This window comes from Chromohalobacter beijerinckii (genome assembly GCF_023061185.1).
GTDB lineage: Bacteria > Pseudomonadota > Gammaproteobacteria > Pseudomonadales > Halomonadaceae > Chromohalobacter > Chromohalobacter beijerinckii.
Genome location: NZ_JAKGAK010000006.1, coordinates 1 through 115343 on the forward strand (window position 1 = coordinate 1; position 115343 = coordinate 115343).

101 protein-coding genes, 1 tRNA gene and 1 pseudogene (1 of these 103 running past the window's edge) are annotated in these 115343 nt (G+C 62.3%); 49 read left to right on the forward strand and 54 right to left on the reverse strand.

The annotated features are described in order from the left end of the window. On the forward strand, nt 1-597 hold a 597-nt coding region (locus tag L1075_RS06855; RefSeq protein ID WP_246941008.1), incomplete at its 5' end, for a site-specific integrase. Nucleotides 598-932: 335 nt separating this feature from the next. On the opposite strand, the pseudogene L1075_RS06860 reads toward L1075_RS06855, so the two are convergent. From L1075_RS06860 to L1075_RS06870, 3 genes and pseudogenes are all read right to left on the reverse strand, one after another. Next, nucleotides 933-1121, reverse strand: a pseudogene (locus L1075_RS06860) (tyrosine-type recombinase/integrase); the annotation flags it as partial. Between the two features lie 197 nt (nt 1122-1318). Beyond that, the gene (locus tag L1075_RS06865) at nt 1319-1882 is read right to left on the reverse strand and encodes a hypothetical protein (protein ID WP_246941011.1); all 564 of its coding nucleotides are present in this window, start codon (nt 1880-1882) and stop codon (nt 1319-1321) included. 208 nt (nt 1883-2090) lie between these two features. Then, on the reverse strand, nt 2091-2342 hold the full coding sequence (locus L1075_RS06870; RefSeq protein WP_246941014.1) for a hypothetical protein: 252 nt from the start codon (nt 2340-2342) through the stop codon (nt 2091-2093). Between the two features lie 95 nt (nt 2343-2437). On the opposite strand from L1075_RS06870, the gene L1075_RS06875 reads away from it, so the two are divergent. Continuing rightward, the gene (locus L1075_RS06875) at nt 2438-2722 is read left to right on the forward strand and encodes a helix-turn-helix transcriptional regulator (RefSeq protein WP_246941016.1); all 285 of its coding nucleotides are present in this window, start codon (nt 2438-2440) and stop codon (nt 2720-2722) included. Between the two features lie 369 nt (nt 2723-3091). Beyond that, a complete protein-coding gene (locus L1075_RS06880; RefSeq protein WP_246941019.1) occupies nt 3092-4465 on the forward strand; it encodes a hypothetical protein in 1374 nt (457 codons plus the stop codon). Nucleotides 4466-5494: 1029 nt separating this feature from the next. Here the strand turns inward: L1075_RS06880 and L1075_RS06885 are convergent. Further along, nucleotides 5495-7729, reverse strand: a complete 2235-nt coding sequence (locus L1075_RS06885; RefSeq protein WP_246941227.1) for an NADP-dependent isocitrate dehydrogenase — start codon at nt 7727-7729, stop codon at nt 5495-5497. Nucleotides 7730-8082: 353 nt separating this feature from the next. On the opposite strand from L1075_RS06885, the gene L1075_RS06890 reads away from it, so the two are divergent. The 5 genes from L1075_RS06890 (at nt 8083) to L1075_RS06910 (ending at nt 12986) form a co-directional block, all read left to right on the forward strand. Beyond that, the gene (locus L1075_RS06890; RefSeq protein ID WP_246941022.1) at nt 8083-8283 is read left to right on the forward strand and encodes a hypothetical protein; all 201 of its coding nucleotides are present in this window, start codon (nt 8083-8085) and stop codon (nt 8281-8283) included. Nucleotides 8284-8697: 414 nt separating this feature from the next. After that, nucleotides 8698-8773: transfer RNA gene (locus tag L1075_RS06895), tRNA-Thr, on the forward strand. A 301-nt stretch (nt 8774-9074) separates the two neighbouring features. Continuing rightward, nucleotides 9075-9758, forward strand: a complete 684-nt coding sequence (locus L1075_RS06900) for a (2Fe-2S)-binding protein (protein WP_246941025.1) — start codon at nt 9075-9077, stop codon at nt 9756-9758. Further along, nucleotides 9755-10741, forward strand: a complete 987-nt coding sequence (locus L1075_RS06905; RefSeq protein ID WP_246941027.1) for an FAD binding domain-containing protein — start codon at nt 9755-9757, stop codon at nt 10739-10741. The genes L1075_RS06900 and L1075_RS06905 overlap by 4 nt, the downstream gene beginning before the upstream one ends. 22 nt (nt 10742-10763) lie before the next feature. Then, on the forward strand, nt 10764-12986 hold the full coding sequence (locus L1075_RS06910) for a xanthine dehydrogenase family protein molybdopterin-binding subunit (RefSeq protein WP_246941031.1): 2223 nt from the start codon (nt 10764-10766) through the stop codon (nt 12984-12986). 83 nt (nt 12987-13069) lie between these two features. Here L1075_RS06910 and L1075_RS06915 read toward each other — a convergent pair whose 3' ends face one another. After that, nucleotides 13070-14239 carry an MFS transporter gene (locus L1075_RS06915; RefSeq protein WP_246941034.1) on the reverse strand — a complete coding sequence of 390 codons (1170 nt, stop codon included), beginning with the start codon at nt 14237-14239 and terminating at the stop codon, nt 13070-13072. Nucleotides 14240-14340: 101 nt separating this feature from the next. On the opposite strand from L1075_RS06915, the gene L1075_RS06920 reads away from it, so the two are divergent. After that, nucleotides 14341-15099, forward strand: a complete 759-nt coding sequence (locus L1075_RS06920; RefSeq protein WP_246941037.1) for a DeoR/GlpR family DNA-binding transcription regulator — start codon at nt 14341-14343, stop codon at nt 15097-15099. A gap of 145 nt (nt 15100-15244) precedes the next feature. Here the strand turns inward: L1075_RS06920 and L1075_RS06925 are convergent, their stop codons facing one another. From L1075_RS06925 to L1075_RS06965, 9 genes are all read right to left on the reverse strand, one after another. Continuing rightward, entirely contained in the window at nt 15245-16105 is an 861-nt protein-coding gene (locus tag L1075_RS06925) for a nucleotidyl transferase AbiEii/AbiGii toxin family protein (protein WP_246941040.1), read from the reverse strand. After that, a complete protein-coding gene (locus tag L1075_RS06930; protein WP_082021206.1) occupies nt 16068-17093 on the reverse strand; it encodes a type IV toxin-antitoxin system AbiEi family antitoxin in 1026 nt (341 codons plus the stop codon). The genes L1075_RS06925 and L1075_RS06930 overlap by 38 nt, the downstream gene beginning before the upstream one ends. A 74-nt stretch (nt 17094-17167) precedes the next feature. Beyond that, nucleotides 17168-17788, reverse strand: coding sequence for a nucleotidyltransferase family protein (locus L1075_RS06935; protein ID WP_246941043.1), 621 nt, complete (start codon nt 17786-17788; stop codon nt 17168-17170). 13 nt (nt 17789-17801) lie between these two features. Continuing rightward, nucleotides 17802-18773 (reverse strand): XdhC family protein, encoded by a 972-nt coding sequence (locus tag L1075_RS06940; protein WP_246941046.1) that lies wholly within the window; start codon nt 18771-18773, stop codon nt 17802-17804. A 211-nt stretch (nt 18774-18984) separates the two neighbouring features. After that, nucleotides 18985-20136 (reverse strand): ABC transporter ATP-binding protein, encoded by a 1152-nt coding sequence (locus L1075_RS06945; RefSeq protein ID WP_246941049.1) that lies wholly within the window; start codon nt 20134-20136, stop codon nt 18985-18987. Beyond that, a complete protein-coding gene (locus L1075_RS06950; protein WP_083632635.1) occupies nt 20133-20996 on the reverse strand; it encodes an ABC transporter permease in 864 nt (287 codons plus the stop codon). The genes L1075_RS06945 and L1075_RS06950 overlap by 4 nt, the downstream gene beginning before the upstream one ends. Then, nucleotides 20980-21822: an ABC transporter permease gene (locus L1075_RS06955; RefSeq protein ID WP_075367987.1), complete on the reverse strand. Its 843-nt coding sequence runs from the start codon at nt 21820-21822 to the stop codon at nt 20980-20982. Before L1075_RS06955 ends, L1075_RS06950 begins: the two co-directional genes overlap by 17 nt. Continuing rightward, nucleotides 21819-22697: an alkaline phosphatase family protein gene (locus L1075_RS06960; protein WP_246941052.1), complete on the reverse strand. Its 879-nt coding sequence runs from the start codon at nt 22695-22697 to the stop codon at nt 21819-21821. The genes L1075_RS06955 and L1075_RS06960 overlap by 4 nt, the downstream gene beginning before the upstream one ends. A gap of 92 nt (nt 22698-22789) precedes the next feature. Beyond that, complete coding sequence (locus tag L1075_RS06965) at nt 22790-23872, reverse strand: ABC transporter substrate-binding protein (RefSeq protein WP_246941055.1); 1083 nt, start codon at nt 23870-23872, stop codon at nt 22790-22792. A 233-nt stretch (nt 23873-24105) separates the two neighbouring features. On the opposite strand from L1075_RS06965, the gene L1075_RS06970 reads away from it, so the two are divergent. After that, entirely contained in the window at nt 24106-24891 is a 786-nt protein-coding gene (locus L1075_RS06970; RefSeq protein WP_246941058.1) for a UTRA domain-containing protein, read from the forward strand. Here the strand turns inward: L1075_RS06970 and L1075_RS06975 are convergent. The 9 genes from L1075_RS06975 to tmpA form a co-directional block, all read right to left on the reverse strand. Further along, nucleotides 24888-25619, reverse strand: coding sequence for an ABC transporter permease (locus L1075_RS06975; RefSeq protein ID WP_246941061.1), 732 nt, complete (start codon nt 25617-25619; stop codon nt 24888-24890). The genes L1075_RS06970 and L1075_RS06975 overlap by 4 nt on opposite strands. A 12-nt stretch (nt 25620-25631) precedes the next feature. Beyond that, on the reverse strand, nt 25632-26336 hold the full coding sequence (locus L1075_RS06980; protein WP_040239516.1) for an ABC transporter permease: 705 nt from the start codon (nt 26334-26336) through the stop codon (nt 25632-25634). Nucleotides 26337-26402: 66 nt separating this feature from the next. Then, nucleotides 26403-27191 (reverse strand): transporter substrate-binding domain-containing protein, encoded by a 789-nt coding sequence (locus tag L1075_RS06985; RefSeq protein WP_246941063.1) that lies wholly within the window; start codon nt 27189-27191, stop codon nt 26403-26405. A gap of 76 nt (nt 27192-27267) precedes the next feature. Beyond that, complete coding sequence (locus L1075_RS06990) at nt 27268-28035, reverse strand: ABC transporter ATP-binding protein (RefSeq protein WP_246941065.1); 768 nt, start codon at nt 28033-28035, stop codon at nt 27268-27270. A gap of 62 nt (nt 28036-28097) precedes the next feature. Continuing rightward, nucleotides 28098-29288, reverse strand: a complete 1191-nt coding sequence (locus tag L1075_RS06995) for a pyridoxal phosphate-dependent aminotransferase (protein ID WP_246941068.1) — start codon at nt 29286-29288, stop codon at nt 28098-28100. A gap of 29 nt (nt 29289-29317) precedes the next feature. Beyond that, nucleotides 29318-30256 carry an ABC transporter substrate-binding protein gene (locus L1075_RS07000; protein ID WP_246941071.1) on the reverse strand — a complete coding sequence of 313 codons (939 nt, stop codon included), beginning with the start codon at nt 30254-30256 and terminating at the stop codon, nt 29318-29320. Between the two features lie 26 nt (nt 30257-30282). Beyond that, entirely contained in the window at nt 30283-31875 is a 1593-nt protein-coding gene (locus L1075_RS07005; protein ID WP_246941074.1) for a 5-guanidino-2-oxopentanoate decarboxylase, read from the reverse strand. Next, entirely contained in the window at nt 31872-32450 is a 579-nt protein-coding gene (locus L1075_RS07010) for an HD domain-containing protein (RefSeq protein WP_178998468.1), read from the reverse strand. The genes L1075_RS07005 and L1075_RS07010 overlap by 4 nt, the downstream gene beginning before the upstream one ends. Beyond that, a complete protein-coding gene (gene tmpA / locus L1075_RS07015; RefSeq protein ID WP_246941077.1) occupies nt 32447-33598 on the reverse strand; it encodes a 2-trimethylaminoethylphosphonate dioxygenase in 1152 nt (383 codons plus the stop codon). The genes L1075_RS07010 and tmpA overlap by 4 nt, the downstream gene beginning before the upstream one ends. A 128-nt stretch (nt 33599-33726) precedes the next feature. Here tmpA and L1075_RS07020 point away from each other — a divergent pair, with 128 nt between their 5' ends. Then, nucleotides 33727-34740: a GlxA family transcriptional regulator gene (locus tag L1075_RS07020; RefSeq protein ID WP_246941080.1), complete on the forward strand. Its 1014-nt coding sequence runs from the start codon at nt 33727-33729 to the stop codon at nt 34738-34740. Nucleotides 34741-34808: 68 nt separating this feature from the next. Continuing rightward, nucleotides 34809-35480 carry a fumarylacetoacetate hydrolase family protein gene (locus L1075_RS07025; protein ID WP_246941083.1) on the forward strand — a complete coding sequence of 224 codons (672 nt, stop codon included), beginning with the start codon at nt 34809-34811 and terminating at the stop codon, nt 35478-35480. A gap of 32 nt (nt 35481-35512) precedes the next feature. On the opposite strand, the gene speA is transcribed toward L1075_RS07025, so the two are convergent. The 4 genes from speA to L1075_RS07045 all read right to left on the reverse strand — a co-directional run bounded on the left by speA (nt 35513) and on the right by L1075_RS07045 (nt 39244). Further along, complete coding sequence (gene speA / locus L1075_RS07030; protein WP_246941086.1) at nt 35513-37414, reverse strand: biosynthetic arginine decarboxylase; 1902 nt, start codon at nt 37412-37414, stop codon at nt 35513-35515. A 93-nt stretch (nt 37415-37507) separates the two neighbouring features. Further along, nucleotides 37508-37810, reverse strand: a complete 303-nt coding sequence (locus L1075_RS07035) for a hypothetical protein (protein ID WP_246893993.1) — start codon at nt 37808-37810, stop codon at nt 37508-37510. Between the two features lie 81 nt (nt 37811-37891). Continuing rightward, the gene (locus L1075_RS07040; protein ID WP_246941088.1) at nt 37892-38869 is read right to left on the reverse strand and encodes a homoserine kinase; all 978 of its coding nucleotides are present in this window, start codon (nt 38867-38869) and stop codon (nt 37892-37894) included. 96 nt (nt 38870-38965) lie between these two features. Further along, nucleotides 38966-39244, reverse strand: coding sequence for a DUF2782 domain-containing protein (locus L1075_RS07045; RefSeq protein WP_246941091.1), 279 nt, complete (start codon nt 39242-39244; stop codon nt 38966-38968). Nucleotides 39245-39424: 180 nt separating this feature from the next. Between L1075_RS07045 and polA the strand changes: the two genes are divergently transcribed. Beyond that, a complete protein-coding gene (gene polA, locus L1075_RS07050) occupies nt 39425-42196 on the forward strand; it encodes a DNA polymerase I (RefSeq protein ID WP_246941102.1) in 2772 nt (923 codons plus the stop codon). Between the two features lie 54 nt (nt 42197-42250). Here the strand turns inward: polA and L1075_RS07055 are convergent, their stop codons facing one another. Next, a complete protein-coding gene (locus L1075_RS07055; RefSeq protein ID WP_246941105.1) occupies nt 42251-43276 on the reverse strand; it encodes a Fe(3+) ABC transporter substrate-binding protein in 1026 nt (341 codons plus the stop codon). Nucleotides 43277-43462: 186 nt separating this feature from the next. On the opposite strand from L1075_RS07055, the gene L1075_RS07060 reads away from it, so the two are divergent. Beyond that, nucleotides 43463-44584 carry an ABC transporter ATP-binding protein gene (locus L1075_RS07060; RefSeq protein WP_246893988.1) on the forward strand — a complete coding sequence of 374 codons (1122 nt, stop codon included), beginning with the start codon at nt 43463-43465 and terminating at the stop codon, nt 44582-44584. Here the strand turns inward: L1075_RS07060 and L1075_RS07065 are convergent. Beyond that, nucleotides 44558-46261 carry an ABC transporter permease gene (locus tag L1075_RS07065; protein WP_246893987.1) on the reverse strand — a complete coding sequence of 568 codons (1704 nt, stop codon included), beginning with the start codon at nt 46259-46261 and terminating at the stop codon, nt 44558-44560. The genes L1075_RS07060 and L1075_RS07065 overlap by 27 nt on opposite strands. 194 nt (nt 46262-46455) lie before the next feature. On the opposite strand from L1075_RS07065, the gene L1075_RS07070 reads away from it, so the two are divergent. Together L1075_RS07070 and L1075_RS07075 are read left to right on the forward strand one after the other, a co-directional pair. Then, nucleotides 46456-47508: an HlyD family secretion protein gene (locus tag L1075_RS07070; protein ID WP_246893986.1), complete on the forward strand. Its 1053-nt coding sequence runs from the start codon at nt 46456-46458 to the stop codon at nt 47506-47508. Next, the gene (locus L1075_RS07075) at nt 47509-49059 is read left to right on the forward strand and encodes a DHA2 family efflux MFS transporter permease subunit (RefSeq protein ID WP_075367969.1); all 1551 of its coding nucleotides are present in this window, start codon (nt 47509-47511) and stop codon (nt 49057-49059) included. A 47-nt stretch (nt 49060-49106) separates the two neighbouring features. Here L1075_RS07075 and L1075_RS07080 read toward each other — a convergent pair whose 3' ends face one another. Beyond that, nucleotides 49107-49343, reverse strand: a complete 237-nt coding sequence (locus L1075_RS07080; protein WP_246893985.1) for a SlyX family protein — start codon at nt 49341-49343, stop codon at nt 49107-49109. Nucleotides 49344-49525: 182 nt separating this feature from the next. On the opposite strand from L1075_RS07080, the gene L1075_RS15725 reads away from it, so the two are divergent. Next, nucleotides 49526-49993 (forward strand): cold-shock protein, encoded by a 468-nt coding sequence (locus L1075_RS15725; RefSeq protein WP_040239538.1) that lies wholly within the window; start codon nt 49526-49528, stop codon nt 49991-49993. Between the two features lie 141 nt (nt 49994-50134). Here L1075_RS15725 and L1075_RS07090 read toward each other — a convergent pair whose 3' ends face one another. The 7 genes from L1075_RS07090 to map all read right to left on the reverse strand — a co-directional run bounded on the left by L1075_RS07090 (nt 50135) and on the right by map (nt 57988). Then, nucleotides 50135-50524, reverse strand: coding sequence for a hypothetical protein (locus tag L1075_RS07090; RefSeq protein WP_246893984.1), 390 nt, complete (start codon nt 50522-50524; stop codon nt 50135-50137). An 8-nt stretch (nt 50525-50532) separates the two neighbouring features. Further along, on the reverse strand, nt 50533-51690 hold the full coding sequence (dapE, locus tag L1075_RS07095; protein WP_246941108.1) for a succinyl-diaminopimelate desuccinylase: 1158 nt from the start codon (nt 51688-51690) through the stop codon (nt 50533-50535). After that, on the reverse strand, nt 51677-52702 hold the full coding sequence (gene dapD / locus L1075_RS07100) for a 2,3,4,5-tetrahydropyridine-2,6-dicarboxylate N-succinyltransferase (protein WP_246941111.1): 1026 nt from the start codon (nt 52700-52702) through the stop codon (nt 51677-51679). Before dapD ends, dapE begins: the two co-directional genes overlap by 14 nt. A 59-nt stretch (nt 52703-52761) precedes the next feature. After that, nucleotides 52762-53109 carry an ArsC family reductase gene (locus L1075_RS07105; RefSeq protein ID WP_246941114.1) on the reverse strand — a complete coding sequence of 116 codons (348 nt, stop codon included), beginning with the start codon at nt 53107-53109 and terminating at the stop codon, nt 52762-52764. Nucleotides 53110-53149: 40 nt separating this feature from the next. Then, complete coding sequence (gene dapC / locus L1075_RS07110; protein ID WP_246941117.1) at nt 53150-54349, reverse strand: succinyldiaminopimelate transaminase; 1200 nt, start codon at nt 54347-54349, stop codon at nt 53150-53152. 116 nt (nt 54350-54465) lie between these two features. Beyond that, complete coding sequence (locus L1075_RS07115; protein ID WP_246941120.1) at nt 54466-57141, reverse strand: [protein-PII] uridylyltransferase; 2676 nt, start codon at nt 57139-57141, stop codon at nt 54466-54468. Between the two features lie 55 nt (nt 57142-57196). Continuing rightward, nucleotides 57197-57988: a type I methionyl aminopeptidase gene (map, locus tag L1075_RS07120; protein ID WP_246941123.1), complete on the reverse strand. Its 792-nt coding sequence runs from the start codon at nt 57986-57988 to the stop codon at nt 57197-57199. A 360-nt stretch (nt 57989-58348) separates the two neighbouring features. Between map and rpsB the strand changes: the two genes are divergently transcribed. The 18 genes from rpsB (at nt 58349) to tilS (ending at nt 79221) form a co-directional block, all read left to right on the forward strand. Continuing rightward, a complete protein-coding gene (gene rpsB / locus L1075_RS07125; RefSeq protein WP_040239550.1) occupies nt 58349-59095 on the forward strand; it encodes a 30S ribosomal protein S2 in 747 nt (248 codons plus the stop codon). 272 nt (nt 59096-59367) lie between these two features. Beyond that, nucleotides 59368-60237, forward strand: coding sequence for a translation elongation factor Ts (gene tsf / locus L1075_RS07130; protein WP_040239552.1), 870 nt, complete (start codon nt 59368-59370; stop codon nt 60235-60237). 124 nt (nt 60238-60361) lie between these two features. Then, the gene (gene pyrH / locus L1075_RS07135) at nt 60362-61123 is read left to right on the forward strand and encodes a UMP kinase (RefSeq protein WP_040239553.1); all 762 of its coding nucleotides are present in this window, start codon (nt 60362-60364) and stop codon (nt 61121-61123) included. A 4-nt stretch (nt 61124-61127) separates the two neighbouring features. Next, on the forward strand, nt 61128-61685 hold the full coding sequence (gene frr / locus L1075_RS07140; RefSeq protein ID WP_040239554.1) for a ribosome recycling factor: 558 nt from the start codon (nt 61128-61130) through the stop codon (nt 61683-61685). Nucleotides 61686-61736: 51 nt separating this feature from the next. Continuing rightward, on the forward strand, nt 61737-62495 hold the full coding sequence (gene uppS / locus L1075_RS07145; RefSeq protein WP_075367957.1) for a polyprenyl diphosphate synthase: 759 nt from the start codon (nt 61737-61739) through the stop codon (nt 62493-62495). Beyond that, complete coding sequence (locus tag L1075_RS07150) at nt 62488-63288, forward strand: phosphatidate cytidylyltransferase (protein ID WP_246941230.1); 801 nt, start codon at nt 62488-62490, stop codon at nt 63286-63288. The genes uppS and L1075_RS07150 overlap by 8 nt, the downstream gene beginning before the upstream one ends. A gap of 8 nt (nt 63289-63296) precedes the next feature. Continuing rightward, the gene (ispC, locus tag L1075_RS07155) at nt 63297-64502 is read left to right on the forward strand and encodes a 1-deoxy-D-xylulose-5-phosphate reductoisomerase (protein WP_246941126.1); all 1206 of its coding nucleotides are present in this window, start codon (nt 63297-63299) and stop codon (nt 64500-64502) included. 40 nt (nt 64503-64542) lie between these two features. Beyond that, on the forward strand, nt 64543-65898 hold the full coding sequence (rseP, locus tag L1075_RS07160; RefSeq protein ID WP_246941129.1) for a sigma E protease regulator RseP: 1356 nt from the start codon (nt 64543-64545) through the stop codon (nt 65896-65898). Between the two features lie 196 nt (nt 65899-66094). Continuing rightward, nucleotides 66095-68431 (forward strand): outer membrane protein assembly factor BamA, encoded by a 2337-nt coding sequence (gene bamA / locus L1075_RS07165; protein WP_246941132.1) that lies wholly within the window; start codon nt 66095-66097, stop codon nt 68429-68431. Nucleotides 68432-68515: 84 nt separating this feature from the next. Beyond that, entirely contained in the window at nt 68516-69019 is a 504-nt protein-coding gene (locus L1075_RS07170; protein WP_246941135.1) for an OmpH/Skp family outer membrane protein, read from the forward strand. Between the two features lie 47 nt (nt 69020-69066). After that, nucleotides 69067-70116: a UDP-3-O-(3-hydroxymyristoyl)glucosamine N-acyltransferase gene (lpxD, locus tag L1075_RS07175; protein ID WP_246941138.1), complete on the forward strand. Its 1050-nt coding sequence runs from the start codon at nt 69067-69069 to the stop codon at nt 70114-70116. Nucleotides 70117-70231: 115 nt separating this feature from the next. Next, entirely contained in the window at nt 70232-70675 is a 444-nt protein-coding gene (fabZ, locus tag L1075_RS07180) for a 3-hydroxyacyl-ACP dehydratase FabZ (protein WP_075367952.1), read from the forward strand. Next, a complete protein-coding gene (lpxA, locus tag L1075_RS07185) occupies nt 70672-71439 on the forward strand; it encodes an acyl-ACP--UDP-N-acetylglucosamine O-acyltransferase (RefSeq protein WP_246893973.1) in 768 nt (255 codons plus the stop codon). The genes fabZ and lpxA overlap by 4 nt, the downstream gene beginning before the upstream one ends. Nucleotides 71440-71451: 12 nt before the next feature. Beyond that, nucleotides 71452-72615, forward strand: coding sequence for a lipid-A-disaccharide synthase (gene lpxB, locus L1075_RS07190; RefSeq protein ID WP_246941141.1), 1164 nt, complete (start codon nt 71452-71454; stop codon nt 72613-72615). Next, entirely contained in the window at nt 72612-73214 is a 603-nt protein-coding gene (rnhB, locus tag L1075_RS07195) for a ribonuclease HII (RefSeq protein WP_246893972.1), read from the forward strand. The genes lpxB and rnhB overlap by 4 nt, the downstream gene beginning before the upstream one ends. An 80-nt stretch (nt 73215-73294) precedes the next feature. Next, nucleotides 73295-76801, forward strand: coding sequence for a DNA polymerase III subunit alpha (gene dnaE, locus L1075_RS07200; protein WP_246941144.1), 3507 nt, complete (start codon nt 73295-73297; stop codon nt 76799-76801). 172 nt (nt 76802-76973) lie between these two features. Beyond that, nucleotides 76974-77927, forward strand: a complete 954-nt coding sequence (accA, locus tag L1075_RS07205) for an acetyl-CoA carboxylase carboxyl transferase subunit alpha (protein WP_040239570.1) — start codon at nt 76974-76976, stop codon at nt 77925-77927. Continuing rightward, nucleotides 77911-79221 (forward strand): tRNA lysidine(34) synthetase TilS, encoded by a 1311-nt coding sequence (gene tilS, locus L1075_RS07210; RefSeq protein ID WP_246941147.1) that lies wholly within the window; start codon nt 77911-77913, stop codon nt 79219-79221. The genes accA and tilS overlap by 17 nt, the downstream gene beginning before the upstream one ends. On the opposite strand, the gene ppx is transcribed toward tilS, so the two are convergent. After that, nucleotides 79208-80707 carry an exopolyphosphatase gene (ppx, locus tag L1075_RS07215; RefSeq protein WP_246941150.1) on the reverse strand — a complete coding sequence of 500 codons (1500 nt, stop codon included), beginning with the start codon at nt 80705-80707 and terminating at the stop codon, nt 79208-79210. The two genes, tilS and ppx, sit on opposite strands and share 14 nt — an antisense overlap. 119 nt (nt 80708-80826) lie before the next feature. Between ppx and L1075_RS07220 the strand changes: the two genes are divergently transcribed. From L1075_RS07220 to L1075_RS07250, 7 genes are all read left to right on the forward strand, one after another. Beyond that, nucleotides 80827-81159: a thioredoxin family protein gene (locus L1075_RS07220; protein ID WP_075367944.1), complete on the forward strand. Its 333-nt coding sequence runs from the start codon at nt 80827-80829 to the stop codon at nt 81157-81159. Between the two features lie 435 nt (nt 81160-81594). Continuing rightward, the gene (rho, locus tag L1075_RS07225) at nt 81595-82854 is read left to right on the forward strand and encodes a transcription termination factor Rho (protein WP_040239575.1); all 1260 of its coding nucleotides are present in this window, start codon (nt 81595-81597) and stop codon (nt 82852-82854) included. Between the two features lie 214 nt (nt 82855-83068). Then, nucleotides 83069-84595: a 4-hydroxy-3-polyprenylbenzoate decarboxylase gene (gene ubiD / locus L1075_RS07230; protein WP_246893968.1), complete on the forward strand. Its 1527-nt coding sequence runs from the start codon at nt 83069-83071 to the stop codon at nt 84593-84595. After that, complete coding sequence (locus tag L1075_RS07235; protein ID WP_246941153.1) at nt 84585-85397, forward strand: NAD(P)H-flavin reductase; 813 nt, start codon at nt 84585-84587, stop codon at nt 85395-85397. The genes ubiD and L1075_RS07235 overlap by 11 nt, the downstream gene beginning before the upstream one ends. Beyond that, on the forward strand, nt 85394-86107 hold the full coding sequence (gene folM, locus L1075_RS07240; RefSeq protein ID WP_246893966.1) for a dihydromonapterin reductase: 714 nt from the start codon (nt 85394-85396) through the stop codon (nt 86105-86107). The genes L1075_RS07235 and folM overlap by 4 nt, the downstream gene beginning before the upstream one ends. Nucleotides 86108-86616: 509 nt before the next feature. Next, entirely contained in the window at nt 86617-87687 is a 1071-nt protein-coding gene (locus L1075_RS07245; RefSeq protein WP_075367941.1) for a 3-deoxy-7-phosphoheptulonate synthase, read from the forward strand. 99 nt (nt 87688-87786) lie between these two features. Then, nucleotides 87787-89937, forward strand: coding sequence for a PhoX family protein (locus L1075_RS07250; protein WP_246941156.1), 2151 nt, complete (start codon nt 87787-87789; stop codon nt 89935-89937). A gap of 156 nt (nt 89938-90093) precedes the next feature. Here the strand turns inward: L1075_RS07250 and ppk1 are convergent, their stop codons facing one another. From ppk1 to L1075_RS07320, 14 genes are all read right to left on the reverse strand, one after another. After that, nucleotides 90094-92295 carry a polyphosphate kinase 1 gene (gene ppk1 / locus L1075_RS07255; RefSeq protein WP_246941159.1) on the reverse strand — a complete coding sequence of 734 codons (2202 nt, stop codon included), beginning with the start codon at nt 92293-92295 and terminating at the stop codon, nt 90094-90096. A gap of 172 nt (nt 92296-92467) precedes the next feature. Continuing rightward, on the reverse strand, nt 92468-93247 hold the full coding sequence (gene tatC / locus L1075_RS07260; RefSeq protein ID WP_075367939.1) for a twin-arginine translocase subunit TatC: 780 nt from the start codon (nt 93245-93247) through the stop codon (nt 92468-92470). Next, nucleotides 93244-93639 (reverse strand): Sec-independent protein translocase protein TatB, encoded by a 396-nt coding sequence (gene tatB / locus L1075_RS07265; protein WP_246941162.1) that lies wholly within the window; start codon nt 93637-93639, stop codon nt 93244-93246. Before tatB ends, tatC begins: the two co-directional genes overlap by 4 nt. Nucleotides 93640-93644: 5 nt before the next feature. Then, entirely contained in the window at nt 93645-93920 is a 276-nt protein-coding gene (tatA, locus tag L1075_RS07270; protein ID WP_040239586.1) for a Sec-independent protein translocase subunit TatA, read from the reverse strand. A 37-nt stretch (nt 93921-93957) separates the two neighbouring features. Next, nucleotides 93958-94296 carry a phosphoribosyl-ATP diphosphatase gene (locus L1075_RS07275; RefSeq protein ID WP_011505902.1) on the reverse strand — a complete coding sequence of 113 codons (339 nt, stop codon included), beginning with the start codon at nt 94294-94296 and terminating at the stop codon, nt 93958-93960. A gap of 71 nt (nt 94297-94367) precedes the next feature. Continuing rightward, nucleotides 94368-95990, reverse strand: coding sequence for a ubiquinone biosynthesis regulatory protein kinase UbiB (gene ubiB, locus L1075_RS07280; protein WP_040239589.1), 1623 nt, complete (start codon nt 95988-95990; stop codon nt 94368-94370). Then, complete coding sequence (locus tag L1075_RS07285; protein WP_246941165.1) at nt 95987-96637, reverse strand: ubiquinone biosynthesis accessory factor UbiJ; 651 nt, start codon at nt 96635-96637, stop codon at nt 95987-95989. Before L1075_RS07285 ends, ubiB begins: the two co-directional genes overlap by 4 nt. Nucleotides 96638-96644: 7 nt before the next feature. Further along, nucleotides 96645-97391, reverse strand: a complete 747-nt coding sequence (ubiE, locus tag L1075_RS07290; RefSeq protein WP_040239592.1) for a bifunctional demethylmenaquinone methyltransferase/2-methoxy-6-polyprenyl-1,4-benzoquinol methylase UbiE — start codon at nt 97389-97391, stop codon at nt 96645-96647. A 98-nt stretch (nt 97392-97489) separates the two neighbouring features. Continuing rightward, nucleotides 97490-97873, reverse strand: a complete 384-nt coding sequence (locus L1075_RS07295; protein WP_040239594.1) for a gamma-butyrobetaine hydroxylase family protein — start codon at nt 97871-97873, stop codon at nt 97490-97492. 171 nt (nt 97874-98044) lie between these two features. Then, on the reverse strand, nt 98045-99370 hold the full coding sequence (gene hslU / locus L1075_RS07300; protein WP_040239595.1) for an ATP-dependent protease ATPase subunit HslU: 1326 nt from the start codon (nt 99368-99370) through the stop codon (nt 98045-98047). Between the two features lie 38 nt (nt 99371-99408). Then, on the reverse strand, nt 99409-99927 hold the full coding sequence (hslV, locus tag L1075_RS07305; protein WP_040239597.1) for an ATP-dependent protease subunit HslV: 519 nt from the start codon (nt 99925-99927) through the stop codon (nt 99409-99411). 150 nt (nt 99928-100077) lie between these two features. Further along, nucleotides 100078-100776, reverse strand: a complete 699-nt coding sequence (locus L1075_RS07310) for an SPOR domain-containing protein (RefSeq protein ID WP_246941169.1) — start codon at nt 100774-100776, stop codon at nt 100078-100080. A 2-nt stretch (nt 100777-100778) separates the two neighbouring features. Next, nucleotides 100779-102464 carry an arginine--tRNA ligase gene (gene argS / locus L1075_RS07315; RefSeq protein WP_246941172.1) on the reverse strand — a complete coding sequence of 562 codons (1686 nt, stop codon included), beginning with the start codon at nt 102462-102464 and terminating at the stop codon, nt 100779-100781. Between the two features lie 166 nt (nt 102465-102630). Next, a complete protein-coding gene (locus tag L1075_RS07320; RefSeq protein ID WP_378111923.1) occupies nt 102631-104880 on the reverse strand; it encodes a primosomal protein N' in 2250 nt (749 codons plus the stop codon). 188 nt (nt 104881-105068) lie between these two features. On the opposite strand from L1075_RS07320, the gene rpmE reads away from it, so the two are divergent. Together rpmE and L1075_RS07330 are read left to right on the forward strand one after the other, a co-directional pair. Further along, nucleotides 105069-105284, forward strand: a complete 216-nt coding sequence (rpmE, locus tag L1075_RS07325) for a 50S ribosomal protein L31 (protein WP_040239602.1) — start codon at nt 105069-105071, stop codon at nt 105282-105284. A gap of 278 nt (nt 105285-105562) precedes the next feature. Next, nucleotides 105563-106837, forward strand: a complete 1275-nt coding sequence (locus tag L1075_RS07330; protein ID WP_246941178.1) for a malic enzyme-like NAD(P)-binding protein — start codon at nt 105563-105565, stop codon at nt 106835-106837. A gap of 78 nt (nt 106838-106915) precedes the next feature. Here L1075_RS07330 and L1075_RS07335 read toward each other — a convergent pair whose 3' ends face one another. Beyond that, complete coding sequence (locus L1075_RS07335; protein WP_246941181.1) at nt 106916-107668, reverse strand: DUF481 domain-containing protein; 753 nt, start codon at nt 107666-107668, stop codon at nt 106916-106918. A gap of 92 nt (nt 107669-107760) precedes the next feature. Continuing rightward, the gene (locus tag L1075_RS07340) at nt 107761-110280 is read right to left on the reverse strand and encodes a penicillin-binding protein 1A (protein ID WP_246941184.1); all 2520 of its coding nucleotides are present in this window, start codon (nt 110278-110280) and stop codon (nt 107761-107763) included. A 280-nt stretch (nt 110281-110560) separates the two neighbouring features. Here L1075_RS07340 and pilM point away from each other — a divergent pair, with 280 nt between their 5' ends. The 5 genes in view from pilM to L1075_RS07365 are tightly spaced (at most 28 nt apart) and all read left to right on the forward strand, a layout consistent with a single transcriptional unit that may run on beyond the window. Beyond that, entirely contained in the window at nt 110561-111631 is a 1071-nt protein-coding gene (pilM, locus tag L1075_RS07345) for a type IV pilus assembly protein PilM (RefSeq protein ID WP_246941187.1), read from the forward strand. Then, complete coding sequence (locus L1075_RS07350; RefSeq protein ID WP_246941190.1) at nt 111628-112194, forward strand: PilN domain-containing protein; 567 nt, start codon at nt 111628-111630, stop codon at nt 112192-112194. Before pilM ends, L1075_RS07350 begins: the two co-directional genes overlap by 4 nt. Then, nucleotides 112191-112829 (forward strand): type IV pilus inner membrane component PilO, encoded by a 639-nt coding sequence (locus tag L1075_RS07355; protein WP_246941193.1) that lies wholly within the window; start codon nt 112191-112193, stop codon nt 112827-112829. Before L1075_RS07350 ends, L1075_RS07355 begins: the two co-directional genes overlap by 4 nt. Beyond that, entirely contained in the window at nt 112822-113379 is a 558-nt protein-coding gene (locus L1075_RS07360; protein ID WP_246941196.1) for a pilus assembly protein PilP, read from the forward strand. The genes L1075_RS07355 and L1075_RS07360 overlap by 8 nt, the downstream gene beginning before the upstream one ends. 28 nt (nt 113380-113407) lie before the next feature. Further along, nucleotides 113408-115343 carry the 5' portion of a type IV pilus secretin PilQ gene (locus tag L1075_RS07365; protein ID WP_246941198.1) on the forward strand. The gene runs 77 nt beyond the window's last position, so 1936 of the gene's 2013 nt are visible here — the first part of the coding sequence; the start codon lies at nt 113408-113410; its stop codon lies off the right edge, out of view.

Consider the following 115343-nt stretch of genomic DNA (forward strand, 5'->3'; position numbering starts at 1 on the left):
CAGATACGCTACGCGCGCGAAGTCCTCGAGGTGTGCCGGCGCTTCGAGACCGCCTACGACGAGTGCTCGAGGATCCACCCGGCCTGGTTCTGGCAGGTGCTGATGGAGACCTTCTTCTATACCGGGATCCGCCTTAACCAGCTGCTACATATCCAGGCCGGTGACGTCAATCTGAAGAAGCGTATCTTTCGCGCCTCGGCCGTGGGCTCCAAGACGCACTCGGAAAGCGTGCTGCCGATTCCGGATGGCCTGTACCCACACCTCTATACCCTGATCGTCGCCGCCCACAACTCGGGCTTCAAGCGTCAGGACCAGCTCTTCAACGTGAACCGGTTCAGTCACCGGCATCGGCGCACGGACATGGATACCTGGCAGGTCGAGCACTTCTTCCAGGTGTTGTCGGAAATGACCGGCTACAAGCTGTCGCCGCACCGGTTCCGCCACTTCCTGGGAACCAGCCTGATGGAGAGTCCCGAACGCAATATCCACATTACCCAGAACATCCTCAATCACACCGACATCCGCACCACGATGGAGTACATCCATCCCGACATCGAAGCCATGCGGCGGGCGCTCAACGCCCGGCCACCGGTGTGAGGACAGGGCTCGGCGGGGGAGATGACCTCCCTCGTCATACCAATACATTAGTGGGTTGACAACTACCGGGAGGTTGGCCATGATTCAAAGCGCCAATGCAGAGCAGGGGGCAGTCAGGCACCGTCAAGCGGTCCCTCCCGCCATCACTGTCTTTTCCATGGTCCACACCGATCCGGTACAAGTCGGCTTTACATTTTGTTACAAACTGCAATTGACTTGTAATCAGTAGGTCCCGGGTTCGACTCCTGGTGTCGGCACCATAGCTTAGCGACTGATTCTAAAGGCTTTTTTAGCCTTGAAAGAAACCGCCTCTCAGGGCGGTTTTTTTGTGTGTGTCAACCAAGTGTCAACGACGCGAGCGGATTGAACCTCACGGCATCTTCCAAATGATTCGGCGCGAAGTACGCGTAACGCATGGTCATGGTCAGTGACTGATGCCCCAAGATGCGTTGCAAGACAAGAATATTTCCCCCGTTCATCATGAAGTGACTGGCAAAGGTGTGTCGCAGCACATGGTGTAGCCGCGCGCGAAATTTGGCACTTTGTTGCGCGAGATTTGGCACCGCCTTGATTCGCCTAGCTCTAAACCGCTCGCAGCGGATTTGGCACTCTGAAAACGTCATTGCCGTGCAGCATGCCCCCTCGTCCCTGAAGGGGTAAACGCACACTCTGATGCCCCCACCGCGTCTCGTTGAGATGTTTATCATTCCTTCAGCGTGGGTTAGAGAATACTTCCTCTAACCGTGCGCCTTAAGCCGCCAAACCGGCGGCGAAGATCATTAGGATCTACGCGCCGCCCATGACAGCACCAGAAAGCGCTCGTGATTTCCCAAAGGTCACAGTGCTGGCCATACTCTGCGAGCGTACAGCTGGCTACGGTATGGGCTGGCTCGCTCAATTGGCCTCGGTTAGTAACGCCATATCGCAAAAGAGTTCTTTTGCCGGTCTCAAGCTCCCTAGAGGCAAATATTGGTGCGCTAACGTCTTCACCATCTGGATTCGGATATCCCACTGCCGCATCGAAGATAAGACCATTCACCTCAACCCATGAGTGATCGAATAATTTGCCACTCGGTGCCTCAACTATCCCAATTATCAATTCGGGGGCTAATTCGACACCATGCATAGCCATGAACATCCCCGCTGAGGTGTCATGGCAAGCTCCTGTCCAACCATTGTCCTGGATCAATCTCAGCCATGTCTCGTAGACCTCCAAGATAAGGTAGCCCTTGTTGATCCCGATCGAAATTTCTCTTGCCTTTTCCAACCAGTGCTCCACAGCCATCTACTCCTCGTATTACCGCCTGTTCAAAACAGCCCCGCCGGCTCGGCTTCGACATCCCAACTGAAGATCAGCACCTCACGGGCTTCTTGGCCCTTGCCGCCGCCTACGGTGTAGCGGATGTCGGTGGTTTCGATGTGGTAGCCGACGAAAGTTTGGCGGATGTTGGGGGCGTTGAGGCTAATGATGGCCTCTCTGTCAGTTCCTCGTGCTACTCAATGTCCAATCTGGCGCTATAGCCTTGAGTTTGCCAGCAAGATTGGTCCATGTAGAACAACGTGTGCGCCCGCTCGTAGCGGCTGAATGCATTCCTGCCGGCCAGCTCCAGCTTAATGGTGGGGAGGTGGCCACGGCGGATGTGGCTTTGAATGACGCCTTCCTCGAGGCCGGACATTTGGGCGAATCGCTCGATGGTCATGACAGGCACGAAGGGCGGAATCTGGGGCGCTTTCGTTTCTTCCATGCTGTCACCTGCCTTTGTTTGTCTGTGTTAGGCTCTGAATGTCAGTAGTGAGGTATCCATATACCACGATCTTAATATAGTAGGATCTTGATACAGTGTCAAAGAGTGATGGCGAAAAAATTCGCGAGATCCGTGAGGCGGAGGGCATGGGCCGCCAGGAGTTTGCCGATCTGACAGGCATCAAGAAGCAAACCCTCATCAGCACGGAACAGGGGCGCATGGCTTGCTCGCTCAAGACGGTGAAGCAAGTGCTAGCGGTGTTTCCCCATTACACGATGTGGCTGATGCACGATCAGGTAATTGAAGACGCAGGCCAGATAAGCCCCGCCATAGAGGAAAAGCGCAAAGAACTTAAGCAAACGGGAACGGATACCGAATAGCCAAGCGGGTTGTGGATAATTGGTAGGCGTAGAGGGAGAGGGGCAGTGCACGATATAGTATTAGTAAGTTTTAAAAAATTAACTCATCATATTTATTGGCTCGTTGGGCTTTTCTTTGTTTTAAGCATTGGGTGGATTTGGTTGAAAAAAATAATAAAAAGTATAAATAAAAAAAGAGCAGAGGTAAGCTATGAGCAAAGTAGGAAATTTGGGTGAGAGTTATTTCAGGCTTTTATGTGAGCAAGCTGGGCTGACAGTAAATGGCTCAAATATTGACGAGAATGGCTGGGATTTTTTAGTAGAGTTTCCGTATAGTAAAAAAGCAAGCTAGGCGAAGCGCATTTTTCTGCTGTTGAGTGTAAGATTCAGGTGAAGTCAACAAATAATAAAGATAGAGAGCTGTCAGTTAAGCTGTCAAACTTAAGGCGCCTAGCCACAGCGCCATATCCGTCATTCTTTGTTTTTATGGAGTTTGATGGAAAAGCTGATGTGCAGGAAATCTTCATTTTACATGTGGGTGACGAGCTTGTTAGTAGAGTCGTAAAGAGAGTCTATGAGGAAGAAAATAAAGGTAATTCAGATAAGCTGCATAAAAAGAAAATTAAGCTAAAGTATAGAGAGGAAGAAAAGCTCGATGAGGTTACAGGAGTCGCCTTAAGAGATAGGTTGTTGTTTTTTATTGGCGATAATTTTCATACATATGTGCAAAATAAAAAAGATCATCTAGAGTCAACGGGTTATGAAAGCGGACGGTATGAGCTCAACGTTGAGTTTTCTAAGGACGATCTGAAAAAACTTGTAGAAATGTCAGTGGGACTAGGCGGCAAACTTCGTGCTGAAAAGCTTAAAGCAGTTGAGAAACGGTTTGGTATTCTTGGTTCTGAGCCTATTATACCTGAAGGAGGGGGCGATTTTTCACTTGAAAACATAAAGCCCACCGGTGTTGGTAAGGTGACATATAAGAAGAGTGAATTTTCTCCGGGAATAAGCTTCGATGCAGAGCTGTACACTTCTCCCTTTAATGGATTTGTGCCAGAAAAATTTCAGTTAGTGAGAATAAGTTCAACTTTTTTCGATTTGCTTATATATCCCTTTGCGCAAAAGTTTCAGCAACATTTTTATATTAGAGGCGATGAGGCTTGCTATGCTAGTGAGGCTAGAAATATTTATTCGCTTTTGTCGATGGCTTCAAAACAAGATTTTCTATACTGTGAATATGAGTTCAATGGAAAGAAAAGTCAGGCTTTAAAGGTCAGATGTGATGGTGTTGGTTATGGTTATGAGAAAGAGCTTGAGGTCGCTGAGTGCTTGTGTGAAGTTGAGCACCGCTATGGAATAGCCGATAGTGAAAAGACTTCTTGCAAAGAGATTTCTAGTCAGGCTGATAGCATAAGCTTGTTAAGCAAATTGGTGAAAGGGGAGGATGCTAGTTTTGATGTGAAATTCGAGGCAAAGAAAGATGAGGTGGACGGTAAATCCGAGTGCGCTTTTGTGTTTTTTGTTTGGATTAAAATAGCTAGAAGGATGATAGGAGTTATAGCTTATTTTAAAAATGAGCTTGTTGGTGAAAATGGAAATTATGAGGTGAATGGAGCAAAAATTGTTGTGGAGGATAATTTCTCTATAGATATTAATGATAGTGAGCAGAGAAAGAAATTGGATTTTGCTAGGAAAGATATAGAGCTACGGTACGAAAAAGATAATAAGGTATTTATCCTTGAAGGTAGTGGTGAGTCTTTTTGATTTTTTGCTACTTACTTGAGGGTAACGTTGCTAATTTGAAATATCAGTGACAACAAAGTGTCCACGCGGAAGACCGGCAAAGGCGCTCACAGTCCCAAGCGCCTTTCATAACTATCTGTTTTGTAAGGCAAAGGCAGTCAGAGTAAAATATTAGCTAAATCTTTTGACAAGAAGGCCCCGGGTTCGACTCCTGGTGTCGGCGCCATAGCTTAGCGACTGATTATAAAGGCTTTTTTTGTGTGTCCACATTTTGTCCATAGCGCTCGAAATGTTCCGGCGTGAAGCCGGGTATCATGTGCCAGACCATTACCACCAGATTGCGCTCTGATTGGCATTGCTAGCCCACCAGTACGATGAATCCGGTTTCCAGGTGACAGCGGTATTGATCGAGGGGGAAGTCGGTCTTGCGTGGTGTCATACCTTCTCCTTGCACGATGGCACTCCGACTAAAATAGACCATTGCGACAGAGAAAGGCGTTGGCGGGGACCAGACATAAATAAGCCCGGCCGAGGCCGGGCTGAGGACGTTGCGTCACTGCATGTCCTGTCGAGCTCCTTGCGACCTTTCCACACTTCCTTGTGCGCAGTGCTGAGCACCGAGGTCGTCTCCCTGCTCGACGGCGCCCACGGTGTCATAGTGAGCAGGTGGCTGGATTGATCTGAGTTAAATACCTGACAATTTTACTCAGATATTATCTGCCTCATTCTTTCGGGATAGTGCCAATGCTGACCCATTGTGTCGGCATTGGCTTACTAAAAAGACATCGGATATAGGTAAACGAGGCGTCTCTAATGTGTTATGTTTTGTAAACGTGAGCCATGGACGGCGAGGAACCTTCAAGGACGTCGCGATTCCATCGCGTAGTGGCTCACACTGCGTACGACGTTTTAGCCCTCCCATTGCGGAGGGCTTTTTTCTGCCTGGAAGGTGGTGAGCAGAGTCTTCCCACGCTTTTCTGCCTCTAAACGAAACAGGCCCATGCACGGGGCATGGGCCTGTTTTGACGCCTTTACTGCGCGGGAAAGCATTTAACGCTTCATGAGGGCATCCAGAGCGGCGTTCAGCGTAGCGCTGGGACGCATGACCTGGCTGGTCAGGTCATAATCGGGATGGTAGTAGCCGTTGATCTCTACCGGCTTGCCTTGCACCTCGGTGAGCTCTTTGACGACCTTGTCTTCGTCGGCTTCGAGCGACTTGGCCAACTCGCTGAACTGCTCCTTCAGCTCGGCGTCTTCGTCCTGAGAGGCGAGTGCCTGGGCCCAGTAGAGCGAGAGGTAGAAGTGGCTACCGCGGTTGTCGATTTCGCCGATCTTGCGTGACGGCGACTTGTTGCTGTTGAGGAATTCACCGGTGGCTTGGTCCAGCGTCTTGGCGAGTACCTTGGCCTTGGCGTTGTCGTACGCCTTGGCGAGATGCTCGAGCGATGCGGCCAGGGCGAGGAATTCACCCAGCGAGTCCCAACGCAGGTGATTCTGCTCCAGGAGCTGTTCGACGTGCTTGGGCGCGCTGCCACCAGCGCCGGTCTCGAACAGGCCGCCACCCTGCATCAGCGGAACGATGGAGAGCATCTTGGCGCTGGTGCCGAGCTCCATGATCGGAAACAGGTCGGTCAGGTAGTCGCGCAGCACGTTGCCGGTGACGGAGATGGTGTCTTCGCCCTTGCGGGTACGTTCCAGCGAGAAGCGCATGGCATCTTCCGGCGACATGATACGGATATCCAGGCCGCTGGTGTCGTGATCCTTGAGATAGGTCTCGACCTTCTCGATCAGCTTCGCATCATGCGCGCGGTTGGCGTCCAACCAGAAGATGGCGGGAGTGGCGCTGTCGCGGGCACGCGTGACGGCAAGCTTGACCCAGTCCTGAATCGGCGCGTCCTTGGTCTGGCACATGCGCCAGATGTCGCCGGCTTCCACGTCATGGCTGAACAGTTGATGGCCGTTCTCGTCGGTGACGACGATAGTGCCGTCTGCAGCGGCCTGAAAGGTCTTGTCGTGAGAGCCGTACTCTTCGGCCTTCTGTGCCATCAGGCCGACGTTGGGCACACTGCCCATGGTCGTCGGATCGAAGGCGCCATTCTTTTTGCAGTCGTCGATGGTGACCTGATAGATGCCGGCGTAGCAGCGATCCGGGATCACGGCCTTGGCATCGTGCAGCGCATCGTCGGCGCCCCACATCTTGCCGGAGTCGCGAATCATCGCCGGCATGGAAGCGTCGATGATCACATCAGAGGGCACGTGCAGGTTGGTGATGCCCTTGTGCGAGTTGACCATCGCCATCGGCGGACGCTCTTTATAGAGGGCGTCGATGTCGCTCGTGATCGCTTCCTGCTGCTCGCTGGGTAGCGACTGGATGGCGCTGTAGAGGTCGCCGATGCCGCTGTTGGGGCTGAAGCCGGCCAGCTTGAGGGCGTCGGCATGCTTCTCGAGCACATCCTTGTAAAATTCCTCGACCACGATGCCGAACATGATCGGGTCGGAGACCTTCATCATGGTGGCCTTCAGGTGCAACGAGAACAGCACGCCGCGCTTCTTGGCATCCTTGATCTCGCTGTCGATGAAGTTGCGCAGACGGCGGCTGCTCATGCGTGAGGCGTCGACGACTTCGCCTTCCTGAACCGCCAGGCCTTCCTTGAGGACGCTGGTGGTGCCGTCTTTCTGCTTGAGTTCGATCTTGAGCTTGCCGGCCTTTTCGATGGTGGCGGACTGCTCGCTGCCATAGAAATCGCCTTCGCTCATGTGCGCGACATGCGATTGAGAGTCGGCGCTCCATTCGCCCATACGGTGCGGGTACTTGCGAACGTAGTTCTTGACCGACTGCGGTGCGCGGCGATCGGAGTTACCTTCGCGCAGAACTGGATTGACCGCGCTGCCTTTGGCCTTGTCGAAAGCGGCCTTGATTGCCTTCTCTCCGTCGTTTTTCGGCTCGTCCGGATAATCCGGCAGCGGGTAGCCCTGGCTCTGCAATTCCTTGATCGCGGCCTTGAGCTGCGGGCCGGAAGCGCTGATATTGGGCAGCTTGATGATGTTGGCTTCCGGCGTCTTGGCCAGTTCGCCGAGCTCGGCCAGGTCGTCGCTGATGCGCTGCTCGTCGCTGAGCAGATCCGGGAACTGCGCGAGGATGCGGCCGGCCAGCGAGATGTCGCGGGTCTCGACGCTGACGCCGGCCGTGCTCGTGTAAGCGGCGATGATCGGAAGCAGGGAGTGGGTCGCCAGCGCGGGGGCTTCATCCGTGAGCGTATAGATGATCTTCGGCGTGTTGGACATTTGGATATTGACCTCTCTTGTCACAGCGGTTGCACGAATCTTCAGCAGTGCGGGTTGGCTGGGGCGATGCAAGTGCTTGCCGGCGATCTTGGGCAAGCCCCTCTCGTGCGGCGATGATGCCGTCCCCGCGAAAGCGCTTGGATCATCATGCAGATAGTGAATTCGGTTGGCCCATTATGGTGCCGGCGACCCAGCGGTCGTGCCAGATTGTACCAGTGCAGTGTTTGTTGCGCATATAGACTGTCGACAATCTTGTCATCCGAAGGCAGGCGCTTGTCGAGCCTGGCGACCGCTGCGAGACTCGCGGGCGTTGCGTCATGATAGTCGGGCATGGCTGGAAAGAGGGAGGCGATATGACATTTCTGATCGGCGTGGGCATACCATTGCTGGTGCTGGTAGGCGTTTGGTGGGGCGCACGGATAGCGCTCAAGCACCTTGTCGCTCGCGATCAAGCGACGCGAGAGCGCATGGCTTGGGCCATCGCTGCGGTCATCGCGGCACTGATTGCGGTGTATTTGTGGTTGCTGCTGACCATGCCGGTATTGCCTGAATAGGGCGGTTAGGGCAGTCGGAAAAAAAGACCCTATTGGTTCAAAACATGCCGGCGATTTGACAGAACGTTAAGTCTTGTCTAACTTTTAGATGTCGACGAGGACAACGGCCACCGGGATGTGGCGTCAGGGACTAAAGTTGTTCTCAACCGGCAGGAAGCCGGATGACGGTATTCATTGCGCCAGGAAAGGCAACGTGAATATCTGCGCTTTAGCGCTAATCCATAGGCATGGATGCTAACAAAAACGCTCATAAAGAATTTGAGCGTGCTATACAGATCAAATTCTGTACAAGTTATAAGGGCGAGGCTTCAGGGTCGCGCCCTTATTGCGTTTGAGGGCTGAACGGTACGGTAAGTACTTGCTGCCCATGAGGCTTGTTTGGCCACGCTATCCTGACTATCATCACGCGCCGTTGCCGGTGTAGCTCAGTTGGAAGAGCAACGCACTCGTAATGCGTAGGTCGGTGGTTCGAGTCCACTCACCGGCACCAGCCAGATATCTGCAGACCGCCGCCACGGTGTTTCCGGGCGGCGGTTTTGCGTCCTCGCCCCACGTGCTCGGCATTTCATGCCTGATCCTCTGGCATCCTGCCGGATTCCTCTGAAGTTTTTACCGCACGCTTTGCGGCACCTTCCGTCCTCTCCTAACGTTAAGGTTGGTCGAGCTGCCTGACACGGCTCGGCCCCACACGATGTTTCCTGATGGCGAGCGCCTGCCAGCGCCAAATGGCGTGCCTCGAGCGTCGCCCAAGAACGATGCCAGCCTTGACTAGTGAATGGTGAGGACAAGACATGGATGACCGTGAGCGCCTCAAGACTGAGGTTTCGTATTATGACCCCCAGCGACACCCCGAATCGCCGTCGCGGCGCCGCTTCCTGAAGACAGCGGGCGCCTCCGGGTTGGCGGTGGCCGCGGCGCCGGCATTGTCGTCGGTGAGCTACGCCGGCTCGCCGGACGACCCCGATACGCAGACCGATGCACCGCCCGCCGAGGGGAAACGGCGCATCACCCTGACCGTCAATGGACGTCGCCATCAGCTCGATGTCACACCCAATGTGATTCTGCTCGATGCGTTGCGTCACGGCCTGCAATTGACCGGCACCAAGAAAGGCTGCGATCACGGTCAGTGCGGCGCCTGCACGATCCTGGTCAACGGCACGTCCATCAATTCCTGCTTGAGCCTCGCCGTGACCCATGACGGCGATGAGATCACGACCGTCGAAGGGTTGGAGAAGAACGGCCAGCAGCATCCGTTGCAGCAGGCGTTTCTTGAGCATGACGCCTATCAGTGCGGTTACTGCACGGCGGGTCAGATGATGAGCGCGCTGGCAGTCCTGCAGGATGACGACATCGGTACCCGCGATGCCGACGTGCGCGAGGCGATGAGCGGCAATATCTGCCGTTGCGGCGCCTACAAGAACATCGTCGCGGCGATTCAGTCAGCTCGAGGCGCCGTGAAGGGAGGCCAGGCATGAGACATTTCGATTACGCCCGCGCCGAAAGCCCGCAACAAGCAGTCGCGGCGCATGGCAGCGATCGCGATGCCGCCTTTCTGGCAGGCGGCACCACGCTGTTGGACTTGGTCAAGCTCGATGTGATGCAGCCGCAGACGGTGGTCGACATCAACGGCGTCGATCTCGATACCATCGAGCGCCTCGACGACGGTCGGTTGCGCATCGGCGCGATGGTGACCAATACCGCGCTGGCGCGGGACGAGCGCGTGGTCGAGGATTATGCCGTGCTGTCCCAGGCCCTGCTGGCGGGCGCCTCGACACAACTGCGCAACAAGGCCACCACCGGCGGCAATATCATGCAGCGGGTACGCTGCCCCTATTTCCGCGATGGCGTCTCCGCCTGCAACAAGCGCGAACCCGGCAGCGGTTGTGCCGCTATCGAGGGCGTCAACCGCACCGTCCACGCCGTGCTCGGCACCAGCGACAATTGCATCGCTACGCATCCCTCGGACATGTGCGTGGCGATGGCGGCGATCGGCGCCACGGTCGAGGTTCAGGGGCCGGAAGGCACGCGCGAGATCGACTTCGGCGATTTCCACTTGCTGCCCGGTGACACGCCGGCCCGCGAGCATGCGCTCGAGCCGGGCGAGTTGATCACCCATGTGGTTCTCGACGCGCCGCTCGACGGCAACCGATCTGCCTATCTCAAGCTACGCGATCGTCAGTCCTATCAGTTTGCGCTCGCCTCCAGCGCGGTGATCGTGCGCATGGACGGCAACACCATTCGCGAGGCCCGGGTGGCCATGGGCGGTGTCGGCACCAAGCCGTGGCGGGCGCCGGAAGTGGAAGCGGCGCTCAAGGGCAAGACCGCCAGCGAAGCGCTCTTTACGGATGCCGCCAAGCTGGCCTTCGAGAAGGCCACGGCCTATTCACAGAACGGCTACAAGATTCCGCTCGGCCAGCAGGCCATCGTGCGCAACCTTTCCGATCTGACCGCCGCCTGATCGCCCGCGAGGAGAACCGACCATGAGCGACAAACAGCAAAGCATCATCGGCGCGGGCGTGCCGCGCATCGACGGGCCGGACAAGCTCGCCGGCCGCGCCAACTATGCCGCCGACAACCTGCCGCCCAACATGGCATACGGCTATGGCGTGTTCAGTACCATCGCCAAGGGCAAGGTGACACGAATCAAGGTCGATGAGGCGAAGCGGATGCCGGGCGTCATCGATATTTTCCATCATGGGCATTTCCCGTCGCTGTACCGGACGCCGTCGAGCTTCGTGCAGGGCAACAAGGTGGAAGAAACCCGGCTGCCGTTCGAGGACGAGCGTGTGTACTACGAGGGCCAGTTCGTGGCGCTCGTGGTCGCCGACAGCTTCGAGAACGCGCGTGCCGCCGCGCGCCACGTCGAGGTCGAATACGCCTCCGAATCGGCCGTCGCCAACCTCGCCCAGGGCCTCGAGGACAACGGCACGCAGGCGGGTGGCGGTCACTCGCGTGGCGATGCCGCCTCGGCCTTCGACAGCGCCGACACGACCATCGACGTCACTTACCACACGCCGGTGGAAACCCATAATCCGATGGAGATGCATGCCTCGGTGGCGTACTGGGACGCGCAGGGCAATCTGACCATCTATGATGCCTCGCAAGGGGTCGTGGTCGAGCGCAATGCACTGTCCAAGATCTTCGCCATTGCGCCCGAGCGCATCACGGTACATGCGCCGTATATCGGCTCAGGCTTCGGCAGCAAGTTGTGGACCTGGCCGCATGCGATTGCCACGGCGGCGGTTTCGCGTGAACTGGGCCGCCCGGTGCAACTCGTGGTGCCGCGTCAACAGATGTTCACCACCACCGGGCACCGTCCCGAAACCCGCCAGCGCATGCGCCTGGCGATCGACGGCAACGGCAAGTTGGTGTCGCTGCGTCACGAGGCGATCAACACGACCTCGTTCACCGATCAGTACGTGGAAACCTGCGGCAGCGTGACCAAGAGCCTCTACAGCTGTCCCGATCTGACGGTGAGCCATGCCACGACGCAGGTGAATCGCGGCACGCCGACCTCGATGCGTGCGCCGGGTGCGGCGCCGGGGCTGTTCGCGCTGGAATCCGCCATCGACGAGATGGCGTTGGCGGCGGGCGTCGATCCGGTGCAGTTCCGGCTCGACAATTATGCCGAGCGCGACGAAAGCCAGGATCTGGATTTCTCCAGCAACCACATCGTCGAGGCCACGAAACAAGCCGCCGAGCGCTTCGGGTGGCACGATCGCAATCCGCAGATCGGCAGCATGCGCGAGGGTCGTGAGATCGTCGGCTACGGCATGGCGGCCTGCAATTGGGAAGCGCTGAAGCGACCCTGCGATGCACGCGTGTCGCTGCGTGCCGATGGCACCGCCTTTGCCTCCTGCGCGACACAGGACATCGGCACCGGCACCTACACCATCGTGGCGCAGGCGGTGAGCGACGTGACCGGCATCCCGGTCGATCGCATCACCGTCAAGCTGGGGGATTCCTCCTACCCGGACGGCCCCATCTCCGGTGGCTCCTGGGCCACGGCGACGACCCTGCCGGCCATCGCCGGCGCGGCGCGCAATGCCCTCGACGAGTTGAAGCGCTACGCCACCGGCAGCAACGGTATTTTCGCCGAGGCCAGCGCGGACGATCTGAGTGTGGCCGATGGTGCTCTGCGTTATGACGGCAAGCAGGCGAGTTTTGCCGAGGTCCTCGATGCCGCGCGTTACGGCAGCGCCGATGGTGAAGCGCATACCGAGGCCGCCGACTCGAAATACTCCTATCGCTCCTTCGGTGCCCATTTCGTCGAGGTACGTTGGGACCCGGGCATCTCGCACCTGCGCGTGTCGCGCGTGGTCAGTGCCATCGATGTAGGCAAGGTGATCAACGAAACCACGGCGCGCAATCAGGTCGAGGGCGCCGTCGTCATGGGCGTGGGCATGGGGCTTTTCGAAGCCACCGAATACGACGAGCGCAACGGCCGTCCCGTGAACAACGACTACGCCGAGTACGTGGTGCCGGTACACGCCGACCAACCGGAGATCGACGTCATCCTGCTCGATTATCCGGACCTGGCGTTCAACGAGTACGGCGCGCGGGGTATCGGCGAGATCGGCATCACCGGGCTTGCCGCCGCCATCGGCAATGCGGTGCACCATGCCACCGGCAAGCGCATTCGCGAACTGCCGATCACCCTCGACAAGCTGATGGACGACGTGCCCCAGGCGCAAAGCGCCTGAGGCGCGTCGGCTGACCTCAGCGCCTCTGGGCTGCGTACCGTAATTTAATGATCTAAATGGAATATGGCTGGCTAGTATTGTGGTTACTTGCGGGCAGATTGATAGTCCGCTTCCTTTGGAGGAAAAACGAACTGGCTGGTAAGAGCGATGACTCCAATCGTTATTACCAGCACCATCAGAGCGAGGGGCAGCGTCAGGAAGTGGGTCAGGCCGCCGATGAAGGCTGGCCCCAGTAGGAATCCCGTATAGCCGAATGTAGCCGCCATGGCGATGCCCTGAGAAGTCTTCGCTGTAACCTGCCCTGCCATGCTAAAAGTCATCGGTACCACGTTGCTCATGCCCAGTCCGGTCAGTAGGAAACAGATGCAAGCCGTGCCAAGCGATGGTGCCCACAATACATAGGCCATGGCCAGACCGGCGATGAGAGCACCAAGCGATCCCACCCTCAGCCGACCATAACGCGTCACCGCCCGGTCGCCGCCAAGCCGGCCGACCGACATGCCGGCGGAGAAGGCGAAGAAGCCGATGGCGAAGCCGCTTTCCAGTACGCCTTGTAGGTAAATGCTGCTCCAGTCGGCGATGGCGCCTTCGGTGAACAGGGCGCAGAACGCCAGCAGGCACAGCCCGGCGAGTCGGGGATCTAGCTGCCGCCGTTTGCCGCAAGATGACGAGCACTCGTTGGCCAGCGGCGCCGGTGGCTGGTAGGCGCCTGACGAGGCGGCCAGCGATACGGCGACGAAGAGGGCGGCGATCGATAGCACTATGACTGGACCGAAACCGAAACCAGTGAGCACACCGGCCAACGCAGCGCCGGCGGCCCCACCGATACTCCAGGCGGCATGGAAGGACGACATTATCGGGCGATCATAGCGGTTTTCGATCAAGCTACCGCGGGTGTTCATAGCGACATCAAGGGCGCCGTTGGTGGCCCCCAGCAGGATCAGCGTGATCACCAACGTACCGATGTCCCGGGCTAGGCAGGGCAGGAACAAGGCCACAGCGAAGGCCAGCCCCAGAACTCCGCAGACCCGGTTAATCGGCCAGCGGTCACTCATGCGGGCTCCTACCCGCATCCCCAGCAGGGCGGCTGCCGCGAAACCAAACAGAGCCATTCCCAAGACGGCTTCTGAGATCCCGACGATCAGCCTTACCGGGGCGATTTCTATCGACCAGACGCCAATGCCAAAGCCGTTGCTGAGAAACGTTAGCGTGTTACGAAAGCGCATCTGATGCAGGTGGGCTTCGGTGGCCATGGTATCTCTCCGGAGCGTTGCCAGTTGATATTGTTTTTCGTATTTTGCACGAACGTGCAAAATAGCGCATTATCAGGCAAAATATATTCGACGAGGGTCTTATGCTAAAGGCTGAACGACATGCCTATCTCCTCCAACAGCTGAGTAAACACGGTCGGCTGAGTGCTATCGATGAGGCTGAGCAGCTGGGTATTTCCGAGGATACCTTGCGTCGGGACCTGCGCGAATTGGACGCTGCAGGAAGTTTGCAGCGTGTGCATGGTGGTGCAATTCCCAAGCCACCTGTTCCTGCAAGCTACGCTGAACGTCGAGGATGCGATCAGGCTCGAAAGTCGTCTCTTGCGCGTGTTGCGGCATCGCTCGTGAGTGATGGGGAAGTATTTTTCCTCGACGGGGGGACGACTGCCCTATGTATTGCTGAATCACTGCCTGTGAATCTTAGAGCTACCATCGTCACTAATGCGCCGGCCATCGCTGCGGCGCTCACAGACCATCCCAGGGTGGACGTATACATGGCTGGTGGCGCGGTGGCCAAGCGATCTGCCGTCACTATCGGGGCCGAAGCTACGGACTTTCTGCGTCGTTTTCGGGCTAGCCTGAGCTTCATTGGTGTTTGTGCTTTGTCGGCGGATACTGGTCTGACTATCCCTTTTCCGGAGGAATCGAGTACCAAGCGAGTGATGATCGAACAAGCGACGCGGGTCGTCGCGTTGGCCAGCAACGATAAGCTGGATATTGCCTATCCGTACATTGTGGCGCCGACGACAGCCATCACTGACTTGGTGACAGACTGTGCGGCCACGGAAGACCGACTTGCTCCCTATAAGCTGCGTGGAATCGTGATCCATCGCGGTGCTTGAGAGAAATTAGTATGTTGGATTCCGGCTCGGCGGGAGCCTGATGTCGATTCCGTCGCGTGACTGAGTTGGTCGCTTCGGGTACGGCAGAGCCTGTTGTGGGGTGTGGTTCTGAGCCAGGCGAGGCGATATGGGGGGGGGGTAGGGATTATTGGCCGCTCTCGAGGCCACGTTTGAACATAGTTAGCCAGTATAGGCACTCGTCGACGCTTTCTGGGATGCTGCGGCTCATGTCGGTCGCCAGGTCTTCGAGAGTGAGACGGGGAAGGCTGTCGTTTAGCAACGCCGAGACGTGTGCGAGCGTATCGGGCGCGGCAATCAGGCGAGCCCGCTCACCGAGTAGCTGCATGGCGGTAAGGATGATGTCGTAGCCATTTTCTTCGAGTATCGCTGTCCACTTGCCTTCATAGAGCGTCTCCATGTCCCAGTCCACACGACTGTAATGCTGGAAGAGATAGGCAATGTCCGCGGCATCCTTGCGACGGGTAGCGGGTATGCGTTCCGTCCAGGCGACGAGCTTCAATAGCGCTTGGCTCTCCAGGTTGGCCACTTTGACCTCAAGTGACGCTTGGCCGGTCAGGTGAACGCGATAGGCTGTGTGGCAGGCTTCTTCGAACCCCATTACCGACATTTCGATCACACCTTCGGGTGGCCAGCCGATGTTGACGTCCTCGTCAGTGACGCCACCAAAAGGGATGATATCGACGACGCAGCCGTTGAGAGATCGCAATTCATGTGGGGCGCGTCCTTGCTGATAACCTCTGTCGAGCAGAGCCGCGTGGATCCGTCGAAACTCTTCCCAACCCTGCACGTAGATGGCGAAGTCGATATCGGCGGTGGCACGACGTACTGGTGCCCCGTAATGGTGATGAAGGATGAGATCCCGAGCTTTGGCGCCGATCAAGACGTAATCGATGCCGAACTGCTTGGCCAGAGCACTGACATCGTTCAGCGCGGTATGAGCCACCTCATCAATAGGCGCTGAAATGGTCAGCGAGATAGCGTTCATCCAGAATCCTTGCGATTTCGGCATTGCGGGGATCGCCACTGCGGATCAAGTCCGCATAGGCGAGCAAAGGGTGGGCCATGGCGAGCTCTTCGTCGTCTGCCCTCCAAAAGCGTTCCATGATTCGAACATTGGCTTCGACACCTGCTGGGGGCTTCCTCAACCGATATTGTTGCATCAGCTGGGGTAGATTTTCTCTGGGCAGGAAGAGTGTGGCCACTTGCGGCGTCAAGTGACCACTGAAAAAGGCTCCGGCAATTTCCCCGCCCCACGCCGCGGCGAAACGATCTATGTCGCGCTCTCCCCACCAATCAGTGGTCTCGCCGTGGAATTCGCCGATCAGTATCTTGGGGGCGAGTTTTTCGCAGTAGCCGACGACCCAGCGCTCCATGAGCTTTCTTGGTTCGATGATCTTGCGTCTGCTACGACCCATCGTCGCCACTAAGCCCCCGGCTTCGAGTGCCTGGAGGACGTTGGCGACGGTGCCATGAGAAACGCCCGTTCGCTCGGCGATTGCGCGCACCGAGGCGTTCATCAGATCGGGAACGATCAGCAGATGATAGACAACGATGAGACCTTGGCGTTGAAAGGCTCGCTGGGCTGCATGCGATTCTTCCTCCCTTGCGAATATCGCTGGGCGATTGTTACCTCGAATCAAAATCTTAAAGTCAGGCCGGTCAATGAAGGCATTGCCAGCCGTATCGATGAATTGGATGCCTTGGGCTTGCAGCTTCTTGGCAGCGCTGGCGTTGAGGTAGTCGGCGATAAGGAGGCGACCGGGGTTGCCAGCTAAGTGGTATGAAAGCGCCGGTATCAGGTGAGCCGCCCAGCGTTTTACCTCGCCGGGGAAGTGCTGGCCACCCAGTTCGACATTGAGGCCCTCTTCTTGTGGGCCGTTTGGGACGGAGCTGAGTGAGGCGCTCAGCCCTGTTTCGCGTTGGAAGGCGGCAGTGGCCGCTTCTGCGATCTCCCACTCCAATGAAGTTGTCATTTTGTCCAATAATTTGCGATGTCTATTAATAATGTACGCTTGTAAAAATTGGACAGCAAGACGCTTCTTATTGGTTAATACGGCACTTGGGCGTCAGTGTTGCGAATCTCGAACTGCAGGTCTGCGGGCGTATCGATGTCCAGCAGGATGCCGGGGTCATCGACATCGATTTCTTGGTAGCGTTCGGGGTGCTGGTGGATGAGTTGCCGCGCCCCGCTATCCCCGTCCAGGCGCGTGAGCGCCGGCCAGAAATCGCGTCCGAACAGTACCGGGTGGCCGGGGCGGCCGGCATGCCGGGGGCGAATTATGTGTTCGGTATCGGCCATGTGCTGCACGCGGCGCAGCGTGTCGGCGCGAATGGCGGGCATGTCGCCGAGCAGTATTGCGGCTGCCTGAACGTCGGCGAGTGACGGGTCCCCTGCGAGCGTCGCGAAGGCCTCGGCCAGGCTGGTGCCCAGCCCGCGCTCGGCGTGTGCGACACCGATCACGGGCGCGTGCTCGTCCAGGCCGAGATGCGCTGGCGTCTCGGTGTCGCGCAGCACCACGCGACAGTGAGTGAAGGCCTCGGCCGCATGCGCGAAGGAAGCGTTCAGCAGCGTCTCGCCCTCTGCGAGCAGGGCGCGGCGCTTGTCCTGCTCTCCGAAACGCCGCGAGCTTCCGGCGGCCATGATCACGGCGACTACGCGCTCACTCACGGTAACCACGCGCTTACAGGGCATCGCGTGCCTTGCCGCGTCGCACGCGCACGATATCGGCCATCACCGCCAGCGCGATCTCGGCGGGTGTCTTGCTCCCGAGAGCCAGGCCGATGGGCATGTGCAGACGTGCGATCTCTTCCTCGCTGAGGCCACCGGTGCGTGCCAGGCGCTCGGCACGGGCCGTCGAGGTGCGTTGCGAGCCCATGACCCCGATGTAGAACGCCGGCGTGCGCACGGCCTCGATCATGGTCAGGTCATCCAGGCGCGGGTCGTGGGTCAGAGCGACGATGGCCGTCGCCGCGTGGCTCGCGCCCGAGGCAATGAAGGCGCTGGGCAGCTCGCGTCGCGTGCGTACCCCGGGAAGCGCCACGTCTTCCCATGCCTCTTCGCGCGGGTCGCAGACGATGACCTCGAAGCCCAGCGAGCGCGCGAACTCGGCGCAAGCGATCGAGACCGGCGAGAGACCGGCCACGATCAAGCGCGCCACCGGCCCCAGGCGCATTTGGGCTTGGCGCTCATCACGCGTTACCCGCGGACCTTCGTTGTCGTCATTGGCAAGCGTTGCGAACCCAGTGACGAGATCGACCTCGCGAATGGCCGGGCGCTGTCCACGCAGAACGTCGTACAAGGCCTCGAGATGCGAGACATTTTCACGCGTCGGCGGCAGTCGCTCGATCAGGACGTCGAGAATGCCATCGCAGGGCAGCGTCACCGACGGTCCGTCGGCATGCCCGTCGCCGTAGCGCAGCGTGGTGATCGGCGCCCCGAAGGCGCCCTGGGTCAGGCGCTCGAGGAAATCCTCCTCGATGCAGCCGCCCGACAAGGAACCTGCATGGCGGCCGTCCCCGCGCGCGACGAATAGCGAGCCCGGCTCACGGGGCGACGAGCCGAACGTCGCCAACACCGTGCACAGCCAGACCGTTTCACCGTCGCGGGCCCAATCAAGCGCTCGCTCGATGACCTGCAAATCCAAGTGTTGCATGCTCAGTACGCTCACCCGTTATCGTGTTGCCTCGCGCCGGAGTGTCGACGACGACTGACCGGTGCTTCGAGGCATTCGTGTCATGGGGCCACTATATCGTGCATGAAGTGTCATGTGGGGATGGACCTGCCGGCTAGCCAGGTAGCAGGCGTCATGCCATTGCATGAAAATGCCGCATGCGATGCGTGGTTCACCTGACGCCATGGCACTCTTACAGGATTCGGGCTTCCTCGAGATCGGCATGCACCATGACATTGGCGCCTTCCGGTAACAGATAACGTGCGCCGCGATTGAGCGCATCGACATGCAATGCGAACCCTTGGCATTCCACACGGTAGCGAATCACGTTGCCAAGCAATCGACGCTGGACGATGACACCGCCACAGCCGGGGCCGAGATTAGAAGTCATCGTCGGGTCGTTGATCTCGTCCGTCGTACTTTTCAAGTAGAGCGCCTCCGGTCGAAAGACGACCTGGGCGGCGTCCGCTTCATAGCCTAGTAGTGACGACGCTTGCTGTGCATCGAGGCAGTTGTAGGCGCCCATGAAACCGGCCACTTCTTGGCTCTCAGGGCGTGTGTAGAGTGCTTCTCCGTCGCCTTTTTGCAGGATGTTTCCCTTGCCCATCAGGAAGATGCGGTCCGACATCATCAGCGCCTCTTCCTGATCGTGGGTCACGAACAGCGTGGTGAGTCCCAGCTGTTGCTGAATATTGCGAAGCTGCTCGCGCAGGTGCTGGCGGATGCGCGCATCCAGTGCTGACAGTGGCTCATCCATCAGCAGAATGCGGGGCTCGAGGACCAGCGAACGTGCCAGCGCCACGCGCTGCCGCTGTCCACCCGACAGTTGATGCGGATGCTTGTGTGCGTGCGTCTCGAGTTCCACCAGCGACAGCGTTTCATCGACCCGCTGTTGGCGCTCGGCGCTCGGCACCTTGTGCATGCGCAGGCCGAAGGCGACGTTGTCGAAGACCGTCATGTTGGGGAACAAGGCATAGTGCTGAAATACCATGCCGATGCCGCGTTTCTGCGGCGGTAGATGGGTGATGGTTTCGCCATCTACTTCGACGTGACCGGCATCGACCGCCGTCAGTCCGGCGATCGCGCGCAGCAATGTGGACTTACCGCAGCCCGAGGGGCCGAGCAGCGTGACGAACTCGCCACGCGCGATGTCAGCCTCGATCCCTTCGAAGACCGATGTCGTACCGAAGCGCTTGGAGAGTCCCTGCAGGCGCAGGTAGCGCGAATCGGCGGAAGGGGGCTCGGCCACGAGGCTATCGGAAACGGTGGAACGCTCGGCCACGGCCGTTTCAGGTGAAGCGGGCGTTGCATCGGGCGTGGAAAGGGGAGCAGGAGCGGAACTCATGTGTCGCCAGCCTCCGGAGCGGTGATTTCTCCCCGGCCGTTGCCCAGCCAGGTGAGAATCAGGATGAACACGAACAAGGTGATGACCAGCGCGCTGGTGAAGTGCCCGCTTTCGCGACGCACGTTGAATAGATAGATCTGCAGCGTTTCGAAGCGCGTACCTACCAGCATGTTGGCGAAGACGAACTCGCCGATCAGAAACGAGAACGACAGGAAGATCGCGATGCGAATGCCCAGGCGCATATTGGGCAGGATGACGTTGAAAAACGCTGTCAGCGGGCTGGCCCCCAGTAACTGTGCGGCTTCCATCAGCTCGTTGGCCTCGAAGCTTCTCAGACTGTTGATCAACGAGCGGTACATGAACGGCAGCGCAATCGAGACATAGGTCAGCATCAAAATCCACGGCGTGCCCACCAGCGGCAGCGGTCCGCCGGCATAGAGCTGTAGCAGACCCACCGAGGAGACCACCGGTGGTACGGCGAATGGCGCCAGTATCAGCACGTTCATCCAGCGGTCCAGCCGCGGGTAACGGGTATGCGCCAGAAACGCCACGGGCAAGATCAACACCAGCGACAGCATTAGCGCGCCGGCCACCACGAACAGCGAGCGCCCGAATGCGGCGATAAAGCGCGGCGTCGACCACAGTCGGGCCAGCCATTCCAGCGTCAGCCCATCCGGTAGCAGCGTGGCGCCCCAGCGAGTGGAAACGGCGTAGAGCAGCGTAGCCAGCAGTGGCAGGGCCAGCGCCGTGAAGACGGGAATGGCGATCCAGACATGCAGGCGCAAACGACGCGCTGGCGATGTCGTGGGTCCGTCCCTGGCTGGCATGGCCGTGGACCGAGGCTCAGTGATCAGTGACATGATGGCTCCGGCGCAGCAGACGCTGTTGAACCAGTGTGATCGTTGCCAGCAATCCGACCAGCAGCAGTGACAGGGCACTTGCAAGCTCCGGCTGCAGGAAGAGGTCGCCCGCGACCAGGTTGGCGATGCGAATGGTCATCAGGTTGTAGTTGTTGCCGACCAGCGCAAAAACCGTAGCGTAGGTGCCCACGGCGTTGGCCAGCAGAATGGTCAGCGTGCCCGCGATGCTTGGCCAGAGCACCGGGAGGCCAATGTAGCGCCAGTAGTCGTGGCGCCCGGCACCGAGAAGGCTGGCCGACTCGCGCCACTCCGCACGCAACGCGCCGAAGGCGGGCAATAACAGCAACACCCCTAGCGGTACTTGGAACCAGGTGTAGATGATCATCAGGCCGGAGCGCGAGTAGAGGGAGAAGTCCTCGAACAGTCCTATACGCTGCAAGGCCAGCGTCAGCGCGCCATTGGCGCCCAGCAGGATGATGAAGGCGAAGGCCAATGGCACGCCGGCGAAATTGCTGGTCATGTTGGTAAACGCGATCAGCAAACGGCGCCAGCGTCCCCCGAGGCGGGTCAGGCTGTAGCAGGTGAGTACGGCGATCACGATGCCGACGAGGCTTGAAACGATGGCGATTTCCAGCGTGCGCCACATTGCCTGGCGGTAGAACGCCGAGGCGATGATTTCCTGAAAATGCGCCAGGCCCCAGCCGTCGCCGACGCGAAAGGCGTTGATCGCCACGAACACCAGCGGCGCCAGCTGAAACGCGGCGAACACGACGAAAAACGGCACCACGCACAGGATGGCCGGCGAGATGAACCGTCGCGCGGTCATTGCTCGATGCCCTCATGATCGTACGGTGCGATATGCGCTGTCTGTACGTCAGGGCGTTCGAGTATCTCAGGAGCAAGCAATGCCTCATGGTACGCCTTGGTATGCTTGAGCCCCATCAGCGTGGCGAGCGTGCCGCAGAGTTCGGTCTGGCGCAGGCCGTCGAGGCGCTGATTGGTAAATCCCTCACCCAGCGTCCACAGCGGAACATGGCGCTCTTCGGGCAGTGTGCCCGAGTGCGAGCGGTCGGCATTCATGCCGTGGTCGGCGGTGACCACGATCTGGTAGCCGGCCTCCCGCCAGCGTGGCAGGTAATCGGCAAGTGCCACGTCGGCGTGACGGGCCGCGTTGCGATATTGCGATGAATCCGCACCGTGGCGATGGCCGGCATCGTCGATGTTCATGCTGTGTACCAGCAGGAAGTCCGGGTCCTGCAGTTGACGCAGCATCTCGGCATCGCTGAACAGGTGATCATCGGGATAATGATCGCGCCAGTAGAAAAGCCCGGCCTGAATGGCACTCTTCTCGTTTTGGTGAAAGCGGTGACGTGTGCGATCGAACGGCGCCTCGAGATACAGCTCACTGACCCAATGATAGGCTGCCGCTGCGGTTCTTCGGCCCTGTCCGACGGCAAGGTCGAACAGGCTGACTTCGTGAGAGCGGCGCACGATCTCATTGTGGACCACGCCGGAATCCACTGGACGACGCCCGGTCAGCAAACATTCGTAGAGTGGCCGCGACATGGCGGGCAGCTCGCAGTCTAGCGAGTGATAGGTGGCGCGGCCGGCTTCGCACAGCGCAGTGAGATACCCCATGGCGTGGTGGCCGACGGCATGGTTAAGGCCGTCGAGAACGACCAGGATGATGCGTTGGGACATGTGACGACTCCAGGCCGCCTCCGGGATGGAGGCAGCACGGGTTTCGGCCTAATCAGCGCTGAAAGAGCATCGCCCGAGGCGAGGGCTTGAGCTCAGTGCTGACGCGTGAGGACTTCGGACTGCCAGAGCTGCGGCAGTTGGCGCGACGTCTGCTCCCAGGCCTCGAAATCTTCGATGGGGCGCGCGTTGGCGTACTCACTGTCGGGCAGCAGCTTGGCGGCGGTGGCGTCATCGAAGTCGAGGTGTTCGGCCCGGATCGGTCGCGCATAGCCCTTGGCCAGATTGGCCTGACCGGCATCGGAGAAGATGTATTCGCGGGCCAGCTTGGCGGCGTTAGGGTGCGGTGCGTACTTGTTGATGATCGTGGTATAGCCGGAGACGACCGAGGCATCCGACGGGATCGATACCTCGAACCGGTCGCGGTCGATCTGGTCGCGATAGTTCAGGGCGTTGAAGTCCCATAGCAGGCCGACTTCGATCTCGCCTTTCTCCAGTGCGGCGATGGTCAGATCGGTCAGCGACAGTCGGCCCTGTTCGGCTAGGTCGCCGAAGAGCTCCAGACCGGGTTGCAAATCGCTCTCGTCGCCACCGCGTGCGTAGGCGGCGGCCAGTACGGCGGCGTTGTTCTGCGCACCGGAGCCCACCGGGCCGACAGCAACGCTGTAGTCACCCTCGAGCAGGTCGGCGAACGCGTGGGGGCGCTCGTCTTCGGGCACTAGATCCTTGTTGATGATCATGGCGATGGTACCGGTGTAGGCGAGCGCCCAGTGGCCGTCTTCGTCTTTCGCCCAGTCGGGAATCTGGTCCCAGTGGGACGGCTTGTACGGCTGGGTCACACCCTGCTCGACGGCAATCGGCCCGAAGGCAATGCCCACATCGCCGATGTCGGCGCTGGCGTTCTCGCCTTCAGCACGGAACTTGGCGATTTCCTCGGCGGAACTCATGTCGGTGTCGGAATGTTCCAGGCCATACTCTGCTTTCAGGTCGGCCCAGGTATCTTTCCAATTGGCCCAGCTATCGGGCATGCCGAGGCTGTCGACGCGACCTTCCTGCTGGGCGGCCGCGATCAAGTCATCCATGTTGGGCTGTGCTGCGTTGGCGGCACCGGTAAAAAGCGCAAGACTGGCAAGCACGGCCAGCGGCAGGCTGGCGAGTGGGAGACGGGGCGATTTCAAGGCAGCACTCCTCATATTGACAACGGATCGGGGCACGGAAGCAGGCCGGGGCAACGTGTTGGTCTAGTCCAACAGCGCTGGAAAGTCAGATTAAGAGCGGCATGTGACTAAGGCGTGTCAGTGTCATAACAGTACGGTGACGATGCCGGCGGGGGCGTGTCATACGATGGACACGCGAAGCGCTTAGATTGCAGGCAGTTTTCTGATCTAGACCAACTGGCCATGGATAGTCGATGTCTGCACCCCGTACCCAGCCAATCGCCCTCGAATGTCACCACAGCACTCCCGGCAGCGTCTCGACGCCGACCTGGCATCGTCTGCGCGACGCCCTGCTCGCCCTGATCGACTCACTGGGTAATAACCGCAAACGGCCGTGCAGGTTACCCGCCGAACGAGAAATGATCGCGCGGTTCTCGACGACCCGAATCACGCTGCGCGACGCGTTGACTCAATTGGAAGGCGAAGGGCGAATCTATCGCGAAAATCGGCGCGGCTGGTTTATCGCGCCATCGCGGCTTCACTACGATCTGCTGGCGGGGTTGGCCTTTCACGACATGGTCGAATCGCAGCAGCGTCAGGCCAGTACGCTGCTGCTCTCGGCGAGTACGGTGCCTGCCCCACTGCACATCGCGCGTCGGTTGTGGCTGAGTGAAGGCAGTGCGGTGCAGCGCATCGTGCGGGTGAGGGCCATCGATGGTCGCCGGGTGCTTTACGTCGAGCATCATCTGCGCCCTGACTGCTTTCCCGGCATTCTGGATTTCGATCTGGCGCAGCACTCACTGACCGCACTCTATCGTCACGAATACTCGATTCGCATTGCGCGAGTCGATTACGAACTGGGCTCCACGATCTTCGGAGGTCCGGCGGGAGAGGCGCTGCATGCGACGCCGGGCACGGCGGCCCAGCGGATCACGCGAATCAACCGCGACCAGAACGGGCGCGTGGTCGACTGCGACGACGAATACTGGCGCCATGATGCGATCGAGCTCGCACTGAGCGCTGTTCCGCGCGGCGGCTAGCCGGGCAACAGGCGTCGGCGTTTGGGAGCGGCGGGGCGAGCGCCGGGGAAGCGATGCTCTATGAGGCGCATCACGCTGGTGAGTACCAGGGTCAGGGCCAGGTAGATGCCGGCGATGAGCAAAAGCGGTTCGTAGACCAGGAAGGTTTCGTCGCGCACCATGTTGGCGGCCTTGAGCAGGTCCATCAGCGCGATGGTCGAGACCAGCGGCACCGACTTGAGCAGCAGGATCAGCTCGCCGGTCAGCGTGGGCAGACACATCTGGATGGCGCGCGGCAGCCATAGCCGGTAGAGAATCTGCCAGCGACTCAGGCCGAAGGCGCGTCCTGCGGCCAGTTCACCCTCGGGCACGCTCAAAAGTGCGCCGCGCAGAACTTCGCCCGTGTAGGCGCCGACGCTCAGCGTGAAAGTCAGCGCGCCATAGAAGAACGGGTCCCGCAGCAACGGCCAGATCAGGCTCTCCCGCAGGCCTGGAATTTCCGGCAGCAGGCGCCCGACCCCGTCGTAGAAAAAGAGCAATTGCACGAGCAAGGGCGTGCCGCGTACCACCGTGGTCAGGCCGGTGACCAGCATCGCCAGCGGGCGTGGGCCGCGCAGACGGATCATGGCGAAGGTCACTGCAAGCGCGAAACCGCAGACGGCCGACACGGCGACCAGCCACAGGGTATTGACGAAGCCTGTCCACAAGGCCTTTTGATAGAACGGATCGCTCAACCAGGAAAAGTCCATGTCTGGGTGCTCCTAGGTGCTGGGTTGGCCGCGGCGAACGTGACGCTCCGCGCGGGCGAACAAGGCGTTGGAGCCCAGCGTCATGACCAGGTAAAGCGCCCCGGCGAGAGCGTAGAACAGGGCATAGTCGCGCGTGCTGGCGGCCGCTTGTTGGGCGGTGAAGAACAATTCTTCGAAGCCGATCACGCTGATCAACGCGGTGTCCTTGACCAGGATCAGCCACAGGTTGGACATCCCGGGCAGGGCGTTGGGCAGCATGCCAGGGAGCACGATGCGGTAAAAACGTGCCGGGCGCGAAAAGCCATAGGCATCGGCGGCTTCCAGCTGCCCTTTGGGGATTGCCTGGATGGCCCCACGGAATACTTCGGTCATGTAGGCGCCCTGCACGAAGGCGAGCACACCCACGGCGGTGACGAAGCCGCTAATCTCGATGTGCGTATCGCCGCCGAATTCGGCGAGCAAGGCGTTGAGCGCCTGGCTGCCGGCGTAATACAGCAGGATGATCAACAGTAATTCGGGAATGGCGCGGACCAGCGTGGAATACGCCGTGCCCAGGGCGCGCAGAGGGCGCCAGGGGCTGAGTCGCGCGGTGGCGCCAATGAGCCCCAGGCCGAGCCCGATGGCATAAGCCAGCAAGGCGATTTCCAGTGTCACCAGGGCGCCTTGCAGGATCGGGCCGAGCCATTCCAGCAGGCCATCGCTATGATCGCTTGGCATGGTCGAATCTCGCAGTGTCGGAACGGGACCGGCCGGGCAGGTCCGGCCGGAGGATCGCGAGGCGGATCAACCGCCGCAGATGTCGGTGCCGAAGTACTGCTGGGAGAGCTCGGCGCAGCGGCCGTTGTCGAGCACGCTGGCGATCGCGGCGTTGAGCTTGTCGCGCAGGGCGTCGTCTCTCTGGCGCAGACCGATGCCCACGCCGTCGCCGAAGGCGTCATCACGCGGTGCGGTGGCGCGGATCTCGAAGTCCTGTGCGGCGTCGCGCTCGACGAATTCCGTCATCGCGATCTTGTCGGCAAGGATGGCATCGACGCGTCCGGCGAGCAGGTCGCGGTTGGCCTGTTCCTGCTGATCGTAGACCTTGAGCTCGACGCCGGTATCGGCCAGCGAGCGACGTGCGAAGGTGGCGTTGGTGGTCGAGCCCTGAACCCCCAGGATCTTGCCGTCCAGGTCGTCGGGAATTTGCATGTCGTTGGCCTTGGCGGTGACGTACGCCGAGGGCGTGAAGTAGTACGGGTCGCTGAAGGCGATGACCCGTTTGCGCTTCTCGGTGATCGACAGCGAATTCATGATCATGTCGATCTTACCGCTGTTGAGCGCCGGGAAAATCCCGCCCCACCCGGTGGGTGTAATTTCGCACGCGGCGTCCATTTCCTTGCAGAGCGCCTGGCCCAGTTCGACCTCGAAACCGGTCCAGCTACCATCGGCATCCTTGTAGGTGAACGGCGGGTAGGGCTCTGCCGAGATGCCGATCTTGAGCGGTTCGTCCGCCATCGCCGAGGTCGCGCTCAGCGCCAGCAGGACAACGCCCGCTGTCTGCATAAGGGTCGCTTTCAGTTGCTTGATCATCATGGTTCCCCATCGTTGTTGTGTCGGGCCGTGAGGGCCCGGGATGATATGGCGCCTTGGGTGGCGTCACGTGAAAGGCTCAGGCCACGCTCGAGACGAACTGACGGCAGCGCTCACTGGTCGCGGTCTCGAAAACATGCGCGGGGGTGCCAATTTCCTCGACGCAGCCTTGGTGCAGGAAGGCCACCTGGTGAGAGACGTCACGCGCAAAGCCCATCTCGTGGGTGACCAGCAGCATGGTGCGGCCCTCATCGGCGAGACCGTGGATGACGCCGAGGACCTCGTTGACGAGTTCCGGGTCGAGGGCTGAGGTGGGCTCGTCGAACAGCAGCACGCGTGGCTCCATGGCCAGGGCCCGGGCGATAGCGACGCGCTGTTGCTGACCGCCGGAAAGATAGGCGGGGTACTGGTCGCGCTTATCGGCCATGCCGACCCGTTCCAGATAATGCTCCCCCAGTGTGATGGCCTCGCGTTTGGATAGACCACGCACGCGCATGGGGGCCTCGATGACATTGCCGAGCACGCTCAGATGCGGCCATAGATTGAATTGCTGGAAGACCATGCTGACCTGAGTGCGCAGGCGTTGTAGTTGGCGCCGGTCGGGCCGGTGGCGGCGAGCGTGCGAGAAGGCCAGCGACTCGCTGGCAATGGTCAGATCGCCGCTGTCGGGGGTTTCGAGAAGGTTCATGCAGCGCAGCAAGGTACTCTTGCCGGAGCCACTGGAGCCGATGATGGAGACCACATGGCCTTCATGTACGTCGAGCGAGACGTCCTTGAGGACCTCTAGCTCGGCGTAGCGCTTGACCAGGTGGCGGGCCTCGATGGCCAGGTTATTGTGATTAGCCATACCCCTCCTGCAATGAGTGGAAAGATAGCGGCCCGGGTACCGTCACCGGGCCGCGTGTGCGGTCATGCCTCGGCCGTCGTGCGGCATTTGGCGGCGCAGCGTGCCAGGCGTCGGCAGGCCTCGCGCAGGCGATCGGCATCCACCGTCAAGCTCAAGCGCACGAAGCCGGACGCCGACGGGCCGAAGGCATCCCCCGCGAGTACCGAGACGCCCTGGGTATCGAGCAAGCGGTCGGCAAAGGCCTGTGCCGACAGCCCGGTGCGGCGAATGTCGACCATCATGAACATGCCGGCCGCGGGGCGCAGCGCCTCGACGGTATCGTCGTCGGCGAGGGCCTCAAGCACGCTGTCACGGCGCGTCCGGTAGGTGCGTCGCATCTCGTCGAGCGCTGCAGGCGGGTGGGCCAGGGCCTCGCAGGCGGCATCCTGGATGAAATCGGGGCTGCCATAGAGCATGCACAGCGCCAGGTGGGTCAGGTGCTGGATCAAGGGCGCAGGGCCGATCACCCAGCCCAGACGCCAGCCGGTCATGGCGTGCGACTTGGAGAGGCTGTTGACGATGGCGGTGCGCTCACGCATGCCCGCGAGACTATCCGGCGAGAGATGCTCGCCATCGTGGATCAACTCGGCATAGACCTCGTCGGAGAGCAGCCATAGATCATGCTCGCGGCACAACGCGGCCAGTGCCTCCCAGTGGTCGCGGCTCAGCACCTGACCGGTGGGGTTGTGCGGGCTGTTGAGCAGCAGCGCACGGGTGCGCGGCGTGACCGCGGCGGCGAACTCTGCGGGGTCGGGCTGGAACGCATTCGCCGCACGCAACGGCACGCGCACCAGGGTCGCCCCCGCGGCCTGCAGGGCCGCTTCGTAGGTCACGTACATCGGCTCGGGCACGATCACCTCGTCGCCGGGGTCGAGCACGCACTGCGCCACTGCATACAGGCCGCACTGCGCGCCGGCCATGACCGCGACATTATCGGCCTGGGTATCCGGTGCGCCGCCGGTTTGGCGGTGCCGGCGCGCGATCAATTCGCGCAGCCGGGCCTTGCCCTGTACATCGGCATAGTGCGTGGCGCCGGCGCGCAGACTGTCGACCGCGCTGTCGACGATCGGCGTCGGCGTGGCGAAATCCGGATCGCCCACCGAGAGGATGATGACGTCGTCGCCCTTGGCCTGACGCGCCAGGGCCCGGTAGTGGATGTCCCAGGCGGCGGCACCTTCGCCGGCGATGCGCTGGGTCAGTCGGGAATACTGCATGCAAACTCCTTGCTGGCGGTCGCCGTGCGTTACAGGCTGGCCTTGACGGCGGCCAGACCGGGCTTGCCGTCACGGGTGGTGACGCCGTCCAGGAATTCGGCCAGTTCATCGGGATGATTTTGCAGCCAGACGTGAGCCACCGTCTCGAGCTCGCGCTCTTCCAGGCCGTATTCGCGAATGAAATCGCTTTGTTGATCGGCGGTCAGCACGAACTGATCCAGCAGGCGCATGAGGTTGGGGTTGGCCTCACTGAAAGGCTTGGCGACGATGGTGCGCACGTCGCTGCGGCCTTGGTTCTCGCCGTAGATGCCCTCTGGGTCGTCGAGGATATGCATGTCGAATTCCGGCACCATCCAATGCGGCGTCCAGCCGTAAAAGGCGACCCAGCGCTTCTCGTCGTAGGCGCTGCGCACGGCGCTGAGCATGCCGGGTGTCGAAGACTCCAGCAGTTCCCAGTCGCCCAGGCCGTAGGTGTCGTTGCGTTTGGCGTCGTTGATGAAGTCGCTGACCGTCGAGCCGGACTCGATGGAATAGTAGCGGCCCTCGAAACGTTCGCGGTTCTCGGGATCGTCGAGCTGCTCGGCGCTGGTCACGCCGGCATCGTACACGTAGCCGGGGACCGCGAAGCCCATGCGTGCACCGGTGACGTTGTTGCCCAGGTCGACGATGCTGCCGTCATCCATCGCGGCGTCGTAGCTAGTCTGCTGAGCGGGGAGCCAGCCGGCGAGGAAGACGTCGCTGTCGCCGGTTTGCAATGTCTTGTAGCCCACCGTGCTGCTGAGCTCCTGGCGCTCGTTGGTATAGCCCAGCGGGGCCAGGATCTGCGCCATGATTTCGGTCTTGACCGTGACGCCAGGCCACGGCGGAGCGACGAAGGAGACCTGGGTGGCCTCGTCGGTGGCATGGGCGTGAGCTGCCAGGGGCAGCAAGGCAAGCGCGGCCATCAGCCGCGTGGTGGTGCGTCGCATGATGTCTCCTGGTGAATACGATGAATTCAAGCGGACCATCTATCGGCCTCGACGTCGATCAGGGTCGGCCCCTGGGCTTGGCCCGAGGCCTGCAGCGCCTGGTGCAGCGCGGCACGCGTCGAGACGCGCACGCCGTGGCAGTCCATCGACCGGGCCAGTGTCACGAAATCTGGCGCGGCAAGATCGACGCCGAGACGCGGCACGTCCTGGGCGTCCATGTAGCGGCGGATCTCGCCATACCCCGCGTTGTTCCAGATCACGATTGCCAGGGGCACGCCGGCCTCGCGCGCGGTGGCGATTTCACTGAGGGTGAACATGAGCCCGCCGTCTCCGACCAGCGCGATCACCGGCCGCTCGGGCACGCCCAGGGCCGCACCCAGGGCGGCGGGCAGCCCGTAGCCGAGCGTGCCGTAGCCGGTGGCGGCGTTGAACCAGCGGCGTGGCGCCGGCATCTCGGCGATGAAGTTGCCGGCATATACCGGCCCGGTGGAGTCGCCGACGATGGTGGCGTCGGGCAATGCCTCGCGCAGAGTGTCGAGGAAGTCGGCGTAGGGGGCGACATCGTCGGCGTCACGCAGCGCCAGCGCCGCCCGGGTGTCGGCGACGCGTGCGGCGCCCTCGCGCGAGGCCTGATGGGGCAGGCGTTCGAGCAATCCCAGGGCCACTTCTCCGACGTCGGCCAGCAGGGCGAGGTCGGTGGCGTGATTGCGCGCCAGCTGCTGGGCATCGATGTCCACGCGGATCAGCCGGCCATCGAGCCGAAAGCCGCCATCGAAGGTCAGGTCATAGTCAGTCTCACCGAGTTCGGTGCCCAGCGCCAGTACCACATCGGCGTGGCGGGCGAGTTCACGGCCGGCGGGCAGGCTTGCGCAGGCGCCGAGGTCGAGCGGGTGATCGCATCCCAGCACGCCCTTGGCGTTGATGGTGGTCATGGCGGGAGCGTCGAGGCGTTCGACCAGGGTGCGTACCGCGTCGCCGGCAGCGACGCAGCCGCCCCCCAGCAGCACCAGCGGGCGTGCGGCGTCGGCTAGCCAGTCGGCGGCCCAGGCCAACGCAGCATCGGGGGCCGTCGGCGGAAAGACCTCGGCGATACGCGGCCGGGTCTCGGGCGCGGGCAAGGCCATCACGTCGAGCGGGATTTCGATGTGCACGGGGCCGGGGCGGGCGCTCTTGAAGACGGCAAAGGCGCGTCCCAGTACCTCGGGCAGAGCCTCGGGCGTCTGTAGGGTATGGCTGAACACGCTGACCCCGGACAGGGTGTGTTGCTGATCGGGGAGTTCGTGCAGACGGCCCTGGCCACGACCCAGGGTGTCGCGTCGATTGACGCTGGAAATTACCAGCATGGGCACCGAGTCGGCGAGCGCCTGGCCCATGGCGGTGGCGATGTTGGTCATGCCCGGGCCGCTGATGATGAAGCAGGCGGCCGGCTTGCCGGTCGCGCGGGCGTAACCGTCGGCCATGAAGCCGGCTCCTTGCTCGTGGCGCGGCGTTACGTGGCGCAGACCGCTGTCGGGCAGACCGCGGTAAAGCTCGACGGTATGCACGCCGGGGATGCCGAAGACGGTCTCGATGCCGTGAGCGACGAGCAACTCGAGCAGGCGATGGGCGCACTGGGTCATGCCGAGTCCTCGACGCTGGGAGTTTCGCCGAATGGCGAGCGTGACATGACACGCTCGACCATGGGGATGAAGTCCTCGAGAGGCCGCGTGGGGTAGTCGGGGTCGAAGGCGCACTGGTCCCACTCGTCGCAGAAGCGCACGGTGCGCGCATAGGCGGGATGATCGCGATAGGCCTCGCGCGCGTGGGGATCCATGCCGTAGAAGGCGCGGTAATGATAGCCCTGGAACAGCTCGTGATGGCGAATCATCCACACATTGAGCGGATCGATGAAGGGTTCGAGGATCGCCGCGGCAATTTCCGCATGATTGGCGGGCGCCAGGTCGTCGCCGATGTCGTGGAGCAGGGCGCAGACCACGGTCTCTTCGTCGGCGCCCGCCTCCAACGCGCGGGTGGCGGTTTGCAGGCAATGTTCGTAACGATCGACGGGGTAGCCGTGGGTATCGCCCTTGAGCCGCAACAGGTGCTCGAGCACGCGGCGGCTGGCATCGTTCTGGTAGTGCTGGAAATGCGCGTCGATCAATGCCCAGTCGGCGCGGGTGCTTTCATCGAAACGGGTGAAGGTCGCCTGGTTCATGGGGTGACTCCTTGAGCGGTATGCGTTGCGCCATGCCGCGCGCTTCCACCGAGCACGCGGCGCCGGCTGGCGGTACTGTCGCGATCGACATAGCCCTGGCGCATGTGACGCACGCCTCCCTCGAGCTGGTACGCGGTGCGGCCGTGCAGCAGCCGATAGTTGTCCATGATCAGCATGTCTCCGGGGCCGAGCTTGAGATGCACGGTCAACGCTTCATCGGTGATCAAGCGATAGAACCGCTGCCGCGCGGCGTAGTAACGCTCGAGCAGCGCCGCGTCGTGGGCCGCGATGCGTTCCGTGCGGTTGGAGTAGCGCACGCGCGCCAGTTGCCCTCGACTGTCGAGTTCGATCAGCGGCCCTTCGCTGGCTAGGTCGGTGGTGGCATCGGTATAGCGAAACTGTGTCGAGAGGTGCGTCAGGCAGTCGAAATCCTCGGGCGCTTCGGCTTTGAGGCGCTGCGCCGCCATGAAGCCATCGGTGAGCGTGCTGTCGCCCCCGGCGGCGGCATTGCTCAGGCAGTGCAGCCAGATATAGCCGGGAATCGGATCGCGATAGGGATTGTCGGTGTGCGGCTCGAGCCCGCGTTGCGTCATGGTGAGATCGTACGCGTTGGCCACCGATTTGACGTCGGCGATACCGCCCCAATTGGTGCGGCGCAGCGGACCGATACGGTCGATCAACGGCTGCATGCCCTCTTCCTCGCAGGGCACGCCGCTGACCTTGACGAAACCGTAACGATGCAGGTCCTCGAGCATCGCCAGCAGGGCGTCGTCGTCCTCGAGCGCCGAAGCGAAGCTGGCCTGGGGAAGCGTCTCGAGGTTGGCGTCCCATAAGCTGAGTCCGGGCGCGACGTCGGCATTGTCGGGCGCAGCGTCGGTGAGCAGTGCATCCAGCGCATAGGTAGTGGTGTGATCGTCGCTGAAGCGTACGTGGAGGGCCTGCGCGTCGCAGCTTGCCGACTCGATCTGCAGTGTCAGGGGCAACTGGGCGGCCTCGATCAAGCGCTGCCCGGTGCGGGTGTCGAGCGTGGCTGCATCCGGTGCGCGCTCACGCAGCCAGAGGGCGGCGAATTCACGCCGCTGGCCGGCGGCGTTCAGAATCAGACGGCGCCCTGCGTCCTGGAGTTCGACGTCGGCGGAAATGGACATGAACGATGCTCTCCACTGCTGGCATGGGATCGACTGCCCCGGCGTGCAAGCCAAGGCGTTTCCCTACCCTAGGCGGATTGAGCGAACGCGATTTGCACTAATTCGCCATTTAATAGACGATTCTAGCCATGAGCGAGAATGCTAGAACCGATTGGCCCTATCCCCGCCCTGAGCAACCGCCGGTGCCCAAGCCCGGCGACGCGGCGCATACCGTGAATGTCTGGCTGGTGCCCAATTTCTCGATGCTGACGCTCTTTTGCTTGCTCGAGCCGTTGCGCGTGGCCAACCGCTTCGGTCGCGAGTTGTTCGCTTGGCGGCTGCTCTCGGCGGATGGCGACCCTGTGGTGGCCAGCAACGGCGTGCGTATCGAGGTCGAGGGTGTTCTGGCGGAACACGCCCTCGGCGATTTGTTGATGGTGATTTCTTCGTATGAGGCGGAGGTCAGCGTGACCAGCGCCGAGCGCGCAGTGCTTCGGCACGTCGCGGCCCATGGCGGGCGTGTCGGTGGGCTCGATACCGCGCCCTTCATCCTCGCCCGGGCGGGCTTGCTCGATCAGCATCGCGTGGCGCTGCACTGGGAAAGCGTGCCGGCTTTCCGGGCGGAGTTTCCGCATATCAGCGTCAGCGAGGCGCGCTTCGAATTCGCCGGACAGCGTTTGACTGGCTCCGGCGGCGCGGCAGGCATCGACATGATGCTGCAATGGATCGAACACGATTACGGGCCGGCGTTGGCCAATGCCGTGGGGCGGCAGCTCGTGCACCAGCGCGTTTCCGAGGAAGAAGCCTGGAAGGCCGGCGCGGCGCGTACCCTGGAGGATTTGCCGCGCAGCGTGGTGCGCGCGCTGGCGGTGATGGAAACCCACCTCGATCAGGTCTTGTCGATCCCCGAGATCTGTCGCCTGATCGGCCAGTCCCAGCGCCAGTTGACGCGTCTTTTCATGGCACATTTCGGCGAGACGCCCAAGCAGTGCTATGTGGGAATGCGCCTCGATTATGCCCGGCGACTGCTCGCCGATAGTCGCTGCCGGGTGACCGAGGCTGCCTTGACCAGCGGCTTCGCGCATTTGGCACACTTCTCGCGCGTCTATCAGGCACGTTTCGGTGAGCGGCCAAGCGCGACGGCCGAGAGAGGCACCGTGTGAAGCGCCGGCGGGCACGTTAGACTCGGGGCTTCGCCGTCGCGGTGCTTTATCATTTGTGAGGAGTCTGCATGTCCACCCAACCTTTCGTGACTCGCCTGGCCGATGGCGGTGTCTTTCCCCATATGCTGGGCAAGATCGTCTGCGTGGGGCGCAACTACGCCGCGCACGCCCGTGAACTCGACAACCCGGTGCCTGGTGCACCGCTATTGTTCATCAAGCCTGCCACCAGCGCGGTCCCCATGGCACGCGACATCGCCGAGCAATTCACGCGTGGCGAGGTGCATTTCGAAACCGAATTGGCGCTGCTCATCGGCAAGCGGTTGAGCGGGGCCAGCGTCGAGCAAGCCCAGCGCGCCGTCGCCGGGCTTGGCTTGGCGCTGGATTTGACGCTGCGCGACGTGCAGTCGCAATTGAAGGAAAAGGGCCACCCCTGGGAAGTTGCCAAGGCCTTCGACGGCGCCTGCCCGTTGTCGCCGTTCGTGGCGTTGGATGAAGTGCCCGACTGGGCGGATTTGCGCTTCACGCTGGAGATCGACGGCGAACGCCGCCAGACCGGCGAGACGCGTGACATGTTGTTCGCCATTCCTGAGCTATTGGCCGAGATGTCGCGGCATTTCACGTTGCAGCCCGGCGACGTGGTGCTCACCGGTACGCCAGCCGGGGTCGGGCCGTTACCCCGTAATGCACAGCTATCGCTGTGGGGCTCGTTCGGGCTGGAGGCGTCCACGCAGACGCGGTGACCTAAATTCGGCGTCACTCCAGAGATTCGGCGTCACTCAAGATAGGTGTAGCCTTCCAGGCCGGCGGCGAGATCGCGCATGAAGTCGTCGCGCTGGGCATCGCTCAGTGCGCTGTCCTGGAGCTGGCGCGATAGGCGCTGGCTGAGTTCGTCGGCATCGAAGTTCACGTAACGCAGCACGTCGGCGACGGTATCGCCCTGCTGGTGATTGCTGAGTCGCCATTGGCCGTCGGCGTCCAGCGTGGCGTCCACGGCGTCGGTGTCGCCGAACAGGTTGTGCAGGTCGCCGAGGATTTCCTGGTAGGCGCCGACCAGAAATAGCCCCAGCAGCTTGTCCTCGCCGTCCTGCCATTCGGGCAGCGGCAACGTTGCTTCCAGGCCCTGGCCGTCGACGTAGCAGTCGATGCGCCCGTCGCTGTCGCAGGTGATGTCCTGGATCACGCCACGCCGCGTGGGCGGGCGGTCGAGGCCGGTGAGCGGCAGCACCGGGAATACCTGGTCGATGCCCCACACATCGGGCACCGACTGGAACAGCGAGAAGTTGACGAACAACTTGTCGGCGAGCTTTTCGGCGAGTTCATCGGCGATTTCGCGATGGGCCCGGTTGCGCGGATCGAGCTGTGCGCTCAGGCGCCGGCAGGCGGCGAAGTAGACCGTCTCACCCTCGGCGCGTGCGTCGAGGGTAGCGAGCCCCAGTACGAAGCGATCCTGCAGTTCGCCGATGGCCTGCACTACGTCGTGGTAGGCCTCGGCGAGGCCGCGCGGGTCCTGCGTGGTCTTCAGCTTGGCGTGCACGCGCCACAGTTCATCGAGTTCGGCATCGCCGCCCAGGCGTTGCGTGGGCACCTCCTCGCTCAAGCGCTCCTCGCCGATGACGTTGGTAATCAGCACCGCGTGATGCGCGGTCAAGGCGCGCCCCGATTCAGAAATCAGGTGCGGATGCGGCAAGCCTTCGGCGTCGCAGGCCTGACGGAAGGCCCACACCACGTTGCTGGCGTATTCGTGCATCGAGTAGTTGATCGAGCAAAAGCTGCGCGAGCGTGTGCCCTCGTAGTCGACACCAAGGCCGCCGCCGACGTCGACGGTATCCACCGGGGCGCCCAGGGCGCGCAGGCTTTGGTAGAAGCGGGCGCATTCGCGCAGGCCGCGCTGGATATCGCGGATGTTGGCGATCTGTGAGCCGAGGTGGAAATGCACCAGTTGCAGGCTGGCCAGGGCATCGGCGTCGCGCAGGCGCTCGACGACGTCGAGGATCTGGCTGGCGGTGAGCCCGAACTTGGACTTCTCGCCGCCCGAATTCTGCCACTTGCCCTTGCCCACCGAGGCCAGTCGTGCACGCAGACCGATGCGCGGCGTGACCTGCAGGCGCTCGGCTTCCTCGAGGATCAGGGTGAGCTCGGAGTGTTTTTCGACCACCAGATAGACGCGGTGGCCGAGCTTCTCGCCCATCAGCGCCAGGCGCACGTACTCGCGATCCTTGTAGCCGTTGCAGACGATCAGCGAGGGACCGTCTCCCGAGAGCGCCAGCACCGCCAGCAGCTCCGGCTTGCTGCCGGCTTCGAGTCCGACCCGCCCATGGCCGCGTGCCTGGGTGGCGAGGATCTCCTCGACCACGCGGCGCTGCTGGTTGACCTTGATGGGATACACGGCGGTATAGCCGCCGGTATAGGTTTCATCCTGCATGGCGTTATCGAAAGCGGCGCACAGCTGCTCGACGCGGTCATGCAGGATGTCGGTGAAACGCACCAGCACCGGCAGACGCAATCCCGCGCGGCGCAACTCGTCGACCAGGGCGTTGAGTGGCAGGGCGGGGCCGTCGGTGTTGCCGCCCAGCGGGCACACGACGGCATGACCGGCGTCGTCGACGTCGAAGTAGCCGCTGCCCCACTGATCGATGTTGTAGGTGCGGCGGGCCTGTTCGGCGGGCGAGGTCATGGCGCACTCCTGGACGGGCCGGCGCGGCCCAGTGAACGAACGGGCTGGCATTATGCCGCTCGCATGCAGGGCTGCAAAGAGTCGTCGGCGCGTTCATCGTAGAATAAACAGCACACCGAGAGTGGCGGCACTGGCCATGCCGAGATGCGTGAGTGCCTCACCGAATGCGGCATCCCGGCGCTCGGAAGCGCCTGTGCGCTGCATGGCGTCACCCAGTAGCGCGCTGCAAAGGCCGAAGGTGAGTAACAGGGCAGGTACCGTGCCTTGGGATTGCCAAGCCAGAGCCGTGAGTGCCAGGGCCAGCGACGCGCAGCCGAAGCGCAGGTAGCGATGCTGGGTGGCAGAGATGATGCGAAGGGGCCGTACGGTCGTGACGACGTGCGTGAAGGTGGGCATAGGAAGCTCCCGTCCAGGGCGAAGCGTCGTGCTCCGCCGTCGATGACGTTTCCAGCCTATGCCGCGTTTCTTAAAGAAGTCTTACAGCGTGTGTGACGGAGCCGGATTGGCGGATGGCAAGGGCGGGGCGCCATGTTCGAGGCGCATCGCGAGCAGGTTGCGGTACTGGCTGGGGTCCTTGGGCGTGAGGTCGTGCGCGGGCGGGTCGACGTAGACGACCAGCAGCCGCGAGAGCCAGTAGCGTAATGCCGTCATGCGCAGCATCACCGGCCACAGCGTCTGCTCGGTTTCGGTCAGCGGACGGCGCGCCTGGTAGGCGCCGAGGAGCGCCGTGTAGCGGGCTTCGTCGAAACGGCCGTCGGCAGCGCTGGCCCAGTCGTTGACGACGATGGCCAGGTCGAAGAGCAAATCGCCGGTGCAGCCATTGTAGAAGTCGATGATGCCACCCAGCCGGTCGCCGTCGAAGAGGGTGTTGTCGCGAAACAGGTCGCCGTGGATCGCACCCTGGGGAAGCGACGGGGCATCGCCGAAAATGCCTTGATAAGCGTCGATCTCGTCGCCCATCAGGCGCTGATCGGCCTCGGACAGGTAGCTCATGACCTTGTGTTGCGCGCTGGATAGCCAGTGCAGGTCGCGGGGGTTGGGGCGCTGGCCTTCGAAGCGCTGCGAGACCTTGTGCATGCGCCCCAGAGCATCGCCGAGTTCGCGGCACTGGGCGAGCGTCGGTGATTCGGGATGACGCCCCGGAAGGCGCGGGAACAGCAGCGCCGGACGCTCGGCGAGCTCTTGCAGGGCGACGCCATCACGATCGTGAACGGGCCCTGCTACAGGCAACCGGTGTTCGTCGAGATAGTCGAGCAACGCCACGAAGAAGGGCAGCTCGTCGCTTTCACCCTGCTCGAACAGGGTGAGCACGAAACGCCCTTGGTCGGTGGTGACGAAGAAGGTGGAGTTCTCCGTACCGCTGGGCACGCCTTCCAGCGTGGTCAACGTGCCGATAGCGAAACGCTCGAGAAAGCGTTCGACCTGGGTCTCGGTCAAAGGAGTGAATACGGCCATGTGTCTCTCGCCCGGGGTGCCAAGCGCGCATTGTAGCGGCTTGTCGCGGGGAGTCCTACCGCCATGCGCGAGGTCGTTGATGTGCGGCAGGCAACATCATTCGCCGCTGGAGACCCAGTCGGGCACCTCGACACGTGTGGCGTCGCGGCGTTCGAAGTTGCCGTCGCCGTCGCCATCGTAGAGGAAGTAGCTGGCGCCTTGCCGGGGCACGATCTCGATGGCATAGAGCTCGCCGTTGACGCGGTATTCCTTGAGTGTGCGGTTGTCGTCCTGGCGCACGGTGATATCCGGGGACGGCTGCGCGACGGCAAGCGAGGCGCTGGCGCCGATAATGAGGCCGAGCCCCAGGCAGAGAATAATAGGTAGGCGCTGCATGGCGGTCTCCTCGGCTGGCGGGGCAAACACGGGGGTATTGCGCCTTGAGCCCATGAGGTAATGAAAGGCCATTATCCCACATCATGCGGGTTCGGCGCATGTTAAGAGGGTTTCGCCTGACGCTGCGCAATGCCTTGCGTATCATGGCAGCATCGCGAATTTCCAATGGATGCTGATGCCATGGCCACTACGCCCCCCATCGTTCTCGTCGACGGTTCGTCGTACTTGTATCGGGCTTTCCACGCCTTGCCGCCGCTGACTACGTCCAAAGGCAATCCCACCGGCGCGGTTAAGGGCGTGCTCAACATGCTCAAGAGCCTGCTCAAGCAGTACCCCGACAGCCCCATGGCGGTGGTCTTCGACGCCAAGGGCAAGACCTTCCGTGACGAAATCTATGCCGAGTACAAGGCGCACCGCCCGCCGATGCCCGACGATCTGAGGCCTCAGGTCGAACCGTTGCACGAGTGCATTCGTGCGCTGGGCCTGCCGCTTTTGTGCATCGAGGGCGTCGAAGCCGATGACGTGATCGGCACCTTGGCGCGGCATGCCACCGAGGCGGGGCGTGATGCGGTGATTTCCACCGGTGACAAGGATATGGCGCAGCTCGTCAACGCGCACATCACCCTGGTCAACACCATGAAGGGCGAGACGCTCGACGTGGCCGGCGTCGAGGCCAAGTTCGGAATTCCGCCGTCGCTGATCATCGACTACCTGGCGTTGATGGGCGACAAGGTCGATAACATTCCTGGCGTACCGGGTGTCGGCGAGAAGACCGCACTCGGCCTGCTGCAAGGCATGCAGGGGGGGCTGGACACCCTCTACGCCGATCTCGAACGTATCAAGACGCTGGACTTTCGCGGCGCCAAGACGCTGGGCAAGAAGCTCGACGCCAATCGAGATCAGGCCTTCCTGTCCTATCAACTGGCGACGATCAAGACCGATTGCGAGCTACCGGTGGGTCTCGACGATCTGGATATCGCGCACCCTGACCGCGAGGCGCTCAAGGCGCTTTATACCGAGCTGGAATTCAAGAACTGGCTGAACGAGCTGCTCGAAGGGCGTGATGAGGGCGTCGACGATGTGCGCTCGGGCGATGCGGTGGACGCAACGCAGGGCCCTGTGGCGAGCACTGCCGAGGCGACTGCGCGCACGGATCACGTCATCGTCACCCGCGAGGACTTCGATGCCTGGCTCGCGCGCCTGGGCGAGGCGGACATCTTCTGCTTCGATCTGGAAACCACCAGCCTCAATTACATGGAAGCCCAGATCGTCGGCATCGGCCTGGCGCTGGAAGCCGGCGAGGCCGCTTATATCCCGGTGGCGCACAGCTATCTCGATGCGCCCGACCAACTCGATCGCGATACGGTGCTGGCCGCGCTCAAGCCGTTGTGGGAAGACGCCGCCAAGGCCAAGATCGGCCAGAACCTCAAGTACGATATTTCCGTGCTGGCACGTTACGACATCGAGGTCGCAGGGCGGCTCGAGGACACCATGCTGGCGTCCTATGTGCTCAACGCCACGGCGACGCGTCACGACATGGACTCGCTGGCACTCAAGTACCTTGGCGAGAAGACCATCACTTTCGAGGAGATCGCCGGCAAGGGGGCCAAGCAACTGACCTTCGATCAGGTCGCACTCGAAGAAGCCGCGCCCTACGCCTGCGAAGACGTCGACATCACCCTTCGCCTGCACCGGGAGTTGCGCCCACGCGTGGACGGCGAGGGCCGCCTGGCGGCGGTGCTGGATGAGATCGAGCTGCCGTTGGTGCCGGTGCTCTCGCACATGGAACGCAACGGCGTGGCGCTGGACGCCGAGCGCCTGCACACCCAGAGTCACGCGCTCGACAAGCGTCTGCGGGAATTGGAAGCGCGTGCGTATGAGCTGGCCGGCCGCGAGTTCAATCTCGGCTCGCCCAAGCAGCTCGGCGAGATCCTCTTCGATGAACTCAAGATCCCGGTGATCAAGAAGACGCCCAAGGGCGCGCCCAGCACCGCCGAGGCGGTGCTCGAGGAACTGGCGCTGGATTACCCCTTGCCCAAGGTGATCATCGAACATCGCGGCTTCGCCAAGTTGAAATCGACCTACACCGACAAGCTGCCGCAGTTGGTCAATGCCACTACACGGCGGCTGCATACCAGCTACCACCAGGCCGTGACGGCCACCGGGCGTCTGTCGTCGTCCGACCCGAACCTGCAGAACATTCCCATCCGTACCGAAGAAGGCCGCAAGATCCGCCAGGCCTTCGTCGCGCGCCCCGGCTACCGCATCGTCGCCGCCGACTATTCGCAGATCGAGCTGCGCATCATGGCGCACCTTTCCGGCGACAAGGGGCTGCTCGAGGCCTTCGCCGAGGGGCGCGACATCCACACCGCTACCGCGGCGGAAGTGTTCGGCGTGGCGCTCGACGCCGTCAGCGGTGAGCAACGGCGCAGCGCCAAGGCCATCAACTTCGGCTTGATCTATGGCATGAGCGCCTGGGGGCTGGGGCGGCAGTTGCATATCGAGCGCAATCAGGCGCAGACGTACATCGACCGCTACTTCGATCGTTACCCCGGCGTGGCGCGTTTCATGGAGCGCATTCGCGCCCAGGCCGCCGACGACGGTTACGTCGAGACGGTCTTCGGCCGTCGCCTCTATTTGCCCGAGATCAACGCCCAGAACCGGACCCGGCGCCAAGCCGCCGAGCGCACCGCCATCAACGCTCCGATGCAGGGCACCGCCGCCGATGTCATCAAACTGGCGATGATCGACGTCGACCGCTGGTTACGCGAAGGCGACTTCGACGCCTGGATGGTGATGCAGGTGCACGACGAACTGGTCTTCGAAGTTGCGGAGAGCCAGGTCGACGCCTTCACCGACGCCGTTCGCCAACGCATGGAAGGCGCCGCCAAGCTCGACGTGCCGCTGACCGTCGAAGCCAACGCCGGCGACAACTGGGACGAAGCGCATTGAGGACGGGCCCACGGCGATGCCGGGGCCCGGTGACGGCAGGTCGCGGCGCGGGTCTCAACGCCAGCCGACGCGATCGAAGATGCGGATTGCCTCGGGGTTGTGTTCGCCCAGGGCGTTGATATTGAGTGCGTCTCGCTTGAAGTCGCCCCATGTCGCGAGCGTGCCGTCGACCCCGATGCCGTCGACGACGGGGAACTCGTGATTGCCGGCGGCGAACAGGCGCTGGGCCTCGCCGGAAGCGAGGAACTCCAGGAAGCGGATGGCGTTGTCCCGATTGGGCGCGTCCGCCACCACGCCGGCGCCGCCGACGTTGACGTGGGCGCCGCGTCCGTCCTGGTTGGGTAGCAGGATCTCGACGCTTTCGGCGGCCTCACGGTCACTGGCGTCATCGGACTCGAGCAAGCGCACGTAATAGTAGTGGTTGGCGACGGCGATATCGCACTCGCCGCTGGCCACGCCGCGAATCTGATCGGTATCGCCGCCCTCGGGATCGCGCGCCATATTGTCGACGACGCCCTGGGCCCAGGCCTCGGCGTCGTCCATGTCGTGGTGGGCGATCATCGAGGCGAGCAGGGACTGGTTGTAGATGTTGTTCGACGAGCGAATGCAGATATCGCCCTCGAAACGCGGGTCGGCGAGATCTTCGTAGCGCTTCAGGTTCGCCGGATCGACATCGTCGGGATCGTAGAAGATCGCTCGCACGCGCTGGCTGAAGCCGAACCACTTGCCTTCCGGATGACGCATGGCGTCGGGCAGACGCTCGTTCAGCACATCGGACTCGATGCCCTGGAAAACGCCTGCCTGCTCGGCGCGCCACAGGCGGCCGGCGTCGACGGTCAGCATGATGTCCGCGGGGCTGGCGGCGCCCTCGCGGCGAATCCGTTCGATGAGCTGGTCTGAATCCCCTTCGAGTATGTTGACGTCGATGCCGGTTTTCTCGGTAAAGGCATCGTAGAGCGTCTGGTCGGAATCGTAATGGCGTGCGGAGTAGATGTTGACCTCTTCGGCCAAGGCGTCCCCGGCGAAGATGGCGCCGGCGATCAGGGCAGTGGCCGGTAAGGCGAGTGGACGTTGCGGCATGCGATATCCCCTTGTGGTATGATTAGTAATGATAATAAGTCGTATTAACGAGTGTATTGAAGCCCAGTCGGCTGGTGGCGTCAATTCACTGTGTTTAATCACCGTTTAACGGCATGCGGTGGCCGGTGGCGTCAGCCCCATGGGTTGCCGATCGCCTCATCGCTTGCCGTGCCTGGGCCCTTGACCATGAATCAACCGTTCAATGCCTTCCGCACATGCACGGCCGCGTCGGTTTCTCCTCATCTGGACGTGCGCCGGTTGCGCCATCGTTATGCCGAGCATGTCGCCGTGGAAGAGGTCAGTCTCGAGGTGATGCCGGGCGAAGTGGTGTGCCTGCTGGGACCGTCGGGCTGCGGCAAGACAACGGTGTTACGCCTCGTGGCCGGTCTCGAACGTTTGCAGCATGGCGAACTCTACCTGGGAGGCGAGGCGCTCAGTACGTCCGGTGGCCGTCATGTGCCTCCCGAGAAGCGCAGCGTCGGCCTGGCGTTTCAGGAAGCGGCGCTGTTCCCTCACCTCAGTGTGCTGGACAACGTCGCCTTCGGCCTGGATGGCTTGCCGGCGTCGCAGCGGCGCGTCCGCGCCCGCCATTGGCTCGATCAGCTGGGCATGGCAGCCCGCGCCGAAAGCTATCCGCACCAGTTGTCGGGTGGCCAGCAGCAGCGCGTGGCCCTGGCCCGCGCCCTGGCGCCGTCGCCGCAGCTGATGCTGCTGGACGAGCCGTTCTCCAGTCTCGATGCGCGCCTGCGCGAACAGATTCGCGACGATACCCTGCATGCGCTCAAGCAGGGAGAAGCCGGGACGCTGCTGGTGACGCACGACCCCGAGGAGGCGATGTTCATGGCGGATCGCATCGCCCTGATGCGCGAGGGGCGCGTGGTGCAGTGGGGGACGCCCTATCAGTTGTACTGCCAGCCGCAGGACCCTTTCGTGGTGACGTTTTTCGGTGCCGTCAACGAGTGGTCAGGCGACGTCCGCAACGGTGCCGTGGCGACACCGGCGGGTGCGGTGGCGGCGCCGACGCTTGCCGAGGGCGCGCGGGCGCGCGTGATGATTCGCCCGGAGGCGATCCGTGTGACGCCGCTCGCTCACGCCGCCAGCGCGGTGGAGACGTCTGCGCCCCGGCAGGCCCTCGTGGTCATGGCCAAGCTCCTGGGACGCAGCAGCCTGCTGCATCTGGCTGCGGCCGATGGCAGGGGTGGCGAGGTGCATCTGCACGCTCAGGTGCCCGGCGTTTTCCTGCCGGATGTCGGCACGTCGTTGGCCTTGGAACTGGATGCTTCACAGTGCTTCGCGTTTCCCGCCTGAGGCCCCGGGGCGCGCGTGGCGAATCGCTCGACTGAGCAGGATGACGGGAATGACGCCGACCAGGACGATGGCCAACGATGACGAGGCGGCCTCTGCCAGGCGCTCGTCGGCGGCCAGGTTGTGCGCGCGTACCGCCAGGGTGTCGAAATCGAAGGGGCGCAGGATCACCGTCGCGGGCAATTCCTTCATGACATCGACGAAGACCAGCAGCAGGGCCGCCCACAGGCTGCCTCTCATGAGCGGGGTATGAACGCGCCGGAGGGTGCCGCCGGCGGTCTGGCCCAGCGTGCGGGACGCCGCATCCATGCCGGGGGTGACCTTGGCCAGGCTCGCTTCCACGGTATTGAACGATACCGCCAGAAAGCGCACGACATAGGCATATATCAAGACGAAGGCCGTCCCGCTCAGTATCAGACCGGTCTCAATGCCGAGCTGACCGTTCAACCAGGCATAGAGGTGGCGGTCGACCCAGGTGAGAGGGATCAGAATCCCCACCGCGACGACCGAGCCGGGCACGGCATAGCCCATGGCGGCGATGCGCGTGGCCGTCCGGGTGGTGCGGCCGGGATGCAGGCGCACGCCATAGCTGAGCACGAGCGCGAGGCCCACGGCGACCAGTGCCGCGAGGGCCGCGAGCATGAGGCTGTTGCCGGCGTAGTCCAGGAACCGGGCGCCGAGAACGTCATCGCCCGTCTCCAGGGCGAGGTCGGCGAGAATGACGCCGGGCAGCACGAAGCCGATGCCGATGGGCAAGGCACAGGCGAGGCAGGCGCCCCAGGCATGCCAGCCGCGGAGGGTGAACTCCGGCAATTGGCGATAGCGGCCGGTAGTGTGGAAGTATCGACGGCGGCCGCGCGAGAGGCGTTCCAGGGCGACCACGATGATCACGAAGGCCAGCAGGCAGGCAGCCAGTTGCGCGGCGGCGACGGGTTCGCCCATGCCGAACCAGGTGCGATAGATCCCCGTGGTGAAGGTGTCCACGCCGAAGTACTGCACCGCGCCGAACTCGTTGAGCGTTTCCATCAATACCAGAGAGACGCCGCCGATGATCGCCGGTCGCGCCAGTGGTACGGCGACCGTCGTGAACAGTCGCCAGGGACCACGCCCCAGCGTGCGCCCCACATCCAGCACGCAGGCCGACTGTTCGAGGAATGCCGCGCGGGTGAGCAGGTAGACGTAGGGGTAGAGCACCAGGGTGATCAGCAGCGTGGCGCCGCCCAGCGAGCGGATATTGGGAAAGACGTAGTCCCCGTGGTCCCAGCCGAAGAGCGCGCGCAGTTCGCTTTGCAGGGGGCCGGCGTACTGCAGGAAGTCGGTATAGGCGTAGGCGATGACGTAAGTGGGCACGGCCAGGGGCAACAGCAGCGCCCACTCGAAGACGCGGCGGCCCGGAAAGCGGCACATGGCGATCAGCCAGGCGGTGCCGGTTCCGATGACGGTCGTGCCGATGCCGACGCCCAGCGCCAGCCAGAGGGTGTTGGTGAGGTACCCGGTGAGCACGGTGTCCGCGAGATGCGCCCAGATCGCCCGCGAAGGGATCAGCACGTGCACGAGGACCGTGATGACCGGCAGGGCCACGCTCAGTGCAACGCCAAGCGTCACCAGGCTCCAGGGGTCGACATGCCGACGGTGTCGGGAACGGAAGAAGAAGGCCGGTCGGCTACCGAAGAGTGGCATGTCACGTTCCTTTGGCGGGCGGCGATGAGATGCGGGTGAGACGCGCTGGCAACTGCGAATGCTATCATCTTCGCCGTATAGCGACATCGCCCATCGGGCGCGGAGGCGTCGTTTCGTCGGTGTGTCCTCAAGCGTCGTGGGGGCAAATTAGTGTATCCTACTCGCCCCTGTAGACCGTCCGGTGAACGCGAGTTATGAAAATCAAGAAGCGACTTTATACGGCGCTGGCATTGGTCGTGTTGGTGCTGGCGGCCCTCGCTTGGGGGATACATTGGTGGCAGACCGGCCGCTTCTTCGAAGAGACCGATAACGCTTACGTGCATGCCGACAGTGTGGCGGTGCGCGCCGAGGTCAGCGGGCGTGTCGACGAGGTCGCAGTGTCCGACAACCAGCGCGTCGAGGCCGGCGATATTCTGGTGAAGCTCGACCCCAGCGATGCCAAGTCTCAACTTGCCCAAGCCCAGGCGGCGTTGGCCGTGGCCCAAGCCAACGCTGTCAGTGCCGATCGCCAAGTCGAGCAGCAACGTGCGTCGATCGACGAAGCCAAGGCCCAGGTGACGTCGGCGCAGGCGGATCTCGAGCAGGCACGCTTGCATCTCGAACGCTCGAAGCGCCTGGCCGAGAAGAACTATGCTTCTCAGCAAGAGTATCAGGACGACCAAGCGGCGGTTCAGGTTGCGGAAGCGACGCTCGCGGCGCGGCGTGCCACGTTGTCGTCGTCACGCAAGCAGCTCGACGTGCTCGAGGCCGAAAGCGACAGTGCCAAGGCCAACATCGAGTCCGCCCGGGCCGATGTCGATAACGCTCGCCACCAACTCGACAAGACGCGTCTGACGGCGCCGGTGGATGGCGTGATCGGCAACAAGACGGTCGAGGTCGGCACGCTGGCCCAGCCGTCGTTGACCTTGATGCAATTGGTGCCGATTCGCTCGGCCTACGTCATTGCCAATTACAAGGAAACCCAGACCGCACGCATGCGGCCGGGGCAGTCGGTGTCGTTGCACGTCGATGCCTATCCCGATACCGAGTTCGAGGGCGTCGTCGATAGCTTGGCGCCTGCCACGGGCTCGCGCTTCAGTCTGTTGCCACAAGATAACGCCACCGGCAACTTCAACAAGATCGTCCAGCGAGTGCCGGTGCGTATTCGCGTGACGGGGCCGGATGATGCCCTGGAGCGCTTGCGCGATGGCCTCTCGGTGGTGCCGTCGGTGGATACGCGCGACCTCGACCCCGAGGGCGACGACTAAATGGCCGAGGCGACCGCAACCGACTCGTCGGGCCCGCAGGAAGCCCCGTCACGACGCACCCAACTGGCCTTCGTGGCGGCGGTGTTCGGTATGTTCATGGCGATTCTGGATATCCAGATCGTCGCCAGTTCCCTCAACGAGATCCAGGCCGGCGTTTCGGCCAGCGCCGATGAAATCTCTTGGGTTCAGACCTCTTATCTGATCGCCGAGATCATCATGATTCCGCTGTCGGGCATGCTGACGCGGATTCTGTCCACCCGAGTCGCGCTCGTGACCTCGTGCCTGGGCTTCACGCTGGCGAGCCTCGGCTGCGCCATGGCGAATTCCATCGAATCGCTGATCGTGCTGCGCGCCATTCAAGGCTTCATGGGCGGGGCGATGATCCCTATCGCCTATGCCATTAGCTTCAGTGTCTTTCCGCGGCGCATGATGGGAACGGTGCAGGGTGTGATGGGCCTGGTGGCGACTCTGGCCCCGTCGATCGGGCCCACCGTGGGCGGTTACATCACCGAGTTCGCGAGCTGGCATTGGCTGTTTCTCGCCAATCTCGTGCCTGGCGTGCTGGTCTCGCTGGCGGTGTGGCGGTTGCTGGATATCGACCGTCCCGACCATCGGGCGCTGCGCCATCTCGATCTCATCGGCCTGGCGCTTTTGGCCCTGTTTCTAGGCACGCTGGAGTTTTCGCTGGAAGAAGGCCCTGGCGATGACTGGTTCGCCAGCCGTACGATCCTCATCGCCGCCATCGTCTGCGCGCTCACCTCGGTGGGGTTCTTCTGGCGCGCTCTACGCCACCGTCATCCCATCGTCGACTTGCGTGCCTTCGTCAATCTCAACTTCGCCGTGGGGGCGTGGCTAGGGTTCGTGGTGGGGATCGGCTTGTATGGCCTTGTGTATCTGCTGCCGCTGTTTCTGGGTAACGTGCGTGGCTATTCGGCCTTACAGATCGGCGAGGTCATGATCGTGACCGGGGTGGCGATGTTTTTGACCGCGCCGCTAGTGGGGCGTGCCTCGGACAAGGTCGACCTGCGTGCCTTGCTGTTGCTGGGTATGCTGTTGACCGGTATCGGCACGGTAATGAATGCCAACCTGACCGCCGAATCGGGCTTCGACACGTTCTTCTGGCCGCAGGTGGTGCGCGGCGTGGGATTGGTGATGTGCTTGATCCCGACCTCGCGCATTGCTTTCGGCACCTTGCCGCCGAGCGAGGTCGGCAATGCCAGCGGTCTGTTCAACGTGATGCGCAATCTTGGCGGGGCGGTGGGCCTGGCGCTGCTGGATACGATTCGCGACTGGCGGGAAGACTACCACTGGAATCAGCTGATTCCTGCCATCGATCAAGGCCGCGAGGTGGTCAACGCGACCCAGGCGCAGTATCAGCAGCTGCTGGCGTCGACCGGCGACCCACAGACGGCCTCGGTCGAGATGATGGCGCGGACCCTGCTCGAGCAGAGCATGGTCATGGCCTACAACGATATCTTCTTGTGGCTGGGCGCGTTGTACCTGTTGGTGGCGCCGTTGATTCTGCTACTGAAAAAGCCCCAGCACGCTTGATTCATGTACCAGCGGCCGAGGCAACAGTCGTCCAGCAAAGCAGTCGCTCAGTAATGTGGAGGAATCTCGTCGCTAGGCGTCGGGGCGTCGTCATCGCTCATATGATCGACGCTTTGACGCAGGTTCCGCAGGCGTTCACGCAGCATGTCATTGGTGCGTTCGAGCTGGGCCACGCGGCGGTCCTGCGCAGCCAGCGCTTGGTCGAGCGTGTCCAGCCAGTCTTCCTGGTAGGCGAGTCGGGACTCCAGTGCGTCGAGGCGGTCGCGCGTGGCGTCCTCGGTCATGCTAGAATCTTTCGACGGTGTGTCACCGTTCATTTCTGGCACCTTATACAATGCGTTCAAGAGCATTGTGTTCAAAAGTTGTGTTCATCACGTCGCGTAGTTACTGCGCAACTCATGTCGGCTCTGGACGCGCTCAGGCGCCAAGGAGCATTTCCATCGGACAACAAGAGATATCGAGGTCCATGAATCGTAAGATATTCCTACGTTGTAGTCTCATCAGTGTTCTGTTGGCCATTCCTTCTCCACTGTTGATCGCACTGTTCGTGACGCTGACCGGCAGCGTACTGGAGTTTTCCTTGCTGCTGGAGGCCGATGGCATCGCCATCGCCTATAGCGCCACGGCCTTGGCCGTGTTCGTGCTGCTGTTGCTGGGAACGCTGAGTACGCAAGCCTTGGCTCCGCAGTCGCGGCAGCTGGCGCATCTCGCTGAGTTGGAAAACGACGACCGCGAGATTGGCGAAGTGAAGTGGTTCAACGTCAACAAAGGGTACGGTTTCATCACCCGCGATAGCGGCGAGGACGTGTTCGTGCATTTTCGCGCCATCCGCGGCAAGGGACATCGCACGCTCGCGGAAGGTCAGAAGGTCCGCTATCACGTCATCGAAAACGAGCGTGGCCTGCAGGCCGATGATGTGACCGTTATTTCCTGACCGCAGACCTGCTACGCAGGCATGACAACGCCCCGTCCGGCTGGTATCGGACGGGGCGTTTCACGTTGGCGGCTACGTATCGTCATGGGGCGGTGGGTCATCCACATCGGCACGCGCCTATGCCTCGCCAATCGGTATTGTTTATTGTCCCGAGTCTGGCCAGTCGATGGCGCCTTCCTCGCCGTCCGCGCGGACGCGCCAGAAACGGTCCGGCTCGTCGCCGGGCTGCCACCCGCCCAATGAGCAACGCACCTCGCAGCCGAGTGCCCGCGCCGCATCACGTGCGCAGTCCACATCACGCGGCCAGGGGGTATGCGAACTGTCGAACCACAGACTGGCGAAGCCATCGGCGGCATGGGTGACCAGCAGAATGGGGACCTCACTATCGGCATGGCGCGCCTGGGTTCGCCACTGGCGCTTGCCGCGCTTGACCAGCGTGGGTAGTTCGTCGAAGTGTACGGCGAGCCAGCGTTGCACGGTCTCGATGTCGGCCTCGGCCAGATAGATCTCGATGTCGGGGTAGCGCTCCACGGCGGACCTCAGGTAAGCAAGCGTTGCATGATGGTCGTATAGAGACGGCTTAGCGTCTCCAGATCGGCGGCGCGTATGCGTTCGTCGACCTTGTGTATCGTGGCGTTGGTCGGGCCCAGCTCGATGACTTGCGCGCCCAGCGTGGCGACGAATCGGCCATCCGAGGTGCCGCCGCCGGTCGACAGCTGCGGCCGATAGCCGAGCATGTCTTCCACGCTGGCCACGGTGGCATCGACCAGGGCGCCCCCGGTGGTGAGGAAGGGGTCACCGTTGAGCGTCCAGTCGAGCGTGTAGTCGAGCGCAAAATCATCCAGGATCTCGGCGGTGCGCGTCTTCAACGCCTCGGCGGTGACCTCCGTGGAGAAGCGGAAATTGAAGACCACTTCCAGTTGACCGGGAATCACATTGGTCGCCCCTGTACCGGCCTGGAGGTTGGATATCTGGAAGCTGGTCGCGGGGAAGAAGTCGTTGCCGGTATCCCAATGCTCGGCAGCTAGCGCGGCTAATGCCGGGGTCGCCTCGTGCACGGGATTGCGTGCCAGATGCGGGTAGGCGACATGGCCCTGGACGCCCTTGACGCGCAGCACGCCACCCAGCGAACCGCGGCGCCCATTCTTTAAGGTATCGCCCACGCGTTCGCTGGACGAGGGTTCGCCGACGATGCAGTAATCCGGGGCGATGCCGCGTTCGCGCAAGTGCTCGACCACCGCTCGGGTCCCGTGAACGGCGGGGCCTTCCTCGTCGGCGGTGATCAGAAAGCCGATGCGACCGGGATGCGCCGGGTGCGCGGCGAGGAAGTCTTCCACGGCGGTGATCATTGCCGCCAGGCTGCCTTTCATGTCCGCCGCGCCACGTCCGCAAAGCATGCCTGTGGCGTCGATGCACGGCTCGAAGGGCGGATATTCCCAATCGCTTTCGGGGCCGGTGGGTACTACATCGGTATGCCCGGCGAACACCAGCATGGGGCCGCTATCGCCGCGGGTGGCCCAGAAGTTGTCGACCTCGCCGATACGCAAGCGTTCGACATGAAATCCCAGCTGCTCCAGACGCGCGATCATCAGCGCCTGGCAGCCGGCGTCGTCCGGGGTCACCGAACGACGACGCAGCAACTCGAAGGCCAGCGCCAGGGTCGGCGACGCTGGCGTAGTGCGATCAGTTGTGGGCATGCAGTGCCTCGTTGAGCGCCACGGCACTCTTGTTGGTCAGGCACTCGATGCGGCCGTTTTGCGAGTTGCGACGCAGCAGCAGATCGCTCTGGTTGGCCAGATCGCGACCGCTGACGGTCTGCACCAGCTCGCCCTGATCGTCGAGCACGGCGATCTTGGCACCGGCAGTGACGTAAAGACCGGCCTCCACCGTGCAGCGGTCGCCCAGCGGGATGCCGATGCCGGCGTTGGCGCCGATCAGGCAACCCTCACCGATGGAGATGATGATGTTGCCGCCGCCCGAGAGGGTGCCCATGGTCGAGCAGCCGCCGCCGAGATCCGAACCCTTGCCGATCACCACACCGGCGGAAATACGTCCCTCGACCATGCCCGGGCCTTCGGTGCCGGCATTGAAGTTGCAGAAGCCTTCATGCATGACCGTGGTGCCCTCGCCGAGGTAAGCGCCCAGGCGCACGCGGGCGGTATCGCCGATGCGCACGCCCTTGGGCACTACGTAATCGGCCATCTTGGGGAACTTGTCGACGCAGTCGACCGTGAGCGGGCGGCCTTCGAGGCGCGCCTTGAGGCGCCGTGCACCAATTTCGTCGACATCGATGGGACCCTCGTTGGTCCAGGCGATGTTCTTGAGCAGGCCGAACATGCCGTCGAGCTTGATGCCGTGAGGCTTGACCAGACGATGCGAGAGTAGGTGCAGCTTGAGGTAGACCTCGGGCACGCTGGCCGGCGCATTATCTTCGTCGAGGAAGACGGCGACGAGCGGCCGCTGGCCAGCGGCGAAGGCGTCGGCCAATTCGGCTTGTTCGGTACCGCCGGCCTGACGCAGTGCCTCGGCGAGCGCCTGGCAGTGCTCGGGCAAGAAGCTGACCACGGCGTTGCCTGCCGGCGCGTTCAGCGCCTTGCGCGCCGCTGCGACCATGGCGTCATCGGGGTTGAGCAGCGGCGTCGGGTAGTAGACGTCCAGCCATTCACCTTGGGTGTTCTGATGGCCGATTCCGAGAGCGAAGCTCAGCATGGGAAATCCTCGAAGGTTTGATGAAAAAGGTCAGTGATACGTGTAATGCCGGTGGGCACCTAGGTCGACTGAAGAGCGCGATAAGCGTCGGCCTTGAAGCCCACCAGGAAATGATCCGGCGTTTCCAGCACGGGGCGCTTGAGCAGCGTCGGGTGCGCCAGCAGCAATGCACGGGCCCGATCGGCGTCGAGATCGCGCTTGTCGGCATCGTCCAGTCCGCGCCAGGTAGTGCTGCGCGTGTTGAGGAGCGTGTTCCAGTCGCTGCGGGCCAGAAAGGCATCGAGGCGCGCGGCGTCGAGGCCGCCCTCGCGCAGGTCATGATAACGATACGCGATGCCCAGGTCGTCGAGTGTGCGGCGTGCCTTGCGGCAGGTGTCGCAGGTCTTGATGCCGTAGAGCGTAACCATGACGGCCTCCTCATGAGTGGTTGTAGTGTGGCGCGATGGATCAGGCGCGGCGCTCGATGGAGCGTCGGATGCGCTGTGCCGCTTCGATGGTGGCGTCGAGCTCGGCGACCAGCGCCAGGCGCACGCGCCCCGCACCGGGGTTGCTGTGGGCACCGTCACGCGACATGTAGCGCCCAGGCAGCACGGTGACGTGTTCCTCGGCAAACAGGTCGCGGGCGAAGGCTTCATCGTTGCCGCTGGGCACCGCCGGCCACAGATAGAAGCTAGCGCGCGGCGTGGGGAAATCCATCACCGGTGCCAGAATCTTTCCCACCGCGCTGAATTTTTCGCGATAGGCATCGCGGTTGGCCTGCACGTGCGCTTCGTCCTCCCAGGCGACGATCGAGGCATGCTGGGTGGTCAGCGGCATCGCGCAGCCGTGATAGGTGCGATAGCGCTTGAAGGGGGCGATCAACTCGGCATCGCCAGCCACGAAGCCCGAACGCAACCCAGGCAGGTTGGAGCGCTTGGACAGCGAATGAAACACCAGACAGCGGCGGTAGTCGTCGCGCCCCAGCGAGCGGCAGGCCTCGAGTAGCCCCGGCGGCGGTGCACTTTCGTCGAGATAGAGCTCGGAATAGCATTCGTCGGAGGCGATGAGGAAGTCGTGTTCGTCGGCCAGGGCGATCAGTTTTTGATACTCGGCCAGCGGCGTTACGGCACCGGTGGGGTTGCCCGGTGAACAGACGAAGACCAATTGCACGTCGCGCCAGGTAGCGGCGGGTACGGCGTCGAGATCGGGCAGGCAGCCGTTTTCTGGGGCGCAATCGAGATACAGCGGCGCGCCGCCGGCCAATAAGGTCGCCCCTTCGTAGATCTGATAAAACGGGTTGGGCATCGCCACCTTGGCGGGGCGCGTGCGATCCAGTGTGGCTTGGACGAAGGCGAAGATCGCCTCGCGGGTGCCGGTGACCGGCAGCACGTGGCGCTCGGGGTCGAGCGAGCCGGGTGTCAGCGCGTAACGTTGCGTCGCCCACCGGGCGATGGCGTCGCGCAATTCGGGCAGCCCCGCCGTGGCCGGATAGCGCGCGACCTCGCCCTCAAAGCGACGCAGTGCCTCGAGCACGGCCGCCGGCGGCGCATGACGTGGCTCGCCGATGGACAGCGCGATAGGCGATAGCGCGGGCGGCGTTACCTCGGCCTTGAGGGCGGCAAGCTTCTCGAAGGGATACGGCTTGAGGGCGTCGAGATCGGGATTCATCAGTAATCCAGCAGCGAGTCCGGCGTCGCGGACATGGCGTTATTATGAAGGCGCGCGGCGCCATCGGCAGGGCCCGATTATAGGCAAGCCGGCCAAGGGCCTCAAATGAGGCTGGTTCAGACGTCGAGCGTCTCGCACAGGCTTTCGCGTAGCTGCGACTGGCGCTCGGGGTCGGTGAGTGGCTCGCCAGTTTTATCGGTGATGAAGAATACGTCCTCGACGCGTTCGCCCAGGGTGGCGATCTTGGCCGCCGAGAGGGCGATGTTCTGCTCCATGAAGATACGTCCCACGCGGGCCAGCAGGCCAGGGCGGTCGGGGGCAATGAGCTCGACGATGGTACGGGCGTTGGCTTCGTCTTGTTCGATCGTTACCCGGGTGGGTACCTTGAAGTGCTTGAGCTGGCGCGAGGTGTGGCGTGTGACGATACGCGGATAGTCGGCCGGGTCGTCGAGCTCTTCCACCAGATGGTGGCGGATTTCCTCGAGGCGCTGCGGGTCGCGAATCGGTTCGCCTTCGTCGTCGAGCACGATGAAGGTGTTGAGCGTCCAGTCGTTGCTTGACGTGGCGATGCGCGCGTCATGGATCGACAGTCCTAGCTGCTCCATGGCGGCGGCGGTGGCAGCGAACAGGTCGTTGACCGAGCGGGTATGGATGAACACCTTGGTGCCGCCCTCGGCCATGTCCTCGGTGGGCGCGTTGGCGAGGATCAGCGGCAGCTCCGAGGGCTGGTGCTCGAGGATTCCTTGAGTCTGCCAGATGATCTCGCTGGGCGCGTACTGCAGGAAATAATCGTCGCCGAAAGACGCCCACAAGGCGTCTGCGCTGGCGGTATCGATGCCCACCGTGCCGAGCAGGCCACGGGCTTCTTCGCGTGACTCACGGGCCCATTCGTCGCGGTCGATGGCATGGTCGAGGCCACGCCGTAGGGCGCGCTTGGTTTCGGTATGCAACTGACGCAGCAAGGCGGCGCGCCAGCCGTTCCACAACGAAGGATTGGTGGCGGTGATGTCGGCCACGGTGAGCACGTATAGGTAATCGAGGTGGACCTCGTCACGCATCGCCAACGCGAATTCATGAATGACGTCGGGGTCGGAAATATCGCGTTTCTGGGCGGTCTTGGACATCAGCAGGTGATGTTCGACCAGCCAAGCTACGAGGCGCGTATCGCGCGCCGAGAGGCCATGACGCTCACAGAAGGCGGTGGCATCGATGGCCCCGAGTTGGGAATGATCGCCACCGCGCCCCTTGCCGATATCGTGATAGAGCCCGGCGATCCATAGCAGTTCGAGCTTGGGTAATTGATGCACCAGGGTCGCGGCGACGGGGAAGTCCTCGTGACCTTCGGGTTCGCGGAAGCGTTGCACGAACTTCAGCAGGCGCAATGTGTGGGCGTCGACGGTATAGAGGTGGAACAGGTCGTGCTGCATCAGTCCCACGGCCTGACCGAACTCGGGCAGGTACTTGCCGAGGATGCCGTAACGGTTCATGCGCCGCAGTTGGCGCGGAATGTTGCCTCCGCTACGCAGCAGTTCCATGAATAGGCTCTGGTGGCGCAGGTCGTCGCGAAAGCTCTCGTCAATCAAGTGGCGATGATCGCGGATCAGACGAATGGTCTCGGCACGTACACCCTCGATCTCGGGATGCTGAGCCATCAACAAGAAGAGCTCGAGCAAGGCGCCGGGGCGGTGGCGAAATACGTTGGCGTGTCGCACCTGGATATAGCCGCCGCGAATCTCGAAGCGCGCGTTGAGGGGGGTGATATCCGGCGTCTCGTGGGCGCGCAGGATGACCTCGTCGAAATGCTGAAGCAGCATGTCATTGAGTCCCGCCAGTGCGGTGACATGGCGGTAGTAGCGCTTCATGAATTGTTCGACGGCGAGACGCTCTGGCGTGTTTCGATAGCCGAACAGCTCGGCGATGGCGCGCTGATGGTCGAACAACAGGCGGTCTTCGGCCCGGCCGTTGAGCATGTGCAGCGCATAGCGCACCTGCCACAAGAAGGACTGGCCCTGGCTGAGAATGCGCAACTCGGCGTCGTTCATGAAGCCCTGGGCGACGACGTCCTCGTAGCGCAACTCACCGAAGTGGCGCTTGGCCACCCAGCCGATCATCTGGATGTCGCGTAGCCCACCTGGCGAGCTCTTGATGTTGGGCTCGAGGTGGTACTCGGAGTTGTTGTAGCGGTAGTGTCGGGCGATCTGCTCCTGCCACTTGGCCTCGAAGAAAGCATCGCTTGGCCACATCGCTTCGTTGGAGAGGCGCCCGCGCATCGTTTCGCGTAGGTGCTCGGGGCCGGCGAGCGTGCGTGATTCCAGTAGGTTGGTGATGACCGTGAGGTCCGCACGCGCCTCGCGCTCGCAATCGGCCAGTGAGCGCACGCTATGGCCGATTTCCAGGCCGATGTCCCACAAGAAGGTGATGAAACCGGTCAACCCCTCGCGGTAGGGGGTATCGTCATCGTGTTCGAGCAGCAGCAACAAGTCGATGTCGGAATGCGGGTGCAGCTCGCCGCGACCATAACCGCCGACGGCAAGCAGGGCGATGCCATCGTCGGGCCAGTCATAGCGCTCCCAGGCGATGCCCAGCAGCTGGTCCAGGCACCAGGCACGGCCATGGACCAGGTCGCGAATGTCGCTGCCGGCATGAAAGCGTGCGTCCAGGCGCGCTTGCAACTCGCGTAGCGCGTCCTTGAACACGACGATCGGCGTGCGACTGGCGGCTAGCGCTTCGCGGAAGGCGGACGCATCGAACAGCGTCTCGTCGGGCACGAAGCGATAGTGATGAAGCAGCATTCGCGTGGCACTCCTGTTCGCGCGTTACGTCGGGTGACCGGTTGAACGGTGGCACTTACGCCTCGAGGAAGCTGAGGTCCTCGTCACTGCGCGCGGTGAGTACCTCGACGCCGGTCGCGGTGACCAGCAGCGTGTGTTCCCACTGGGCCGATAGGCTTTTGTCCTTGGTCACTGCCGTCCAGCCGTCGCGCAGTACCTTGGTGCGATAGTCGCCGACGTTGATCATGGGCTCGATGGTAAAGCACATGCCTTCGGCCAGCGCGATATCGGCATTGGGTTCGTAACCGTCGTAATGCAAGAACTGCGGGTCTTCGTGGAAGCCGGCGCCGATGCCGTGGCCGCAGAAATCGCGCACCACCGAATAGCCGTTGCTTTCGGCATGCTGCTGGATCGTGCGCGCCAGTTCGGAGAGATGTACGCCAGGGCGCACCTGGGCGATGCTCTTGTACAGGCATTCTTGGGTAATGCGGGCCAGGCGGCCGCCCTGGATGCTGTCGCCGACCACGAACATCATGCTGGAATCGCCGTGATAGCCATCGGCGGTCTTGACCGTGATGTCCAGATTCATGATATCGCCCTTTTTGAGCTTCTTGGCGAAATCCGGCATGCCATGGCAGACGACATGATTGATCGAGGTGCAGGTGGCGTAAGGAAAGCCATGATAGTTGAGCGGCGCGGGCGTGGAGCCCAGCTCGTCCACGATGTATTCGTGGCACAGCCGGTCGATCTCGCCGGTGGTCACGCCGGCCACCACGTGGGGCGTGATCATTTCCAGTACCGAAGCGGCCTGGCGGCCGGCTTCGCGCATTTTTTCGATTTCGTCGGCGGTTTTGATAGGAATGTTCATGCGATCTCGAATTCGGAGGGTTCGGGTCTGGCGTCGGGGTGGCTCCTGGCCTATAGTCTCGGCGCCCGACGAGGGCGTGCGAGATGCCCCATACGGGCGTCTCGTCAAGCGTGGCGACCAGGGACGACTTCATCTTGGAATCGATCTATGGTATAAAGCCGCGCGCCTTACTGCAATCGCCGCCTAGCGCGTTCAGTTCGATCGACGCATTGGCGTGGCGCGGCAAGCAGGCGAGAAATGATAACGCCTTGAAAACACACATGCACCGTCACATGGTCCCGGGTGCCGGGGCGACGTTCGTTGTCGTCGTGGTCGGATCCATGGGGTGCATGGAGGCCTAACCCGATTCAGGAGTCATCCATGGCACAAGTCAATATGCGTGACCTGCTCAAGGCAGGCGCTCACTTCGGTCACCAGACCCGCTACTGGAACCCGAAGATGAGCAAGTACATCTTCGGTGCACGCAACAAGATCCACATCATCAACCTCGAGCACACGCTGCCGGCGCTGAACGACGCGCTCGCCGTAGTCGAGAAGATGGTGGCTTCCAACAACAAGGTCTTGTTCGTCGGCACCAAGCGTGCGGCCAGCAAGATCGTCAAGGAAGAGGCCCGTCGTGCTGGTCAGCCGTTCGTCAACCATCGCTGGTTGGGCGGCATGCTGACGAACTTCAAGACCATTCGCGTGTCGATCAAGCGTCTGCGCGAGCTTGAAGCCATGCACGAAGATGGCACGTTCGAGAAGCTGACCAAGAAAGAAGTCCTGATGGCGACCCGCGAGCAAGACAAGCTCGAGCGTAGCGTCGGTGGTATCAAGGACATGGGCGGTCTTCCGGACGCGCTGTTCGTGATCGACGTCGATCACGAGCGCATCGCGATCAACGAAGCCAACAAGTTGGGCATCCCGGTCATCGGTGTGGTCGATACCAACTCCAATCCGGACGGTGTCGACTACGTGATCCCGGGGAACGACGACTCCATTCGCGCCCTTCAGATCTACACTCAGGCCGTCGCCGACGCCTGTGTGCAGGCCAAGGGCAACAGCGCTAGCGAGTTCGTCGAAGTGACGGATGAGGCAAGCGAAGCGAACGAAGCCGCCGCCGAGTAATGGTGGTGGGTCCGTGCTGACGCTCGCACGCGAGCGATGAGACACTAGGCAGCCCGTGAAGGCGGCGCGGCACGGACTAAAAGGGGGCTATAAGCCCCCTTTTCACCGTCCGGATGCAAGGGCGGTGAACCCTGAAGGAATTCTTCATTCAAAGGAGATGCTGGTCGCGCGTCGCGCGTGCGCGTGCATGTCACGCCAAGTCACGCTCAAACCGTGCCGGCGACGAGGCAGTGTTTCCACCAGACGTCGAACCACATTCAGAGGTATTTACCATGGCAGCTATCAGCGCATCTCTGGTCAAGGAACTGCGCGAGCGCACGGGTCTCGGCATGATGGAGTGCAAGAAAGCGCTTACCGAAGCCGACGGTGACATCGAAACCGCCATCGAAAATCTGCGCAAGAACTCCGGCCTCAAAGCGGCCAAGAAAGCTGATCGTACGGCAGCCGAAGGGGCCGTGGTGACGCGTGTCGCCGACGACGGTTCTTACGGTGTGATGCTCGAGGTCAACTCCGAGACCGATTTCGTGGCGCGCGATGATAACTTCACCGCTTTCGCCGACCAGGTCATCGCCAAGGTGTTCGAAACCAAGAGCGAAGACGTGGCGAGCCTGATGGAAGGCGGGCTGGAAGACGCGCGTCAACAGCTGGTGCAGAAGATCGGCGAAAACATCAGCGTGCGTCGCGCGGTGGTCGTCGATGCGCCGGAAGGTGGTGTCGTGGGGGCTTATGTGCACGGTAGCCGCATCGGCGTGCTGACCGTTCTCAGTGCTGGCAGTGCCGACGTGGCCAAGGATATTGCCATGCACGTGGCGGCAATCAACCCGAGTGCTGCCCACCCCGAAGACATGCCCCAGGCGGAACTGGACAGCGAAAAGGCGATCATCCTGGCGCAGCCGGACATGGCCGGCAAGCCGGCGGAAATCGCTGAGAAGATGGTTCAGGGGCGCTTGAAGAAGTACCTGGCCGAAAATAGTCTGACTCAGCAGCCTTTCGTCAAGGACCCCAATCAGACCGTGGCCGAATACGTGAAGGCTGCGGGTGGCGAAGTGGTCAGCTTCACTCGCTTCGAAGTGGGTGAGGGCATCGAGAAGGAAGAAGTCGACTTCGCTCAGGAAGTCATGGATCAGGCGCGTCGCAGCTAAGCTGCCATGTGTCTGTGCTGTCGTTGGCGTGCGCAGTTGCGCACGCCTTCGCGTATCCGGCCGTTGCCTGGCCGAGCCGTTCCTACCCACGCCGATACAGTCCGCTGAGACGAGGAGAGTCCGAATGTCTGTTCCCACCGATCGTAACGCCGCTTCCCCAGAGCGTAACGAGAAGTCGAAGTACAAGCGCATTCTGTTGAAACTGTCCGGCGAAGCCCTGACGGGCGAGCACGAGTTCGGAATCGATCCCAAGGTGCTCGACCGCATGGCGCTGGAAATCGGTCAACTGGTCGGGATCGGGGTCCAGGTGGGGATCGTGGTCGGCGGCGGCAACTTGTTTCGTGGGGCGGCGCTCCACGCGGCGGGCATGGAACGTGTCACCGGCGATCACATGGGCATGCTGGCGACTGTGATGAACGCTTTGGCGATGCGTGACGCGCTGGAGCGTTCCAATATTCGTTCGCGGGTGATGTCGGCGATTCCCATGAGCGGCGTCGTCGAGCATTACGACCGGCGTACCGCCATCCGTTACCTGACGTCGGGCGACGTGGTGATTTTCTCCGCGGGGACCGGTAACCCATTCTTCACTACCGACTCGGCGGCCTGCCTGCGCGGCATCGAAATCGATGCCAATGTGGTGCTCAAGGCCACCAAGGTGGATGGCGTTTATAACAAGGATCCGGTCAAGCACAGCGATGCTGCCAAGTACGAACGTCTCTCCTACGACGACGTGCTCGATCAGAAGCTCGGCGTGATGGATTTGACCGCTATCTGCTTGGTGCGGGACCATGACATGCCGGTGCGCGTGTTCGATATGACCAAGCCGGGGGCCTTGCTCAACCTCGTGGTTGGGGGCAAGGAAGGAACGCTTGTAGATAGAGGCTGAAACAGTGATCAAAGATATCAAGAAAGACGCCGACGCGCGCATGAAGAAAAGCGTCGAGGCGCTAAACGCCAATTTCCACAAGATCCGTACCGGGCGCGCGCATCCTAGCCTGTTGGATGCGGTGCACGTGGATTACTATGGCGCTGACATGCCGCTCAACCAGGTGGCGAGCGTCAATGTGGAAGACGCACGAACGCTGGCGGTCGTGCCGTGGGAAAAGAGCATGGTGCCTAAGGTCGAGAAGGCCATCATGACTTCCGATCTGGGCCTCAATCCCGCCGCTGCGGGTAACGTGATTCGCGTGCCTTTGCCGCCACTGACCGAGGAAACGCGCCGCAATTATATCAAGCAGGCGCGTGGCGAGGCGGAAAACGCGCGCGTCGCGATCCGCAACGTACGGCGTGATGCCAACGGTGACCTCAAGGCACTCCTCAAGGAGAAAGAGATCACCGAAGACGATGAACATCACGCCATCGATGAGATCCAGAAGATGACCGACAAGTATGTCGCCGAAATCGACAAGCTTCTGGAAACCAAGGAACACGACCTCCTGCAGGTCTGAGAGGTGACCGTCGGGACGCCGCTCCCGTCGATCTCCATGATACGGGATCCCATGACCTCACAGCCGTTTTCTCCCTCCCGTGCGGGCGAGCTGCCGCGCCACGTGGCGGTCATCATGGATGGTAACAATCGCTGGGCGCGCGCGCGCGGACTGTCTGGCATCCGTGGGCACCGCGCGGGTGTCGAGTCGGTGCGCGCGGTGATTCGTCGCGCTGCCGAGCGAGGCATCGACACGCTAACCTTGTTCGCCTTTTCCAGCGAGAACTGGAAGCGCCCTGCCTCCGAGGTTGACGCGCTGATGGAACTTTTCCTGATCGCGCTCAAACGCGAGGTGAAGAAGCTCCATGGTCACGGTATCCGCCTGTCGGTGATAGGCCAGCGCGAGGAGTTTTCCACGTCCATCCAGCAATACATCGAACGTGCCGAGACCATGACCCGCGACAATCAGGGGCTTCATCTGGTGGTCGCCGCCAATTACGGCGGCCGTTGGGATATTACCAGCGCCGCTCGACGGTTAGCGCAGCGGGTCTCGGCGGGTGAGTTGTCGCCCGAGTCTATTGACGAGGAAACGCTGGGAGCCGAAATCAGCCTGGCCGACGAAGCCCCGGTCGACCTGTGTATCCGCACCAGTGGCGAGCAGCGGATTTCCAACTTCTTGTTGTGGCAGCTGGCCTACGCGGAATTCTATTTCACGCCTGAGCTGTGGCCGGATTTCGGAGCCGAGGCGTTCGATGCCGCGTTGGATGCTTACAAAGAACGTCAGCGCCGTTTCGGCATGTCCCAAGAACAAGTCGAGGCGCATGGTGCTTAGGCAACGTATCCTCACGGCGCTGGTCCTGGCGCCCTTGGCACTGCTCGGCTTGTTTGGGCTCACCGGCCTGCCTTTTGCCTTGTTCACGGGCGCGATCGTGCTGATCGGTGCCTGGGAGTGGGCCAACCTGGCTGGTTTCGAGCGCCAGATGCCGCGTTTTGTCTTCGCAGCCTCATGCGCCGTGGCGATGCTTCTTCTATGGCTGAGCGGTGCTGTGCATCAGCCCTGGCCGTTGTGGCTGGGAATGCTGGGTTGGCTGGCCAACCTCTATTGGGTCGTTAGTTATCCCCAGCAACACGCGCAATGGCAAGGTCGCGCGGTGCGCCTGGGCATGGGCTTGTGGGTGCTGCTACCGTGCTGGATCGGTTTCGTGCAATTGCGCGGCGATGGCGCGGAGTGGCTGCTGTTCGTGCTTTTACTGGTCTGGGTGGCGGATATCGGTGCTTACTTCGCGGGTCGTGCGTTCGGGCGCCGCAAGCTGGCTATACACGTTAGCCCCGGGAAGTCCTGGGAAGGTGTTTATGGCGGTATGGTGGCGGTGGCAGTCCTGGCCCTGATCTTCGCGCAGTGGCAGGAAGAGGCTGGCAGTAACGCATTGTGGCTGATGATTCTGGCGCTGCCAGTGGTGTTGATATCGGTGCTGGGCGATTTGTTCGAAAGCATGCTCAAGCGCCAACGCGGCTTGAAAGATTCAAGCCACCTGCTGCCTGGACATGGCGGTGTGCTCGATCGCATCGACAGCTTGACCGCCGCGATTCCGCTTTTCGTATTGTTGCGCCCATGGTTGGGCTGAGGTGACACATGGAATATGCCGATTGTGCTCGGATACAACGTGTGACCGTGCTTGGAGCCACCGGCTCCATCGGCAAGAGCACCCTCGATGTCATTGCCCGCCACCCCCAGCGTTATCGGCTGCATGCCTTGACCGCCTACCGTTCGCGCGAAACGCTGCGCGATCAATGCTTGGTTCATCGCCCTGAGGTCGCGGTGCTCGGCGAGGAGCGCGACGCCGCCTGGTTACGCGATGCTCTCACTGAGGCCGGTATCAACACCCAAGTGCGCGCTGGCGAGGCGGCGCTATCGGAGGTTGCCGGGAGCGCCGACAGCGATGTGGTAATGGCCGCCATCATGGGGGCGGCCGGCTTGATGCCAACGTTGGCTGCGGTGCGTGCCGGCAAGCGCGTGCTGCTCGCCAACAAGGAAGCCCTGGTGATGTCCGGCGCGCTGTTCATGGACGCCGTCGAACAGCATGGCGCGATATTGTTGCCCATCGATTCTGAACATAATGCCATTTATCAGTGTCTACCCACCGAGCACCGTGGTGGGTTGGTGCGGCATGGCGTGACTCAGTTATTGTTGACCGCTTCCGGAGGGCCCTTTCGTGATTGGTCACAGGCGCAACTGAAGGCGGTGACGCCGGAGCAGGCGTGTGCGCATCCCAACTGGTCAATGGGTCGCAAGATCTCGGTAGATAGCGCCACCCTGATGAACAAAGGGCTCGAGCTGATCGAGGCATGCTGGTTGTTCGATGCGCGGCCGGAACAGGTTCAGGTCGTGGTGCATCCGCAAAGCGTCGTTCACTCCATGGCCGCTTATAGTGACGGTTCGGTGATTGCGCAGTTGGGCAATCCCGATATGCGTACGCCGATCGCCTATGGACTGGCTTGGCCCGAGCGGATCGATGCCGGCGTGGCGCCGCTGGATCTGTTTCAGGTGGCGCGGCTCGATTTCGAGGCGCCCGATGAAGCACGTTTTCCTTGCCTGCGTCTCGCCCGTGAGGCGATGGCGGCGGGCGGTACTGCCCCGGCGACGCTCAATGCTGCCAATGAAGTGGCGGTGGAGGCGTTTCTCGACGCGCGACTAGGGTTCGCGGATATTCCACATCTCGTGGCCGCGGTCTGCGAGGCTTGCGAGGTACATTCGGCGCATGAGTTAAGCGCGGTGCTAGCCGCAGACGAGGTGGCACGGCGCGAGGCCGAACGGCAATTGACGCGGTTCACGTCATGATGCGCGGCGTTGGCAAGCCGCAGGAAGGAGGGCGACCCCCATGGGCGTGATTGAGAATCTGCTGGCGGTCATCGTGGTGCTGGGGTTGTTGATCACCTTCCACGAGTATGGACATTTCTGGGTTGCGCGGCGTTGTGGCGTCAAGGTGCTGCGTTTCTCGGTGGGGTTCGGCAAGCCGCTCTGGTCGCGCGTCGACCGCCATGGAACGGAGTTCGCTGTGGCGGCGATACCGCTGGGTGGCTATGTCAAGATGCTTGACGAGCGAGAGGGGCCGGTGGCGCCGGAGGAGCAAGCGCAGGCCTTCAATCGCAAGAGTGTTTGGGCGCGCATCGCTATCGTCTCCGCTGGTCCGATCGCCAACTTTCTGCTGGCCTTCGTCGCCTATTGGGTGCTTTTCGTCTATGGCACGACCACGGTGGCGCCGGTGATCGGCGACATTGCCGCAGATTCGCCAGCCGCCCGAGGCGGCTTGCAGTCCGGGCAGGAGATCGTGGCCGTCGAGGGCGAGCGCACGCCTTCTTGGGGTGAGGTAAACCTCAAGCTGGTAGCGGCCATCGGCGCTAATGGCGAGCTCGAGGTCACGACGCGCGATTCCGAAACGGCCTCGCCGGAACGCCATCAAGTACCTGTCAGCGATTGGCTGGTACGCCAGGATCCGCCACGCCCCTTGGCCACGTTGGGAGTGACGCCGTGGCGCCCCGAACTGCCCGCCGTGCTGGGGGAGGTGCTGGATGACGGGCGTGCTCAGCAGGCCGGGTTGCAGAGCGGCGACCGCATCGTCAGCGTCGACGGTACCGCCGTCAAGGATTGGATGGCATTCGTCGATCGTGTGCGTGACAACCCCGGCAAGACGCTAGCGCTGCAAGTCGAGCGTGACGGTGAGCGCCGCGACGTGATGTTGACGCCGGCCGCGCGTGAGCAGGAAGACGGCACGGCGATGGGGTACATCGGCGTAGGGGTGCAAACTACTGAGTGGCCTGAGCGTTATCGTCGCGAGATTCGTTATGGGCCGCTGGACGCCGTCGGTGAGGCGGTGAGCAAGACCGGTGAGATGAGCTTGCTCACGCTGGACTCGATCCGCAAGATGCTGATAGGGCTGATCTCGCCCTCCAATCTATCGGGTCCGGTGACGATTGCACGCATCGCGGGTGATTCCGCGCGTAATGGCGTGGAAAGCTTCATCAGCTTCCTGGCTTATTTATCGATCAGCCTGGGGGTTCTCAATCTCTTGCCGATTCCCGTGCTCGACGGCGGTCACTTGGTTTATTACCTGATCGAGGCGGTGCGGGGGCGTCCGGTGCCCGAGGCGGTACAAGCCTTTGGGTTGCGTATCGGTGTCGCCTTGGTGGGCTCGTTGATGTTGATGGCGCTGTATTTCGATTTGATGCGTCTGTAGAGGCGTCGTTGCGGAGCGACTCGCCAGCGGGCTTTAATGTGGGCCATCAATGGCATGTCGTAAGCGGTCATCGGCCGCAAGGATGAGCGACCCGGGTGTTACTGCGAGGCGGGCTATGACCTTGCCAGTCACCCAGGGAAATGTATAAGGTGCCTGTTCCATGAGCGGGCGGACTCGAGAAAAGCGAATCGACTGCATGAAGATCAAGACCATCGGATTGGCGGCGCTGCTGCTGACCGCGACTCCCGCGGCACTGGCGGCCCCCTTCGAGATTTCAGATATTCGCGTGGAAGGGCTGCAGCGCGTATCGCCGGCATCGGTGTTCAATGCCTTTCCAGTCAGTGCGCGTGACCAGGTCGATGACCGTGAATTAGCCGAGGCGTCGCAGGAACTGTTCGATACGGGCCTGTTCGACGACATCGCGCTGTCGCGTGACGGTGATGTATTGATCGTCAATGTGGTCGAGCGCCCCACCATCGCCAGCATCGAACTCAACGGCAACTCTCAGGTGGCCGATGAGGATCTTCGCAAGGGGATGACCGAGGCCGGGCTGGATGAAGGCCAGGTGCTGCAGCGCTCGACGCTTGACGAAGTGCAACGCGAGCTCGAAAGGCTTTATCAATCCCAAGGGCGTTATAGCGCCAATATCGAGACCAGTGTCGAGGAACTCGACAATAACCGCGTCGAAGTCGATATCGACATCAACGAGGGCGCGGTCGCCAAGATTCATCAAATCAACTTCGTCGGCAATCAAGACTTCGACGACGATACCCTGCGTGACTTGTTCGCGCTGGAAGACAAGCCGGGTTGGTTCTTTGGCTGGTTTTCCGACGATGAATACTCTCGCGACAAACTCTCTGGCGATCTCGAGACGCTACGCTCTTTCTACCTAGACCGCGGCTACGTCAATTTCGACATCAGCTCGTCCCAAGTGTCGATCAGCCCCGACAAGTCCGATATCTTCATCACCATCAACGTCGATGAAGGCAAGCGCTACAAGCTCGACGAAATTCGCTTTGCGGGCGATCTCAAGATCGACGAAAGCGAGGCGCGCGAGATGGTGACAGCCGAGCCCGGTGAGTATTACTCGGAAAGCGCAATGACCGAATCCGCCGAGGCTCTGCGCAAGCGTCTCGGGGCGGAAGGGTTCGCCTTCGCCGAGATCAACAGCGTACCCGAGGTCGATGCCGACGGCGATACCGTGGATGTGACCTTCCAGGTCGATCCAGGACGACGTGCCTATGTGCGGCGCATCAATTTCGAGGGTAATACCACGACCCAGGACGAAGTGCTGCGGCGTGAAATGACTCAGATGGAAGGTGCGCCAGCCTCCACCGATCAGATCAGCCAATCCCGCGAGCGCTTGCAACGTCTGGGCTTCTTCCGCTCGGTCGACGTCGAAACGCGTCCCGTCTCCGATGAACCCGACCAGCTCGACGTGACCTACAACGTCGAGGAGCAGCCGTCCGGGTCGGTCTCGGCGAGCTTGGGCTACTCGCAAAGCGCCGGGGTCATCTATGGTGCGTCGCTATCGCAGAGCAACTTCCTGGGCACCGGCAATCGCGTCAACGTCAATGCGCAGAAAGGCGATTATTTCACCAACCTCAACTTCGGCTATACCGATCCCTACTGGACGCTAGACGGCATCTCGCGCGGCTATAATCTCTATTATCGCGAGACCAATTACGAAGACTTCGATGATATTTCGACCTATTCCTCGGATGCCATCGGAGGTAGCGTCAATTTCGGGTATCCGATCAATGATTTGTCGCGCCTCAACTTCGGTGTCGGCGTCGAGGACCTATCGCTCGATACCTATCGCGATACGCCGGCCGAAATCGTCCAGTACACGGAAGACGAGGGTGAGGACTTCCTGAACTACAAGCTCACCGCCAGTTGGACGCGCAATAACCTCAATCGCGGCATCATGCCCACCGACGGTAGCTACCAGAAACTGTCGCTGGAGGCCGCGGTGCCGGGGAGCGATACGCAGTATTACAAGACGCGCTACGAAGGCCAGAAGCTGTTCGAATTCCGTCCTGAGTGGTCACTGAAATTCAGCACCAATGTTGGCTATGCGGACACCGTCGGTGACGATGCTTACCCGTTCTACGAGAACTTCTATGCGGGTGGCCTGGGATCGGTACGCGGCTTCTCCAGCAATACGTTGGGGCCGAATACTACGCCGCGTAATGACGGGGACGATGACACCCTAGGGGGTAACGTGCTCGTCGAAGGTTCGGCCGAGTTGATCTACCCATTCCCCTGGGTCGAGGACCGTCGCTCGCTGCAGACCAGCGTGTTCTTCGATGCGGGCAACACGTATCTAACCGATTGCTACGATGTGCCTGAGGGTACAACTTCTAGCTGTAGCAGTGGCGTGGATATGGGGGACTTGCGCTATAGCGTCGGGCTGGGGCTTTCCTGGTTGACCCCGGTGGGGCCGTTGACCTTTAGTGTCGCCAAGCCGCTCAGCGATGAAGAAGACGACGATACCCAGGTCTTTCAATTCTCGCTGGGTCAGACCTTCTAAAGCAGGCTGATGCAGCGTAATGCGCCAGGTGCGGCGGTGTGGCCGCCGCACCGAGTGACCATAACGAATCAAGGAGAGGGTGTGATGCGCAAATTGACGGGTGCCCTATGTCTTGGGGTGATGAGCGTGCTGTCCATGCCGGCCATGGCGAACGAGGTTGGCGTTATCGATTGGCGTCAAGCGTTGCTGGATTCGGATGCCGCCCAGCGCTCGATGAACGAGCTCAAGAATCAGATCGGCGACAAGAAGCAGCGCGCCGAATCACTCAGCCAAGAATTGCAACAGTTGCAACAGAAGCTTCAGCAGGATGGTGCGGTGATGTCCGATTCTGAGCGCACTAACGCTCAACAGGAACTGCGTACCAAGGGATCCGAGTTCCAGCAGTTGCGTCAGCAGATTCAGAGCATGCAGCAGAAAAAGGAACAGTCCTTCATGCAGTCGGCCAAGCCCAAGCTCGATCGCGCCATCGAACAGGTCGTCGAGCGGCATGACCTGGACCTCGTGGTGGATCGTGATGCGGTGGTATATTCAGAGGATGGCCTCGACGTCACCGAGGAAGTCACTCGCATCTTTAACTCGCTCAACTGAGCCCATGGGGCGCTCCCGGCGCCCGTGGTTAGCGGTTCCAAGCGCACATGAAGACCCTTACTCCTTGCGCCTTCACGCTCGGTGAACTGGCCGAACGTCTCAAGGCCCGCTTGGTCGGCGATAGCGATCATCGTGTCACCGGCCTGGCTACTTTGCTTGATGCGGGCCCGGACGATATTACGTTCCTGGCCAACAAGACCTATCTCAAATACTTGCCTGAAACGAGCGCGGCTGCCGTGCTGGTACATCCCGCGTATGGCGATGAAGTGCCTTGCGCGCGACTCGAACTCGACAACCCTTATCTCGGTTACGCCGAGCTATCCAGGCTGTTCGACCCGCTGGCGGGGCAGGCGCCGGAAGGTGTTCATCCCAGTGCGGTGGTCGCCGAGAGCGTGCATCTTGGGGCCCGAGTCTCGGTCGGCCCACAGTGTGTGGTCGAAGCCGGCGCGGTTATCGGTGATGGCTGCGTGATCGGCGCTGGTAGTATCATCGGCGCTCACAGCGAAATCGGCGCCGACTCTCGCCTGCATGCTAATGTCACTGTTTATCACGGCGTGAGTGTCGGGCGGCGCGCCATCCTGCACAGCGGTTGTGTGGTGGGTGCCGATGGCTTCGGTTTCGCGCATGATGGCCAGGGCTGGCACAAGATCGCGCAGTTGGGGGGCGTCATCGTGGGTGACGACGTCGAAATCGGTAGCTGCTCAAGCATTGACCGCGGCGCCCTGGGAGACACGTTGATCGGCAATGACGTCAAGATCGACAGCCAGGTGCAGATCGCGCACAACGTGCAGGTCGGCGATCATAGCGCCCTGGCGGGGTGCGTGGGTATCGCGGGTTCGACCCGCGTTGGACGCCACTGCATGCTGGGTGGCGGCGTGGGTCTCTCGGGGCACCTGACGATTTGCGATGGCGTTCAGGTCACCGGTATGAGTCTTGTCACCAACTCCATTCACGAGCCCGGGGTGTATTCCTCAGGGACAGGCGCCATGCCCAATGGCTTGTGGCGCAAGAACGCGGTGCGCTTCAAGCAGCTCGACGATCTCGCCAAGCGTCTGGCGCGTCTGGAACGGGATGCCTCGGGCGCCGCCCAAGGCTGATAGCTGCTAGCGAGTCGGACCTGTATAATCCCTGCCCATCCAGATAGGCGGAGTACTCCGTCCTCGTGTGCCTGCCCCTCATGGCAGGCACTTCGTTATTTCAGAGGTTGTATCGATGGTAATGGACATCAACGAGATCCGTGAGTATCTACCGCATCGTTATCCGTTCTTGCTGGTGGATCGCGTCATGGAGATCACGGTCGGCGAGTCGATCGTCGCCAACAAGAATGTCAGCATCAACGAGCCATTTTTCAATGGGCATTTCCCGCATCATCCCATCATGCCCGGCGTGTTGATCATCGAGGCCATGGCTCAGGCATGCGGCATCCTAGGTTTCAAGACCGTCAACAAGATGCCCGCCGATGGTTATGTCTATTATCTTGTAGGAAGCGATAACGTGCGCTTCAAGCGTCCGGTAATGCCGGGCGATCAACTGCGCTTGGAAGCCAACGTCATCAAGGGCAAGCGCGGGATCTGGAAGTTCGCCTGTCGTGCTACGGTCGACGGCGAGCTAGCCTGCGAAGCTGAGATCATCTGTGCCGAGAGGAAAGTCGCTTGATTCATCCCACCGCCATCGTCGACCCCAGTGCGCGTGTATCTGACGACGTCGACATCGGCCCGTTCTGCGTGGTTGGCCCCGAAGTGGAAATCGGGGATGGCACGGTGATCGGTCCGCACGTGGTGCTCAAGGGGCCCACGCGCTTGGGGAAGCGCAATCGGATCTTCCAGTTCGCCTCTGTCGGCGAGGACTGCCAGGACAAGAAGTACGCCGGAGAACCCACGCGTCTGGAGATGGGCGACGACAACGTCGTGCGCGAAGGCGTCACCCTGCACCGAGGTACAGTGCAGGATAAAGAAGCAACCATCATCGGCTCGCGCAATCTTTTCATGGCCTACGCGCATGTCGGGCACGACTGCGTCATCGGCGATGATTGCATTCTTGCCAACCAGGCGACCTTGGCCGGACATGTCACCATCGGCGATCACGCTATCCTCGGCGGCCTCTCGGCGATCCATCAGTTTTGCCATATCGGTACCCATGCCATGTGCGGTGGCGGGTCGATCATCACCAAAGATGTCCCGGCCTACGTCATCGTCAATGGCAACCCGGCGCAGACGCACGGGCTCAACCTGGTGGGGCTCAAGCGGCGTGGCTTCTCGCGTGAGGCGCTACGAGCGCTGGGAGAAGCTTACCGCACCGTCTATCGCCAGGGACTGACCATGGAGCAAGCGCTGGAGCGTCTCGCGAACGATTTCGAAGGCCCTGAAGTTGCGACATTCCTGGCGTCGCTGAAGGATTCCCAGCGCGGCATCACGCGCTGAACGAGGCACGTCATGCGTATCTACCTGGTCGCGGGAGAGCTGTCGGGCGATATCCTCGGCGCCGGCTTGATGCAGGCGCTGAAGCGTCGCCATCCCGACGCCGAGTTTCGTGGTATCGGCGGCCCTCGCATGCTTGCCGAAGGCCTGCACTCGCTGTATCCGCTGGAGACGCTGTCGGTCATGGGGTTGGTCGAGGTGCTCAAGCACCTGCCGGAGCTGATCAAAGTTCGACGTCATTTGCGGCGTGACGCCCTGGCTTGGCAGCCAGACGCGATGATCGGCATCGATGCGCCCGACTTCAACTTGGGACTCGAGCGCCAATTGCGAGTCACTGGCATCCCCACTGCGCACTACGTTAGCCCTTCGGTCTGGGCGTGGCGTCAGGGCCGAGTAAAGAGCATTGCCCAGTCGGTCGATGCCATGCTGACGTTCCTACCCTTCGAAGCGGCGTTCTATGCACGTCACGAGGTGCCGGTGGCCTTCGTTGGGCATCCGTTGGCCGATGAGCTGCCGCTGGTCAACGATCGCCAGGTGGCACGTTCGGCACTGGGATTATCGCCCACAGCGCCCTTGCTGGCGTTGTTGCCGGGTTCACGCAGTAACGAAATTCGCTTTTTGGGGCCCACGTTTCTGGATAGCGTCGCCTGGTTGCGCGAACGCATCCCCAACTTGCAAGTGATCGTGCCGGCGGCGTCCCCGGCGCGTCGCGAAGAACTCGAGGCACTGCTGGCCGATCATCCGGCCCGCGATATCGTCGTCCTGTGCGACGGTGAGTCGCGTCAGGCGATGACCGCTGCCGATGCGGTGCTGCTGGCCTCCGGGACGGCTGCGCTCGAAGCCATGCTCTGTCATCGTCCCATGGTGGTGGCCTACAAGATGGCGTCGGCTACGCACTGGCTAGCCAAGCGCATGGTCAAGACCGACTGGATCTCGCTGCCCAACCTGATCGCTCAGGAGACGCTGGTGCCTGAGCTGGTACAGGACGCCGCCAGTCATGAGGCGATCGGTGCGGCGCTGCTGGAATGGCTCGATGACGACGCGAAACGCCAGGCGATGGAAGCGCGTTTTGCCGCCTTGCACGCCACGCTCCAGCGTGGCGCCAGCGAGCGCGCCGCCGAGGCCATCGACGCCCTGATCACACACGGTCGTTTGCCGCCACGGGAGGAGAGCGCATGACGGGACTACCACCATTGGTGATCGATTATCAGGGCTCGTGTCTGGCGGGCGTCGATGAAGTGGGTCGCGGGCCCCTCGTGGGTAACGTGGTGGCGGCCGCGGTGATTCTCGATCCGGCGCGACCCATCGAGGGGCTGGCCGATTCCAAGACCCTCAGCGAAAAACGTCGCCTCGTATTGGCCGAGGCCATTCGCCAACATGCGACGGCCTTCGCAATAGGCGAAGCGTCGCCCGCTGAGATCGACACGCTCAACATCTACCACGCGACGCATCTGGCCATGCGGCGAGCCATCGACGCCCTGCCGGTGGCCGCGGAATATCTGCTGGTGGACGGCAATCGGATGCCGGGGCATCATGTGCCGGGGCAGTGCGCGGTCAAAGGTGACCAGCGCCATGGGGCCATTGGCGCCGCCTCGATTCTGGCCAAGGTGACGCGCGACGCTCAGATGCTCGCGCTGCACGAGTGCTATCCCGAGTATGGGTTTGCGCGCCACAAGGGCTATCCTACCCGTGAGCACTGCGAAGCACTCGAGCGCTTGGGGCCGCTCGATGAGCATCGCCGCTCGTTTGCGCCGGTCAAGAAACTGCTACCGGTGTAGCGTCACATCACGCTGTTACCCAATTCATTCAGGAAGGTGTCGCCCAGGCGGCATCGTCCGTTTCGTCTCAAGAGCTCGTCATGACTACGCCGTTCGTTCATCTGCGCGTGCACAGTGAATATTCCCTGGTCGATGGCCTGGTGCGCTTGAAGCCGCTGATCGAGGCGACGGCCGAGGGCGGCATGCCTGCGGTGGCCGTGACCGACGATTCCAATCTGTTCGGTCTGGTCAAGGCCTATAAAGGCGCCCAAGGCGCGGGACTCAAGCCGATCATCGGCGCCGATCTGTGGATGGAGAATCCTCACGACGAGGCGCATCCCTACCGCTTGACGCTGTTGGCGATGGACAACGACGGTTATCGCCATCTCACCGAATTGATATCTCAGGGCTGGAGCGAGGGGCAGCAGCGCGGCCAGGGGATCCTCAAGAAGGAGTGGATCTTCGCCCGCAGTGCGGGGTTGATCGCCTTGTCCGGTGCCCGTGAAGGGGAGATCGGGCGTCACCTTCTGACCGAACACGGTCAGGCGGCACGGGAAATGTGCGAGGCCTGGAACGCCGCCTTCCCCGGGCGGTTTTATCTGGAACTCCAGCGCACCGGACGCGAACACGATGAGGAGTGTCTGCATTTGTCGGTGGCGCTGGCGGCCGAAACTCAGACGCCGGTGGTGGCGACCAATGATGTTCGTTTCCTGACCCGCGAGGGGTTCTGGGCCCACGAAACGCGAGTGGCGATCGGCGAGGGCAAGGCGCTCGACGATCCACGGCGCGAACGCCGCTACAGCGAAGAGCAGTACCTGAAGAGCCCGCAGGAAATGGCCGAGCTGTTCTCGGACCTGCCCGAGGCGCTGGAAAATAGCGTGATGATCGCTGCGCGCTGCAACGTCGACGTGCCACTGGGGGAAATCTTCCTGCCCGAGTACCCGGTGCCTGACGGCATGAGCATGGAGAGCTTCTTCCGCAAGATCTCTCACGACGGCCTCACCGAGCGGCTCGAAAAGCTCTTTACGGGCGAGATGCCGATCTATCCCGGGCGCGATCTCAGTGAGCACGAGGGGACCTACCGCGAGCGGCTCGACTTCGAGCTCAACATCATCCTCGAGATGGGTTTCCCTGGGTACTTCCTGATCGTCATGGACTTCATCCAGTGGGCCAAGGATAACGACATCCCGGTGGGGCCGGGGCGTGGTTCCGGGGCCGGCTCTCTGGTTGCCTACGCGCTCAAGATCACCGACCTCGACCCACTGGAATACGACCTGCTGTTCGAGCGCTTCCTCAACCCCGAGCGCGTGTCGATGCCCGACTTCGACGTCGACTTCTGCATGGAAAAGCGCGACCGGGTCATCGAGTACGTGGCGAGTCGCTACGGCCGCGACGCCGTCTCGCAGATCGTGACCTTCGGCACCATGGCTGCCAAGGCCGTGGTCCGCGACGTGGCCCGTGCCCAGGGCAAGCCGTATTCGATGGGTGACAAGCTGTCCAAGCTGATCCCCTTCGAGGTCGGCATGACCCTGACCAAGGCCATCGAGCAGGAGCCGGCGCTCAAGGAGTATCTGGACAACGACGAGGAGTCCCAGGAAATCTGGGACATGGCGCTCAAGCTCGAGGGCATCACGCGCGGCACCGGCAAGCACGCCGGCGGGGTGGTGATCGCGCCCACCAAGCTGACCGACTTCTCGCCGCTGCTGTGTGAGGAAGACGGTAGTGGGCTGGTGGTGCAGTACGACAAGAACGACATCGAGGAAGCCGGGCTGGTCAAGTTCGACTTCCTGGGGTTGCGCACGCTAACCATCATCGACTGGGCGTTGGAGATGGTCGATACGGTGCGCGCCCGCGAAGGCCAGGGGCCGCTGGACATTGCCTCGATCCCGCTCGACGACGTGCCGACCTTCGATATGCTCAAGAAGGCCGAGACCACGGCGGTCTTCCAGCTCGAATCGCGCGGCATGAAGGAGCTGATCAAGCGCCTGCAGCCCGACTCGCTGGAAGACATGATCGCCTTGGTGGCACTGTTCCGTCCGGGGCCGCTGCAATCCGGGATGGTCGATGACTTCATCAACCGCAAGCACGGCCGCGCCGAGGTCGCTTATCCACACCCGGACTACCAGCACGAGCTGCTCAAACCAGTGCTCGGGCCCACCTATGGCATCATCCTCTATCAGGAGCAGGTGATGCAGATCGCCCAGGTGATAGCAGGTTATAGCCTGGGTCAGGCCGACATGCTGCGGCGTGCCATGGGCAAGAAGAAGCCCGAGGAGATGGCCAAACAGCGTGCCGGCTTCATGGAAGGGTGCGCGGCCAATGGCATCGACAAGGACCTGGCCGGTAACCTTTTCGACCTGGTGGAAAAATTCGCCGGTTACGGGTTCAACAAGTCGCACTCGGCGGCCTACGGCCTAGTCTCATACCAGACAGCGTGGCTCAAGGCGCATTATCCCGCGCCTTTCATGGCGGCGGTGTTGTCCACCGAGATGGACAACCTCGACAAGGTCGTGCCGCTGATCGAGGAATGCCGCAAGCAGGGGCTGACGGTCACGCCGCCGGACGTCAACATCGGCAGCTACAAGTTCACCGTCGATGAGCAAAACCGTGTCGTCTATGGCTTGGGCGCGATTCGCGGCGTCGGTGAAGGGCCCATCGGTGCGATCGTCGAGGCGCGCGAGGCCGACGGCGCCTTCAGCGATCTGTTTGACTTCTGCCGCCGTGTCGACGCCAAGCGTCTCAACAAGCGTACGCTGGAGGCTTTGATCCGCTCCGGCGCGCTGGACAACCTGGGGCCGACCCGGGCGGTGTTGATGGCGTCGCTGGACGCCGCACTCAAGGCGGCGTCTCAGAGCAACGCCAATGCCAGCGCAGGGATGATCGACATGTTCGGCGATGCTTTCGTCGAACCGGAAAGCGGCGATGTCTACGCCGATTATCACCATGCCCGCGAGTGGGCCGACAAGGAGCGCCTAGCCGGCGAGAAGGACACCTTGGGCCTCTATCTGACCGGCCACCCCATCGACGAGTACGAAAACGAACTCAAGCGCTTCGTGTCGACGCGCATCGTCGATCTGAAACCTCAGCGTGGCGAATCTCAGCGTGTCGCGGGGCTGGTAGTGGCCATGCGGACCATGAAATCCAAGCGCGGCGACACCATGGCTTTTATCACCCTGGACGACCGTACTGGGCGTATCGAGGCTTCGTTGTTCGGCGAGATGTACGAGCAGATGCGTGGCAAGCTTGGCGCCGATGACGTCTTGATCATCGAAGGCGAAGTGAGCACCGACGATTATTCGGGTGGCCTGCGCCTGCGTGGCAAGGAAGTGACGCCGATGGTCGATGCGCGCACGCGCTATGGCGAGGCCGTGGAGCTCGCGGTGGACGGCGCGCGTCTCAATGGACGTTTCGCGCGCAACTTGCAAGATAGCCTGACGCGGTGGCGCGATCCCCAGGGTTTGCCGGTGCGCGTGCGTTACCGTAATCCCCAGGCCAGCGGCGTGCTGGAACTGGGTGAACCCTGGCGGGTGTCGCCCAGTGACGACCTACTCATCGCCCTGCGCGAGGTGGAGGGTCAGGAAGCGGTTACGTTGCGTTATCGTGGGTGATGCCGTCATCGCTGGCGATGGTGCTGGCGCGCGGTGTCTTGCGTGATGCGTTCAGGGTGCGATAATGCCGGTTTACGGCCGGTTGGCGCCATGCCCTGTCCGTCACAGCGTCGCCTCGTGCGACATCGGACGTGCGGCCCCGGGCTGCCCAAGACCACAAAGTAGACGTTCTATGAATCCCAACTACCTGGACTTTGAACAGCCGATCGCCGAGCTGGAAGCCAAGATCGACGAGCTACGCCTGGTCGGTAATGACAGCCGTATCAGCTTGAGCGACGAAATCGGCAAGCTTGAAGACAAGAATCGCAAGCTCACCGAATCGATTTTTCGCGATCTTAGCGCCTGGCAGGTATCGCAGCTCTCGCGTCATCCTCAGCGTCCTTACACGCTGGATTACCTCGACAGTCTCTTTGAGGACTTCGACGAGCTGCATGGCGATCGTCACTTCGCCGATGACGCTGCCATCGTGGGCGGCGTGGCGCGCCTCGACGACAAACCGGTGATGGTCATCGGTCATCAGAAAGGGCGTGACGTCAAGGAGAAGGTGCGGCGCAACTTCGGTATGCCGCGCCCGGAAGGCTATCGCAAAGCGTGCCGGCTGATGGAAATGGCCGAGCGCTTCAAGATGCCGGTATTGACCTTCATCGATACCCCTGGCGCTTATCCGGGGATCGACGCCGAGGAGCGCGGCCAGAGCGAGGCCATCGCCTACAATCTGGCGGTCATGTCGCGCCTCAAGACGCCGATCATCTCCACCGTCGTGGGCGAGGGCGGCTCCGGCGGGGCGCTAGCGATCGGTGTCTGCGATGAGCTACAGATGCTGCAGTATTCGACCTATGCGGTGATCTCCCCGGAAGGCTGCGCCTCGATTCTGTGGAAGAGTGCCGAAAAGGCCTCCGAGGCGGCACAAGCGATGGGTATCACTGCCGAGCGCCTCAAGGAGCTGGGCTTCGTCGATACCTTGATCAAGGAGCCGCTGGGGGGCGCGCACCGCAACCCCCAGAAGATGGCCGATAGCATCAAGGACGCCCTCGGCGCCAGCCTCGAGCGGCTGGAAGCCATGGAGACGGATGACCTGCTGTCGCGTCGCTATGATCGTCTGATGAGCTATGGCGCGCCCCAATAACGCAGGGCCGACCCCCGAAGCCCTTGTCGATGACGCCCTGGCGATGACCTCGCCGGGGCGTCGTGTTTGGGTGGCTCTCTCCGGTGGGCTGGATTCTTCGCTGCTGCTGACACTCGCGGTGGCCGCCTGCCGTCGTCACCCACGGCCGCTTTACGCGTTACACGTCAATCATGGCCTGCAGGATGCCGCTGCCGCGTTCGAAGACCATGCGCGATGGTTGTGCGGGCGTCTCGGGGTGCCATTGTTCATAGAGCGCGCCACGGTTGAGCGCGGCGCACGGGGCCTCGAGGCCCACGCCCGCGACGCCCGCCTGGCGGCGTTCGCCCGACGTGTCACAGCGGGGGACACCCTGCTGCTGGCCCAGCATGCCGACGATCAGGCCGAAGGCCTGTTGCTGGCGGGCTTGCGCGGTAGTGGTTTGCGCGGCATGGCCGGCATGCCCGAGAGCCGAGAGTGGCAGGGGCGTTTCATGGTCCGGCCATGGCTTTCCGTGACGCGGGCGGTGCTGGAGCGCGAGGCCGAGACACGTGGCTTGCGTTGGATCGATGACCCGAGCAACGCCGACGAACGTTTCGATCGCAACTATCTGCGGCATACCGTCATGCCAGCGCTGGCGTCACGCTGGCCGGGTGCGGCGACATCGCTGGCACGCACTGCCGAGCAACTGGGCGAGAGCGATGCGCTATTGGAGGAACTGGCTGGGGAAACCTTACAGTCGCTGGGTGGCGACGCCGCCTGCTTGCCATTGGCGGATGTCCTGGCGCTCTCCCGCCCCCGTCAGCGGCTTCTCGTGCGCCATGCTTGTCGGCAACTCTCTCTGCCTACGCCGCCTCGCGCGCGCCTCGAAAGCGTGCTCGACCAATTACAGGCCCGCGGCGACGCACAGGTCCATGTCGCCTGGCCGGGTGGAGAGGCCAGGCGCTGGCGAGGATATCTCTATCTGTTGGCGCCGCTCGAACCTGTCGACGTCGACTGGAAGGCCGAGTGGGATGGCTGCACCCCCCTGGAAACGCCGCTGGGCCCGGTGGCGTGGCAACTGATTCCCGGCCCTCCGCGTCGTGTCCGCCTTACGCTGGGCAGGCGTCGGGGCGGCGAGACGCTGCGCGTGGCGGGACGCGGTCGGCGCGACGTCAAACGGCTCCTGCAGGAAGCCGGGATTCCATCCTGGCAACGCGAGCGTGTGTGGTTGGCCTGGGAGGGAGACACTCTGGTCGGGGTGCTGGGCATCGCCGCCGCCGAAGGCTGGCGGCTGCGGGCGATGCCCGATGACGCTGATTCATCTAGGCGTCGATAACCAGCGAAAAGCCGGCATTGCGTTGATAACGGGCTTCCTGATCGAGGTCGGCCATCAACAGAGGTTGGTCGCTGGCCTGATCGAGATACACGTATAGGGTCTCGCCGTCGGCCTCAAGGCGGGCGTCGAGGACGGGCGCCTCAGGACGCGAATGATTGAGTGCCACCGCCAGTCGCAATAATCGCGCCAGTCGTGCATAGGTCGATCGCGAGGCGGATGGGAGGGCATCGAGCTCCTTGCCGGGGAACTTGCGTCGATGGGCACGCACTAGAAAGGCCAGGGACTGTTGCTCGGGACGCGAAAAGCCGGCCAGGTCGGAGTTTTCCAGCAGATAGGCGCCGTGGCGGTGAAACTGGCTGTGCGAGATTGCCAGGCCGATTTCGTGCAGCTCGGCGGCCCAGAACAGAAACTGGCGCTGCTCCTGACTCAGGGGCCAGACGTCGGCGACATGCGCGCAGAGGTGTTCGGCGGTGGTGCGTACGTTGCTGGCCTGACGCATGTCGACGTCGAAGCGTCGGCGCAGCGTGAGTAGCGCCGACGCGCGTGAATCCTCGGCGGTATTGCGGCCGAGGAGATCGTAGAGCACACCATCGCGCAAGGCGCCGTCGGAGTAGCGCATGCGCTCCAGGTCGAAGGCCTCGAAGGTGGCGCACAGAATCGCCACCCCGGCCGGAAACACTCGGGCTCGGTCGCTTTTCAGCCCCGTCATGTTCACCTTGTCGAGCCGTTTGCACTTGACCAACCGACGCCGCAGGGCCATGAGCCCCTGGCGGGTCACGATGTCTTCCGGGCCGTCGCCATAGGCGGCCTGTACGGCGGCGATGGCTTTGATGGTGCCGCTCGAGCCGACGGGATCCTGCCAGCCGAGCGCCTGATAGGGGCGTCGAATGTTGGCGAGTTCCGAGAGTGCGGCGAGTTCGGCATCGCGAAAGCGCCGCTCGGTGATCGTGCCGTCGTGGAAGAAACGCTGCGTATAGGCCACGCAGCCCATGTGCAGGCTTTCCAGAGCGAGGGGTTCGAAACGTTCGCCGATGATGAATTCGGTGGAGCCGCCGCCGATGTCGACGATGAGGCGGCGGCCGTGGACCTCGGCCAGGGCATGCGCGGCGCCAAGGTAAATCAGACGCGCCTCCTCGCGGCCGGCGATGATCTCGATAGGGTGGCCGATCAGGGCTTCGGCTCGATCGATCAGCGTCTGGCGGTTGTGTGCCGCGCGCAGCGCATTGGTGCCGACGATGCGCACGTCACCGGCGTCGAGGTCGCTCAGATAGGGAGCGAAACGCTCCAGGCAGGCGAGGGCACGCTCCATGGCAGCTTCGTCGAGGATATCGTCGTCGTCGAGACCAGCGGCCAGTTGTACTTTCTCCCCCTGCTTGGCGACCACCTGCAGGTCGCCGCCGACTTGATTGGCCACCAGCAGGTGGAAGCTGTTCGAGCCTAGATCGATGGCGGCAAGACGCCGTGGCGCCGGGTGGCGGCTGCTCATGCGAGAATCCTTTTCACAGAAGTATGGCAAGGTTGCGGGGGCGCCCGAGGCTTGTCAATTGTCGCCATGCGGCGTCCAATGGGGAACGAGGAATTGGTCGAGAATTCAGGAGAAAATGCATGTCCGAGCGGCTTTTCGAGGTGACGGACGACACGTTCGAGGCCCGCGTGCTGGAAGCAGCCACGCCCACTCTGGTGGCCTTCGTGGCATCCTGGTGCAGCCCCTGCATCGAATTGCGTCCGCGATTATCCGCCTTGGCCAGCGCGCGCGAGACGACCTTGCAAGTCGCGCTGTGCGATGTCGACCTCAATACGGCCATGGCGCACAAGTACGGTGTGCGCGGCATGCCGACCCTGGCGCTGTTTACCGACGCGGGGCTGGATACCACGCGCGTGGGGGCGTTGTCCGCAGCGCAACTCGAGACATGGCTCGATCACCAACTCGTGAATTGAGACCGCGCCATGGAATGGTCCGTCCCCGATAAGGATCAGACCCGGCGCTCGCCCCGGTATTACGCATGAGCAAAGTGGGCTTGCGTTTGGCTGGCGCCTTGACTACCATCGAGACGTTCGCCTGTTCCGAATGCTTCCTGACCGTTCACGCGGCATTGCCGTCGCGGTCCTCCAAGTCGTCAGATCGCCCCAAGTATTCTTGTCTCGCCAAGCCTCCCGATCAGGAGCTGGGCATGGCGCCAGGCGACGCGAACCGAATCTCTCAATACCGTTTTTCGCCAATCCCTCGCGCGGCGATGCCTTGAGGCATGAATGCGATGAGTGGAACGGATTTCCTGGGGCCCTCTGAACGCACCGCGCGGCGCACAACCGCCTCCTGTCTTTTGTCCGGCAATCCCATTGCCTCGCCGACACGAGCAATCTCTGACGAAACCGATGAATCTTACCGAACTCAAGCAAAAAACCGTTCCCGAACTGCTGGATATTGCCCGGGAAATGGGCATCGACAATCTGGCACGTTCGCGTAAACAAGACATCATCTTCGCCATTCTCAAGAAGCATGCGAAAAGTGGTGAAGACATTTATGGCGATGGTGTGCTGGAAATCCTGCAGGATGGCTTCGGCTTTCTTCGCAGTGCTGACAGCTCCTATCTGGCCGGCCCCGATGACATCTATGTCTCGCCGTCGCAGATCCGTCGCTTCAACCTGCGCAAGGGCGATAGCATCGCCGGCAAGATCCGGCCGCCGAAGGAAGGGGAGCGTTATTTCGCGCTGCTCAAGGTCAGTCAGATCAACTTCGACCGGCCCGAAAACGCCAAGCACAAGATCCTGTTCGAGAACCTGACGCCGCTGTTCCCGCAGGAACGCATGGTGATGGAGATCGGCAATGGCTCGACGGAGGATCTGACCTCGCGGGTAATCGATCTTACGTCGCCCATCGGCAAGGGCCAGCGTGGTCTGATCGTGTCGCCGCCCAAGGCGGGCAAGACGCTGATGTTGCAGAACATCGCGACGTCGATCACGCGTAACAATCCCGAATGCCATCTGATCGTGCTGCTGATCGATGAGCGTCCCGAAGAGGTCACCGAGATGTCGCGCACCGTGCGTGGCGAGGTGGTGGCCTCGACCTTCGATGAGCCGCCCGCGCGTCACGTCCAGGTCGCCGAGATGGTCATCGAGAAGGCCAAGCGTCTGGTCGAGCACAAGAAGGACGTGGTCATCCTGCTCGATTCCATCACCCGCTTGGCGCGTGCCTACAACACCGTGGTGCCGTCCTCGGGTAAGGTATTGACCGGTGGTGTCGACGCCCACGCGTTGGAAAAGCCCAAGCGTTTCTTCGGTGCGGCGCGCAACATCGAGGAAGGTGGCAGTCTCACCATCATCGCCACCGCGCTGGTCGACACCGGCTCCAAGATGGATGAAGTCATCTTCGAGGAGTTCAAAGGGACCGGCAACATGGAGGCGCACCTCGACCGCAAACTGGCCGAGAAGCGCGTCTATCCCGCGCTCAACATCCGCCGCAGTGGTACGCGCCGCGAGGACCTCATTGCCTCCGAGGAAGAGATGCAGCGCATGTGGATTCTGCGCAAGCTGCTCAATCCCATGGATGATATCGCGGCGACGGAATTCTTGATCGATCGCTTGAAGGATACCAAGACTAACTTGGAATTCTTCGAGGCCATGAAGCGTAGATAACATCGGTCTGCGCTCGGCAATACGGCGTTGAACTCCGGCTCGCCATGCTCATGTACTAAAGTACTCAGCTGGCTCTCCGGAGTTCGCCTTGTCTTCGCTCGGTCCGATGCTCTGCATTAATGCGATCAGTGCTACATCTAGGCTTCGCAGCAGAAACGAAAATGAAGGGCGGCATGTTATGCTGCCCTTTTCGCGTTTTGGCACGGAAAACCACATGAAGTATCGGGACTTGCGTGATTTCATCGCGGCGCTGGAGGAACGTGGCGAGCTCCAGCGAATCACGGCGGAGGTCGATCCCTATCTGGAGATCACCGAGATCTGTGATCGCACGCTGCGCGCGGGCGGGCCGGCGCTCTTGTTCGAGAACGTCAAAGGCCACGCCATGCCTTTGCTGGGCAATCTTTTCGGGACGCCGGAGCGTGTCGCGCTGGGCATGGGCCAGGATTCGATCGCTGCTCTGCGTGAGGTCGGCGAACTGCTGGCGTTTCTCAAGGAGCCGGAACCGCCCAAGGGCTTCCGCGATGCCTGGGAAAAGCTGCCGATCTTCAAGCAGGTGATGAGCATGGGGCCCAAGACGCTGCGCAAGGCGCCATGCCAGGAAGTGATCCGCGAAGGCGACGATGTCGATCTCGATCAACTGCCGATCCAGCATTGCTGGCCGGGCGATGTGGCGCCGCTGGTGACCTGGTCTTTGGTGGTGACTAAGGGGCCCCACAAGGAGCGCCAGAACTTAGGGATATACCGCCAGCAGAAACTGGGCAAGAATCGCCTGATCATGCGCTGGTTGTCGCATCGCGGCGGAGCGCTTGATTTCCAGGAATGGCAGCAAGCGCACCCTGGCGAGCCGTTCCCAGTGGCGGTGGCGCTGGGTGCCGACCCGGCGACCATTCTCGGCGCCGTAACGCCGGTGCCGGACAGTCTTTCCGAATACGCCTTCGCCGGTTTGCTGCGCGGCTCGCGCACCGAACTGGTCAAGTGCGGCCATGCCGATCTCGAGGTGCCGGCGTCTAGCGAAATCGTGCTCGAGGGCTACCTCTACCCCGACGATACGGCGCCGGAAGGCCCTTATGGCGATCACACCGGCTACTACAACGAGGTCGAAACCTTCCCGGTCTTCACCGTGGAGCGCATCACTCACCGCCGCGATCCGATCTATCATTCCACCTATACCGGGCGACCACCGGATGAACCCGCCATCCTGGGCCTGGCGCTCAACGAAGTGTTCGTGCCGATCCTGCGCAAGCAGTTTCCCGAGATCATCGATTTTTACCTGCCGCCGGAAGGCTGTTCCTACCGCATGGCAGTAGTGACCATGAAAAAGCAGTACCCGGGCCACGCCAAGCGCGTGATGATGGGCGTCTGGAGCTTCTTGCGTCAGTTCATGTACACCAAGTTCGTGATCGTGCTCGATGATGATGTCGATGCGCGCAACTGGGAAGACGTGATCTGGGCGATCACCACGCGCATGGATCCGGCGCGCGATACGGTCATGGTCGAGAATACGCCCATCGACTATCTCGATTTCGCCTCGCCGGTGGCGGGCCTGGGATCGAAGATGGGGTTCGATGCCACCACCAAATGGTCGGGCGAAACCGACCGCGAGTGGGGCACACCCATCGTCATGGACGATGCCGTCAAGCGGCGTGTCGACGCGCGTTGGGAGGAATACGGTATCGCTACGCCACCACCGGCCCCCCGACATTCGCCCCAGAGCGACGAACGAGGACACGATGACGCCTAAGACGCTGACCTGCCATGTCGAATCGGTCGAAGACCTGACGGCCGACGTATTTCGCGTCCACCTGGCGGGGCGCCGCGAAGCCATCGCGCATGCCCCCGGCCAGTACCTGGAACTCAAGCTCGACGAGGATATCTGGGTGCCGTTCTCCATCGCCAACGCCCATGTCGATGATGGCATCATCGAGTTGCACGTCCAGCATTGGCCGGAACGCAGCAATTCGGCACGCCTGCGCGAGATGCTCGTGCAGGCCGCTCAGTTGACGGTGCGCTTGCCCAATGGCGGCTGTGTGCTGGATACCCAGAGCCGGCGGCCGCTGACGCTGATCGCGGCGGGCACGGGCTTCGCCCAGATGAAAGCCATCGTCGAGGCGGCCCTGGCCAACGAGCACCCGGGCCCGATTCGGCTGTGGTGGGCGGTCAAGTCGCCCCGTGACCTGTACCTGGAAAGCCTGGCGCTCGAATGGGCCGCCACGCATCCCCACCTCGACGTGCATACCGTGGTCGAGGACAGCGAGCCTGCGCTGAGCGCGCCGGCCGGCGTGACGCGGCACATCGGCCGCATCGACGAGGTGCTTGCCGAGTACCACGGTGACATCTCCGGCGACGATGTCTACCTGTCCGGCTCGCCGGGCATGGTGTACGCCTGCATCGACACCTTGGCACCGCTGGGGCTCGACCCCGAGCGAGTGTTTTCCGATGTCTTCGCCTATGCGCCGCGCGTACCGTTGATCCCCCTGCCGGAAGAGGTTAGCGAAGAAGCCCCGCTGTCACCCGGGGAACGCCGCACGGAGGGCGACACATGAGCCAATCGCCGATTCTCGTCACCGGTGGCGCCCAGCGCTTGGGGCGGCATTGCGTCGAGCGTCTGCTCGACGATGGTCAGCCGGTGATATTGAGCTATCGCCGCGAGCGCGAGGCATTGGACGTCTTGCGTCGGCGTGGTGCCGTGACCCTGCAGGCGGATTTCTCGAGCGAGGCGGGCATCCTCGACTTCATCGCCCGCCTGAAGGCACAGACATCGTCGCTTCGCGCCATCGTCCACAACGCCAGCGACTGGGCGCCGGACAGCCTTGATGACGATGCCGGCGCCAATTTCGAACGCCTGTTTCGCGTGCACATGCAGGCTCCGTACTTGATTAACCTGCATGCCCGCGAACTACTCGATGCCTGCCAAGAACCGCAGCGCGACATCATCCACATGACCGATTACGTCAGTCAGAAGGGATCGCGCAAGCATGCCGCCTATGCGGCCACCAAGGCGGGGTTGGACAATCTAACCCTGTCGTTTGCCGCCATGTACGCGCCGAGCATTCAGGTCAACGCCATCGCGCCGGCCCTGGTCATGCTCAATGACGATGACGACGACGCCTATGTCGAGAAGGCCAAGGCCAAGTCGTTGATGGCCAAGGTGCCGGGGCCGGGCGTCATCTATCAGACACTGCGGTATCTGCTCGACAACGATTTCGTTACGGGCGCGATATTGCCCGTCGACGGTGGCCGTCACCTGCGATGAGCGATAGCCCCGCCGTGGGCTTGTCAAATCGCGACAGCCGTGTAGGATGAGAGCATGTTTTGGAGTCAACCCATGTCGATAGCATCAGCCACCGCAAGCACGCATTCCCTGCCGGTTCAGGTAGTGGAAAACGCTGTGCGTGCGTTCTTTGGCTTTAGCTATTGGTATTGGTTTAGCCCCGGCGTGCCCGGCGGTAGGGTCACATGACCTGATACGCCGCGAGGCACGCCCCACCCCGGGTTGCCTCCAGCGTCTTCGAACCCCCGGTCGGCAACCCGACCGGGGGTTTTTGCGTTTAATCCCCCCTTTTTTTGACGAATGACACGGGAGCGAAACATGTTCGAGATCGGCGGCGCATGGCAGAGCACGCAGGCACTATATTATTGGCGATTTAGCGACGTCCGGTCGGCCTTAGCTGCCACCTCCGACCGTGAAACGCTGGGTGGCGTCCGCCGAACACGAAGTTCCGCTGTCCGCTCGTGACGGACAGTCCAGACAAGAGACTCGACATGAACGCACCCTTGACGATGCCCCAACGCCCCGATGTCGCCACGGCACCCTCTCATCAGCCCTTGCCCACGCCGGGTGAGCTCAAGCAGCGCCTGCCGCTGGAAGACGCCCTCGGTGAGCAGATCGAACGCCAGCGTGGCGAGATTCAGGCCATTCTCGACGGGCGTGACGACCGCCTGCTGGTAGTGGTGGGGCCCTGCTCGATCCACGATCCGCGCGCGGCGCTGGAATACGCCGAAAAGCTCAGTGAGCTCGCCGCGCGCCTCGACGACCGTCTGCTGATGGTCATGCGTGTCTATGTCGAAAAGCCGCGTACCACCGTAGGTTGGAAGGGCCTCGCCTATGACCCGCACCTGGATGGCAGTGACGATATGGCGCAAGGCCTGGAGGTCTCGCGGCGCTTGATGCGTGACATCGCCGCTCTGGGCATGCCCGTGGCCACCGAATTGCTGCAGCCGATGGCTGCGCCGTACCTGGAAGACCTGCTCAGTTGGGTGGCCATCGGTGCGCGCACCACCGAGTCGCAGATCCATCGTGAACTCGCCAGTGGCCTGCGGGCCGCGGTGGGCTTCAAGAACGGCACCGACGGCAGCGTCGATGTCGCCGTTGCCGCGATGCAGTCCGCTGCGCACCCGCACCGTCATTTCGCCCTCGACGATGCCGGCCGTCCGGCGATGCGCGAGACCGACGGCAATCCGCATACCCACGTGGTGCTGCGTGGTGGGCATGGCAAGCCCAACTACGATGCGGATTCGGTTCGTGCCTGTCGCCGCACGCTACAGAGCGCCGGCATCACGCCGCGTCTGATGGTCGACTGCAGCCATGCCAATTCGCGCAAAGACTACCGCCGCCAGACCGAGGTCATGCTCGATGTGCTCGAGCAGCGCCTGGCCGGCGATCGCGATCTGGTCGGCGTGATGCTGGAAAGCCACCTATATGAAGGCAAGCAGTCGCTGCAGCCGGGTGCCATGCGTTATGGCGTCTCCGTCACCGATGCTTGCCTGGGCTGGGACGGCACCGAGCATCTGCTGACATTGGCCGCCGAGCGGTTGCGCGATGCCTGTGCCTGAGCGGCGCTTCATGGCACTGTCATATCGGCGGTTCAGGATATGACCTCACAGCATGTTCCGACATGACGGAGTGTCGGTGGAACGCCGTGAGGAGAGACCATGAGCAAGGAAATCGAGACCCAGCACAACTTCAACCGCAGCGATAACGAACCGTTCTCGTCGGTACTGGCACGCCACGTTTCTCGGCGTGACATCATGCGCGGCGGCCTGAGCCTGGCCGCCGTGGGCATGTTGGGTGGCATTGGCGGACTCAACCTGGCCAGTGCGCAGGAAAGTGGTACCCGCAAGACGCCGCTGGCGCTGGCGTTCGAGTCGCTGCGTGGCTCGCGTACCGATGCCGTGGTAGTGCCCGAGGGCTACACCGCCCAGGTGCTGATTCCCTGGGGCACGCCGCTGGAGGATCAGGCGCCGGCTTGGCATCGCGAGCAAGAGATGACCGCCGAGGCACAGGCCCGCAGCGTGGGTATGCATCACGATGGTATGCATGCTTTCCCTTTGAGCGAGCAACATGCCTCGCGCGACTTCCTGCTCGCCCTCAACAACGAGTACATCGACCAGGACGCGCTCTGGGCGCCGCGTGGCGGGCCGACGAATCCCGACAGTGGTCAGCGTCCGGCCGACGAGGTGCGTACCGAGATCAATGCTCATGGCGTCACCATCGTGCGGGTGCGCAAGCAGGCGGAAGGCGGCTGGTCGCATGTGGCCGGTGACGCCCACAATCGCCGATTCACCAGCGCGACGCCGATGGACTTGGCAGGCCCCGTGGCCGGTAGCGAGTACGTCAGAACCCGTTACTCCCCGTATGGCACGCGCACGCGAGGCACCAACAACAACTGCGCCAATGGCTTCACGCCCTGGGGCACCTACCTGACCTGCGAAGAGAACTGGCCCGAGGTCTTCGTCAATCGCGGCGAGTTGAATATCGATGATGCGCGCCTGGGGCTGCCCACCGAACGCGGCCGCTATGGTTGGGAGACCGCCGCCGGCGTTGACGGTGAGCGCGATGACGAGTTCGCGCGTTTCGATGTCACACCGCATGGTGAGGGGCCACGGGATGATTATCGCAACGAGACGCGGACCTTCGGCTATATCGTGGAGATCGATCCATACAATGGCCAATCCCGTGCGGTGAAGCGCACCGCGCTGGGACGCTTTCGACACGAGGGTTGCTGGCCGGGCAAGTTGGTCGCCGGTGAGCCGGTGGTCTTCTATTCCGGGCATGATGCCCGTAACGAGTACATCTACAAGTTCGTTTCCGACGCCAAGTGGGACCCGGCAGATGCCAACCGTCCCGGCGAGGCGTATGACCGCCTGGCATTGGGTGCCAAGTACATGGATCAGGGGACCCTCTACGTTGCCCGTTTCGATGCCGATGGTGGCGGGGAATGGTTGGCACTCGAGCCGGACACGCGCGTGGCGGACGGTCGCACGCTGGCTGCGGCCTTGTCGCTGGCGGAAGGCGATCGCGCAGGCGTCATCGTACATACCTGCGACGCCGCCGACCTGCTCGGCGCTACGCCGATGGACCGTCCCGAATGGGGGACCGTCGACCCGAGCTCGGGCGAGGTTTACATGACGCTGACCAACAATTCCCAGCGCACTGCCGCCGACTCGGCGCCGACCTTCACCAATGAAGGCGACGCCATCGACGCGGCAGGCGTGGGGTATGCCACGGCCCCCACCAATGCCGCGAATCCGCGTGCCGACAACGAGGCGGGACAGGTGATCCGCTGGCGGGAGCGGGGCGACGACGCCACGCGTTTCGACTGGGAGGTGTTCGTGTTCGGCGCCGCCGCAGACGATGCCGACAACCTGTCAGGGTTGACCGAGCGCAACCAGTTCGCCAGCCCCGATGGTCTATGGTACGACGACCGCGGTGACGACCAGGGCATTCTGTGGATAGAGACCGACAATGGCTACGACGGTGTCGCCGAGCAGACCAACGACCAGGTGCTGGCGGTGGTGCCGGCGGCACTGTCACGCGAGAGCGGCCAGGCGTCGGTGGTGGGGGCCGCCAACCAGCAGCAACTCAAACGGTTTGCGGTGGGCCCCAATGACTGTGAGGTGACCGGCATCTTCGCCACACCGGACAAGACGGCGCTGTTCATCAACATCCAGCATCCCGGCAATTGGCCAGCGGATGCCGATGCCGCGATGCAGGACGCCTCGCGCGCCACTGCCGGTAGCGTACGTCCACGGGCGGCCACGGTGGTAATCCAGAAGGCCGATGGTGGGCAGGTCGGGGTATAACTGACGGCGTGAGGCGGGAAGACAAACCCTCCGAGGCATAACCTCGGAGGGTTTGTCGTTCCAGGGGAGGAACTTGGCATACTGCCTACGAGCTACGAGCTACGAGCTACGAGCTACGAGCTACGAGCTACGAGCTACGAGCTACGAGCTACGAGTTCAGGGCTTGGCGGCATAAGCATAGAGTAAGGTTTCCTGGGCGCTGATCGGTTCGGCGTCGCCGGCATCGAGGAGACGGTAGCGGCCGTCGGTTTGTAGCTCCCAGCTCTGACAGTTGTCCACTAGGTAGGTGGCCAGGTCCTTGCGCACCCGTTGGGCGAGCTTCTTGTCGAGCAGTGGGAAGCAGGTCTCCACGCGGCGGAACATGTTGCGCTCCATGAAATCGGCGCTGGAGCACCAGGTCTCGGGCTTGCCGCCGTTGTGGAAGTGAAACACCCGGGTGTGCTCCAGGAAACGACCGATGATCGAGCGCACCCGAATGTTCTCGGAGACGCCCTCGACCCCGGGGCGCAGGCAGCACATGCCGCGAATGATGAGATCGCACTGCACACCGGCGCGCGAGGCGCGGTAGAGCGCGCGAATCAACTGCGGCTCGGTCAGCGAGTTGCACTTGATGATCAGCTGCGCCTTTTGGCCCTTTTCGGCGTGACGCGCTTCGCGGTCGATCATGGCCACCAGGCGGTCGTGCAGCACGAACGGCGCGTGTAGGAGCGTATCGATCTGGCGCGGCTTGCCCATCCCCGAGAGTTGCTGGAAGACCATATGCACGTCTTCACAGAGCGTTTCGTTGGCGGTGAGCAGGCTGTAGTCGGTATACAGCTTGGCGGTCTTGGAGTGGTAGTTGCCGGTGCCCAGGTGCGCGTAATAGCGCAAGGCGCCGCGTTCGCGGCGTACCACGTGAAGCATCTTGGCATGCGTCTTGTAGGCCATGACGCCGTAGATGACGATGGCGCCGGCTTCTTGCAGGCGCGAGGCCAGTGCCAGGTTGTCGGCCTCGTCGAAACGGGCGCGCAACTCGATGACCACGGTGACTTCCTTGCCGTTGCGCGCCGCATTGACCAGAGCGCCGACGATGGGCGAGTCCGCGCCGGTCCGGTAGAGGGTCTGCTTGATCGCCAGTACGTCGGGATCGTCGGCCGCCTCTTGAAGCCAGTCCTCGATCAGCGAGAAGGACTGGAAGGGATGATGCAGCAAGATGTCGCTCTGGGCGATCTGGGTGAACAGGCTGACATCGCTCTTGACCTGACGCGGCAATCCCGGCGTGAAGGTGCGATACAAAAGGTCCGGGCGGTCGACGTCGCTGAGTACCGACATCAGGCGGGTCAGGTTGACCGGGCCGGATACACGGTAGAGATCCGCCGCCTCGAGTTCGAACTGGGTCAGCAGGAAGCGCGAGAGTTGATCGGGGCAGTTGTCGGCGACTTCCAGGCGCACGCCGCTGCCGTAGCGCCGTGCCAGCAGCTCGCCGCGCAGCGCCGAGGCCAGATCCGAGACGTCCTCGGGGTCGACGGCCAGATCGGCGTTGCGCGTCAGGCGGAACTGGTAGCAGCCACGCACTTCCATGCCGGGGAAGACCTCCTGGGCATGGGCATGGATCATCGAGGAGAGAAACACGTACTCGGTGTAGCCTGACTCGCACAGCTCGCTCGGCAGACGCATCAAGCGTGGCAGCGAGCGTGGCGCTGGCAGGATGGCCATGCCCCCCTCACGACCGAAGGCGTCGGTGCCTTCGAGCTCGACGATGAAGTTCAGGCTCTTGTTGACCAGTCGCGGGAAGGGGTGCGAGGGATCGAGGCCGATGGGACTGATCACCGGCATGATCTCTTCGGCGAAATACTCGCGCACCCACGCGGCCTGCGCCTCGGTCCACTGCGTGCGTCGCCGGAAGCGCAGCCCCTGCTCCTCGAGTGCCGGGATCAGCGTCTCGTTGAGAATATGGTATTGGCGTTCGACCTGCTCGTGCGTGATGCGAGAGATTTCGGCCAGTACCTGGCGCGGAGGCAGGCCATCGGCACCGCTCTCCTCGCGGGCCAGAGCGACTTGGTGCTTGAGGCCCGCCACACGAATCTCGAAGAACTCGTCCAAATTGGAGGAGAAGATCAGCAGAAACATCAACCGGTTGAGCAGTGGATGCGAAGGATCCAGGGCTTGCTCGAGCACGCGGATATTGAACTGCAGATGCGACAGCTCGCGATTGAAATACAGCGCTGGATCGTCAAGATCGGCCTCGGGAAACGGCGCGGGCTTGGCGTGAATGCCCGTGCGCGTGCGGTTGACGCGAAGTGGGGGCGTTTCACCGGCCTCTTGAGAGGTTGCATTGTCGCTACCGAGGGGAACATCGGAAGAGCGCGTGTCGTCCATCATGAGCTCCCTGTCGTCGCTGGTGACCAACCGCTGCCCCGGAAGCATGACACCCATCTGTGACAGGCATGTGACAGTGACGACCGGGCGCCTTCAGTATACGCATGAAACAGGGCACGACACGCGTCAATCAACGGTGAGGAAGGACCAAGCGTGGCCCGCGTGTCGGAGATCAGTTTTCGCGGGGCGCCTCGTCTTCGGCATCGTTCCGGTGACGCGGTACCAGGCGACCGAAGAGGATACCAACCTCGAACAGCAGCCACATGGGGACGGCGAGGAGGCTCTGTGAGACCACGTCCGGGGGCGTCATCATCATGCCGACCACGAAGCAGCCGACGATCACGTAGGGGCGTTTCTTGCCGAGACTCTCGACGCTGGTCGCGCCGGTCCAGATCAGCAGAAAAGTGGCGATGGGGATTTCGAAGGCCGCACCGAAGGCGAAGAACAGCTTGAGCACGAAATTGAGATACTGATTGATATCGGTCATTACCGTGACGTTCTCCGGCCCGGTGTGGACGAAGAAGTCGAACAGTAGAGGAAAGACCGCGAAATAGGCGAAAGCCACGCCACCGTAGAACAGCAGGATACTCGAGGCGAGTAGAGGAAATGCCAACGTCTTTTCGTGCCGGTAGAGGCCCGGTGCGATGAATGCCCAGGCCTGATAGAGCACGAAGGGGACGGCGATGAACAAGGCCGTGAACAGCGTCAGCTTGAAGGGCGCCAGGAAAGGCGAGGCCACTTCGGTGGCGATCATCTGCGAGCCTTCGGGCAAGAGCGCCATCAGAGGGTCGGCGACGAAGCTGTAGATGTCGTTGGAGAAAGCGTAAAGCGCAGCGAAGATGACGACGATCACCGCCACCGCCTTGACCAGCCGCGAACGCAGCTCGATCAGGTGTTCGATCAAGGGCGTCTGGGCGTGCTCCTCCGGTTCGCGGGGCGGTGTATCGCTCATGGGGCGTTGGAATCCTTGGCGGACGAGGCGTCGGGTGTTTCCTGGGAAGCGGCGGTACGCGCCGCCGGGGCGCCATCCTCCGGTTTAGGCGCCGCCTGGCCCCGGCGTGATCCGGTGCGATGCGTATCGGTGTCGTCGGCGTGACGTTCGACCCCATCGCGGACCTTGTGCAGCCCGGCGTCGAGCTTGCGTTGTTGCTCGTTGAGCTTCTGGCGCAGGTCCTCGGCTTCCAGCTGTGCGTTGATTTCGCGCTGCATGCCGGACACCGTGCGCTTGATCTTGCCGATCCACAGACCCACGGTGCGCGCCGCCGTGGGCAGGCGCTCTGGTCCTAGCACCAATAGGGCCACGACACCGATGAGCATCAGTTCGAGAAAGCCCATATCGAACATGGTGGTTACTTCCGCTCAGAGGTTTCGTCGGCCTTGGACGATTGCGAGGCTTTCGATTGCGTGTCGAGCGTCTCGTCGTTCGCCTCATGCTCGACACGCTGCTGCGTCGTGTCCTCGTCGTCGTGCGCTTTTTTCTGTTCCTCTTCGCCGACTGCGCTCTTGAATCCCTTGACGGCGCCCCCGAGATCGCTGCCCAGATTACGCAGCTTCTTGGTGCCGAAGATCAGGATGACGATGCCGAGAACGATCAGCAGTTGCCAGATACTGATGCCACCTAACATGGAAGCTCTCCTTCATGCTCGGGTACGGCCGAGCCGATTAGCGTGATTGTCGTGCCGCCTTCTCGTCGAGGCCGGAGACGCCGAAGCGACGGGCCAGCTCATCCAGCACGGCTTGGTGATCGATGTCCAGATGCGACAGCATCACCAGGCTATGAAACCACAGGTCGGCCGTTTCGGCGACTACTGCTTGACGTGTCGCGTCGTCGCCGTGCTCGGCATCCTTGGCGGCCAGCAGAGTCTCGGTGGCTTCCTCGCCGACCTTCTCCAGAATCTTGTTGAGTCCCTTTGCGTGAAGCTTGGCGACATAGGAACTCTCGGGATCGGCGTGGCGGCGTGCGGCCAAGACGTCCGCGAGCTGGGCAAGCGTATCACTCATGATGTGACGGTCTCGTTATCGTATGGCGATGGGTGGATGGTAAGCAAGATGGCGCGTGATGCGGTGCCACGTCAACGCCAGGCGATAAGTAGCAGGCCGAGCGCGGCGGCGACCAGCACCGGCCAGGGTTGGCTATGCGCCCATTCCCAGAGGGGCTGCCAGGCCAGCGCCACGGCGATCAGCAAGGCCCCGAAACGCAGTCGCCGCGCGCGCGTCCCGGCACCGCGCAAGCGCCGCCGCAAGGCATTGAGCGCCTCGGTTTGCTGGCGCTGCTGGCGGTGGCTGTCTTCGCTTCGGGCGAGGGCCTGGTGGGCCAGCACTGGCAGCTCGGGTAACTGTCGCGAGAGTTCAGGCGCGTGTTTGGTCAAGGCATCCCAGAAGCCGCGCGGCCCGGCCCGTTCCTTCATCCACTGTTCTAGGTAAGGCTTGGCGGTGCTCCACAAGTCCAGGTCCGGGTACAGCTGGCGACCGAGCCCTTCGATATTGAGTAGCGTTTTCTGCAACAGCACCAATTGTGGTTGGACTTCCATGTTGAAGCGTCGCGCGGTCTGGAACAGCCCCAGCAGCACCTGGCCGAAGGAAATATCCTTGAGCGGCTTCTCGAGAATCGGCTCGCAGACGGCGCGAATGGCGGCGGCGAACTCATTGGCGCGCGTGTCCTCGCCGACCCAGCCCGATTCGATATGCAGCACGGCTACTTCGTAGTAGTCCTGGCGGAAGAAGGCGAGCAGGTTGCGGGCCAGGTAATCCTGGTCCTCGCGGGTCAGGCTACCGACGATCCCGCAGTCGATGGCGATGTACTGCGGATCGTGCGGATTGTCGGCGGACACGAAGATATTGCCGGGGTGCATGTCGGCATGGAAGAAATTATCGCGAAACACCTGGGTGAAGAAGATCTCCACACCGCGCTCGGCGAGTCGGCGCAAGTCGATGCCGGCCGCTTGCAGAGCGTCCATGTCGGCCACTGGAATGCCGTGGATGCGCTCCTGGACCATCACCTGCTTGCGTGTCAGTGACCAATGAATCGCTGGCACGTAAAGCAGCGGCGAGTCGCGGAAGTTGCGCTTGAGCTGTGAGGTGTTGGCCGCTTCCTTGTGCAGATCCAGCTCATCGAACAGCGTTGCTTCGTAGTCGGCAACGACCTCGACGGGGCGTAGCCGCTTGGCTTCGGGAACACGTTTGAGCAGGCGCGCGAAGGTATACAGCAGGCCAATGTCCTTGCGCATCACGCCATCGATGTTGGGGCGGATGATCTTGACCACTACGTCTTCGCCGCTGTGCAGGCGTGCGCAGTGGACCTGGGCAATGGAGGCCGAGGCGAGTGGCTCGTGGGTGAATTCGGCGAAGGCGGCATCGATGTCCATGCCGAGCTCTTCCTCGACCAGCGCGCGCGCCTGCTCGCCGGGAAACGGCGGCACCTGATCCTGTAGACGCTTGAGCTCGTCGGCGATATCCGGCGGTAGCAGGTCACGGCGGGTGGAGAGCATCTGGCCGAACTTGACGAAGATCGGGCCCAGGGCTTCGAGTGCCAGACGTAGGCGCTTGCCTCGGGTATGTGGGCCGGTGGGGAGCAAGCGCAGTGGCGAGAGCTTCATCGACACGCGCAGTATGCCGGGGAGGCGCTCTGCAGGAATCAGGGTGTCGAGGCGGAAACGCGCGATCACCCAGGCAATACGAAACAGCCGCAAACTCACGACGCGTGTTCCTCCTGTCGGCGACGTTCGATTTCGCGAACCAGCCGGTCCAGGCGTGCCTCGAGTCGGTCGGTGGCCAGGCCCAGTTGCGTCAGGTGTTCGCGAGCGATGTCCCATTGCGTGCGACTGGGGAGTAGTCGCGCTTCCTCGGTCAGGTATTCATGCACGTCGCGTCGCAACTCGCCGCGCGTGCGTAGACCGAAGCGGTTCAGGCGTCGCAAGCCTTGCGACAGGCTATGCGCCGGCATGTCGCCTAGCCGGTGCGCCAGTTCGGCTTCCCAGTCGATCTCCAGATCGCTGAGCAACTGACTGGCGCGTTCCAGTACATGGGTGCGGCCACGCACCGACAGCCTCCCGGCGAACATCAGCGCCTCGACACGTTCGCCACCCAGCAGTGCGCCCAAGGTCTCGGCGTCCAGTTCGACGACCACGTCGCTATCGGCCTCATCGGGGTCGTGCTGGACGAGCAGGGTGATGCCATGGGTGTCGAAATGCACCAACACCGCCAATGCCGGACGTTCGAGACGCAGCGATATGCGCTGTCCAGCAAGCTGCGACAATCGCGCGGGCGAGGCGGGATCGTGTGCCAGAAGTCCGTTGATCAGCGTTTCCGCGCTGGCCAGCAGGGTGGTGAACATCACCGGCATGACGGCCTCATAGTTTGATGCCACGGTGCAGGGCGACGACGCCCCCGGTCATGTTGGTGTACTCGACACGTTCGAGCCCGGCGTTTTCCATCATCGCCTTGAGGGTTTCCTGGTCAGGGTGCATGCGAATCGATTCGGCCAGGTAGCGATAGCTCTCGCCGTCCTGGGCGACCCATTCACCCATACGCGGCAAGACGCGGAAAGAATATTCGTCGTAGAGGCGCGACAACGCGGCACTCGCCGGCTTGGAAAATTCCAGTACCAGCAGGCGGCCGCCAGGCTTGAGCACGCGCGTCATGGAGCGCAGTGCGGCATCTTTATCGGTGACGTTGCGTAGGCCGAAGGCGATGGTGATGCAGTCGAAGCTGTTGTCGGCGAAGGGTAGCGCTTCGGCATTGGCCTGCACGTATTCGACATTGTCGCCGACACCGTTGTCGAGCAACTTGTCGCGGCCTACTCGCAGCATCGAGGCGTTGATGTCGGCGAGCACCACGCGACCACGAGGACCGACCAGGCGCGAGAACTTCAGCGCCAGATCGCCGGTGCCGCCCGCGATGTCGAGCACGTGATGACCGGGGCGCACACCGGCGCGCTCGAGGGTCAGGCGTTTCCAGAGGCGATGCACGCCGAACGACATGAGGTCGTTCATGACGTCATAGCGGGCGGCGACCGAATGGAAGACTTGCGCCACCCGGTCGGCTTTCTCCTCGACCGGAACTTCCTGATAACCGAAGTGGGTCGTGCGCTTGTCCATGACCTTTCCTTGGGCAGGCGTGGAGTGCCCGCGCGGTGCGTGGAAGTGGGGCTGCATTGTAACGTCGCCCCCGGCGTTTGTCGCCACGCCGGGGTGTCTTATAACTCCTTGATGGTGATGGTGGAAGGCTCGCGCGAGGCACCGGCCTCCTCGAGGCGGCGCAGGTAATCGGCCCACCATTGCTCTTGATGGCGAGCCATTTCATAGAGGTAGTCCCAGCTATACAGGCCGCTGTCGTGGCCGTCGTCGAAATGCAGCTTTAGGGCATAACGCCCGGCCTGAGTGATGTTCTTGAGGCCGACATCCTTCTTGCCGACCTGCAGGACAGCCGTGTCCGGGCCGTGGCCGCGAACCTCGGCGGAGGGGGAGAACACGCGCAAAAGCTCCGCCGGCAAGCGGTAGGACGTGCCATCGGCATAGCCGAGCTCGAGCTCGCGGGCCTTCTGATGGTAATGGATGCGCGTGGGAACGTGAGCGGACATGAGCACCTCCGGTGAGCTTGAAGCTGGAAGAGCGCCGCTGCGCGGCTGGATGCATGAGCAAAACGCTTAACTCAAGCGTGGAGAGCTACATGATGATTGTCGAGCTTCGAGCTTCGAGCTTCGAGCTTCGAGCTTCGAGCGGCTCGTGGCCCGAAGCCCGAAGCGCACGCTCTAGAGAATGTAGCGGGACAGATCTTCGTCGGTGGCCAGTTCGCCGAGTTGCTCGTCGACATAGGCGGCATCGATGGTCAGCGGGCTGGCCATGTCGCCTCCCTGGAAGGACGGCTCCTCGAGTAGGCGTTCCATTACCGTGTGCAGGCGCCGGGCGCCAATGTTCTCGGTGCCTTCGTTGACCTGCCAGGCAATCTCGGCGATGCGCGTGATGCCTTCATCGGTGAAGTTCACGTCCAGGCCATCGGTCGCCAGCAGCGCTTGGTACTGTTTGGTCAGCGCGGCGGACGGTTCGGTGAGGATGCGCTTGAAGTCAGCCGGCGTCAGCGCTTGCAGCTCGACACGGATCGGCAGGCGACCCTGCAATTCGGGGATCAGGTCCGATGGCTTGGAGAGGTGGAACGCCCCCGAGGCAATGAACAGGATATGGTCGGTGTTGACCATGCCGTGCTTGGTGGACACCGTCGACCCCTCGATCAGCGGCAGCAGGTCGCGCTGCACGCCTTCGCGGGAGACATCGCCGCCGCTGCCCGAGTCACCGCGCTTGGCGACCTTGTCGATCTCGTCGAGGAAGACGATGCCGTTCTGCTCCACCGCTTCGATGGCGCGGTTCTTGATCTGCTCTTCGTTGACGAGCTTCGCGGCTTCTTCATCGTGCAGCAGGCGCCGGGCTTCCTCGACGGTCACGCGGCGCGACTCAGACTTCTGCTTGCCCATGTTGGAGAACATGCTTTGCAGCTGGCTGGTCATTTCTTCCATGCCCGGCGGCGCGGAGATATCGAAGTTGCCACCCTGAGGCGTGACCTCGATGTCGATCTCCTTATCGTCGAGCTGGCCTTCGCGCAGTTTCTTGCGGAAGGTCTGGCGCGTCGAGGAGTCGTCGCGGGCATGGTCGTACTCGCTGCCACGCGGCCGGGGCAGAAGCGCGTCGAGAATGCGCTCCTCGGTGGCGTCCTCGGCCTTGTGAGCGACTTCTTCCTTGGCCTGCTCACGGACCATCTTCATGGCCATTTCGACCAGGTCGCGGACGATCGACTCGACGTCGCGACCGACATAGCCCACTTCGGTGAACTTGGTCGCCTCGATCTTGATGAACGGCGCCCCGGCCAGCTTGGCCAAGCGACGGGCGATCTCGGTCTTGCCGACCCCCGTGGGGCCAATCATCAGGATGTTCTTGGGCACCACCTCGCCGCGCAGACTGTCGTCGAGCTGCATGCGGCGCCAGCGGTTGCGCAGAGCGATGGCCACCGAGCGCTTGGCTTCCTGCTGGCCGATGATGTACTGATCCAGTGCGTGGACGATCTCGCGGGGAGTCATCTGTGTCATGACGGAGCCCTATGCTGCCCGGGAGCTGTGAGCGTGGCTCACAGCTCCTCGAGGGTGATGTTTTGATTGGTGAAGACGCAGATATCGCCAGCGATTTCGAGCGACTTCTCGGTGATGGCGCGCGCGTCGAGCTCGGTGTTCTCGAGTAGTGCGCGTGCGGAGGCCTGGGCGTAATGGCCGCCGGAGCCGATGGCGATAATGCCGCGTTCGGGTTCGACGACATCGCCGTTACCGGTGAGGATCAGCGAGGCGTTCTTGTCGGCCACGGCGAGCATCGCTTCCAGGCGTCGCAGGGCGCGGTCGGTGCGCCATTCCTTGGAAAGCTCGACGGCGGCCTTGACCAAGTGTCCTTGGTACTTGTCCAACTGGGCCTCGAAGCGCTCGAACAGGGTGAAGGCGTCGGCCGTGCCGCCGGCGAAACCGGCCAGCACCTTGCCATGGTGAATGCGGCGTACCTTACTGGCGTTGCCTTTCATCACCGTGTTGCCGAGCGACACCTGGCCGTCGCCAGCGAGGGCGACATGTTCGCCGCGACGTACGGATACGATCGTGGTCATGGATGGGAACTCCTTGTGGGGTGTCGGGCACCCGATGACTTGATTGCCGAGGCGCCCGTGGCCTCAGGCGATAAAACGGTGGCGACGAATGCCATGATGCTCACGGTAATGCGGGCGGCCGGCGGGGAAATCAAGCCGCCCGGACGCCCTTCAGTTCTGGAGTTTGATCAACAGTGGCTCGATGCCTTGCGTCACCATCAGGTCCTGGGCGCGCGATAGCTCGCGAGTATCCTCGTAGGGGCCGACCTGCACGCGGTGCCAGGTCTCGTCGTTGGAGGTCTGCACTTCGGTGATGTTGGCGAGCAGGCCGAAGTCCTGTAGCCGGCTTGCGAGACGCTCGGCATCGGCAACCTTGCGAAACGAGGCCGCCTGCAGCATGTACTTGAGTCCATCGGCGGAAGGATCGGCCACCACCTCGTCGGCACGCTCGTCGCTGGTGTCCGCCGAACTCTCACCGCCGCTACTGGGCGCCGCCGAGGTGTTATCCACCTTGGGGGCGATGACCTCCGATTCCGGTAACAAGGTATAGAATTCGAAAGTCGGCATGCGCGACTCGGAGGCGCCCTCGTTAGAGGTGCCGCTCGGTGAGGCGCCATCGCCTGTACTGCCGGTCGAATCGCTGCCGGACGAGGCGCTGTTGGAGGGCTTGGGCATTACCGTAGCGACCGGCGACGGGGCCGACTGCTGGAGGTATTGGGCAAGCACGAAGCCGGCGATCAAGCCGGCTACGCCCCATAGCCACCCCGGAAGGCCCGCGCGCGATGATTTGGTCTGGCGCTTGCGACTGGTGGCACCGCGTGACGCGGTGCGGGAGTTGTTTTTCCCTTGCTGGGCGGGGCGACGAGCCATGCTTACATCTCCTCGGGTGCGCTGACGCCCATCAGGTCGAGGCCGTTGCGCAGTACTTGGCGCGTAGCCAAGCCCAGCGCCAGCCGGGCATTGCGCAGTTCATCGTCGTCGACCATGACTTTGACCGCGTTGTAGCAGGTGTGGAAATCGGAGGCCAGATCCATCAGGTACTGGGCGACCTGCTGTGGCTCGCGAGTTCGGGCGGCCCGTTCGACGACTTCCGGGTAGCGTGCCAGGCGATTCATCAGCTCTTTTTCCTGATCGGTGTCGAGCCGGTTCAAGTGCTGCATGCCCAGCGCATGATCGAACGCCTTGGCGTCGGATTCGGCGCGGCGCATCATGCTGCACACGCGCGCATGAGCGTACTGGATGTAGTAGACCGGATTGTCGTTGGACTGCGAGCGGGCGAGGTCGATATCGAAGGTCAACTGCGAATCGGCACGCCGTGCAGCGAGGAAGAAACGGGTGGCGTCGCGGCCCACTTCATCGATGAGATCGCGCAGGGTCACGTAGCTGCCGGCACGCTTGGAGAGCTTGACCTCGACCCCGGAACGCGTGACCAGCACCATTTGATGCAGCACGTAGTCCGGCCAGCCTTGCGGGATGCCGGTTTCCAGCGCCTGGAGGCCGGCCCGCACCCGGGTGACCGTGGAGTGGTGGTCGGCGCCTTGCTCGTTGATCACGGTGGTGAAGCCGCGCTGCCACTTGTCGTGGTGGTAGGCGACGTCCGGCAGAAAATAGGTGTAATCGCCGTCTTTCTTGCGCATCACTCGGTCCTTGTCGTCACCGAAATCGGTGGTGCGCAGCCAGGTGGCGCCGTCTTCTTCATACGTATGGCCGCCGCCGACGAGTGCTTTCACCGTGGCGTCCACCTTGCCGTCGTTGTACAGCGAGGACTCCAGGAAGTAGACATCGAACGCGACACCGAACGCCTTGAGGTCAAGATCCTGCTCTCGACGCAGGTAGGCGACGGCGAAGTCCTGGATGGCATCGAGATCGTCGGCATCCGCTTTGCCGGTCACTTCCCTGTCATCGGCGGTAATCGTCTCGCCGGCCAGATACGCCTTGGCGACATCGGCGATATAAGCGCCGCGATAGCCGTTCTCGGGCCACTCGGCGGCCTCCGGCGTGAGGCCTTTCACGCGGGCTTGCACCGAGAGGGCGAGATTGTGGATCTGGACGCCAGCATCGTTGTAGTAGAACTCGCGGGTGACATCGAAGCCGGTGGCTTCCAGTAGCCGGCACAGGCAGTCGCCGATGGCGGCGCCACGCCCATGGCCGACGTGTAGCGGCCCGGTGGGGTTGGCGGAAACGAACTCCACCTGCACTTTCTGGCCCTGGCCGCTCAGGCTGCGCCCGTAGGTGTCGCCGGCATCCAGAATGCTGGGCACGACCTGGGCGACGGCGTCGGTGGCGGCGAAGAAGTTGATGAAGCCGGGGCCGGCGATGTCGACCTGGCGTATGGCGGCGCTTTCCGGCAGCGCCGCGACCAGTGCCTCGGCCAGCTCGCGTGGCTTGCGTCCGGCCGGCTTGGCCAGGGTCAGCGCGAGGTTGCTCGCGTAGTCGCCATGGGCCTTGTCTTTGGTCGGTTCGACCTTGATGGCAAGCGGGGTGTCTTGGGGAAGAATGCCTTGCTGCTTGAGCTGCGTACCGGCCGCGTCGAGCAGTTCGATGATGGTGTCTTTCATGAAATTCCGATGTCCTGTGTCTGGCGCGCGACAGGCCGGCGAGCGCCAGGCTGCGCTAAGAGCGTTAGGTCGCCTATTATCGGCGATTGGCCGACGCCTTTAAACCCAGCGGCGCCATGTGTCTTTCGTTGCCGCTCGTGGCGGCTTATGTGAGCGGTGGCTCCCGTCAACTCAGGGTTTGTGGATCGACATCCAGCGAGGCGCGTACGCGCCGACTATCGGGGTGATTGTCCAGCCACTGCACGAGCCAGGCGCAGGCGCGGTGCAGGGCGCTGCGGCGCGTGTCGGAGAGCATTAGCTGCATGTGATAGCGATTCTGGCGCCGCTCCATGGGGGCCGGTACCGGTCCCAGGCAGGTGACCGAGGCGTCCTGGGTGACGAGCCATTCGCGCAATGCTTCGGCGGCTGCGGTGGCGAATTCGGTGACGTGTTGCTCGCGTGCCGCTTCGAAGCGGACCAGGGCCAAGTGACGATAGGGCGGCAGGCCGGCCAGGCGCCGTTCTTCTAGCAGTTGGCCGGCGAGCGCTTCATAGCCGCTGTCGGCGAGCAGGCGCAGGTTGGGGTCGTCGGGATGCAGGGTCTGGACCAGCACGCGTCCGGGATGCTCGGCACGGCCGGCGCGGCCGGCGACCTGCACCAGCAGTTGGGCGCTGTGCTCGAGGGCGCGAAAGTCGCTGGCATAGAGGCCAGCGTCGGCGTTGACGACCACCACCAGCGTGACATGTGGCAAGTGATGGCCCTTGGCGAGCATCTGGGTGCCGACCAGCAGGCTGGGTTCGCCGCGCCGAATCTCGCGCAGGATATCCTCGAAGGCTTGCTTGCGCCGGGTGCTGTCGCGGTCGATACGATGCACGGGCGTCTCGGGGAATAGTGCGGCCAGCGTTTCCTCGGTGCGTTCGGTGCCGCTGCCCAGTGGGCGCAGGTCGCCACTGTCGCATTCCGGACAGGCATCGGGAAGCGGACGGTGAAAGTCGCAATGATGGCAGACCAGTTCCTGAGGTTGGCGATGCAACGTCATGCGGGCATCGCAATGCGGGCACTCGGCCAGCCAGCCGCACGCATGGCACGCCAGGGTGGGAGCGAAACCACGCCGGTTGATGAAGACCAGTACCTGATTGCCCGCGTTCAGGGTCTGCCGAATTGCCTCGATGGCGGGGGCGATCAAACCGCCCTGGCGGTGGCGTCCGCGTAGGTCGGTCAGCTCCAGGCGTGCCGGGGCGTGCCGGTTGGCGCGTTGGGTCAGACGCAAATGCCGGTAGCGGCCGCTACGTGCCTGAGCGAGTGTCTCCAGCGCCGGTGTGGCGCTGCCCAGCACGATGGGAATGTTCTCGCGGTGGGCGCGGGCGATGGCCAGGTCACGGGCGTGGTAGCGGAGGCCTTCCTGTTGCTTGAAGGAGCCGTCGTGTTCCTCGTCGATGACGATTACCCCGGCAGCGGCCAAGGGGGTAAAGACCGCCGAACGCGTACCGATGACGATCGGGGCTCGGCCGGTACGCGCGGCATCCCAGGCATCCAAGCGTTCGAGATCGGTGAGCCCCGAATGCAGGGCGACCACCGGGACCCGAAAGCGTTGTCGGAAGCGGGTCAGCGTTTGCGGTGTCAGGCCGATTTCCGGCACCAGCACCAGCGCCTGGCGGCCTCGCGCAAGCACCGCCTCGATGAGTTGTAGATAGACTTCGGTCTTGCCGCTGCCGGTAACGCCATGCAGCAGGCACGGGTGGTAGCGCTCGAGGCCTTCGTGAATCTCGGCAAGGACCCCCGCCTGTTCGCGGGTCAGAGGCAACGAGGGTTCGGCGAGCCGTGAGCCGGATTCTTCCTCGGTGGCCGTCAGGCGTTCTTCGTGGCACTCGACGAGATGCTTGGCCTGCAGGCCTTCGAGCTGCGCGCGGGTGAAGCCTTGCGCGGTGATCGCGCGTGTCATCAATCCACGTGGGTGCTGGCGCAGCATCGCCAGCAGTTCGGCCTGGCGAGGTGCACGCTCGAGCGGGCCGGTATCGCCGTCGCGCGCGATCCAGCGCTCCTGATGGCGCGCCTGCAATGGCCGCCCCTGGCGCAAGGCGACGGGCAGTGCCTGGGCGATGGTGTCGCCCAGCGGGTGTTGATAGTAGCGCGCGGTGAAGCGACACAACCACCACCAGTCGTCGGGCAAGGGGGCATCGTCGAGACACGCCAGTACGGACTTGAGCTGTGTGTCCGGTACGTCGCTGCGTTCGGGGCACTCGACCACCACGCCGATGAGCTGGCGGCGTCCGAATGGCACCTTGACGCGAAGCCCAGGGCGCCAGCCACAAGTGGGAACTTCGCGGCAGGGGCGATAGTCGAAGAGGCGTCGCAAGGGCGTGGGCAGGGCGACCCTGAGTAGGCGCGGCGTATGGTCGGTGCTCGACAAGAGTCCTCCGAAAGGGCGGTGGCACATGGCGTTGCAGGCGCCACGCGTCTTTTCAGCGATATCACGGCACTGCTATAATGCGCGGCCCTTCGGTTGTGGGCCAAGGCGAGTATCGTCGGGGTCGCATGCCGAATCAATCGGTTGCATCTTTATCAACCCGTGTGCGGTGCCTGGCATCGACCAGGTGGCGGCGCACCATAGCGTGAGGCAGCAAAATGAAACAAGCGATCCATCCCGAATACAAGAAGGTCTCCGCCACGTGTTCCTGTGGCGCGACTTTCGAGCTGGGCTCCACATCCAAAGACGATTTCTACCTGGATGTTTGCTCGCAGTGCCACCCGTTCTATACCGGTAAGCAGAAGCAGGCGACTACCGGTGGACGTGTCGAACGCTTCAACAAGCGTTTCGGTGCGGCGCTCAAGCGCGACTGAGTCAAGCCAGAACCGCTACGCCGGCGATGCGCCGGCGTTCGAGAAAACCCGCCAAGAATATGGCGGGTTTTTTTATTTTTGAAAGTCGAAAACGACGCTCCGATAAGGTTTGTTTTATGCCTGGTTTGTCAGGCATAAGTTTCAACAAATGGCTGGTAATTGCTTCAAACGGTCGCTTAAAAGTCTTTAATGTCACGAACTTGGCGTAAGTTGTTTGGCGGAATTTTTTTCTATATTCTGGCGATCATGCCTCCATGCAGACGATTGGAAAAAAGCTCATGAGTGACGAAAAAAGACAGGCAGCGCTGGATTATCACGCCAAGCCGATTCCCGGTAAATTATCCGTCGAACTGACCAAGCCCACCGAAACATCGAAACATCTGGCCCTGGCGTATAGCCCTGGAGTGGCCGAGCCGTGTCGCGAGATTGCCAAGGACGTGGAAAACGCCTATCTGTATACCGGCAAGGGCAACTTGGTGGCCGTGGTCTCCGACGGCAGCGCGATCCTCGGCCTGGGGAATCTGGGCCCCCTGGCCAGCAAGCCGGTCATGGAAGGCAAGGGCGTGCTGTTCAAGCGCTTTGCGGGTATCAACTCCGTGGACATTGAGGTCGATGCCGAGAGTCCGCAGGCCTTCATCGATACCGTGGCACGCATCGCTGACACCTGGGGCGGTATCAATCTCGAGGATATAAAAGCGCCGGAGTGCTTCGAGATCGAGCAAGCGTTGATCGAGCAGTGCAATATTCCGGTCTTCCACGATGATCAGCACGGCACGGCCATCGTCACGGCCGCGGGGCTGCTCAATGCCCTGGATATCGCCGGCAAGCGCTTGGAAGATGCCAAGATCGTCTGCCTGGGCGCTGGCGCGGCGGCCATCGCCTGCATGAAGCTGCTGGTCTCGTGTGGTGCGCGCGCCGAGCATATCTACATGCTCGATCGCAAGGGCGTGGTGCACAGCGAGCGTGACGATCTCAACCAGTACAAGGCGATGTTCGCCACCGAGACGTCGCGGCGTACGCTGGATGACGCCATCGAAGGAGCCGACGTCTTCGTGGGGCTTTCCGGGCCTAATCTACTCAAGCCCGAGCAGCTTGAGCGCATGGCGGCGAGTCCAGTGGTTTTTGCGTGCTCCAATCCCGACCCCGAGATTCATCCGGACGTGGCCAACGAGACCCGCGACGATGTGATCATGGCCACCGGGCGTTCCGATTATCCCAACCAGGTCAACAACGTGCTGGGCTTTCCGTTCATCTTCCGTGGGGCGCTGGATGTGCGCGCCACGCGTATCAACGAGGAGATGAAAGTGGCGGCCGTACATGCCTTGAAGGACCTGGCGCGCGAGCCGGTGACCCGCGAGGTGCTGGATGGCTACGGCATTGAGTCACTGGAGTTCGGGCGCGGTTACATCATTCCCACGCCACTGGATTCGCGGCTGCTCGACCGCGTCGCTTCGGCGGTGGCGCAAGCTGCGGTAGATAGCGGCGTGGCGCGCAAGCCTTATCCGGCGCATTATCCGTTGACCAGCATCAAGGACGTTTACGGGCCGCAATAGTCGTGCGCCGAGCAGGCATGATGTCGAAGGGCCGCTCCGGGAGCGGCCCTTTTCGTTGTAGGTCGGGGCGTGTCGCCATTACCAGCTGTAGAGCAGTGACATCGAGGTCGTGCGGTCGGTGTTGGCTTCGGCGCCGTCGGGCGGGCTCGTGTTGTTCTTGACCTCAAAGGACATCTTGAGCGCCAGGTGCGAATTGAGCTGGGAGGTCAACGACGAAATCGAGCGCGTCGTGGTGTTGGGTGCGGCCGCTTCGACAGAAACTGCCTGCTCGAAGTAGGCGCCTTCCGAGATGTTCCAGCGATAGTCGAGTGCAGCATAGGCCAAGCCGAGGTCGTCTTCCTTGCCGTCCTGGTAGGCATCGTGACGATAGCCCGGGCCGAATTCCGTGGACAGTGTATGCGTCGGCCCGTCGAGCCACTGGCGGCCATAGCCGCCGATGGTGGTGAACTGGTAGTCGTAACCGCTGAAACGGTCCTTTTCCCAGCGTCCGAAACCGAACAGATAGTGAGGGCCTTCCAGCTCATAACGCTCGCGGCCGCCCAGCAGATACTGCTCGGTACTGGTTTCATCGTTTTCCTGAACGCTGCGCGTCTCGCCGCGCAGCGTGTGTGTATGGCGTCCCGTCAGCCAGGTGAGACGCCCCTTGGCGAGCAGCGTCCGACTGTTGCTGTTCCCGGAGAGATGCGTATAGCCGAGTTCGGCCTCGCCACTCATCTTGGGGGCATCGTCCTGTGGTGCAGGCGGTGCGTAGAACAAGTCGGCGTGCACCGGGAGTGCGCCACCGAGCAGCATGACGAACAATAGCCATCGCGAGCCTCGCGACACGAGCATGGTGGACTCCCTTTCAAAAACGGTTCTCGGTCAGTGGTGTGGGAGCTGGCGCGCTCATGGGGTGGCCGCTGGGGCCACCCATGGGTAATCGACTAGAAAATGGCATCGTAAGTGCCGGTTCCTTGGGAGCCGCTGCTATCTTCGAGTTCGGGCTGGATCGAACGCGGCTTGTAGTCGGGTAGATTGTCTTTGCGGAAGATTTCCTGCATGCCGCCCGATTGATCGTTGTGCAGGCGCAGTCCGGTCTCGGGGTCGATGCGGACTTTGACGATATCGTCGGGGCGCGAGGGCATGCTTTCGGGCTGGCCTCGAAGCGCCTCACCCATGAACGACTTCCAGATCGGCAAGGCGGCTTGCGAGCCGTATTCACCAGTCGTGGAGTTATCGTCCTTGCCGACCCAGACGGTGGCCACCAGGTCGTCGTTGAAGCCCGAGAACCAGGCGTCGCGCTGATCGTTGGTGGTACCGGTCTTGCCGACGATGTCGGGACGGTTGAGGTCCAGTGCGCCGCGTCCCGTGCCCTTCTCGATGACATCACGCATCATGTCGCGGATGATGTACATCTCTTCGGGCGTGGCTACGCGCTCGGCGATGCGGCGGGTTTCGCCGTCGAATGCGACGGTCTTCTGGTCCGGGTCGCACTCCCGGCATGCCACCACAGGGTTGGCTTCCTCGACCAGCTCGTTTTGGCTGCCATGAGTAACCGACTGGATATACCATGGCGCGACCTTGAAGCCGCCATTAGCCAAGACGGCGTAGGCATTGGCCATTTCCAGCGGTGTCAGCGATGCGCTGCCCAGGGCGAGCGATAGGCCATGCGGCAACCGACCCTTGGCGAAGCCGAAGTTCGTCAGGAATTCGAGCGTATTATCCAAGCCTAGCGACTGCAGCACACGAATCGTGACCAGGTTGCGCGACTGGTAAAGGCCGACGCGCAACCGCGTGGGGCCGCGGAATTCGCCCTCGGCGTTTTCGGGGCGCCAGTCGCCGCCGACATCGGACATGACCACGGGGGCATCGTTGATGACCGTGGCGGCGTTCATCCCATTGTGCAGCGCGGCGAGATAGATGAAGGGTTTGAAGATCGAGCCCGCCTGACGTTGCGCCTGAATGGCGCGGTTGAACTTGCTCGACGAGAAGCTGAAGCCACCCTGAAGGCCACGGATGGCGCCGGTTTTAGGATCCATGATGACGATCGCTGCCTGGGCGCCTGGCACCTGAGAAAGGCGCCAGTCGCCATCCTCGGTGCGCATGACGCGAACCAGGTCGCCACGCTGGGCGATGGCCTCGGCATTGGCCGGTGTCTCGCCGCGCCATTCGGCGCTGTGGTAGGTACGCGCCCAATCAAGCCCATCCCAATCGAGCGTTACGACGTCATCGTCACGCGTCAAGGCACGCATCTGGCGGCCATCGGTATCCACCACGATGCCGGGCTCGAGTGGGCCGTGCCGAGGGGTGCGATCGAGCACCTTGACCCAGTTGCTGACATCCCCGTCGACCCCTTCGACCGACTCCTCGCTGCTCTTGGCGGCTTGGCGCGCGGTCTCCATGACCTCGGGCGATTCGGACAGCTCTTCCTCGAGCCCTTGGGAATCCGTGCGTTCCTGGGCCTCCACCAGGCTAGAGGGGATATCGTTTTCCTCAGCCCCACGCCAGCCATGGCGGGTGTCGTAATCGATGAGCCCGTTGACCAATGCGTCGCGGGCGGAGGCCTGCAGGCGACTGTCGATGGTGGTCTTGATCTGGTAATTGCCGGTATAGGCATCGTCGCCGAAGCGTTCCACGGCGTATTGTCGCGCCATTTCGGCGATATACGGTGCGTTGACCTCATACTGCGAGCGCGGTCGATGCGCGGTGATCGGCGCCTTGACGGCGGCCTGGTACTGAATCGGATCGATGGAGCCGAGTTCGCGCATGCGCAGCAAGACCCAGTTGCGGCGAATCAACGAGCGCTCGGGGTTGTTCAGGGGGTTGAGCGCCGAGGGGGCCTTGGGCAGGCCGGCGAGCATGGCCAGTTGCGGTAAGTCGAGCTCCGCAAGCGGTTTGTCGTAGTAGCCTTCGGCAGCCGCCCCGATGCCGTAAGCGGCATTCCCGAGATAGATCTTGTTGACGTAGAGCTCGAGAATTTCCTGCTTGTCGAGCACCTGCTCCATTTGCAGCGACAGCAGGATCTCGCGAATCTTGCGGGTGAAAGTGCGGTCCAGCGTCAACAGATAGTTGCGCGCTACCTGCATGGTGATGGTGCTGCCGCCTGACTGGATATTGCCGCTGGTGGCAAGCTCCATCGCCGCGCGTGCGAGCCCCTTGGGATCAATGCCGGGATGCTCGAAGAAGCTGGCATCTTCGGCGGCCAGCAGGGCGTCGACGTAGGATTGGGGGATGTCGTCGTAGCTCACCGGCATGCGGCGTTGCTCACCGAACTCGCCGATTAGCTTGTCGTCACGCGTGTAAACGCGCAGCGGTGTCTGCAGTTCGAAGTCCTGCAGTTGACGAACGTCGGGCAAGCCCGGCGCGAAATAGATACCGGCGCCGATGATGGCCAGTACGCAGCCCAGCCCCAAAGACACTATTAGCCATAGGATGGATGTTAACAAGCGTTTGAAAAGCTTCATGAAAAGGCGTTTCCGTCGTCTCGGGTGGCGGTCTGGCCGCAATGAATGGTGCAATCCGTTGCCATCGGCATTATAAGAACGCAGCCGCATAGGGGCTAGCGTTGATGCAAATCGACTGTCACGGCAGTATGCATAATGTAACCTTACGCAATGTGGCGTGCCTCATACGATAGTGTGGCATGCTGATAATAAAGCGGCTTGCCTCGACACAGGGGCAGCGGGTTGGCTCGACGAACGATCATACCGAGCGCCACGCCACGCCGAAGAATATCGCAGGGGTATGACAGTGTGGCGGTTTAAAAAGTCCCAGCAAGGCCTGGTAGGGGTGGATATTACCTCGGCCACCGTCAAATTGATCGAGCTCGATCGCGCGGGGGCGGGCCAACGTATCGCCAGTTACGCCGTGCGTCCATTGCGTGAAGGCGCGGTAGTGGAGCGGCGCATACGCGATCTCGACGAGGTGGCCGCGACGTTGACGCGCGCGGTCGAGCATGCGCGACCGCATTCACGGCATGCGGTCGCGGCGGTCCCCGCCAGCGCCACGATCACCAAGACGCTGACCTATCCGGTCTCCCTCAGCGATGATGAGATCGAGGCCCGCATTCAGCTCGAGTCCGAACGCCATATCCCGTTTCCGCTCAATGAAGTGGCCTTCGATTTCCAGCGCCTGGGACTCAATGCTCGCTACCCCGATCAGCAAGATGTCTTGCTGGTAGCGTGCCGCCTGCAGGACGTCGACCATCTCGCCGATGTTCTTCGTCGTGCCGGACTCGAACCTGCGGCGGTCGACGTGGAATCGTTCGCCATGGAGCGTGCGGCCAGTGAGCTGTTGCGCGACGAGACGCCGGCCGGCCAGACGGAAGAGTGCGCCGCGTTAGTCGATATCGGCGCCAATATGAACGCCTTCCATGTGCTCATCGATGGGCGCATCGCCTACACCCGCGACAACGTGCTGGGCGGTCGCCACTTGACCGAGGAAATACGCAAGCGCTACGGCCTGAGCCTCGAAGAGGCGGGGTTGGCCAAGAAGCGCGGCGGTTTGCCCGAGGATTACGAGCATGAGGTGGTGACGCCGTTCATCGACATGCTGATTCAGCAAATCGGCCGCTCGTTGCAGCTTTATCACACCTCGGGCAAGCCCCGTGATATCCAGCGCCTGATTCTGGCGGGCGGCTCGAGTGTCATTCCGGGGCTGCGTGAACGGCTCGCCGCGCAAAGCGGGTTGGAGGTAGTGATGGCCAACCCGTTCGAGCGCATGCGGGTGGCGTCGCGCGTCGATGTGCAGGCGCTCGCCAGCGATGCGCCGGCGATGCTCACTGCGTGCGGCCTGGCGATGCGGGGGCGGCGATGAGTATTGAAATCAATCTGTTGCCGTGGCGTGAAGCGCATCGGCAGCGGCGCACGCGGCGCTTTTACATGGCTCTATTGGGCGTGGCGGTGCTGGCACTGCTGTGCGCCTTGGGGGTGTCGCGTTGGTATCAAGCGGGGATCGACGCCGAGCGCGGTCGGTTGGCCTTGATCGAGCGCCGGATGGAGGCGCTCGAAAAGGATATCGACACGGTCAAGGATTATCGCGAATTGCGGGGGCGAATGCTCGAGCAGATCGGCCTGATCCGTGAACTGCAATTCAGTCGTCCGCAGACGGTGCGGATTTTCGATCAATTAGCGGCGACGCTGGTCGACGGCGTGCATTACGACCGCCTGGTGCGGGAGGGCGATCGCCTCGAGCTCAGTGGCCTGGCGCGCTCCAATCGACATGTGTCCGAGTTGTTGCGGCAGCTCGATGCCTCGCCTGTGTTCGGCACGCCGGCGCTTTCCGATGTGCAGTCGGACGGCAGCGATGCGACGCTGAAGCGTTTCAATCTCAGTGTCGAGGCGCAAGCGCCTCGCCGTGATGCCGAGGAGACGCCATGAGTCTGCGCTCACAGTGGCGACAGTTGCGCGAGGTGGAGTGGCGCGACCTGGACCTCAAGGAAGCCGGTACGTGGCCGGCGTTGCTGCAGGCGATGTGCTTGGTGGCGCTGTTCCTGGCCATCTTCTGGGTGGCCCAGTGGTACGTCGCCGCGCCGCGCCAGGAAACTCTGGACAGTTTGCAGGAGCGCGAGGGCGAGCTGCTCCAGGAATACGAAACCCGTGCTTATCAGGCAGCCAATCTCGAACAGATGCGCATGCAGATGGCAGAGCTCGACACGCGCATGCAGGCATTGCTGCAAATGCTGCCCACCGACACAGAGATCCCCGCGCTGCTGGATGACATCAGCGATGCGGCGCAGGATCATCGACTCGCGATCGAATCGATCCGACTGCGCTCGCCGGTGCCGCAAGACTTCTATACCGAACAGCCCTTCGATATCCAGGTACGGGGCGGCTATCACGACATTGCCGCCTTCCTGGCCAGCGTGGCGGCGCTGCCGCGTATCGTGACCCTGCATGACTTCTCGCTGTCGCCGGTCGGCGATGGCGATACGCTGCGTCTATCGCTGCTGGCACGTACCTACAGCTATCGCGAAGACGCCGACCCCAAGTCCGGGGGGCGTAACGATGATTGAATGGCTGACGATCCCCCCAAGCTGGCGTTTCCTGCTTGCAGGGCTGGTCGGGATGGTGTTGCTGGGCGGTTGTCGCGATGCCGAGATGACCGATCTGGACGCGCACCTGGATGCCCTACGCCAGCGGCCGGAGGGCAGCATCGAAGCGCTTCCTCCCGCCCCGGTGTATCGCACGGCGCATTATTCGCAGGCCCAGCAGCGCAGCCCGTTCCGTGCCGAACGCCGAGCGCAGGAAAGCGCCGCGACATCGTCGCAGGATGACGGCCCCGACCGTCAGCGTCCGCGAGAGCCCCTGGAGCGCTTTCCGCTGGAACAGCTCGAACTGGTGGGAACCTTGACGGTGGGCGGGCAGCCATCGGCCTTGATCCGCGCGCCCGATGGTAACGTCTATCGTCTTTTCGAAGGCCACTATCTGGGGACCGATTTCGGACGTGCCACGGAGATTCGAGACGCGAGCGTCGAGCTGGTCGAGCGGGTGCGCGATGGCGGCGCTTGGCGTCAGCGGCGGCGTACTCTGGAATTCAACGATTCATCGCAAACCGCCGAATGATGGCGGTACGTACAGGCAGGAGAACTACATGATGCGAACGCTGCGCGACTGGCTGGTGGGCGGGCTCTGCCTCGTGGGGCTGGTCGTCTGTGCCCAGGGACAGGCGGCGACGTTGACATCGCTCGAGTTCGCCCAGCGCGGGGATGGCGGAATCGATGCGTTGCTGGCGTTCGATGGTCCGGCCCCCGAGCCGCATAGCTACCGAAGCGAGTCGCCGGCGCAGATCATCGTCGACCTGCCGGGGACGCAAAACCAGCTCGAGCAACGCCGCTTCGGTATCGATCGTGACGGGGTGCGCGAGGTCAGCGTGGCCGAGACGGGGGAGCGCACGCGTCTGGTTTTCGGTCTCGACGAGCCCCTGCCCTATTCGACCCAGCGTCAGGGGGAGAGCCTTCGCGTGCGCCTGGGAGGAGATGCCGCTGAGCGCGCCACCGCGTTGACGCGCATCCGCGATCTCGATTTTCGGCGCGGCGATAACGGCGGTGGGCGCTTGGTGGTCACGCTCGACCACGGTGGTGTGACACCTGAAACGGACACCGAGGGCGATACCTTGAAAGTAACGTTGCCCGGTGTCCGGCTGCCCGGAGATATGGATCGGATCCTCGACGTCAGCGATTTCGATACGCCAGTGTCGCGCATCGTGCCTCAGTCCGACGATGATGGTGTGACGCTGACGCTCGACAATCGCGAGGCTTTTCAGCACCTGGTCACGCAACGCGGCGATCAGCTGATCGTGGAGGTTCAGCCGCGCGATGATGATACGCGCGCGTTAGAGGGCGATACGCAGGAATATGACGGCGAGCCGGTCAGCCTCAATTTCCAGAACATTCAAGTGCGCGAAGTACTGTCGGTGCTCTCCGACTTCAGTGGGGTCAATATCGTCGCCAGCGATAGCGTCCAGGGCAGCGTGACGCTCAATCTCACGCAGGTGCCGTGGGATCAGGCACTTGATCTGATCCTCAAGAGCCATGGCCTCGCCAGCCGCCGCGAGGGAGATGTGATCGTGGTTGCGCCCGCCGATGAGTTAGCGCAGATGGAGCGCCAGACGCTGGAGAATCGCGCCCAGTCCCAACAGTTGGCCCCGCTGAAGACGGAATACGTGCAAGTGCGTTACGCCAAGGCCACCGATCTCGCCACGATGCTGCGTGGCAGCGAAGGGTTCGGGTTGCTCTCCGAGCGTGGCCGTGTGACGGTCGATGAGCGGACCAATACCTTGCTGGTGCGTGACACGCCCGAGCAATTGGCAGGTATCCGTGGCATGCTCGACAAACTCGACGTGCCGGTGCGTCAGGTGCAGATCGAGGCGCGGATCGTCATCGCCCGTGATACCGCCTCCCAAGAGTTGGGCGTCAACTGGGGCGTCTCGCAAAGCCAGGGTGTTACCTTCGACGAAGACGGCGTGGGGAGCGTGGTCGATCGCAACCCCAGCGGTGCCAATCGTGGCTCCGCGGGTTTATCCGTCGATCTGGGTGATAGTGATGGCAGCGGTTCGGCATTCAGCTTCGGCTATCTTTCCGGCGATGTGCTGCTCGATCTGGAGCTGCGCGCCCTGGAAAGCGAAGGCAAGAGCCAGACCATTTCACAGCCCAAGATCATCACTGCCAACCAGAAGAAGGCGGTGATCAAGCAGGGGCAGGAAATTCCCTACCAAGAGTCGACCTCGTCCGGGGCGACCAACGTGGAATTCAAGGAAGCCGTGCTGTCGCTCGAAGCCACGCCGCAGATCACTCCTGATGGGAGTATCGTCATGGACTTGCTGATCAATAACGATACCGTCTCTGACATGAGCTTCGGTGACGGCGCCCCGGCAATCGATACCAATTCCATCGAAACACAAGTGCTGGTGAACGATGGCGAAACGGTGGTGCTGGGCGGCATACTGACGTCTGAGCAATTGCGCAATCTCTACAAGACGCCGCTGCTCGGTGATTTGCCGTTCATCGGTTCGTTGTTCCGCTATACCC

Coding starts and splice junctions, on each gene's coding strand:
- rnhB (WP_246893972.1), top strand. CDS start 72,612: ATGACGGGACTACCACCATTGGTGATCGATTATCAGGGCTCGTGTCTG.
- L1075_RS15725 (WP_040239538.1), top strand. CDS start 49,526: ATGAATCGTAAGATATTCCTACGTTGTAGTCTCATCAGTGTTCTGTTG.
- L1075_RS06915 (WP_246941034.1), bottom strand. CDS start 14,239: ATGGCCACCGAAGCCCACCTGCATCAGATGCGCTTTCGTAACACGCTA.
- L1075_RS07060 (WP_246893988.1), top strand. CDS start 43,463: ATGAATCAACCGTTCAATGCCTTCCGCACATGCACGGCCGCGTCGGTT.
- uppS (WP_075367957.1), top strand. CDS start 61,737: ATGACCTCACAGCCGTTTTCTCCCTCCCGTGCGGGCGAGCTGCCGCGC.
- L1075_RS07040 (WP_246941088.1), bottom strand. CDS start 38,869: ATGGCCGTATTCACTCCTTTGACCGAGACCCAGGTCGAACGCTTTCTC.
- ispC (WP_246941126.1), top strand. CDS start 63,297: ATGGAATATGCCGATTGTGCTCGGATACAACGTGTGACCGTGCTTGGA.
- L1075_RS06960 (WP_246941052.1), bottom strand. CDS start 22,697: ATGTCCCAACGCATCATCCTGGTCGTTCTCGACGGCCTTAACCATGCC.
- ppk1 (WP_246941159.1), bottom strand. CDS start 92,295: ATGGACGACACGCGCTCTTCCGATGTTCCCCTCGGTAGCGACAATGCA.
- L1075_RS06925 (WP_246941040.1), bottom strand. CDS start 16,105: ATGAACGCTATCTCGCTGACCATTTCAGCGCCTATTGATGAGGTGGCT.
- L1075_RS07115 (WP_246941120.1), bottom strand. CDS start 57,141: ATGCTGCTTCATCACTATCGCTTCGTGCCCGACGAGACGCTGTTCGAT.
- L1075_RS07360 (WP_246941196.1), top strand. CDS start 112,822: ATGATTGAATGGCTGACGATCCCCCCAAGCTGGCGTTTCCTGCTTGCA.
- dapC (WP_246941117.1), bottom strand. CDS start 54,349: ATGAATCCCGATCTCGACGCCCTCAAGCCGTATCCCTTCGAGAAGCTT.
- L1075_RS07000 (WP_246941071.1), bottom strand. CDS start 30,256: ATGCGACGCACCACCACGCGGCTGATGGCCGCGCTTGCCTTGCTGCCC.
- L1075_RS07170 (WP_246941135.1), top strand. CDS start 68,516: ATGCGCAAATTGACGGGTGCCCTATGTCTTGGGGTGATGAGCGTGCTG.
- L1075_RS07250 (WP_246941156.1), top strand. CDS start 87,787: ATGAGCAAGGAAATCGAGACCCAGCACAACTTCAACCGCAGCGATAAC.
- tilS (WP_246941147.1), top strand. CDS start 77,911: ATGGCGCGCCCCAATAACGCAGGGCCGACCCCCGAAGCCCTTGTCGAT.
- dapD (WP_246941111.1), bottom strand. CDS start 52,702: ATGCTGAGCTTCGCTCTCGGAATCGGCCATCAGAACACCCAAGGTGAA.
- L1075_RS07035 (WP_246893993.1), bottom strand. CDS start 37,810: ATGCCCACCTTCACGCACGTCGTCACGACCGTACGGCCCCTTCGCATC.
- L1075_RS07025 (WP_246941083.1), top strand. CDS start 34,809: ATGTCCACCCAACCTTTCGTGACTCGCCTGGCCGATGGCGGTGTCTTT.
- L1075_RS07005 (WP_246941074.1), bottom strand. CDS start 31,875: ATGACCCAGTGCGCCCATCGCCTGCTCGAGTTGCTCGTCGCTCACGGC.
- L1075_RS06910 (WP_246941031.1), top strand. CDS start 10,764: ATGAGCGACAAACAGCAAAGCATCATCGGCGCGGGCGTGCCGCGCATC.
- L1075_RS06985 (WP_246941063.1), bottom strand. CDS start 27,191: ATGATGATCAAGCAACTGAAAGCGACCCTTATGCAGACAGCGGGCGTT.
- tsf (WP_040239552.1), top strand. CDS start 59,368: ATGGCAGCTATCAGCGCATCTCTGGTCAAGGAACTGCGCGAGCGCACG.
- L1075_RS07045 (WP_246941091.1), bottom strand. CDS start 39,244: ATGCAGCGCCTACCTATTATTCTCTGCCTGGGGCTCGGCCTCATTATC.
- L1075_RS06885 (WP_246941227.1), bottom strand. CDS start 7,729: ATGTCCAACACGCCGAAGATCATCTATACGCTCACGGATGAAGCCCCC.
- L1075_RS07330 (WP_246941178.1), top strand. CDS start 105,563: ATGAGTGACGAAAAAAGACAGGCAGCGCTGGATTATCACGCCAAGCCG.
- pyrH (WP_040239553.1), top strand. CDS start 60,362: ATGTCTGTTCCCACCGATCGTAACGCCGCTTCCCCAGAGCGTAACGAG.
- L1075_RS06945 (WP_246941049.1), bottom strand. CDS start 20,136: ATGAGTTCCGCTCCTGCTCCCCTTTCCACGCCCGATGCAACGCCCGCT.
- L1075_RS07310 (WP_246941169.1), bottom strand. CDS start 100,776: ATGGCTCGTCGCCCCGCCCAGCAAGGGAAAAACAACTCCCGCACCGCG.
- L1075_RS07075 (WP_075367969.1), top strand. CDS start 47,509: ATGGCCGAGGCGACCGCAACCGACTCGTCGGGCCCGCAGGAAGCCCCG.
- L1075_RS06995 (WP_246941068.1), bottom strand. CDS start 29,288: ATGCAGTATTCCCGACTGACCCAGCGCATCGCCGGCGAAGGTGCCGCC.
- L1075_RS07055 (WP_246941105.1), bottom strand. CDS start 43,276: ATGCCGCAACGTCCACTCGCCTTACCGGCCACTGCCCTGATCGCCGGC.
- L1075_RS06865 (WP_246941011.1), bottom strand. CDS start 1,882: ATGGCTGTGGAGCACTGGTTGGAAAAGGCAAGAGAAATTTCGATCGGG.
- L1075_RS07320 (WP_378111923.1), bottom strand. CDS start 104,880: ATGTGCCACCGCCCTTTCGGAGGACTCTTGTCGAGCACCGACCATACG.
- tatB (WP_246941162.1), bottom strand. CDS start 93,639: ATGTTCGATATGGGCTTTCTCGAACTGATGCTCATCGGTGTCGTGGCC.
- dnaE (WP_246941144.1), top strand. CDS start 73,295: ATGACTACGCCGTTCGTTCATCTGCGCGTGCACAGTGAATATTCCCTG.
- bamA (WP_246941132.1), top strand. CDS start 66,095: ATGAAGATCAAGACCATCGGATTGGCGGCGCTGCTGCTGACCGCGACT.
- rpsB (WP_040239550.1), top strand. CDS start 58,349: ATGGCACAAGTCAATATGCGTGACCTGCTCAAGGCAGGCGCTCACTTC.
- L1075_RS06975 (WP_246941061.1), bottom strand. CDS start 25,619: ATGGACTTTTCCTGGTTGAGCGATCCGTTCTATCAAAAGGCCTTGTGG.
- L1075_RS07245 (WP_075367941.1), top strand. CDS start 86,617: ATGAACGCACCCTTGACGATGCCCCAACGCCCCGATGTCGCCACGGCA.
- L1075_RS07295 (WP_040239594.1), bottom strand. CDS start 97,873: ATGTCCGCTCACGTTCCCACGCGCATCCATTACCATCAGAAGGCCCGC.
- hslU (WP_040239595.1), bottom strand. CDS start 99,370: ATGACACAGATGACTCCCCGCGAGATCGTCCACGCACTGGATCAGTAC.
- L1075_RS07080 (WP_246893985.1), bottom strand. CDS start 49,343: ATGACCGAGGACGCCACGCGCGACCGCCTCGACGCACTGGAGTCCCGA.
- L1075_RS06920 (WP_246941037.1), top strand. CDS start 14,341: ATGCTAAAGGCTGAACGACATGCCTATCTCCTCCAACAGCTGAGTAAA.
- polA (WP_246941102.1), top strand. CDS start 39,425: ATGGCCACTACGCCCCCCATCGTTCTCGTCGACGGTTCGTCGTACTTG.
- L1075_RS07235 (WP_246941153.1), top strand. CDS start 84,585: ATGACGCCTAAGACGCTGACCTGCCATGTCGAATCGGTCGAAGACCTG.
- lpxD (WP_246941138.1), top strand. CDS start 69,067: ATGAAGACCCTTACTCCTTGCGCCTTCACGCTCGGTGAACTGGCCGAA.
- L1075_RS06900 (WP_246941025.1), top strand. CDS start 9,075: ATGGATGACCGTGAGCGCCTCAAGACTGAGGTTTCGTATTATGACCCC.
- speA (WP_246941086.1), bottom strand. CDS start 37,414: ATGACCTCGCCCGCCGAACAGGCCCGCCGCACCTACAACATCGATCAG.
- L1075_RS07065 (WP_246893987.1), bottom strand. CDS start 46,261: ATGCCACTCTTCGGTAGCCGACCGGCCTTCTTCTTCCGTTCCCGACAC.
- fabZ (WP_075367952.1), top strand. CDS start 70,232: ATGGTAATGGACATCAACGAGATCCGTGAGTATCTACCGCATCGTTAT.
- L1075_RS06930 (WP_082021206.1), bottom strand. CDS start 17,093: ATGACAACTTCATTGGAGTGGGAGATCGCAGAAGCGGCCACTGCCGCC.
- dapE (WP_246941108.1), bottom strand. CDS start 51,690: ATGCCCACAACTGATCGCACTACGCCAGCGTCGCCGACCCTGGCGCTG.
- L1075_RS06970 (WP_246941058.1), top strand. CDS start 24,106: ATGTCTGCACCCCGTACCCAGCCAATCGCCCTCGAATGTCACCACAGC.
- L1075_RS07355 (WP_246941193.1), top strand. CDS start 112,191: ATGAGTCTGCGCTCACAGTGGCGACAGTTGCGCGAGGTGGAGTGGCGC.
- L1075_RS07020 (WP_246941080.1), top strand. CDS start 33,727: ATGAGCGAGAATGCTAGAACCGATTGGCCCTATCCCCGCCCTGAGCAA.
- hslV (WP_040239597.1), bottom strand. CDS start 99,927: ATGACCACGATCGTATCCGTACGTCGCGGCGAACATGTCGCCCTCGCT.
- L1075_RS06980 (WP_040239516.1), bottom strand. CDS start 26,336: ATGCCAAGCGATCATAGCGATGGCCTGCTGGAATGGCTCGGCCCGATC.
- L1075_RS06870 (WP_246941014.1), bottom strand. CDS start 2,342: ATGGAAGAAACGAAAGCGCCCCAGATTCCGCCCTTCGTGCCTGTCATG.
- L1075_RS07285 (WP_246941165.1), bottom strand. CDS start 96,637: ATGCCGGTGATGTTCACCACCCTGCTGGCCAGCGCGGAAACGCTGATC.
- accA (WP_040239570.1), top strand. CDS start 76,974: ATGAATCCCAACTACCTGGACTTTGAACAGCCGATCGCCGAGCTGGAA.
- lpxB (WP_246941141.1), top strand. CDS start 71,452: ATGCGTATCTACCTGGTCGCGGGAGAGCTGTCGGGCGATATCCTCGGC.
- rho (WP_040239575.1), top strand. CDS start 81,595: ATGAATCTTACCGAACTCAAGCAAAAAACCGTTCCCGAACTGCTGGAT.
- L1075_RS07220 (WP_075367944.1), top strand. CDS start 80,827: ATGTCCGAGCGGCTTTTCGAGGTGACGGACGACACGTTCGAGGCCCGC.
- argS (WP_246941172.1), bottom strand. CDS start 102,464: ATGAAAGACACCATCATCGAACTGCTCGACGCGGCCGGTACGCAGCTC.
- L1075_RS07275 (WP_011505902.1), bottom strand. CDS start 94,296: ATGAGTGATACGCTTGCCCAGCTCGCGGACGTCTTGGCCGCACGCCGC.
- ubiD (WP_246893968.1), top strand. CDS start 83,069: ATGAAGTATCGGGACTTGCGTGATTTCATCGCGGCGCTGGAGGAACGT.
- folM (WP_246893966.1), top strand. CDS start 85,394: ATGAGCCAATCGCCGATTCTCGTCACCGGTGGCGCCCAGCGCTTGGGG.
- L1075_RS06955 (WP_075367987.1), bottom strand. CDS start 21,822: ATGACCGCGCGACGGTTCATCTCGCCGGCCATCCTGTGCGTGGTGCCG.
- L1075_RS06950 (WP_083632635.1), bottom strand. CDS start 20,996: ATGTCACTGATCACTGAGCCTCGGTCCACGGCCATGCCAGCCAGGGAC.
- tatA (WP_040239586.1), bottom strand. CDS start 93,920: ATGTTAGGTGGCATCAGTATCTGGCAACTGCTGATCGTTCTCGGCATC.
- L1075_RS07070 (WP_246893986.1), top strand. CDS start 46,456: ATGAAAATCAAGAAGCGACTTTATACGGCGCTGGCATTGGTCGTGTTG.
- L1075_RS07335 (WP_246941181.1), bottom strand. CDS start 107,668: ATGCTCGTGTCGCGAGGCTCGCGATGGCTATTGTTCGTCATGCTGCTC.
- L1075_RS06940 (WP_246941046.1), bottom strand. CDS start 18,773: ATGCAACACTTGGATTTGCAGGTCATCGAGCGAGCGCTTGATTGGGCC.
- L1075_RS07010 (WP_178998468.1), bottom strand. CDS start 32,450: ATGAACCAGGCGACCTTCACCCGTTTCGATGAAAGCACCCGCGCCGAC.
- tatC (WP_075367939.1), bottom strand. CDS start 93,247: ATGAGCGATACACCGCCCCGCGAACCGGAGGAGCACGCCCAGACGCCC.
- L1075_RS07340 (WP_246941184.1), bottom strand. CDS start 110,280: ATGAAGCTTTTCAAACGCTTGTTAACATCCATCCTATGGCTAATAGTG.
- tmpA (WP_246941077.1), bottom strand. CDS start 33,598: ATGTCCATTTCCGCCGACGTCGAACTCCAGGACGCAGGGCGCCGTCTG.
- ppx (WP_246941150.1), bottom strand. CDS start 80,707: ATGAGCAGCCGCCACCCGGCGCCACGGCGTCTTGCCGCCATCGATCTA.
- L1075_RS06905 (WP_246941027.1), top strand. CDS start 9,755: ATGAGACATTTCGATTACGCCCGCGCCGAAAGCCCGCAACAAGCAGTC.
- map (WP_246941123.1), bottom strand. CDS start 57,988: ATGAACATTCCTATCAAAACCGCCGACGAAATCGAAAAAATGCGCGAA.
- ubiE (WP_040239592.1), bottom strand. CDS start 97,391: ATGGACAAGCGCACGACCCACTTCGGTTATCAGGAAGTTCCGGTCGAG.
- rpmE (WP_040239602.1), top strand. CDS start 105,069: ATGAAACAAGCGATCCATCCCGAATACAAGAAGGTCTCCGCCACGTGT.
- L1075_RS06890 (WP_246941022.1), top strand. CDS start 8,083: ATGACATTTCTGATCGGCGTGGGCATACCATTGCTGGTGCTGGTAGGC.
- L1075_RS06990 (WP_246941065.1), bottom strand. CDS start 28,035: ATGGCTAATCACAATAACCTGGCCATCGAGGCCCGCCACCTGGTCAAG.
- L1075_RS07105 (WP_246941114.1), bottom strand. CDS start 53,109: ATGGTTACGCTCTACGGCATCAAGACCTGCGACACCTGCCGCAAGGCA.
- rseP (WP_246941129.1), top strand. CDS start 64,543: ATGGGCGTGATTGAGAATCTGCTGGCGGTCATCGTGGTGCTGGGGTTG.
- L1075_RS07350 (WP_246941190.1), top strand. CDS start 111,628: ATGAGTATTGAAATCAATCTGTTGCCGTGGCGTGAAGCGCATCGGCAG.
- pilM (WP_246941187.1), top strand. CDS start 110,561: ATGACAGTGTGGCGGTTTAAAAAGTCCCAGCAAGGCCTGGTAGGGGTG.